General features: G+C 71.2%; 73 protein-coding genes and 5 pseudogenes. 52 read left to right on the forward strand and 26 right to left on the reverse strand.

The window, feature by feature from the left end:
- Positions 1-284: 284 nt before the first annotated feature.
- The gene (locus tag AQJ11_RS41195; protein ID WP_341846319.1) at positions 285-1313 is read left to right on the forward strand and encodes a fatty acid desaturase family protein; all 1029 of its coding nucleotides are present in this window, start codon (positions 285-287) and stop codon (positions 1311-1313) included.
- Between the two features lie 100 nt (positions 1314-1413).
- On the forward strand, positions 1414-2826 hold the full coding sequence (locus tag AQJ11_RS41200; protein ID WP_059266848.1) for an MFS transporter: 1413 nt from the start codon (positions 1414-1416) through the stop codon (positions 2824-2826).
- 85 nt (positions 2827-2911) lie between these two features.
- Here the strand turns inward: AQJ11_RS41200 and AQJ11_RS49555 are convergent, their stop codons facing one another.
- On the reverse strand, positions 2912-3088 hold the full coding sequence (locus AQJ11_RS49555) for a hypothetical protein (protein ID WP_159061801.1): 177 nt from the start codon (positions 3086-3088) through the stop codon (positions 2912-2914).
- A gap of 25 nt (positions 3089-3113) precedes the next feature.
- Positions 3114-4094, reverse strand: a complete 981-nt coding sequence (locus tag AQJ11_RS41205; RefSeq protein ID WP_059266849.1) for a bifunctional lysylphosphatidylglycerol flippase/synthetase MprF — start codon at positions 4092-4094, stop codon at positions 3114-3116.
- A 170-nt stretch (positions 4095-4264) separates the two neighbouring features.
- Between AQJ11_RS41205 and AQJ11_RS41210 the strand changes: the two genes are divergently transcribed.
- The 13 genes from AQJ11_RS41210 to AQJ11_RS48855 all read left to right on the forward strand — a co-directional run bounded on the left by AQJ11_RS41210 (position 4265) and on the right by AQJ11_RS48855 (position 15867).
- Positions 4265-5875: an aldehyde dehydrogenase family protein gene (locus AQJ11_RS41210; RefSeq protein ID WP_058084495.1), complete on the forward strand. Its 1611-nt coding sequence runs from the start codon at positions 4265-4267 to the stop codon at positions 5873-5875.
- A gap of 28 nt (positions 5876-5903) precedes the next feature.
- Positions 5904-7043: an acyl-CoA dehydrogenase family protein gene (locus tag AQJ11_RS41215; protein ID WP_059266850.1), complete on the forward strand. Its 1140-nt coding sequence runs from the start codon at positions 5904-5906 to the stop codon at positions 7041-7043.
- Positions 7044-7080: 37 nt separating this feature from the next.
- Positions 7081-8373, forward strand: coding sequence for an aspartate aminotransferase family protein (locus tag AQJ11_RS41220; RefSeq protein ID WP_059266851.1), 1293 nt, complete (start codon positions 7081-7083; stop codon positions 8371-8373).
- 6 nt (positions 8374-8379) lie between these two features.
- Positions 8380-8874, forward strand: a complete 495-nt coding sequence (locus AQJ11_RS41225) for a type II toxin-antitoxin system RatA family toxin (protein ID WP_059266852.1) — start codon at positions 8380-8382, stop codon at positions 8872-8874.
- A 13-nt stretch (positions 8875-8887) separates the two neighbouring features.
- A complete protein-coding gene (locus tag AQJ11_RS41230) occupies positions 8888-9418 on the forward strand; it encodes a hypothetical protein (protein ID WP_058084499.1) in 531 nt (176 codons plus the stop codon).
- On the forward strand, positions 9415-9984 hold the full coding sequence (locus AQJ11_RS41235; RefSeq protein WP_063807754.1) for a flavin reductase family protein: 570 nt from the start codon (positions 9415-9417) through the stop codon (positions 9982-9984). Before AQJ11_RS41230 ends, AQJ11_RS41235 begins: the two co-directional genes overlap by 4 nt.
- Entirely contained in the window at positions 9981-10988 is a 1008-nt protein-coding gene (locus AQJ11_RS41240) for a ferritin family protein (RefSeq protein WP_059266853.1), read from the forward strand. The genes AQJ11_RS41235 and AQJ11_RS41240 overlap by 4 nt, the downstream gene beginning before the upstream one ends.
- Entirely contained in the window at positions 10985-12001 is a 1017-nt protein-coding gene (locus tag AQJ11_RS41245) for a beta-ketoacyl-ACP synthase III (RefSeq protein ID WP_059266854.1), read from the forward strand. Before AQJ11_RS41240 ends, AQJ11_RS41245 begins: the two co-directional genes overlap by 4 nt.
- 45 nt (positions 12002-12046) lie before the next feature.
- Positions 12047-12277, forward strand: coding sequence for an acyl carrier protein (locus tag AQJ11_RS41250; protein ID WP_058084502.1), 231 nt, complete (start codon positions 12047-12049; stop codon positions 12275-12277).
- On the forward strand, positions 12274-13497 hold the full coding sequence (locus tag AQJ11_RS41255) for a beta-ketoacyl-[acyl-carrier-protein] synthase family protein (RefSeq protein ID WP_059266855.1): 1224 nt from the start codon (positions 12274-12276) through the stop codon (positions 13495-13497). Before AQJ11_RS41250 ends, AQJ11_RS41255 begins: the two co-directional genes overlap by 4 nt.
- Positions 13498-13545: 48 nt before the next feature.
- On the forward strand, positions 13546-14820 hold the full coding sequence (gene serS, locus AQJ11_RS41260) for a serine--tRNA ligase (protein WP_059266856.1): 1275 nt from the start codon (positions 13546-13548) through the stop codon (positions 14818-14820).
- Positions 14821-15055: 235 nt separating this feature from the next.
- A complete protein-coding gene (locus tag AQJ11_RS49560; RefSeq protein WP_159061802.1) occupies positions 15056-15220 on the forward strand; it encodes a hypothetical protein in 165 nt (54 codons plus the stop codon).
- Between the two features lie 386 nt (positions 15221-15606).
- The gene (locus tag AQJ11_RS48855) at positions 15607-15867 is read left to right on the forward strand and encodes a hypothetical protein (RefSeq protein WP_059266857.1); all 261 of its coding nucleotides are present in this window, start codon (positions 15607-15609) and stop codon (positions 15865-15867) included.
- Between the two features lie 481 nt (positions 15868-16348).
- Here the strand turns inward: AQJ11_RS48855 and AQJ11_RS41270 are convergent, their stop codons facing one another.
- Positions 16349-17653, reverse strand: coding sequence for an amino acid permease (locus AQJ11_RS41270; RefSeq protein ID WP_079082660.1), 1305 nt, complete (start codon positions 17651-17653; stop codon positions 16349-16351).
- A 733-nt stretch (positions 17654-18386) separates the two neighbouring features.
- Here AQJ11_RS41270 and AQJ11_RS41275 point away from each other — a divergent pair.
- The 4 genes from AQJ11_RS41275 to AQJ11_RS41290 all read left to right on the forward strand — a co-directional run bounded on the left by AQJ11_RS41275 (position 18387) and on the right by AQJ11_RS41290 (position 21772).
- Positions 18387-19112 (forward strand): AfsR/SARP family transcriptional regulator, encoded by a 726-nt coding sequence (locus tag AQJ11_RS41275; RefSeq protein WP_237281226.1) that lies wholly within the window; start codon positions 18387-18389, stop codon positions 19110-19112.
- A 293-nt stretch (positions 19113-19405) separates the two neighbouring features.
- The gene (locus AQJ11_RS49565; RefSeq protein ID WP_059266859.1) at positions 19406-19585 is read left to right on the forward strand and encodes a hypothetical protein; all 180 of its coding nucleotides are present in this window, start codon (positions 19406-19408) and stop codon (positions 19583-19585) included.
- A 171-nt stretch (positions 19586-19756) separates the two neighbouring features.
- A complete protein-coding gene (locus tag AQJ11_RS51895; RefSeq protein WP_279616981.1) occupies positions 19757-20125 on the forward strand; it encodes a methyltransferase in 369 nt (122 codons plus the stop codon).
- A gap of 1350 nt (positions 20126-21475) precedes the next feature.
- Positions 21476-21772 (forward strand): helix-turn-helix transcriptional regulator, encoded by a 297-nt coding sequence (locus AQJ11_RS41290; protein ID WP_159061803.1) that lies wholly within the window; start codon positions 21476-21478, stop codon positions 21770-21772.
- Between the two features lie 129 nt (positions 21773-21901).
- Here AQJ11_RS41290 and AQJ11_RS51900 read toward each other — a convergent pair.
- Positions 21902-21994 (reverse strand): annotated as a pseudogene (locus AQJ11_RS51900) (IS5/IS1182 family transposase); the annotation flags it as partial.
- 1059 nt (positions 21995-23053) lie between these two features.
- Here AQJ11_RS51900 and AQJ11_RS41295 point away from each other — a divergent pair.
- Both AQJ11_RS41295 and AQJ11_RS41300 read left to right on the forward strand, forming a co-directional pair.
- A complete protein-coding gene (locus tag AQJ11_RS41295) occupies positions 23054-24694 on the forward strand; it encodes an alkaline phosphatase D family protein (RefSeq protein ID WP_059266861.1) in 1641 nt (546 codons plus the stop codon).
- Between the two features lie 209 nt (positions 24695-24903).
- Positions 24904-25680 carry a GNAT family N-acetyltransferase gene (locus AQJ11_RS41300; RefSeq protein ID WP_059266862.1) on the forward strand — a complete coding sequence of 259 codons (777 nt, stop codon included), beginning with the start codon at positions 24904-24906 and terminating at the stop codon, positions 25678-25680.
- Positions 25681-25819: 139 nt separating this feature from the next.
- Here the strand turns inward: AQJ11_RS41300 and AQJ11_RS41305 are convergent, their stop codons facing one another.
- From AQJ11_RS41305 to AQJ11_RS52995, 3 genes and pseudogenes are all read right to left on the reverse strand, one after another.
- Positions 25820-26299 carry an SRPBCC family protein gene (locus tag AQJ11_RS41305; RefSeq protein ID WP_014668957.1) on the reverse strand — a complete coding sequence of 160 codons (480 nt, stop codon included), beginning with the start codon at positions 26297-26299 and terminating at the stop codon, positions 25820-25822.
- A gap of 146 nt (positions 26300-26445) precedes the next feature.
- Positions 26446-26574 (reverse strand): hypothetical protein, encoded by a 129-nt coding sequence (locus AQJ11_RS52315; RefSeq protein WP_279616982.1) that lies wholly within the window; start codon positions 26572-26574, stop codon positions 26446-26448.
- Between the two features lie 217 nt (positions 26575-26791).
- Positions 26792-26995, reverse strand: a pseudogene (locus AQJ11_RS52995) (hypothetical protein); the annotation flags it as partial.
- A 150-nt stretch (positions 26996-27145) separates the two neighbouring features.
- Here AQJ11_RS52995 and AQJ11_RS41310 point away from each other — a divergent pair.
- Complete coding sequence (locus AQJ11_RS41310; RefSeq protein ID WP_244218634.1) at positions 27146-28639, forward strand: hypothetical protein; 1494 nt, start codon at positions 27146-27148, stop codon at positions 28637-28639.
- Between the two features lie 243 nt (positions 28640-28882).
- Here AQJ11_RS41310 and AQJ11_RS47620 read toward each other — a convergent pair whose 3' ends face one another.
- Positions 28883-31876 (reverse strand): S8 family peptidase, encoded by a 2994-nt coding sequence (locus AQJ11_RS47620; protein ID WP_079082663.1) that lies wholly within the window; start codon positions 31874-31876, stop codon positions 28883-28885.
- Positions 31877-32118: 242 nt separating this feature from the next.
- Here AQJ11_RS47620 and AQJ11_RS41325 point away from each other — a divergent pair, with 242 nt between their 5' ends.
- On the forward strand, positions 32119-33102 hold the full coding sequence (locus AQJ11_RS41325; RefSeq protein WP_014668961.1) for a helix-turn-helix domain-containing protein: 984 nt from the start codon (positions 32119-32121) through the stop codon (positions 33100-33102).
- 197 nt (positions 33103-33299) lie between these two features.
- Entirely contained in the window at positions 33300-36089 is a 2790-nt protein-coding gene (locus AQJ11_RS41330) for an AAA family ATPase (protein WP_059266864.1), read from the forward strand.
- 77 nt (positions 36090-36166) lie between these two features.
- On the opposite strand, the gene AQJ11_RS41335 is transcribed toward AQJ11_RS41330, so the two are convergent.
- The 3 genes from AQJ11_RS41335 to AQJ11_RS41345 are packed head-to-tail and all read right to left on the reverse strand — an operon-like array spanning position 36167 to position 44199.
- Complete coding sequence (locus tag AQJ11_RS41335; protein ID WP_059266865.1) at positions 36167-39517, reverse strand: right-handed parallel beta-helix repeat-containing protein; 3351 nt, start codon at positions 39515-39517, stop codon at positions 36167-36169.
- A gap of 36 nt (positions 39518-39553) precedes the next feature.
- Complete coding sequence (locus AQJ11_RS51905) at positions 39554-41218, reverse strand: hypothetical protein (protein WP_244218627.1); 1665 nt, start codon at positions 41216-41218, stop codon at positions 39554-39556.
- Positions 41215-44199 carry a hypothetical protein gene (locus AQJ11_RS41345; RefSeq protein WP_059266866.1) on the reverse strand — a complete coding sequence of 995 codons (2985 nt, stop codon included), beginning with the start codon at positions 44197-44199 and terminating at the stop codon, positions 41215-41217. The genes AQJ11_RS51905 and AQJ11_RS41345 overlap by 4 nt, the downstream gene beginning before the upstream one ends.
- A 403-nt stretch (positions 44200-44602) precedes the next feature.
- On the opposite strand from AQJ11_RS41345, the gene AQJ11_RS41350 reads away from it, so the two are divergent.
- Positions 44603-45907 carry a S8 family serine peptidase gene (locus AQJ11_RS41350; protein ID WP_079082664.1) on the forward strand — a complete coding sequence of 435 codons (1305 nt, stop codon included), beginning with the start codon at positions 44603-44605 and terminating at the stop codon, positions 45905-45907.
- 465 nt (positions 45908-46372) lie between these two features.
- Here AQJ11_RS41350 and eccCa read toward each other — a convergent pair whose 3' ends face one another.
- Positions 46373-50407: a type VII secretion protein EccCa gene (eccCa, locus tag AQJ11_RS41355; RefSeq protein ID WP_059266867.1), complete on the reverse strand. Its 4035-nt coding sequence runs from the start codon at positions 50405-50407 to the stop codon at positions 46373-46375.
- A gap of 405 nt (positions 50408-50812) precedes the next feature.
- Between eccCa and eccD the strand changes: the two genes are divergently transcribed.
- The 8 genes from eccD to AQJ11_RS41395 all read left to right on the forward strand — a co-directional run bounded on the left by eccD (position 50813) and on the right by AQJ11_RS41395 (position 58860).
- Positions 50813-52213 (forward strand): type VII secretion integral membrane protein EccD, encoded by a 1401-nt coding sequence (eccD, locus tag AQJ11_RS41360; protein WP_059266868.1) that lies wholly within the window; start codon positions 50813-50815, stop codon positions 52211-52213.
- 17 nt (positions 52214-52230) lie between these two features.
- Positions 52231-53736, forward strand: coding sequence for a type VII secretion protein EccB (gene eccB, locus AQJ11_RS41365; protein ID WP_059266869.1), 1506 nt, complete (start codon positions 52231-52233; stop codon positions 53734-53736).
- A gap of 146 nt (positions 53737-53882) precedes the next feature.
- A complete protein-coding gene (locus AQJ11_RS41370; protein ID WP_059266870.1) occupies positions 53883-54275 on the forward strand; it encodes a hypothetical protein in 393 nt (130 codons plus the stop codon).
- Between the two features lie 66 nt (positions 54276-54341).
- On the forward strand, positions 54342-54647 hold the full coding sequence (locus AQJ11_RS41375) for a WXG100 family type VII secretion target (RefSeq protein WP_058084524.1): 306 nt from the start codon (positions 54342-54344) through the stop codon (positions 54645-54647).
- 39 nt (positions 54648-54686) lie between these two features.
- Positions 54687-55151: a type VII secretion system-associated protein gene (locus tag AQJ11_RS41380; protein ID WP_059266871.1), complete on the forward strand. Its 465-nt coding sequence runs from the start codon at positions 54687-54689 to the stop codon at positions 55149-55151.
- Positions 55152-55182: 31 nt separating this feature from the next.
- A complete protein-coding gene (locus tag AQJ11_RS41385) occupies positions 55183-58071 on the forward strand; it encodes an AAWKG family protein (protein WP_059266872.1) in 2889 nt (962 codons plus the stop codon).
- A 29-nt stretch (positions 58072-58100) separates the two neighbouring features.
- Positions 58101-58523 (forward strand): YbaB/EbfC family nucleoid-associated protein, encoded by a 423-nt coding sequence (locus AQJ11_RS41390; RefSeq protein ID WP_059266873.1) that lies wholly within the window; start codon positions 58101-58103, stop codon positions 58521-58523.
- The gene (locus AQJ11_RS41395) at positions 58516-58860 is read left to right on the forward strand and encodes a hypothetical protein (protein ID WP_058084528.1); all 345 of its coding nucleotides are present in this window, start codon (positions 58516-58518) and stop codon (positions 58858-58860) included. Before AQJ11_RS41390 ends, AQJ11_RS41395 begins: the two co-directional genes overlap by 8 nt.
- A gap of 102 nt (positions 58861-58962) precedes the next feature.
- Here the strand turns inward: AQJ11_RS41395 and AQJ11_RS51910 are convergent, their stop codons facing one another.
- Positions 58963-60315: an RICIN domain-containing protein gene (locus tag AQJ11_RS51910; RefSeq protein WP_244218628.1), complete on the reverse strand. Its 1353-nt coding sequence runs from the start codon at positions 60313-60315 to the stop codon at positions 58963-58965.
- Positions 60316-60728: 413 nt separating this feature from the next.
- Between AQJ11_RS51910 and AQJ11_RS41405 the strand changes: the two genes are divergently transcribed.
- The 4 genes from AQJ11_RS41405 to AQJ11_RS41420 all read left to right on the forward strand — a co-directional run bounded on the left by AQJ11_RS41405 (position 60729) and on the right by AQJ11_RS41420 (position 82689).
- Positions 60729-80243 (forward strand): hypothetical protein, encoded by a 19515-nt coding sequence (locus tag AQJ11_RS41405; RefSeq protein WP_059266874.1) that lies wholly within the window; start codon positions 60729-60731, stop codon positions 80241-80243.
- Between the two features lie 69 nt (positions 80244-80312).
- Positions 80313-81002: a type VII secretion system-associated protein gene (locus tag AQJ11_RS41410; RefSeq protein WP_059266900.1), complete on the forward strand. Its 690-nt coding sequence runs from the start codon at positions 80313-80315 to the stop codon at positions 81000-81002.
- A gap of 247 nt (positions 81003-81249) precedes the next feature.
- The gene (locus AQJ11_RS41415; RefSeq protein ID WP_059266875.1) at positions 81250-81675 is read left to right on the forward strand and encodes a GAF domain-containing protein; all 426 of its coding nucleotides are present in this window, start codon (positions 81250-81252) and stop codon (positions 81673-81675) included.
- A 207-nt stretch (positions 81676-81882) separates the two neighbouring features.
- On the forward strand, positions 81883-82689 hold the full coding sequence (locus tag AQJ11_RS41420; RefSeq protein WP_059266876.1) for a mycofactocin-coupled SDR family oxidoreductase: 807 nt from the start codon (positions 81883-81885) through the stop codon (positions 82687-82689).
- Between the two features lie 255 nt (positions 82690-82944).
- Here AQJ11_RS41420 and AQJ11_RS41425 read toward each other — a convergent pair whose 3' ends face one another.
- Together AQJ11_RS41425 and AQJ11_RS41430 are read right to left on the reverse strand one after the other, a co-directional pair.
- On the reverse strand, positions 82945-83700 hold the full coding sequence (locus AQJ11_RS41425; RefSeq protein ID WP_059266877.1) for a dienelactone hydrolase family protein: 756 nt from the start codon (positions 83698-83700) through the stop codon (positions 82945-82947).
- Positions 83701-83860: 160 nt separating this feature from the next.
- The gene (locus AQJ11_RS41430; protein WP_059266902.1) at positions 83861-85270 is read right to left on the reverse strand and encodes a DUF6461 domain-containing protein; all 1410 of its coding nucleotides are present in this window, start codon (positions 85268-85270) and stop codon (positions 83861-83863) included.
- Positions 85271-85639: 369 nt separating this feature from the next.
- Between AQJ11_RS41430 and AQJ11_RS41435 the strand changes: the two genes are divergently transcribed.
- Positions 85640-87337, forward strand: a complete 1698-nt coding sequence (locus AQJ11_RS41435; RefSeq protein ID WP_014668972.1) for a zinc-binding metallopeptidase family protein — start codon at positions 85640-85642, stop codon at positions 87335-87337.
- A gap of 85 nt (positions 87338-87422) precedes the next feature.
- Here the strand turns inward: AQJ11_RS41435 and AQJ11_RS41440 are convergent, their stop codons facing one another.
- Entirely contained in the window at positions 87423-88295 is an 873-nt protein-coding gene (locus AQJ11_RS41440; RefSeq protein WP_059266878.1) for a hypothetical protein, read from the reverse strand.
- 356 nt (positions 88296-88651) lie between these two features.
- Here AQJ11_RS41440 and AQJ11_RS41445 point away from each other — a divergent pair, with 356 nt between their 5' ends.
- From AQJ11_RS41445 to AQJ11_RS41455, 3 genes are all read left to right on the forward strand, one after another.
- A complete protein-coding gene (locus AQJ11_RS41445) occupies positions 88652-89119 on the forward strand; it encodes an SsgA family sporulation/cell division regulator (protein ID WP_059266879.1) in 468 nt (155 codons plus the stop codon).
- A gap of 180 nt (positions 89120-89299) precedes the next feature.
- Complete coding sequence (locus tag AQJ11_RS41450) at positions 89300-90166, forward strand: Bax inhibitor-1/YccA family protein (protein ID WP_059266880.1); 867 nt, start codon at positions 89300-89302, stop codon at positions 90164-90166.
- A 185-nt stretch (positions 90167-90351) separates the two neighbouring features.
- A complete protein-coding gene (locus AQJ11_RS41455; RefSeq protein WP_059266881.1) occupies positions 90352-91584 on the forward strand; it encodes a cytochrome P450 family protein in 1233 nt (410 codons plus the stop codon).
- Positions 91585-91751: 167 nt separating this feature from the next.
- Here the strand turns inward: AQJ11_RS41455 and AQJ11_RS41460 are convergent, their stop codons facing one another.
- From AQJ11_RS41460 to AQJ11_RS41480, 5 genes are all read right to left on the reverse strand, one after another.
- Positions 91752-92342 carry a DUF308 domain-containing protein gene (locus AQJ11_RS41460; RefSeq protein ID WP_014668977.1) on the reverse strand — a complete coding sequence of 197 codons (591 nt, stop codon included), beginning with the start codon at positions 92340-92342 and terminating at the stop codon, positions 91752-91754.
- Positions 92343-92386: 44 nt separating this feature from the next.
- On the reverse strand, positions 92387-94018 hold the full coding sequence (locus tag AQJ11_RS41465; RefSeq protein ID WP_059266882.1) for a tannase/feruloyl esterase family alpha/beta hydrolase: 1632 nt from the start codon (positions 94016-94018) through the stop codon (positions 92387-92389).
- Positions 94019-94382: 364 nt separating this feature from the next.
- On the reverse strand, positions 94383-96743 hold the full coding sequence (locus AQJ11_RS41470; protein ID WP_244218629.1) for a SpoIIE family protein phosphatase: 2361 nt from the start codon (positions 96741-96743) through the stop codon (positions 94383-94385).
- A 1-nt stretch (position 96744) separates the two neighbouring features.
- The gene (locus AQJ11_RS41475; RefSeq protein WP_079082666.1) at positions 96745-97446 is read right to left on the reverse strand and encodes a cytochrome b/b6 domain-containing protein; all 702 of its coding nucleotides are present in this window, start codon (positions 97444-97446) and stop codon (positions 96745-96747) included.
- A complete protein-coding gene (locus AQJ11_RS41480; protein ID WP_208616744.1) occupies positions 97394-98116 on the reverse strand; it encodes a molybdopterin-dependent oxidoreductase in 723 nt (240 codons plus the stop codon). Before AQJ11_RS41480 ends, AQJ11_RS41475 begins: the two co-directional genes overlap by 53 nt.
- A gap of 426 nt (positions 98117-98542) precedes the next feature.
- On the opposite strand from AQJ11_RS41480, the gene abc-f reads away from it, so the two are divergent.
- The 3 genes from abc-f (at position 98543) to AQJ11_RS41495 (ending at position 102783) form a co-directional block, all read left to right on the forward strand.
- Positions 98543-100177: a ribosomal protection-like ABC-F family protein gene (gene abc-f, locus AQJ11_RS41485; protein ID WP_059266884.1), complete on the forward strand. Its 1635-nt coding sequence runs from the start codon at positions 98543-98545 to the stop codon at positions 100175-100177.
- Positions 100178-100256: 79 nt separating this feature from the next.
- Positions 100257-101921, forward strand: a complete 1665-nt coding sequence (locus AQJ11_RS41490; RefSeq protein WP_059266908.1) for an ABC-F family ATP-binding cassette domain-containing protein — start codon at positions 100257-100259, stop codon at positions 101919-101921.
- 298 nt (positions 101922-102219) lie between these two features.
- Positions 102220-102783: a CGNR zinc finger domain-containing protein gene (locus AQJ11_RS41495; RefSeq protein WP_014668986.1), complete on the forward strand. Its 564-nt coding sequence runs from the start codon at positions 102220-102222 to the stop codon at positions 102781-102783.
- 30 nt (positions 102784-102813) lie between these two features.
- Here the strand turns inward: AQJ11_RS41495 and AQJ11_RS41500 are convergent, their stop codons facing one another.
- Positions 102814-103500 carry a hemerythrin domain-containing protein gene (locus tag AQJ11_RS41500; protein WP_059266885.1) on the reverse strand — a complete coding sequence of 229 codons (687 nt, stop codon included), beginning with the start codon at positions 103498-103500 and terminating at the stop codon, positions 102814-102816.
- Between the two features lie 319 nt (positions 103501-103819).
- A complete protein-coding gene (locus AQJ11_RS41505; RefSeq protein ID WP_059266886.1) occupies positions 103820-104476 on the reverse strand; it encodes a hypothetical protein in 657 nt (218 codons plus the stop codon).
- A gap of 890 nt (positions 104477-105366) precedes the next feature.
- Between AQJ11_RS41505 and AQJ11_RS41510 the strand changes: the two genes are divergently transcribed.
- Positions 105367-107472, forward strand: a complete 2106-nt coding sequence (locus AQJ11_RS41510) for an AfsR/SARP family transcriptional regulator (protein WP_244218630.1) — start codon at positions 105367-105369, stop codon at positions 107470-107472.
- A gap of 91 nt (positions 107473-107563) precedes the next feature.
- Here AQJ11_RS41510 and AQJ11_RS41515 read toward each other — a convergent pair whose 3' ends face one another.
- Positions 107564-108082, reverse strand: coding sequence for a sigma-70 family RNA polymerase sigma factor (locus AQJ11_RS41515; protein ID WP_244218631.1), 519 nt, complete (start codon positions 108080-108082; stop codon positions 107564-107566).
- A gap of 560 nt (positions 108083-108642) precedes the next feature.
- Between AQJ11_RS41515 and AQJ11_RS41520 the strand changes: the two genes are divergently transcribed.
- Entirely contained in the window at positions 108643-109080 is a 438-nt protein-coding gene (locus tag AQJ11_RS41520; protein ID WP_059266890.1) for a cupin domain-containing protein, read from the forward strand.
- Positions 109081-109117: 37 nt separating this feature from the next.
- On the opposite strand, the gene AQJ11_RS53000 is transcribed toward AQJ11_RS41520, so the two are convergent.
- Positions 109118-109486 (reverse strand): MEKHLA domain-containing protein, encoded by a 369-nt coding sequence (locus tag AQJ11_RS53000; RefSeq protein WP_079082668.1) that lies wholly within the window; start codon positions 109484-109486, stop codon positions 109118-109120.
- Between the two features lie 633 nt (positions 109487-110119).
- On the reverse strand, positions 110120-110518 hold the full coding sequence (locus tag AQJ11_RS41525; RefSeq protein WP_058084547.1) for a 6-pyruvoyl trahydropterin synthase family protein: 399 nt from the start codon (positions 110516-110518) through the stop codon (positions 110120-110122).
- A gap of 295 nt (positions 110519-110813) precedes the next feature.
- Between AQJ11_RS41525 and AQJ11_RS41530 the strand changes: the two genes are divergently transcribed.
- The 6 genes and pseudogenes from AQJ11_RS41530 to AQJ11_RS51920 form a co-directional block, all read left to right on the forward strand.
- On the forward strand, positions 110814-111389 hold the full coding sequence (locus AQJ11_RS41530) for a YbaB/EbfC family nucleoid-associated protein (protein WP_059266891.1): 576 nt from the start codon (positions 110814-110816) through the stop codon (positions 111387-111389).
- A gap of 197 nt (positions 111390-111586) precedes the next feature.
- Entirely contained in the window at positions 111587-112087 is a 501-nt protein-coding gene (locus tag AQJ11_RS41535) for a cupin domain-containing protein (RefSeq protein WP_058084549.1), read from the forward strand.
- 125 nt (positions 112088-112212) lie between these two features.
- A pseudogene (locus AQJ11_RS41540) lies at positions 112213-112976 on the forward strand (MBL fold metallo-hydrolase).
- 279 nt (positions 112977-113255) lie between these two features.
- Complete coding sequence (locus AQJ11_RS41545) at positions 113256-113825, forward strand: hypothetical protein (protein ID WP_208616745.1); 570 nt, start codon at positions 113256-113258, stop codon at positions 113823-113825.
- Between the two features lie 428 nt (positions 113826-114253).
- Positions 114254-114526 (forward strand): annotated as a pseudogene (locus tag AQJ11_RS51915) (transposase); the annotation flags it as partial.
- A 70-nt stretch (positions 114527-114596) separates the two neighbouring features.
- Positions 114597-114920 (forward strand): annotated as a pseudogene (locus tag AQJ11_RS51920) (transposase); the annotation flags it as partial.
- Positions 114921-114940 lie beyond the last annotated feature (20 nt).

The raw sequence follows: 114940 nt of genomic DNA on the forward strand, positions 1-114940 counted from the left end.
AAGCCGCTCCGGGCACCTCTCCAATGATCCCGACTCCGGGAGGATTTCGCTTCCCGGCGCCGTTCTCGAAAACAACTCTGCACCACCCTTCTGACGCCCCGCTGATACCCCTCTGACAGCCTTTTCCGTATCGCCGTCAGGGCGCAATCAGTTGGTCGTCAGCACGCTCCTTGATGCTGGAATTCCGCCCGTCTCATACGACGGATCATCTCGTGCGAGGGGACCCAGGCATGACTCTTCCTTACGACGATGCCTTAACGGGGCATAAGGGCCGGCCCCAATCAGTGGGAGCGTCGGCGACGTTCGCCGAACTGCTCCAGCGCGTGAAGGCAGAAGGTCTGCTGGACCTGGCCCCCGGCTACTACTTCGGCCGCCTTGCGCTGAACACCGCCATCTTCGCCGCCGGCCTGGTCGCGTTCTTCGCGCTGGGCGACTCCTGGCTGCAACTGCTGGTGGCCGTCTGGATGGGCCTCAGTGGCGGCCAGAGCGCGTTCATGTGGCACGACGCCGGCCACAAGGCCATGTTCCGCAACCGCCGCGCCGCTTCCCTGGTCGGGTACATCCACGCCAACCTGGTCAACGGGGTGAGCTACGGCTGGTGGGTCAACCACCACAACCGGCACCACTCTCACCCCAACCACCTGGACATGGACCCGGACATCGGCCGGCGCACCGTCATCTTCGACATGAAGCAGTACCCCACCCGCACCGGCCGGCAGCGGCTGGTCGTCCGGTACCAGAGCGTGCTGTTCTTCGTGCTGCTCGTGCTGGAGTCGTACAAGATGCAGAAGACGGCCGTGAAGATGATCGCGCGCCGTGAGGTGCGCCGTCCCGTGCTGGAGGCCGTCCTGCTCCTCGTGCGGGCGGCGATCTACCTGACGCTCGTGTTCTCCGTGCTGTCGCCGCTGCTCGCCGTGGCCTTCGTACTGGTGCAGCAGGCCACGCTCGGCGTGTACTTCGGGATGATCTTCGCCCCGAACCACAAGGGTATGGCGCTGCGCGACGGCGAGGAGGAGCAGCTGGACTGGCTGGCGCGCCAGGTGCTGACCTCCCGGAACATCCGGCCGTCCGTGCTGATGGACTTCCTCTACGGCGGCCTCAACTACCAGGTCGAGCACCACTTGTTCCCGGCCATGCCGCAGAAGAGCCTGCGGCGCGCCCGCGAACTGACCCGCGACTACTGCGCCGAGCGCGGGATGCCGTACCACGAGGTCGGTTTCTGGACCTCCTACAAGGAAGTCGCGACGTTCCTGCACGACGTCAGCGCGCCCGTCCGCTCGGGCCAGGCCGGTCCGACGGCCCAGGCCGCCTGACCCGTTCCCTCCCCGGCCCGGCTCCGGCGCATCCCGCCGGAGCCGGGCCGCGTCACGCCCCCGAATCTCCCAAGAGACCGAGAGGAGCCCTCTCTCCGCCATGTCCGAGGAATCTGCGAAGGTGGCCCCCGCGCCCACGCACCACGGTTTGTCCATCGGCGATCGACTGGACCGGCTCCCGGTCCTCCCGGCGCACCACCGCCTCACCGGTGTCATCGGTGTGGGCCTGCTGTTCGACATGTACGAGAACAACCTGTCCGGCGTCCTGTCGAAGGTGCTACAGGCGGATTTCGCCCTGAACGGCACGACGCTGAAGCTGGTTCTCGCGTCCGCGTTCCTCGGCCAGTTCCTCGGGGCCGTGGTGCTAGGCCGGCTCGCCGACCGGTTCGGCAGACGGCGGGCCTTCCTGGTCAACCTCGCGCTGTACTCCGGCGCGTCGCTGGCCGGAGCGTTCGCGCCGTCGGTCGGATGGCTGGTGGCAACCCGTTTCGTGGCGGGCATCGGAATCGGCGCGGAGCAGTCGCTGACCGACAGCTACCTCGCCGACGTACTGCCCGCCCGACACCGCGGCCGGCTCATCGCATGGGCGTACACCATCGGTTTCTGCGGGGTGCCCGCGGTCGGGCTGCTCGCGGTGTGGCTCGTGCCGCTCACTCCGTTCGGCGTCGCGGGGTGGCGCTGGCTGTTCCTGCTGGGGGCGCTCGGTTCGGCCGTGGTGTGGGTGCTGCGCCGGGGACTGTTCGAGTCGCCGCGCTGGCTCGCGGCGGCCGGCCGCCACGCGGAGGCGGAGAAGCTGACGGCCCGGCTGGAAGCGCAGGCCGGACCGGCGTACGTGACGACGGCCCCGGCACCTGCGCCCGCCGCTACCGGAGCGCGGCCGAGCGGGGGCGGCATGCTCCGGATGCTGTTCTCGGCGCCCTACCGCCGCCGGACGGTGATGACGTGGGTCTTCTGCCTGCTGTCCACGGTCGGCTACTACGGTTTCGGCACGCTGGCCCCGCAGGTGCTGGCCGCCAAGGGGTTCGACGTCGTCCAGGGCCTCGGCTACACGGCCGTGTCGTTCTTCGGATACCCGGTGGGTTCGCTGCTGTCGGCGCCGTTGATGGACCGGGTCGAACGCAAGGTGCTGGTGGCGGTGTCCGCGTGCGCCATGGCGGCGGCCGGCCTCGGCTTCGCCTTCGCCGGGTCTCCCGGCTGGGTGGTGGCGTTCGGCTTCGGCTACACGCTGCTCAGCAACGTCTTCTCGGCTGCCTCCCACGTCCTGCTGGCGGAGCAGTACCCCACGGCAATCCGAGCCGGCGCCTCCGGCATGGCCTACTCCCTGTCCAAGCTCACCGCCGCGGCACTGCCGTTCCTGCTGCTGCCGTTGCTGGAGTCGGGCGGGGCGATGCTGCTCTTCGCCGTGATCGCGGGTGCGATGGCGGTGCTCGCCCTGGACGTCGTCGTGCTCGGGGAGCGTACGACCGGACGGCCGGTGGACGGGTTTCCAGCGGACCGATCGCCGGTGCGTTGACGGACGCGCACCCCGAACGGCCGTGGCGGCGGGAACCCGGAAAGACCGGTTCCCGCCGCCACGGCCGTGTGTCGGCGCGGTTTCGTCAGCCCGTCCCCTCCTCGGCCAGACGGGCGTCGAGGAGCCGGACCGCCTCGTCGGCGTTGCGGGCGATCTCCTCGTCGTCCGGGGCGCCGATGACGGCCATGAGGAACTCCACGACGGAGGTCCGCAGCGCGTCGGTACTCGTCTTCATCGCCTCGGTGGTCGTCTGTGTGGACATGCGGGTCTCCCTGAATTCGGACGGTTCAGAACGAGTTGCAGGCGCGGAAGATGTGCGCGAAGGACGGCAGCGACGCATGCCCCTCGAAGGCCACGTACTCGGGGATCACCAGCTCCGGCCCCCACTTCTCCTTGTAGGCGAGCTGCGACTGCGCCGGGTACAGCGCCCCGCCCTCGGCCCACAGGAACTGCATCAGCCAGCTGAAGGCCGGACTGTGGCCGGGGAGTTCGTGTTCGGGGGCGAGTCCGGTGAAGGGGGTGAAGCCGAAGTGGAGCCACTGCGTGCCCTCACCGCGGAAGATCTCGATCGCCGCCGCGTTGACGGCCTCCATCAGTCCGGGTGAGCCGCCCGGCAGCCGCCGGCTGAGGTCGTGCATCCAGCCGGCCCGGCTGCCGTAGACCGGCGAGTAGGAGATGTAGGCCACCGGTTCGCCGTCGATGGTGCCGAGGAAGAGGCGGCGGTACCGCTGCGCCTGCCCGCCGATCTGGCCGACGAGGAACTCCAGCGGGCGCGCGGTCTCGCCCTTCGACTTCAGCCACGCCTCGTCGATGTGCTCGATGGCGTCGCGCCAGCGTTCGGCCTCCACCTCCTGGACCTGGAGCCCGTTGCGCAGGGCCCGGGAGATCTTGTTGCGCAGTTGCATGAACCTGGTGCCGCGCAGGCTGAACTCCGGCAGCCGAACGGCCCAGGAGGCGCCGATCTGGTTGACGGTGAAACCGTGCCGGACGTAGGTCTCGGCGTCGGATCGCTGCAGCTGCACGCCGACCACCCGCAGTCCTTGCTGCCGGGCGTGCGCGACAAAGGCGTCCAGCAGCGTCTCGTAGGTGTCCGGCGGCGCGAAGGGGCCGCCGAACTGCACGAGATATCTGCCGGCCCGCCGGTACAGCACGACTCCTTCGGCGCCGGGAAGGGTGAACACCTCCTTGTCGTCGTTCATCGCCAGAAAGGCGCTGGGATTTTCTGCCTGGGTCCAGTTCTCGATGGCGTTCAGAAGTGTGTCGGGCATGAGAAGAGTAGAGCAGACTCATATTCGCGACCGAAAGAGGGTTGCGGCCCGGTATTCAACACACGTCAGATCATGGTCAGCCACACATCAGGACCGTATCAGACAACACTGGAAGACTCTTTCCCGAACGGCTGCAGAAGGTATTGGACGGCAATACGGAGGCACAATCGATGGGTCGGCCGACGCATACGTCAGGAATCCGCAGCTATCAGTTGTACATTGGCGGCGAGGACGTCGAGAGCGACCAGTGGGTGTACACGGTCAGCTCGCGCTCCCTGCTGGAGGACGTTTTCACGAGCGTCAGCCTGAAACGGGAACTGGAGCGGAATCCGGAGTCCACGGCGGCGAGTCATCCCTACGTGGCCGGCCGGTGCGCGGTCGCGACTGACTCGGCGATCGACCGGGCCACCGCCGCCGCAGCCGCCGCGGCTCCCCACTGGGCCGCGGTTCCGCTCGACGAGCGGATGCGGCTCGGCACTCTGTTCCGTGAGGAACTCCTGCGCCGTCAGGACGAGTTCACCGAAATGCTCACACTGGAGGGCCATCCGGTCAAACTCGCCCGCTGGGAGCTGAGCTGTCTGCTCCAGGTGTACAGCGAGGAGAGCCTCGGCTGGTACCGGCAGCAGATGCACACGGAGTTCCGGCAGGGCCCGCGGCGGCTGATCGTGCGGCGGCAGCCCGACGGCGTGGTCGCCTTCAACCCGCCGCAGAACGCGCCCGCCCCCAGTGCCGCCCTGGCCGTCCTGGCGGTGATGGCGGGCAACGCTGTCGTGGTGCGGGCGCCGCGCAGCATCGCGCTGAGCACCATGTGGCTGATGCGGGACGTCGTGGCGCCACTGCTGGAGCAGGTGGGCGCACCGGCCGGGGTGCTCAACGCGATCTGCGGCAATCCCCGTCAGACGCTGGACCGCTGGCTCGACGATCCGCTGATCGACGACATCTTCTACATCGGCGGCAGCCAGGAGGGTCTGCGCTTCCAGGAGCAGTGCGTCGCGCGCGGCAAGAAGCCGATCCTGGAGCTGGCCGGCAACGACGGCATCGTGGTGTGGCGGGACGCCGACCCGGTACGGGCGGCCGAGGCGATAGCCGAGGCGTTCTACGGATCCGGCCAGATCTGCATGGTGCCCAACTACGTCCTGGCGCACCCGGACATCGCCGACCGGCTGGTCGAGGAAGTCGGCAAGCGGGCGGCGGCGATCCGCCCCGGCTACCCGGAGGACCCGGAGGTGCTGCTCTCTCCGGTACGCCGCAGCGAGCGGTTCTTCGCACTGCTCCAGCAGGCACTGGACCGGGGAGCGAAGCTGGTCACCGGCGGCAGCCGGGCCGAGGTGGACGGCACACCGTCCGACACGGGCGTCTTCCTCCAGCCGACGGTGCTGCGGGTGGACGGGCTGACCGAGGCCCGCAAGTACGACGTCGTGCGCGACGAGACGTTCTTCCCGCTGCTGCCGATCGTCGTGCCCGAGCCCGGCTCCGACGAGGAACTGTGCGAGCGGTTCATCGACTTCGTCAACACCAACGAGTACGGCCTGCGCAACTCCCTGTGGACCGGCTCCCCCGAGATCATCGACACATTCGTGCGCCGCGTCGGCAACGGCGGCCTGCTGAAGGTCAACGACTCGCACATCGGCTTCCTGCCCTACCTGCCCAGCCACGGCGGCACCGGGCTGACCGGCGGCGCCTTCGGCGAGGCCAACTACCCGATGCTCAAGACCTCCCACCTGCAAGGGGTGAGCATCGCGTGGGACGTCAGCCCGCACGAGGCGGTCTTCGGCTCCTGACCCACGCCCTCACCAGTAGGAGATTTCCATGCGATCCCTGACCTTCGCCCGAGAGGTGTGCGAACGCCACCATCCGGGTCTCCTCGCGGCACTGGAGGCCATACCCTTCGCCGAGCGCGAGGCGTCCGGCTCGCCGGTCACCGCGCTGCTGCGCGACCACAACGGGGCGGGTCTGCTGGTTCCCGAGGAGTACGGAGGCAACGGCGCCGACATCCTGGACGCCCTCCGCGTTCAGCGGGCCGTGGGCTCGGTGTCGCCCTCCCTCGCCGCCGCCGCCGCGATGCACCACTTCACCGTCGCCATGCTGTTCGAACTGGCCGCCGGAGCCGGCCGGCTGACCCCTGCCCAGACGAAGCTGCTGCACGGCATCGCACCGGAGCGGCTGCTGCTCGCCTCCGGCTGGGCCGAGGGCCGTACCCAGCAGAACATCCTGATCCCCTCGGTGACGGCCACCAGGACCGAGGGCGGCTTCCTGCTCAACGGCGTCAAGAAACCGTGCAGCCTGGCCCGTTCCATGGACCTGCTCACCGCGAGCATCGCGGTCTCCGGCGCCGACGGCACCCCGGAACTCGCGCTGGCCCTGCTCCCCGCCGACACCCCCGGCATCTCCGTGCACCCGTTCTGGGGCAACGAGGTGCTGGCCGGCTCACAGAGCGACGAAGTGCGGCTGGCCGACGTGTTCGTACCGGAGGAGCTGGTGGTGCGCACCCTGCCGGAGGCGCCTCGGCTGCTGGACGACCTGCAGACGACCGGCTTCATCTGGTTCGAGCTGTTGATCTCCGCCGGGTACGCGGGCGCGGCGACGGCGCTGGCCGCCACGGTGCTGGAGCGCGAGCGCGGCAGCGTGGGCGAGCGTGCCGCGCTGGCGACCGGCGTGCAGTCGGCGTTCGCCCTGCTGGAGGGCGCCGCCCGTGCCGTACGGGACGGGCTGGCGGGTGAGGCCGCGGTGGCGGAGGTGCTGGTCGCCCGATACGCCGCGCAGCAGACCCTCGTACAGGCCGCCGACCAGGCGCTGGAGCTGCTCGGCGGCATCGACTTCATCCGTGGCGGCGACCACACGCGGCTCGCCGACTCGGTACGCCCCCTCGCCTTCCACCCCCCGGGCCGGGCCTCCGCGGCCGAGCCGCTGCTCCAGTGGTTCGCGGGCGGGGCCCTGGAGCTGTCATGACCGTGCCCACCCCCGTCACCGTCACAGGAGTCACCGCATGACCACCACCGCACAACCCCCGGCCGCCCTCGGCGCCGTGTCCGAGCAGGACGTGCTCGGCATGTACCGGGCGCACCTGAGCAAGGGCCGGGCCACCGTCGCCGAACTGTTCGGCAGCCACATGGAGGTGGAGTCCGAGGGCGCCTGGCTCACCACCAGCGACGGCGAGCGCTTCCTCAACGCCGGCGGTTACGGCGTCTTCATCATGGGCGCCCGCCACCCGCTGGTCGTGGAGGCGGTCGAGCGTCAGCTGCACCGGCACCCGGTGGCCACCCGCATCCTGCTGGAGCCGACCGTCGCACAGGCCGCCGAGGCCCTGGTGTCGGTGATGCCGACGGGTCTGGACCGCGTCCACTTCGCGCTGTCCGGCGCCGAGGCGGTCGAGGCCGGACTCAAGCTCGCCCGCGCCGGCGGCCGGCGCCGGACGGTCGCCATGCTCGGCGGCTACCACGGGAAGACCATGGGGGCTCTGTCGGCCACCGCCAAGAAGGTGTACCAGGATCCGTTCCGCCCGCTGCTGCCGGACTTCACGCACATCCCCTACGGCGACGCCGACGCCCTGCGCGAGCAGTTGGCGGCCCACCCGGGAGAGGTCTGCGTGATCCTGGAGCCGGTGCAGGGCGAGGGCGGGGTGATCATTCCCCCCAAGGGCTACCTGAAGCAGGTGGAGGCGCTCGTCCGGGAGTACGACGGGTTCCTGATCCTGGACGAGGTGCAGTCCGGATTCGGGCGGCTCGGCGAATGGTGGGGCGCGGACATCGAGGGCATCGTCCCCGACGTCCTGCTGGCCGGGAAGGCGCTCGGCGGCGGGGTGGCCCCCGTGTCGGCGGTCGTCGCGACCCGCAAGGCGTTCCGCCCCTTCGACAAGGACCCCTACATCCACACCGGCACCTTCTCCGGACAGCCGCTGCTGATGGCGGCCGTCCAGGGCGCGATCCGGGCGGTGCAGGAGGAGCGGCTCGTCACCCGGTCCATGGAACTCGGCGCACGGCTCCTGCCCCGGATCACCGAGATCGCCCGCCGCAACCTGCCCGACCTCCTGGTGGAGGTGCGGGGGAGCGGCCTGCTCATCGGGGTCGAGCTGGTCGAGGCGGGGCTGGCCGGCGAGTTGCTGATCGAGTTGTTCAACCACGGAGTGGTCGCCAACCACTCGATGAACGGCAGTGCCGTGGTCCGCTTCACCCCGCCCGCGATCATGAGCGACGCGGACGTGGACCACCTGCTCGACTCCTTCGACAAGGCGACCCGCGACCTGGTCAGCGGCTCCGCCACGATGCCGGAAAGGCGGTAGCGAACCGTGCGAGAGGTAACCCTTGAGGCGCTCGTCCCCTCGGAGCGGGCCGAAGACGTCTTCCACGCGGTCAGGCGCTGGGAGCGCTACCCCGAACTGGCACCGCACGTGGAGGCCACCACGGTGCACGCCACCCATCCCGACCCGGACTGCTCCTCCAGCTGGGAGCTGCACTTCCGCAGCGGTCTGCTGCGCTGGACGGAGCAGGACGTCTTCCTCACCGACACCCTGGAGATCCGGTTCGAGCAGACGGACGGGGACTTCGACTCCTTCCGCGGCGACTGGCGCATCGCGCAGGACGGGGCGGACGTGACCGTGCGCTTCTCCGCGGTGTTCGACTTCGGCATTCCCAGTCTCGAAGGCATCCTCGACCCGATCGCCGAGCGGGTCATCCGGGAGACCATCGCCTGGGCCGTGACCGGAATGTTCCCCCAGACCCAGGTCATCGGCGAGGAGCCCGACGTGGACAGCAAGTCCGTCGGGGTGCCCGCCACCGCGTGAGAGGCAGAGCGTCATGGACCAGGCGAATCCGTTCGAGACACCCCGGACATACTCGCTGCACCGCGCCGAATACCTGGTCGGCTTCGCGGTGTCCACGGGGCTGATCATCGCCCACTGGAGCGAGATCCGGTGGTGGCCCGCCATCGGGCTGTTCCTCTACATCGACCTCATCGGCTACATCCCCGGCGCCATCGCCTTCAAGCGCGCCAAGGGCCGCCCCATCCACAAGGCGTACTACGTCCTCTACAACGTGATGCACAGCCTCATCACCCAAGGCGCCGTGGTGGCCCTGTGGTGCTGGTTGATCGGACCGGAGTGGGCGCTGCTGGTCATTCCGTTCCACCTGTTCGGCGACCGGGGCCTGTTCGGCAACTTCATGAAATCGTTCGCCCTGCCGTTCGAGCCGGTACGGCAGGAGGGCTACCTGCGGCTGCTGGACGACCTGGGGCTCGCCCACCCCAAGCCGGTCGGGCACTCCGGTGACCCGGTTCCGGTGGGGCACCTGCCTGCCGGCCGCCGGGAGCCGCACCGGGCCGTGCGATGAGCGCCGGCTCCGCCAGGCCGACTCGGCACGACGCGGTGGACCGGCTCGCCGCGCCCGTGACCGTGCTGACGGTGTGCCATGCCGGACGGGTGCACGGGACGACCGTCTCGTCCCTCACCACGGTGTCGCAGGAGCCGTTGCTGCTCACCGCGAGCCTGCAAGAGGGTTCGGCCTTCGCTCATCTCGCGCTCTCCGAGGGGCGCTTCGCGGTCAACGTGCTCAGCAGCGGTCAGGGAGTGGCGGCCCGGCGGTTCGCCGACGGCCACCGCCCGGCGGGCTCCGCCCAGTTCGACGGGCTCGCCTGGCGCCCGGACCGCTACTCGCGGGCGCCCCTGCTGGAGGGGGCGCTGGCGCACTACGCCTGCCGGGTGCGCGGCAGCTTCCTCCTGGGTGATCACGAGGTGCTGCTGGGGCTGGTGGTCCGCGCCGACGGAGGCCCGTCCGGTGCGCCGCTGCTCAGCTACGGCGGTGAGCTGGTGACCGGCACACCCGAGTCGACCACGTCGAGCCCGCCCTACGTGCCGGACTTCCACGACATTCATCCCAGGGAGAGGACAGCACTGTGACCGTTGACGACACCGCCCGAACCACGGGGGCCGTCGCACCGGAGGCCGACTGGGACGCGGCTCCGGGACTGCTGGACGGCGCCAAGCAGTTGGCCCTCGGGCCGGACGACTGCGACCTCGCCTACTGGATCACCCAGGTCGCGCAGGGCACCCTGCGGGAGCGGGGGGTGACGGGACACCACGTGGACGCGCGGGTCCCGGAGTTCCTCAAGGAGCCCGGCAACCCGCTGCGCGAAGCGCTCATCCTCGAATTCGGCTTCCGCGGCGTGTCCGAGGAGATCGCCACCCGGCTGCTCGCCCCCTACGTCGAACTGGCGCCGGGCGTCCCGGAGATGGAGTTCTACGCCACGCAGCTGATCGATGAGGCCCGTCACGCCCGGGTGTTCCGCAACCACCTGGTGGAACTGGGCATGCCGGCCGACACCCTGCTGCGGGACGTGGCGGAGCTGTCCGCCGATTACCGCCGCCGGGTGCTGCAACCGGTCGAGGACTTCACCCTGGACATCGTCCGGGACCGGAAGGACTTCGCCGGCGGGGTGGCCGTCTTCTGCGTCGTCATCGAGGGCGTCCTGGCGCCCGCCGCCGAGCTGAGCGAACGGAAGTGGACCCCGCTGTCCCCGGCGACCGGGGAGATCTCCCGCGGAACGGCGATCGACGAGATCCGGCATCTCACCGTGGCCAGCACGATCCTGAAGAACCACCTGGCCGCGCACCCCGAGTCCCGGGATCGGATCGTGGAGATCATCCAGGCCGGGGTGAAACTGTGGGACGAGGTCCCGGACCGGGAGTTCGTCATCCACCGCGAGAAGCTGTTCCAGGAGGGCATGGCGGCCCACGCGGACCTGATCGGCGACTACGAGATCTGGCCGGGCGTGCGCATGCTCGACACCACCCCCGACCAGCGCTACGACATGGCGGACCGGTGGACCGAGGAGATGGCCGAGGTCCGGATGGCGTACATGGGGCTGCCCCCGGAGCTGCTGGGCGGCGGGAGCGCCGCATGAGCGGTGCGTCCGCCGGGCGGGCGGCGGTGATCACGGGAATCGGCTGTCACCTCCCGCCGGACGTGGTGACCAACGAGGACCTGACCCGGCGTCTGGACACCTCCGACGAGTGGATCCGTTCCCGGACGGGGATCGCCTCGCGGCACATGGTCGCCCCGGGCGTCGCCACCTCGGACCTGGCGGTGGAGGCAGGGCGGCGGGCGCTGGAGTCGGCGGGCGGCGGTGCGGACGCCGTCGTCCTGGCCACCACCACGCCCGACCGGCCCTGTCCGGCCACGGCCCCGGACGTGGCCGACCGACTCGGTCTCGGTACGGTCGCCGCGTTCGACGTGTCGGCGGTGTGCAGCGGGTTCCTGTACGGCCTGGCCACCGCCGCCGGATTCATCGCGTCCGGCACCGCCGACCGTGTGCTGCTGATCGCCGCCGACGCGTTCACCACGATCATCGACCCGGCGGACCGCAGCACCGCGGTGATCTTCGCCGACGGCGCGGGCGCGGTGGTCCTGCGCGCCGGGGACGCGGACGAGCCCGGCGCGGTGGGCCGGGTCGTGCTGGGCAGCGACGGCGGGCTCAACCGGCTGATCCAGGTTCCGGCGGGTGGCTCGCGCCAGCGCTCCTCAGGCGTCGCGCCCGCCGCCGGCGAGGAGTTCTTCCGGATGGCCGGGCGGGAGGTGTACCGGCACGCGGTGGAACGGATGACCGCCTCGTCGCGGGAGGCCGCGGAGGCGGCCGGATGGGACGGCCCGGCGGCGGCCGACCGGTTCGCCGCGCACCAGGCGAACGCCCGCATCCTGGCCACCGTCGCCGACGACCTGGGCATCCCGCTCCAGCGACGGCTGTCCAACATCGAGCACGTGGGCAACACCGGCGCCGCGTCCCTGGCGGTGCTGCTGGCCCAATCGGCCGCCGAGGGCACCCTGGCCGCCGGCCATCGGCTGCTGCTGACGGCGTTCGGCGGCGGCCTCGCCTGGGGGGCGACCGCGCTGGTCTGGCCCGACGTGAAGGCCGGCTGAGAGTACCCCGCAGTCCGACAACATCATCCCGAAGCAGGAGGCACCATGTTCGAGACCCTGAAGGAAATGCTGGTCAACAAGCTCAAGGTGACGCCGGAGAGCGTGGTGCCCGACGCGACGCGCGAGGACATCGAGCTGGACTCGCTGGCCGTGGTGGAACTGTCGCTCGTACTGGAAAAGGAACTGGGGCTCACCATCAGCGACGACGAGCTCCTGGAGGCGGCGACCGTCGGCGACATGGCGAAGCTGATGGAGGAGCGGAGCGCCGCGGCATGACCGGCGGCGCTGACATCGCCGTCACCGGTGTGGGGCTGGTGACGCCCGCCGGGATCGGCACCGCCGAGAACTGGGCGGCGGTGCGCGCGGGCCGTCCCACGGCGGCTCTCGACCCGTCGCTGGAGGACAACCCCGTACGGCTGTCCTGCCGGGTACCGGGGTTCGACGCCGACGCTCTGCTAGGCGCCCGACGGGCCCTACGGCTGGATCGCTTCGTGCAGTTCGCCCTGGTGGCGGCCGAGGAGGCGGTGGCGGACGCCGGTCTGGATCCCGGTTCCTGGGACGGCGCCCGGGTCGGCGTGGTCATGGGGTCGGCCGACGGTGGCCCGAACACCGTGGAGGAACAGCACCTGGTGCTGATCACCGAGGAGGCCCGGCGGGTCTCGCCGCTGCTGCTGCCGATGCAGTTGCCGAACATGCTGGCCGGGCAGATCGCGATCGCGCTCGGCGCCACCGGCCCCAACCTGGTGGTGGCGACCGCTTGCGCGTCCGGGGCGACGGCTGTCGGCACCGCCCGTGACCTGCTGGCCCTCGACCGCTGCGACATCGTCCTGGCCGGGGGCAGCGAGGCGATGATCACGCCCCTGGTGATGGCCGGATTCGCGCAGATGGGCGCGCTGTCCGGGCGGGAGGACGACCCGGACAGCGCGTCCCGCCCCTTCGACGTCGAACGGGACGGGTTCGTGGCCGCCGAGGGCGCCGGGGTGCTGGTGCTGGAGCGGACCGCTGACGCCCGCGCCCGGTCCGCCCGGGTTCGGGGCCGGGTGGTGGGGTACGGGGCGAGTGCCGATGCCCATCACATGACCAGTCCGCATCCGCAGGGCGCCGGCGCCGAGTTGGCGGTGCGGGCGGCACTGGCCGACGCCGGGGCCGCCGCGTCGGACGTCGGGCACGTGAACGCGCACGGCACCTCCACCCCGCTCAACGACCTCGCCGAGGGCCGGATGCTGAGCCGGGTGCTGACCGGCGATCCGCTGGTCACCTCGACGAAGGGGGTCACCGGGCACCTGCTCGGCGCGGCCGGGGCGGTGGAGGCCGCCCTGACGGTGCTGACCCTGGAGCAGGGCGTGGTGCCGCCGACGGCCGGTCTGTCCCGTCTCGATCCGCGTCTCGACATCGAGGTCGCGACCACCGCGACCGCCACCCGGGCCGAGCTGGCACTGAGCAACTCCTTCGGCTTCGGCGGCCAGAACGCCGTACTCGCCATCGCGGCCGCCTGACCGACGCCCGGCGCCGCATCTTGCGTACCCGACAGGAAGGGATGAGCCATGCATGATGCTCGCGAGCTGCTGGCGTTGGGCGACAAGGGTGTGGCCCGGCTCGCACGGCGCGGTTACACGCTGCCGCTGGGCGAGGTGGAGGCACTCCACCGGGAACGGACCGCGGCGGCGGCCGAGGTGGACCTGGCCCGGGCGGAACTCAAGCGCTCGTCGAGGGGCGGCGGAGGCGCGCTACCGGAGGAACAACGGGCCACGGCACGGGAGTCGCGGGTCCGTGCACAGCAGGCCGAGGCGCGTCTGCGGGCCGCCCGCGAGCGTCTCGACGCCCTGTTGCTGACGATTCCGAACATCCCGCTGGACGAGGTGCCCGACGGCCGGACCGAGGCGGAGGCGGTGGAGGTGCGCCGGTGCGGTCCGACGCCGGCCCCGGCCGACGAGGCCCGCCACCACGCGGCGGTCGGCGCGTCGCTGGGCGTCCTGGACAGCGACCGCGCGGCCCGGCTGTCCGGCGCCCGGTTCTCGGTGGCCCGGGGCGCCGGGGCCCGGCTGGAGCGGGCGCTGGCCCACTTCTTCCTGGACCTGCACACCGGCACGCACGGTTACACCGAGTACTCGGTGCCGTACCTGGTGACCCGGGAGACGATGACCGGCACGGGACAGCTCCCCAAATTCGAGGAGGACCTGTTCGCCACCCGGGTGGGTGACCGGGAACTCATGCTGATTCCCACCGCTGAGGTACCGCTGACGAACCTCTTCGCCGGTGAGGTGCTGGACACCGGGCAGCTCCCCCTCGCCGTCACTGCCCACACCCCGTGCTTCCGTGCGGAGGCGGGCTCGTACGGCAGGGACAACCGGGGCATCCTGCGCCTGCACCAGTTCGAGAAGGTCGAGCTGGTCCGCCTGTGCGCGCCGGACGACGCACGCCGGCAGCTCGAACTGATGGTGACCCACGTCGAGGAGTGCCTGCGCGCGCTGGACCTGACCTACCGGGTGGTGCTGCTGCCGGCCGGCGATCTGGGTTTCTCGGCGCGGATGACGTACGACCTTGAGGTGTGGCTGCCGGGCAGTGGTGCCTTCCGGGAGATCTCTTCGGTGTCCGACTGCGGCGACTTCCAGGCGCGACGGGCCGGCATCCGCCACCGCGGTCCGGGCTCGAAGAAGACACCCGTCGTGACCCTCAACGGTTCGGCCCTGCCCATCGGGAGGACCGTGGCGGCGCTGCTCGAACAACATGTGCGGCCGGACGGTTCGGTGGAGTTGCCCGAGGCGCTGGTGCGCTACGCGGGTTTCTCCCGCATCCTGCCCGGCGGCGCCACGGACTGACAGTGAGGATTGGCCATGGCACCGCTCGGGGGGCCTGACTCTTCGGCTGGCCGGCGCTTCGGCTGTCCCCCGGCGGAATCGTCGGCCTGCCGGGCGGTGTCGCTTGGCGCGTGGCCGGTCGGGCGTCTGTGACTTCACAGGAGCCCGGCCAAAGGTCCCATGACTGTCTTGTCCGTCTACCCGACCGGTCCGCGCCTTCCCGTCGGCGCGCGTTGGAAGGGCGGCGCACAACAGCATGGCAGCACAGGACATAGCGGTGGCCGGCGGGATCGACACCCACGCCGATCTCCACCGGGCCGCGGTCATCGACAGCATCGGCCGGCACCTGGCCACCAAGCAGTTCGAGACCATCCGGACGGCTACCACAGACACTGCTGGACTGGCTGCGCTCACACGGTGAAGTCCTCGCCGTCGGGATCGCCCGGTTCTTCACCTCGAACGAGGTCACGGTAGTGGAGGTGGACCGCCCCGACCGCAAGGCGAGACGGGACAACGGCATGTCCGATTCCATCGACACCTGTGCCGCGGCGACGGCGGTCCTGTCCGGCCGGGCTGCGGGTACCCCGAAGACCCGCAACGGGGTCGTAGAGGCGATCCAGGTCCCGCGGGTGGTCCGCGAAAGCGCGGTCAAGGCCCGCACCCAGACCATCGAGCAGATCCGCACCGTCATCGTCCACCGCCCCTTCCAACGTCCGCGACAAGCTGCGCGGCCTGTCGACGACGGAACTCATCGACGCCCTGGCCCGCTCAACCCCCGCAGGCCAACTCGCCGACCCGGCCTGCGCGGTGAGGCCCGCACTGTGGCGGATCGCCCGCCGCCACCAGGCGCTCGACGAGGAGATCTGGGAAGCCGACCGGGAGATCGGACCGCTGGTCACCCAGGCCGCCCCCACCCTCATCGCAACGACCGCGGCGGCGACCACGCGGCCGGCAATGCCCCACACCATCGTCCGGGGCGGCCTGAAGTACGCCCGGCACACCCAGGAGTACATCGCCCGACGCACCGCCGAAGGCATGGCCGAGAAGGACATCGTCCGCTGCCTGTAACGGTTCGTCGCCCGCCGGATCTACCGCCACCTACCTCACATGATCCGCACCCCCGAACCGCTCCGACAGACCGCTGAACGTCTGTAGGAGCTTCCACCGGCCGGCCCCGGCCCGTGGCGTGGTGACGGCCGGGTCCCGCCACGACCCGGGAGCGGGAGGCCGCCACGCGCCCACCCGAGCCGGTGGCTGCCGGCTTCGCCGGGAGCCTGTGCGCCTGCCTCCAGGAAGCGCGCTCATTCAGCACCCCGCGCAGAGCGTGCGGTGGGCCGGCACCCGCCCGGGACCGGGGAGCGGCACGCGCCGTCGTCGGGTGAAGAGCATTGTGGCTGCCGGACGACCGCCTCAGGTGGGCACGGCACGGCGCACCGCGGGCGGCCATCCGCAGTGCGGGACGGCCGCCGTCCGGGACGGCGAGGCACCCGGAGCGATCGCGGTGGGATGCCTGGCTCGTTCCTTGTCGTCATGGCGGCAGGCCGGTTGCTCAGGAGCCGGACATCAGCGCAAAGTTGTCCACGCCGAGCCAGAACGCGGCGGCCAGCCCCGCGAAGCCGAGCACCGACGCGGCGAGCCGCTGCCAGGGCACTGTCGCGGACCGGCGGGCGAGCCCCAGGACGGACAGCGCGGCGACCGCTTGCAGGGCCACGATGCCCAGTGTGCCCAGCCCCAGCATGGTGGTGGTCATCCCGGTGTACGGATCGAGTCCGGCGAGCGCGAACCCCGCTACAGCGACGGCGTTGAGCGCCGTCTGCACCAGACCGGCCCGGTGGGGGGAGGAGTGGCGGGGGTGTGACGCGGCCAGTGGAGTGGGCAGCAACCGGTCGTCGGCGAGGGTCTGCATGTACCGGTTGGCGGCGCTGTGCAGCGCGAGGGTGGCCGCGAACAGGCTCAGGCAGAGCATGATCTCCATGGCCGTACCCGCGATCGGGCCCAGATAGGTGTCGGCGAGTGTGAAGAACAGGTCCCCGAGTTGCCGCCCCGCCTCCCGCCGTACATTCCCGGCGCCCAGCGCGCCGACGGCCACCCAGCTGGTGAAGGCGTAGAAGGCCGTGATGAGGACCACCGCGATGTACGTGGCGCGTACAACGCTGCGGCGTGGATCGCGCGCCTCCCGGCCGTACAGAGCGGCGGACTCGAAGCCGATGAACGAGATGGCGGCGAACATGATCGACACCCCGAATCCGTGGTCGAACATCTCGTGGGGCGCGAACGACGCGGCCGGAAGGGCGGAAGGGACCCCGTCCCGGACCGCCACGGCGATGTCCAGGGCGAGCAGGATGGCTATCTCGCCCGACAACATCGCGGCCACGGTGCGGGCGCCGGCCCCGATGTCGCGGTACCCGAGCCAGCCGACGATGACGGTGCCGACCGCCGCGCAGACCCACCAGGACAGGTGCACGCCTTGGTCGGCCAGGACCAATGAGGTGAAGTAGCCGAACGCCCCGAGCAGCCCGATCGCCGCCAGGTTGTAGGCACAGACGGCCACATATCCGCTGATCACCCCCATCGGGCGGCCGAGCCCCTCGGCGGCTGCGGAGTAGAAGCCGCCCTGTCCACCGGTCCTGCGGGCGATCACTGCGTAACTCGCGGAGAAGCATAGCAGGACGAGTCCGGTCAGAACGAATACGGCGGGGACTCCGGCTCCGTTCCCGAAAGCGAACGCAAGCGGAACGGTTCCGGCCATCGCCGATAGTGGTGCTGCCGCGGAGACGATGAGATACACGATATGTCGCGTCGCCAGTGTTGGCGGACGAGCGTTCACCGTATTGGTTCGAGCGTGGTCGAGCATTCTTCTCCCTCGGAGCACCAGGAGGTAATGGAATGTATTACCGAAGTCAGGTTTCCGACTTCCATACCGACCGCGGAACTACAGCGGCGACTATCCCTGTCCGTTCTGATGGGGGACTGACAGGGCACTGACTCTCACTCATGGTCGGTGCGGTGAATAGACGGAACTCACCCGGGGAAGAATCGCCAGTTCGTTACGCAGGCCGGTGCGGCCATGACTTTGGCGCTCAGGCCCCTTGACCAGGATTTGCGTTCCTCTGGATGTACCTCGGGCCATCGGGACGACAGGTGACGAACCTCACGAGCGACCTCTCAATGGATCTTGACCACCCTGTCAATTACCTCTCAGGTAATGCTCGTATCAGACCGAGACAGGTGGCGCATATCGCAACCATCCACCCTTCCCTCCCGAACGAAATCAGCCAACGTCCCTGGCCCGCTGTTGACGCCATGTCAGCCGATTGGCGCTGCCATGACCAGCGATGGGTATGGTTCTGGGGGTGTGCGGTGCCCGGCACCCGGGAATGAACATTCTGCGAGATCCTTGGCCAACATTCGATCCCAGCGCCCTGCGCCCCTTGATTTCCACCTGAGACCCCGCATTATTAAATGCGTTGACGAGTGCGCTGTTCGTAGGGGATCGGAGAATAGCGGTGCTGCAAAAAGTAGTCAAACTTGCAAACCCAAGCAAAGCTAAGAGTAAGGGAGCAGTACGTTTCAGGCTTCTCGGACCGTTGGAGATACGGACCGGCGACCGGATCAACACACTCGCCGGCGCCCGCCAGCGGACCCTGCTGGCGGTCCTGCTCGTCGACAGCGGACGTCCGCTCCCCGTGGAGCAGCTCTACAACCACCTGTGGGGTGAGGCGCCTCCACCCACCGTGGGCAACTCGCTCCAGGCGCACGTGTACCGGCTACGCCGCACTCTCCAGCAGATCTCCGACCCCGCGACCGGCCCGCGACTGCTCACCCGCCCCTCGGGGTACGTGCTGGAGCTGAACGAGGCTACCGTCGACGTGGACATCTTCCACCAGTCGATCACACGGGCGCGGTCCCTCATGCGCAGGGATCCGATCGCCGCCCACTCGTTATTCGAGGAGGCACTGTCCCTCTGGCAGGGAGACCCGCTCCAGGACGTCATCCAGGGGCCGACGTGTCGCAGCGTCGCCCTCCAGCTCAAAGAGGAATACCTCACCGCCATGGAGGACAAGCTGTCGCTCGGGATCGACATCGCCGACCCCGTCCGTACCATTGGTGAACTCAAGCGCATGAGCATGGCCCACCCCTGGCGCGAGCGGATCACCGAACTCCTCATGCTCGCCTTGTACCGGGCGGGCCGGCAGGCGGAGGCGCTCGAAACCTACAACAGCGCCCGGCGTCGACTCGTGGACGAACTGGGCATCGAACCGTCCGTCCAACTGCGCGAGCGGCTCCAGGAGATCCTGAACCAGGCAACCTGAGCAGCCTCACGCACCGCGGTTACGCCGTGGTGCGTCGTACCCCGGCACAGGGTGGCGGAGACGGCCGCGCAAGCCCCGACCGGCCTTCGCCCCGGAAGTGGTGTATGCCCGCGGCGGCTGAGACGGGGCGGCTGCCACGCGGGCCGGAACGCCGGACGGAATCCGGTTTGCTGGCGCCTCCGCTGCTTCGCGGTGATGTTCCACTCCAGTGGCATCCGGTCGCCGAGCCCTGCCAGCCTCGTGGTTCAGCGGCAACCCATACCTGTTCGCCCTCCACGCGGAATGCGCATGCCGTGAGCCCGCAGCCACAGGAACGGCGCTTCCACTTCTGCCTCGGCAGGCAGTCGGGCGACTGCCGTCAGCTCCTCTCGTACGAGGGCGGGATCGCCGAAACCCATCCGGGGTTGGACGACCAGTCGCCCCTGGGCATGAGCACGCCTGACGAACTCACCGACGTCACATCCGAACGGTGACATATCGTTCGGTGTGCTCATCGGGCGTCATCGGCAGCACCGCGCCGATGGTGCCCAGGACCGGCAGCCGCACCACCGCGGACCGCCTGTGCGGGGGGACGTCCCTCGACATCGGGTGCGGCTACGGCCCGCTCACGGTCGCCGTCGCCGGAGCTTCACCCGATTCGACGCATTTGGGCCGTCGACGTCAACGACCACGCGCTGGAGCACTGCCGCCGGAACGCCGAGCGGCTCGGCGTGCGCGGGGTACGCTGCGCCCGCCCGGAACACGTCCCCGACGACGTGCGCTTCGACTTCATCGTCTCCAATCCGGCCATCCGTATCGGCAAGCCGCAGCTCCACGCCATGTTGCGACACTGGCTGGATCGGCTGGATCGGCTGGTACCGGGCGGCAAGGCGGACCTCGTGGTGCACAAGCACCTGGGGGCCGACTCACTCCAGCGCTGGCGCTGGCTCGGCGAGCAGGGGTGGCCCACCGAGCGGTACGCCTCGCAGAAGGGCTTCCGCATCCTGTGCCGCACCACCGCGCAGGACGGCTGACCGATGACGACGCGGGCTCCACCGGCCGACGGCGCCGGAGCGGGGCGAGTTGCCGCGGACGAGGCCGGTGGCTGAACGCGACTCCGGACGTCTGACCGGCGTGCCGCCGCGCGCCGACCTCGCGTGCGCCCGCTTTCACCCACGCGCCCGCCCGCGGGATGTGAACCGCGTGCGCCGTCCTCGGCGACCGGGGCGAGAAGGTCACCGCCGGCCTTCGTGCCGGGCGTGTTCGAGGGGTTGCCGGAGGCCTTGCGTGAGGCGCTGCCCGGCCCGATCGCCCACTTCGACGCAAAGCGGGCCGGAGGCGAGTGGACGGGCTCGTACCCGCCCTCCTCCCAGGCGGCCGTCCGGATGGCCCGGTCCATGACCCGGCCCTGCCCCGGCCGGGTAGAGCGCCTTGAGCAGGCCCTTAAGACCTTCAGCGCCTACGGTGCCGCCCCCGGCCGCCGAGGCCGTCCCAGGCGCCCCGGACACCGCCCAGCGGCCCGCTCCCGCGCCGACTTTCCAGGCGGCCCCGGAGGCCCGACTCCTCGCCCTGTACCGCCGTTCACCTCCGGTGCCCGTCACGGCCCGACCGCCCGCCCGATCGACGCGGTGCCCGTCCTGCGTCCGACACCGGCGGGACACCATCTCGGTCATTTTCGGCCACGGGAGGAGGTGAGGCTTGAGAAACCCTCTGTCACACGTATCTTGACAATCCGAGCGCTCTGTCTCTACGTGTGCGGCAGCTCCGTCTTTCCCGTCGTGCGGTGTGGTCGACCGCTCACGGCTCGGGAACCGGGGCACGACCTGGCGTGACAGCCGCGACTGGGTGTAGTGGGCTGCATCGGGGCGCCACACCTGCATCGAGTCGCGTAAGCGGACCACACGCCCACCCCGTCTCATTTGCGGCTTAACGCAAGCAGGGTCACCTTGACCGAATCTCGTCGATCTTCGGCGTTTCACACGTTGCTGTTCAAGCAATGATCTGAGTGGCCGTCCCAGTGGCACAGCACAGGACCTTCCGGAGAAGATCCAGTTTACTTCGAAGCGAAAGGCTGGCCGGTGACATCACGGGCTTTTGATCAGGGGATGCGTGTACTTCATTCCCGGCCGGAATGCGCGACCTCGTGTCACGCCGTTCCGATCGGGCGTCGGAGGGCCATTTTCTGACAACCCGCCCGAGAAATCCCCGAAGTCTTGAGGACGGTCTCCATGATGCGAAGGGTCAGAGAGTTGCGGTATTCGAACGAGGACGACGTCCGTGGCACAGCCGCCACTTCGGCAGCGACAGGCGGCCGAGGGGACGCACCGCCGTCACAAGCGCCTGTCGGAAGCGACCGTCGGTCCCTGCGGGCTGCCGCCATGCGAATGGCCGAGGAACGCCTGCGAGAAGAGGATCTCAGCCCCACCGTGATCGCTCAGGAGCTGAACGTATCAGTCCGCACACTGCACCGTTCCTTCACCGGAACCGGGGAGTCGATCATGGGGTATGTACGTCGCCGACGCCTGGAGCAGGCACGGGAAGCCCTCCTCTCCGGCCACGGCGAAGTCAGCGTGTCCGAGGTCGCCCAGCGCTGGCATTTCGCCGACAGCAGCCACTTCATTCGCGCCTTCCGAGTCCACTTCGGTTTAACGCCGGCGCGGGTCTTACACTTGAACGGCTGACACAAAGAGGCGCATCGGTCCGGGCTGCGGAGAGAGCGCGGTTGACGGTGGGCGGGGCCGGCGTGAGCGCGCGGCCCGGTGGGCGTCCGAGCGGCGCCGTCACCCACGGACCGGCGCCCGTGTGGACCCACAGCGGCGATCATCCCCGCGGATGACGACGAGCATGGTGGCCCATTGGACCAAGGCGTGCGGCACGTCGAATGACGCGGAATACGGAACCAACGTGGCTCCTGCACCTGTGGGGTCGAGACGTCGAAGACCTCCCCCAACGGCACGGGAACCTCGTGCGTTGCGCACCTCCGGCATCATCCGGCCGGATCACCGGGCTCAATCGCGGTCGTCCGTCAGGAATCCCGCTTGCAAGCGGCTCTCCGCACCAACCTGCTCGACCAGCTCGGTGACGTGCCTGCGACACGTCCGCACCGATATCCCCAACCGGCGGGAGATCACACCGTCGTCCGCTGGCCGATGCGGTGAGTGCCGCAGCCCGCTCCGGCGACCGTCGCCTGGAGATGACCCAGCACGTCAGTGCGGTGGAGTTGCGGCAGTGGGCTGATTACACTGTGCCGGCTTCCACGGCGCTGTCTGCCTCGTATGCGCGCCGAGGCTGGAGCCCGCGTGCCGTGTGCTGTCCCCCGTGGGTGAGGCGCGCCGCGTCAGCACGTCATCGGGCCGCCTGTCCACGGGCGGGTCCGCGGTGGGAGCCTTGGGCGCGGCTACCGGTACCCGGCCACCGGATGTGGGGCCTTTCCACCTCTCCCGTGCACGGCCCGCGCTCGTGGCGCAGATCGGTGGCGTCCGCGCAACCCCAGGCAGCCAACTGGGCAGCGGGGAGGCGCGGCGAGGGATCGGCTTCCCGCTGTGGAATGGGAAACGGATGTTCCGTGGTCGTGAAGTCGCAAGAGCGTATCGGGTCGTGACAGTCGCCCTCGGCGGCGTCTTCCTCGCCGACATGGGCATGTTGCGGTCCTCAACGCGATACGCAGCGCCCGGTCCCCCGTGCGTCGGCACGTGTGGAAGCAGCCGCGTACGGGTCCTCGCCATCAGGTGGTTCCGCGTCGACCGGTGCTGCTCGTCGATCGCGGCGGGGCAGCGGCCCTGAACGTGGCCGGGCTCGTGGAGCCGGGTGTGCTTCAGGCGGGACGGTCCGATGTCACGCCCGGTTCCGGAACTCATCATTCCGCCATATGAACGTCATGAGTCTGCCAAGCTGTTGCCCCGTCGCGGTAGTCCCGCCGGGGTCAACTGCCCCTGCACGCACCGCGACAGGGGAGAGACCGGATGACACCCGCAGCACGCCCGTCCCAGCACGCGCCCGAACTGCGCGCCGCCGCCCGGCACCTCGGCCGGCGCCGCTTCCTCACCATGACCGGCGCCGCCGCCGCGCTCGCCTTCGCCGTGAACCTGCCCGCAGCCGGCACGGCCGCCGCCGCCGAGCTCGACGCCCGGAGGATCACCGACGACCCCTTCACGCTGGGCGTGGCCTCCGGTGACCCGCTGCCCGGCTCGGTCCTGCTGTGGACCCGGCTGGCCCCGCAGCCGTACCAGCCCGACGGCGGACTGCCCGCGCAGCGCGTCACCGTGCACTGGGAGCTGGCCCACGACGCGGACTTCCGCCGGATCGTCAGGCGCGGCACCGCCCCCGCCCACCCCGAGTTCAGCCACACCGTCCACGTCGAGGTGCCCCACCTGCCGGCGGACCGCGTCTTCTTCTACCGCTTCCGGGCCGGCGCCTGGCTGAGCCCGACCGGCCGCACCCGCACCGCCCCGCTGCCCGGCACCCGCCCCGCCGCGCTCACCCTGGGCGCCGTCTCCTGCCAGGCCTACGCCGACGGCTACTACACCGCCTACCGCCACCTGGCCGAGGACGACGTGGACGTCGTCTTCCACCTGGGCGACTACCTGTACGAGTACGCCGTCAACGCCACCGGCAACGACCGCAAGTACACCGACCGGACCCTCCCGGCCCACTACAACCACGAGACGGTGACGCTGGAGGACTACCGGCTGCGCTACGCCCTGTTCAAGTCCGACCCGGACCTGATGGCCGCGCACGCCGCGCACCCCTTCGTCGTCACCTGGGACGACCACGAGACGGAGAACAACTACGCCGACGACACCCCGGAGGACGGCGGCTCCTCCGAGGAGTTCCTGCTGCGCCGCGCCTCCGCCTACCGCGCCTACTGGGAGAACCAGCCGCTGCGCCGGCCGCAGCTGCCCACCGGCTCCGACATGCGGCTCTACCGCCGCCTGCACTGGGGCCGGCTCGCCCAGTTCGACGTCCTGGACACCCGCCAGTACCGCTCGGACCAGGCCTACGGCGACGGCTGGCAGTACCCCGGCCCCGAGTCCGAGGACCCGGCGCGCACGCTCACCGGCGCCACGCAGGAGCGGTGGCTGATCGACGGCTGGCGCGACTCGCGGGCGCTGTGGAACGTCGTACCGCAGCAGGTCACCTTCTCCCAGCGGTACAACACCACGGCTACGCCGTCCAAGGTCTCCATGGACTCCTGGGACGGCTACCCGGCCTCCCGCGAGCGGATCCTGGCGGGGGCCGACGCCGCCGGCGTGGAGAACCTCATGGTCCTCACCGGCGACGTGCACGTGCACTACGCGTTCGACATCAAGCGCGACTTCGGCGACCCCGGTTCCCGGACCGTGGGCACGGAGATCGTCACCACGTCGATCACCAGCGGGCGCGACGGCGCGGACCGGCCCGGCAACTGGGCCACCTACCTCGCGGCCAACCCGCACATGAAGTTCTACAACGGACGGCGCGGCTACGTGACCGTCACGCTCGGACAGGAAGCGGCCCGCGCCGACTTCAAGACCGTCCCGTACGTCACCAGGCCGGGCGCACCCGTCACCACCGCGGCCTCCTTCGTCACGGAAGCCGGCGCCCCCGGGCTCAAGCCCGCCTGACCCCGGCGCGGCAGCGGTCCCAGGCCGGGGCGGAGTCCGCCCCGGCCGCCTCGCCCGGGTGGCGGACACCGACGCGGGCGCGGCGGTCCGGGCGAGTTGGCGGGCGGGCGTCGTACATGGTCGGGCAGCTGACCGAAAGGGTGTGGCGAGCGGGTTTGCCGGGGGCCAGCCACACATGTCTCGCATGACGCTGGGTTACGCTCACACGTATGACCAATAACGACGCGGTTTCCGAGGCCGCCAGGGCCTTCCAGACGGCTACGGAGCGGCTCGCCGGTGTCCTCCCGGACGGCCTGCACGAGCGCGGTCCCGGCGGCGCCCTGCTGGCCGTCACCCGCTCGATGATCCCCATGCTCAACAGCGTCATGAGTGTGACCGACGTGCCGGACGCGGCGGAGATCGAGCTGCTCTGCGAGAAGGCCGCACCGCATGTCGCACAGCTCCCCTGGAGCATCCGGCTGCGTGGCGAACCCGGTCCGGAGATCGTCGGCATCGCCGCCGCCCACGGACTCCGCACGCTCACCCGGCAGCCCTTCATGCTGCTGTCGCTGGACGAGGACCGCGGCAGCCGCGAGTCCGCCCGGGGGGCCGTGACCGTGCGTCCGCTCCGCGGCGACGAGGACCAGACCTTCGCCACCGTCCTCGGCGCGGCCTTCGGGGCTCCGCCGGCGATCATCACCAGCCTGTACACGCCCCTCGTCCTCGGACAGCCCTTCGTCCGGGCCTACCTCGCCGAGGTGGACGGGGTGCCGGCCGGAGCGGGGCTGGCGATCCTCACCGAACGGCATGTCGGGCTCGCCAACATCGGTACCCTGCGCGACCACCGGCGGCGCGGGGTCGGCCGCGCGGTGACCGAGGCGATCCTGCGGGACGGCCGGGCCGCCGGGGCGCGGACGGCGTACCTGCACTCCAGCGAGGAGGCGCTGCCGCTCTTCGAGCAGGCCGGCTTCCGCACCCAGGAGTCGTGGGCGGCTTTCACGGCCTGACCGCGAAGGTGACAGAAGGCGACAGCGGCCCTGCCGGTCGGCCGTGGGCCGCTGTGCCGCTGTGCCGGGCCGCCGCCCGGGGCGGATCACCTGTGCCGTAGTACGACGATCGCGCGCGCCGGGCGGAGCGGGGAACGGCTCACACGCTCGGCGGCGGGTCCGACAGCCGGGCGAGCTGGGCGTGCCACAGTTCGTCCAGGCGCTCCACCCAGGTCGGCGACAACGTGTCGAACGCCCTGGGGAGGGAGGCGCGGACGGCGCTCTCGACGACGATCTCCGTGCCGTCGCCGACCGCGGTGAGCAGATATCCCTGGTACAGCCGGACACTGGTACCCAGGCACATCCAGCCGAGCCGGCGGGGCGGTACGTGCTCTCCCACGTAGACCTCGAACCGCTGACCGCACCAGCGCGCCTCGAAGGTCTGGGTGAAGGTCCGGGTGCTGACCTCCTCGCACCCCGGTACCCAGCTGGTCCAGTCCGCGGGGTCGGTGAGCACACGGAAGACCCGCTCGGGCGGGCCGGGCACGACGGCCTGCACGTGGTGGAAGCCATGGGCTTCGGCAGGTGAGAATCCGGACGGCCAGTGGATGTCCGGGTGGCTGTCTGCGGGGTCGTGCATCCGACTCTCTCTCACGCTGCTTCCGGCTTCGGTGGCTCCCCGGCGGCGCTGATGGCGCGGGCCGGGGACGTTCCCCCGTCCAGGATGCGACCATCGCCCGCGCGGGTACATACGTCATCTGACTGACCGTGCACCGGTGCGGCAGGTCAGCTCGCGCCGCCTCCGGTCTGCTCGGCCACCAGGTACGCGGCGTACCACTCGGCCCAGTCGGTGTCCGCGTCGCCGGTGCTCCCCGGCCGCTCGGCGTGTGCCGCGGCGGCCCGGCGCAGGGCCATCGCGGAAGGGGAAGTGCGAGCGGTAGCTCTCCCGCTCGGGGAGCAGTCCGGGCTCGGGGACGGGTCCCCCGGTGTGGTACGTGCGAGGTCGTCCGCCGAGGTGAAGGCCGTCGGGCCGGGGCCGATGCGACCGGGCAGGCGGGAGGTGACCTCCTGGACCAGCAACGCGTTGCCGTCCGGGCGGGGTGACCTGCACCTTGGCGGGTGGCGTGCGGTCCAGTCGCCAGCCGAGCCGTAGGTAGAACTCCTTCGCCCGCTCGACGTCGGACACGGGGATCGTCACTACCTCCAGCCGCTCGTCGGGGTTGAACCGCACCGGTTCTGCCGTCATGACGTCCTGCCTCCTCCCCTGGGCCATCTCACACGTACCTGGACGAACGCTGCGCCCAAGTTCGGGGCAAAACCAGCGAATCGTGTACATATCTTAGTCCGACATGTGTCCGGTAGACTCCGACCCGGAGAAACGTGTGCCGGGAGCGGACCGGCGGGCGCATGTGAGCACAGGGATGGCCGCGGGGTCGGCGATGCGTGTCCGTGTCATGCCCTTCGTGTGTCTCCTTCCGCCGTGACCATGGACTGTGAGGGCCGCATGACCGTCATCCCCGCGGGAGACCCGGGCCGCGTTCGATACGACACGGCGACGGCGTCGACGGTCACCTCCGTCGGCGAGCACCTGCATCTGGTGCACTCGGGGAGCAGGCCGCCGGTGTGGCTCACCCGGCTCGCCGGCCGGCTCGGCCCCACCCGGCCGAACGAGGCGTTCGTCGTGGTCGGCGTGTCCTCGGTCGAGGGCGGCGCGGAGGGGCTGGGCCGGCTGCTGGCGCCCGTGCTGGAGGCGAGCCGGGACGCGCGGGTGCGCCTGCTGACCCTGGTGATGTCCGAGGGCGCCCACGAGGCCGGCGACAGCCCGTCGGCGGCCCGGCTGATCAGCGAACGGTGGGGCATGGACGTCCTGGCCACCGCCGGGTCCGCGCTCGTGACGGCGGCGGGTAGTCTCTTCGCGCCCGGCCACCCGGGGGGCCCCGGCGGCTGGTGGCACTTCTCGCCCGGCACGGCCGCCCGGCACGTGAGCGTTCATCTGCCCGTTCCGGACTGGGAGATCGCGGTGCGGCGGGTGGGCCGCCAGGCACTGGCCGGGCACATCGTCGAACCCGTGCCGGCCGGGCTGGCCGTACGGCCCGCGGGACCGGTGTCGCCCGCCACCCACGCCCGGCTGCACGCCGTACCGCCGCAGGACGGCCGGCCGCAGCTGATCATCACCTCGCCGCGGACGCCCGCCACCGTCCTCGCGGTGGTCATGGGGACGCTCCCCGAGCGGGTGCGCGGCTCGCTGCGGCTGGTTTCGCTGGCGGGTCAGCCGATGTCACGGACCGCTCAGGAGGTGTCGGACCTCCTGGGCTGCGAGGTCGGCGTGGCGCTGGGAGCGCCCGTCATGAACGGCAGGGCCGTCCCGGAGGGCGTCTCGGCCGGCGACGCCGCCGTGGACCAGTACCTGCTCGACGAGGAGGGCCGGCCCGCCTGGCGGCCCTTCGCCCTGACCCTCGCCCACGGGCCGGCGACGAGCGGGGGCGGCCGGCCGGCGCGCGTGACGCAGTGGCGGGTCCCCGCCGTGCTGATCGCGGGCACCGGGCCCGACGCGCTGTCGCTGGGCCGGGACTGGAAGGCGGCGGTGACCCCGTCGGGCCTGTGGGTCGGACCGCGTGACGCCGCACCGCCGCTCCTCGCCACCGCCCGCCCCGCCCGCGCCGACACCGTCGCACTCGACCTCGGGCCCTGGGGTTCGCACCGGCCGCTCGACGCCTCCCTGTGGCCGGCGCTGGAGCGGCTGTTCGGGCAGTTGGAGCCCGAGGTCTGTGTCCGGGCCGTGGTGCACGTCCACGGTGATCTCGACGCACGGGACGGTGAGCGCCTGCACGGGCTGACGGTCCGTCACGGACTGCGCTGCGCCGACCCGGTGACGTCGCCCCGGCCGGAGCCCGCGGGACGCCCCGGCACCGGACCGGAAGCCGCCTCCGGCTCCGGCCGGTCCCGGCAGCGCACCCCGCTGCCGGCGCGCAGCTTCTGACCTGTTTCCGTCTCGCCGTCGACCGCGCAGGCGACCGGGTCCGGCAGACCGTCACACGGGCCTACGGGCTGCGCTGAGCCGGTCATCGGGTGCCCGCCACCGGGATCGCCGGTGGCGGGCACCCGCACGTGTGACTGGTCCGGGGCAACGGCGCCCGGCTCCCGCTGTGGTCCTGCTCCGGCGGCCCCGACCAGAAGTGGTGCACGTCCTGAGCACCACCGGGCGGCCCGCCGGAGGAGGGGGTCAGCCGTGGATGCTGACCAGGGTGCCGGTACCGTCCTGGTAGCCGACGTAGGCGGTGGCCGGAGCGGAGGTGTCCACACCGGACCACGTGCCGGTGACGGGGAACGGGACGCCCGGCTTCGTCGCAGGACGCTCGGGGGACACGCTGAAGGTGCCGGTCGTCGGCGCGTCCGTGCCCACCACGTTCGCCTGAAGGGTGAACGTGATGTCGGACGAGAACGGTGCCCCCTCGTACCAGGCCGACATGACGGTCACCGCGTACTTGCCCGGCTTCAGCGTCCCCAGGCTGACGTGCGCCTGGTGTTCGTACTCGCTCAACTGGCCGCCCGTGGCGGGCGAACCGTCCTCCCGCAAGGGCGTGACCATCAGGTACAGCTTGTCGCCGGGGTCGTCCCCGACGGCGAAGAACTCACCGGCCTTGCTTCCCTGCGGCACCGTGAGGACGAAGTCCTGCGCGTTGCCCGTCTCGTCGGACATCTCACCGCGTACGGGGGCGCCCGCCACGGGGGCGTAGGCGGTGAGCTTGAGCTTCTCGGTTCCCGGGGTCACGGAGTACGAGACGCTTCCCGCGCTCCCGCTGCCTTCCAGCCGGCCGGGGGCCAGCAGGCTCTGCGGTGTCACCACGATCGGGCTGCGTACCGACACGTGCCCGCTGCCCGCCCAGGTCAGGGAGCCCGTGACGGGAACGTCGGAGACCGCTGTGGTGCGCGTCAGCTTGATGCTGACCTTCGCGGTCTGCCCGGTGCGGGTGAAGCGCAGGGTCGAGGGCTTCACCTCGGCCCGGAAACCGGGCAGCTCGACCGACGCCCGGTACACACCCGGCCTGACCGCGGTCAGCGTGCGGGTGAGGGTACGCGAACCGAGCAGTCGGTCCACGGAGAGGGAGGGGTAGTTCAGGTCGCTGGGTTCGATGGGGGCCACGCCGGTACCGGTGTCGATCCCGAGGCCCTCCTCGTAGGCGAGCCAGTCCCGGTTCGACGAGTCGTAGACCAGGCCGGGGTCGAGCATCGCGGCGGGGTCGACCTCACCGGAACCCTGCGCGTACACGTCGGTGCTGGTGCCGCCCGACGCGGTCCTGGTGTCGACGGCGGTCGTCATCAGGGCCGACTTGACCGCCATCGGGGACCACGTGGGATGCACGCCGAAGTAGAGGGCCGCGAGGCCGGACACCTGCGGCGCGGCCATCGACGTTCCCGACATGAAGTCGAAGTCGTGCCCCTGGTTTCCGGGCGGCGCGACGGCGGCGAGCACGGCCACGCCCGGTGCGGAGAGGTCCGGTTTGATCAGCGCGCCCTTGTTGTCTTCCGAGGGTCCCCTGCTGGAGAACGGAGCGATCTGCGGGTACGGCGTCCCGGTGGAACCTCCCGGCTCCAGTGAGGCGGTGGCGCCCGGCGCCGCCGCGTAGACGCGGACCGTCGTGGCCGCCGTTCCGTTCAGGTGCACGGTCGGCACCAGGTGGATGTCGCCGTCCGTGTCCTGGTCGCTGGTGTTCACCAGGACCATGCCGACGCCCCCGGCTCGCGCGACCTCGGCGGACTTGCTCACCCGGGTGTTGACCCCCCGGTCGCACACCACGATCTTCCCGGCCGTCTTCGCCGGGTCGAGCGTCCCGTCCTGGCACAGCTTCGCCGCCGTCTCCGTCGCCGAGGAGGCTCGCACGTCGGTGGACAACGCCAGCGGTTCCGGCCCGAGTTCCTTGTCCACGGTGACGCTGGCCCCGACGAAGGTCCGGCCGTCGCCCAGCTTCACCGTGGCCTCCGGGGTCGCCATGGTGCTGGCCGCGACGGTGGTGGTCCACGGGGCGGTGTTGTCGATCCACGACCTCGACGGGCCGTTGTTGCCCGCGGACGCCGACACGAACACGCCGGCCTGTGCCGCTGCCCGGAAGGCCTGCTGGACGGGATTGTCGAGCGGGGTTTCCAGGAGCGCCCCCGCGGAGTAGTTGATGACGTCGACGCCGTCCGCCACCGCCTGGTTGATCGCCGCGACGATGTCGGAGTCGGCGCCGCCCTTGTCCTTCCACAGCGCCTTGTACACGGCGACCGCGGCGCCCGGTGCCACTCCGGAGATCCTCCCGAAGTCCTTCCCCTCCACGGTCACCCGGACGTCCGCGTTGCCCGCGGCGGTGGACGCGGTGTGGGTGCCGTGGCCCTCGCCGTCGCGCGGTGACACGTAGTCGTCCCGCTGCTCCGGGGGCGTCTCGGCGAGATAGGCGTCGCCGAAGTACCGGGCGCCGACGAGCTTGGTGTTGCAGGCGGCGGCGGTGAACTGCTCACCGGTCTGGCAGGCGCCGGTGAAGGTGCTTCCGTCGGCCTTCCTCATCGTGATCACGTCGCCCTTGCGGTAAGGGCGGTAGGGGTCCTTGGCCGTGGGGGGCGCGGTGCCCAGCGCGGGGGCGGCGAACGACGCGCTCTCGGGCCAGACGCCGGTGTCGATGACACCGACCACCACGCCCTTGCCCGAGTTCACGGTGCCGCCGAGCCGCGACCACACGCCGTGCGGTCCCGACAGGCCCATGAGGTCGGTGGACCGGGAGTCGTCCGCCGGCTTGTTCCATCCGTCCGGGCTGACCTTGAGGACGCCCGGCTGCCGGCTCAGGAGCGCCGCCTGAACGGCCGTCAGTTTCGCGGTGAAGCCGTTGGTCACCACCGTGTAGCGCCCCCGGACCCTGGCGCCGACCGAGGCGGCGGCCCTGCTCTGCCGGTCCTGGAGGTAGTCCTGGTAGCGGTGTGCGGCGGTGCTGGAGGTGTCGACTCTGGCGCCCGGCTTCGGCGCGGTGCCCGCGAGGCCGGCCACGCCACCCTGGTAGAGGGCGACGGGCGCGTCGGAGAGGGTCACGATGTAACGGCCGACCGGGAGGTGCCCGGAGCGGGGGACGGGGGTCAGCGGGTCGCCGGCGGCCTGCGCCGGTACGCCGGTACAGACGGCGGCCAAGGAGACGGCCAGAGCCGCCGCGCCGCAGGCGAAGGTCGTTCTTCGGGACGTGGAACTCACACGTTCCTCCACGGGGAGTGGGCCGAGCCGGATGTGTCTCCAGCACCTTCGGGCCGGTGCTGCGCGTGCGGGGGCGGGGAGTTGACGACGGCGGGTGCCGGACACTGAAGCAACCTCGCCGCCCCAGCGAGAAAGTGAACGCTGTTCCTTGGAGAGGTGTCCAGATACTCTGTTGGCACATTTGGACGGATGGCCAACCGCGCCAGGAATGTCACACACCGATCCGACGGAGGTATGCATACGTGCTGTCGGTCCTGGGCATAGCCGAGCCCGACGAAGAGGTGTACCGGTGCTTCGTGGACCACGGTCAGGCGACCGTCGAGGAGGTCTGCGCGTCCCTGGGTGTTCCGGAGCAGCACGTTGTGCGGTGTGTCGCCCGCCTGCGGGACCTCGGGCTCCTGTACGTCACCGGTCTCAGCCGCTACCAGGCGACGGACCCGCAGACCGCGATGCTTCCCCTGCTGGCCAGACGGCAGTGGGAGACGGAGATGGCGCTGGCCTCGGCACGCGCGGAGATCGACCGGATCGCCGAGCGCTACCGTGAGGGGCGGCTGCGGTCCGATCCGCGCAACCTGGTGGAGGTCCTCTCGGACCGCGGGCTGATCCTGGAACGGGTCGCGGAGCTGAGCAACTCCGCGACCTCCCACATGTGGGCCCTGGACCGGCCGCCCTACGTGGGCCGCCCGGACGGCCGGCTCCACAGCAACGAGGACGAGTTCGGCCTCACCAAGGGGTGGCTCGAACGGGGCATCGACGTGCGGTCGATCTACTGTCCGCAGTCCATGGAACGGCCCGGACGGTTCGCGATGCTGCTCAGGCTCGCCGAACTGGGCGAGCGTGCACGGATGCTGCCGTCCCTGCCGTTCAAGCTCCACATCGTCGACCGGCGGGTCGCGCTGGTCCCCCTGTCGGGGCCGGTCTACGACGACCTCGTCGTCATCCACCCCTCCGCCATGCTCGACGCCCTGATGGAGTTGTACGAGGCCTACTGGAACCGCGCGGAGCCGATCACCGGGCCGGCGCCCGCCGGGGACGACGGCCTCGACGAAGACGACGTCCTGCTGCTCCGCATGCTCAAGGCCGGCCTGAAGGACCAGGCCATCGCCCGCCAGCTGGGGTGCAGTACCCGTACCGCCACCCGGCGCGTCGCAGCAGTCCTGGCCAGGCTGGGCGCCGACACCCGTTTCCAGGCGGGGGCCACGGCCGCGGCACGCGGACTGATCTGACCGCCGCGCGCCCGGCCCCGTCCCGGCGAAGGGCGGGATCACGGACGAACGCGCAGGTCACTGCCTGGTACCGGGTGGTGACGCCGGGCGAGGCAGGTAGCCGGAGCACGACCAGGCGCTCCTACAATGGCCGGGCACGGTGGGAGATACGCATGGCACGGTCGCGCGAGGCCGGGGCCGGAGGAAGGCGGTGGCCGGTGGCGCACGCCGACGTGCCGAGGACCGGCCACACCGAGCTCCTGGTGGGACGCGAGCGCGATCTGGACCACCTCTCCGAGATGCTGGAGCGGCACGCGAGCGGTGTCCTGCTGCTGTCCGGGGAGCCCGGGGTCGGCAAGTCCGCCCTGCTGGACGCCGTGGCCCGGACCGCCGCCCAGCGGGGGACCCGCGTCCTGCGGGCGGCCGGCGCCGAGTTCGAGGCCGACGTCGGCTATGCGGCGCTCAACCAGATCCTGCTGCCGTTGCACGGCCTCCTCGAACGGCTCGACTCCCCCACCCGCGAGGCCATGCGGATCGCCCTGGGATTCGGCGCCGGTCCGCTCCCCGAGCGCATGGTCGTCTGCAACGCCGCGCTGGCCCTGCTGCGGTCGGCGGCCCAGGACACCCCCGTCCTGCTGATCGTGGACGACCTGCCCTGGGTGGACCGGGCGAGCGCCGCGGTCTTCGGCTTCCTCGCCCGGCGGCTGTCCGGCACCCCGATCCGTTTCCTCGCGGCCTCCCGGACGGGCGTGCCCAGCTTCTTCGACGGCGGCGGACTGCCCGCCCACCGGTTGCCCGCCCTGGACGCGGACGCCGCCGCCCACCTGGTCGACCTGCGCTTCCCGGACCTGGCGCACCCGGTGCGCCGACGCCTGCTGGACACCGCCCAGGGCAACCCGCTGGCCCTGCTCGAACTCCCCGACGCGCTGGGCGCGGACCAGCGCCGGGCCCGGGAGGTGCTGCCGGCCGTGCTGCCGCTGGGCGAGCGCCTCCAGTCCGTGTTCGTCTCCCGGGTGCGCTCCCTGCCCGCCACGACCCGCACCCTGCTGCTGCTCGCCGCCCTGGACGGCACCGGCGACCTCGGTGTGCTGTCCGCCGCCGCGCGGGAGAGCGGCGCCGACGCGGACCTGCGCGACCTGGACCCGGCCGAGCGGGACGGGCTGGTACGCGTGGCCGAGTCACCGCGCCGCCTGGTGTTCCGGCATCCCCTGATCATGTCGGCCGTGGTGGCGGCGGCCACCAGCAGCGCCCGCCGCGCGGCGCACCGGGCCCTGGCGCGGGTACCGGCCGGCAGGCCGGAGCGACGGGCCTGGCACCTCGGAGAGGCGACCCTCCAGCCCGACGAGGAGGTGGCCCTGCTGCTGGAGCGCACCGCCCGGCGCATCCTGGACCGCGGGGACGCGGTCGCGGCGATCGCCGCCCTCACCCGGTCCGCCGAGCTCAGCCCGCTGGACGCCGACCGCGCGCGCCGCCTGTCGGAGGCCGCCTACGTGGGCGCCGAGGCGATCGGCGCGCTGAGCAGCGCCTCGGCCCTGCTGGAGGACGCCTCCCGGGCGGATCCCGGACACGGCGCGTCCCTGCGCTCCGCGACCGCCGCCGTCCAGCTCGTGCTGAACAGCGACGGCGACCTGGCGACGGCCCACCGGCTGCTGGTCGGCGCCATCGAGGAGGGCGGCCACGGCTACGACGCCGAGGACCCGGCGCTCATCGACGCGCTGCACTTCCTGCTGCTGCTGTGCAACTACGGCGCGCGTGCGGACCTGTGGAAGCCGTACTACGCGGCCGTCTCCCGGTTGCGCCCCACTCCCCCGCGGCTGCTGTCCGTGGCCGCGCGGACATGGGGCGACCCGGCCCACGCGGACGCGGAGACGCTGCGGGAGCTGGACGAGATCATCGAGGGCACGACGCGGGAGACCGACCCCGCGCGGGTCGTCCGGGTGGGAACCGCCGCGGTGTACCCGGACCGGCTGGCGGCGGTGCGGGACGCGGCCTGGCGGCTGGTCGGGCAGGGGCGCGAGGGAGGCCCGGTACGGCGGCACATCGGCGCCCTGCTGCACCTGTGCCTGGACGACTACCACCGCGGCGAGTGGGCCGAGGTCCTTCAGCTGTCGGAGGAGGGCCTGGCCCTGTGCGCCAGCTCGGGGTACGCCGTCTGCACCTGGTTCTTCCAGTACACCAAGGGGCTCGTCACGGCGTCGCAAGGCGACACCGGGACCGCGCACGCGCTCGCCGAGGCGATGACGAACTGGGCGGCGCCGCGCGGCATCCGGGAGGCCGTCCACTGCGCGCTGCACGTGCACGCGCTCGCGGACATCGCCGACGGTGACTTCGACGGGGCGTTCGCGCGCGTCAACGCCATCAGCCCGGCCGGGAGCTTCCCGCCGTACGTCGCCCACGCGGCATGGGTGTTCTTCGAACTGGTGGAAGCAGCCGTGCGCACCGGCCGGCGGGCGCAGGCGGTCGCGCATGTGCGGGCTCTGCGCGACACGAACGTCGCCGGGCTCTCGCCACGGCTCGCCATGCTGGCCACCGGCGCCGAGGCCCTCGTCGCGGAGGACGACGCGGAGGCGGCCCGGCTGTTCGCCGCGGCGCTGGCCGTCCCGGACGCGGAGCGGTGGCCCTTCGCCCTGGCCAGGGTGCGTCTCGCCCAGGGCGAGCGGCTGCGCAGGTCCCGGGCGCTGTCCGGCTCCAAGGCTCCGCTGACGGCCGCGCTGGAGACCTTCCGGCAGCTGCGCTCCACGGCCTGGACGGAGCGGGCGCGCAAGGAACTGCGGGCGGCCGGACGGGTGGTGGGCGGCCCCGACGGCAGGGACGTCACGGCGCTCACCCCGCAGGAACGCGAGATCGCGGAACTGGCCGCGACCGGGCTGACGAACAAGCAGATCGCCGAGCGGCTGTTCCTCTCGCACCGCACCGTCGGCGCACACCTGTACCAGATCTATCCGAAGCTCGGCATCGCCTCCCGGGTGGCGCTGCGGGACGCCCTGCGCCCCCCGGACACGGACTGACGGGCCTCGGGCCGGGCGGACCGGGCGCCGGCTGCGCCCCGCCCGGCCGGCGCCGCCCGCCACCGTGTCACCGCACCTCATCCTTCCCCGCCCGGCAGCGCCGCCAGCGCCGCCTCGGGCAGGTCCTGCGGGAGGAGGGTGGTGAGCGCCTCCAGGTCGGGTGCGGGCAGGGACGCCAGCCGGCCCGCCTGCCGGGTCATCATGGTCTCCAGCAGCTGGCGGGCGAGGCGCGCGTTGCCGAAGCTCCTGGTGCGCGGCAGGCCGTCGAGGTGGAGGCGCAGGGCCTCCCTGGTCTGCGGCGCGCACACGTATCCCGCCGTCGACGCCTGCTCCTCCATGATCGACAGCAGCTCGTCGGTGGAGTAGTCCTCGAAGGTGACGTGCCGGGAGAAGCGGGAGGCCAGGCCCGGGTTGGACTCCAGGAACCGGTCCATCTCCGCCGGGTAGCCGGCGACGATCACCACGACCTCGTCGCGCCGGTCCTCCATCAGCTTCAGCAAGGTGTCCACGGCCTCCCGGCCGAAGTCCTGCGGCGAGTTCTCGGGCGTCAGCGTGTACGCCTCGTCGATGAAGAGCACACCGCCGACGGCCTCCTCGAACTTCTCGGTGGTGAGCTGCGCGGTGTGACCGATGTAGCGTCCGACCAGGTCGGCCCGGGCGACCTCGACGAGCTGGCCCTGGGAGAGCACGCCGAAGGACTTGAGCAGGTCGGCGTAGAGCCGGGCCACGGTGGTCTTGCCGGTGCCGGGCGGGCCGGAGAACACCGCGTGGTGGCTGACCGAGGGGGTCGGCAGTCCCAGCGCGGCACGCTGCTGGTAGTTGGTGAGCAGGTTCACGATGCCGCCGACCTCGCGCTTGACCGCCCCCAGACCGGTCATGGCGCGCAGCCGGGCCAGCACGTCGGACTCGCCGGGCTCCTTCTTCTTGACCTCCGTGCGCAGTTCCTCGGCGAGGTCGGCGCCGACGTCCTCGGGCAGCATCAGCATCAGGTCCGCCTCGCTGGCCTCGGGCAGGGTGGCCAGCCGCAGCGACTGCCGGTCGACCATCTCCTCGAAGACCTGGCGGGCGGCCCGGCCGTTGCCGAAGGTCGCGTCCCGTCGCATCCGGGAGAACCGCAGCCCCAGCGCCTGCCTGGTCAGCGGGTCCAGTACGTAGCGGTGGCCCGCGCACATGGACTCGGTGATGGTGACGAGTTCGTCCACCGAGTAGTTCTCGAACTCGATGGTCCGGGTGAAACGCGAGGCCAGGCCCGGGTTGGCGGCGAGGAAGTCCTCCATCTCCTTCGGATAGCCCGCGACGATCACGACGGTGTCGTCACGGTGGTCCTCGATCAGCTTCACCAGGGTGTCGATGGCCTCCTGGCCGAAGTCGACGCTGGAGCCCTTGCTGTCGGACAGCAGGGTGTAGGCCTCGTCGATGAACAGGACACCGCCCTGCGCCTGTTCGAACACCTCGGTGGTCTTGATCGCGGTGCCGCCGATCACCTGGGCGACCAGGTCGGCGCGGGCCACCTCGACGATATGCCCGGACGACAGCATCCCGAGGCTCGCCAGGATGCCGCCGTAGAGCCGGGCCACCGTGGTCTTGCCGGTGCCGGGCGGGCCCGCGAAGACCAGGTGGCGGCTCATCGGCGGGGCGGGGATGCCCAGTTGGGCCCGTCGCTGGGCGAGCTTGCCCAGGCTGACGAGCATGTTGACCTGCTCCTTGACATGGGTGAGACCGACGAGGTCGTTCAACTCGGCGACCAGGGCGTTCTCCGGCGCCCCGCCCTCCGTGCCGCCGGCGGCACCGGTTCCGGTGTGCTCGGGCACGACCGGATCGGCGGCCGGGTCGGTGCCCTCGTCCGGCGACTTGTTGTCGACGCTGGTGAGACCGGAGAGCGTGAACTCGCCCCGGGACGGCGCGCGTTTGATGCCGGCGCCGCGGTTGGAGCGTACGGTGCAGTCGGTGACCTCGACGGAGCGGTCGGTGTCGATCCGGATGCCGTCCCCGGCGTTCCCGCTGAACTCACAGGACTTCAGCGCGACCCGGCCGCCCGTGCCGACGAGGGCACCGTGGCCGCCGCTGCCCAGCACCCGGGTGCGGACGAGCGACAGGTCGCCGTCCTCCTCCACCGCGGCTCCCGAGGCGGAGCAGCCGGAGATCTCGCAGTCCCGCAGCGTGACCCGCCCGTTGGCACCGACACAGACCCCGGACCGGCCCGCCCCGCGCAGGGCGGAGGTTCCCATGTGCGGGTTGCCGCCGCCCTCGACGCGCAGGGCGTGCCCGGCGCAATCGCCCACCTCGCAGTCCTCGAACCGGCCGCGGCTGTTCCCGGCGACCAGGATGCCCGCGCCGCGCGCCTCCGTGATCCGGGCCCGGCGCAGCAGCGGGTTGGCCCCGGTCGACAGCGACACCCCGTTGCCGCCGGCCCGTACGACGTCGAGCTGGTCGAACTCCGCGGCGGACTCGCCCTCCAGCAGCACGCCCACCGTCTTGCTGTTCGTCACCCGGGTCCCGGTCAGGGACGGGGTGCTGGACTCGTCGACGTACACGGCGGCCTCTTCGGCGGTGTCGAACGCGCAGTTCACGAAGTAGCCGCGGGAGCGGCCGGTGACGTACAGGCCACTGCCCCGGGTGCGGGCGGTCTCGCAGTACGACAGCTGCGGGTCGGAGCGCTCCGCGACCACGAAGCCGTGACTGCTGGAGTCGTACACCTGCACATGGGACAGCTCGGTGCGCACGGAGCTCGCGAGATGCACGCCCACCGAGCAGTCGCGCAGCGTCGTGCGCACCACCCGCAGCGACGTACCGCCCTCCAGAGCGAGTCCGGGCTTCTCCACGGCGGTGATCTCGCAGTCCTCCACGACGCCCCGGGACTGGCCGTTGGCCAGCACGCCGTTGCCGCGCGCGTCCCGGATACGGCAGTTGCGCACATCGGCGCGGCCCTGCTCGCTGATCACCACGCCGGAGGTGCCCAGGTTCTCGATCAGGCAGTCCGCGATGACGCTGCCGGTCGTGCCGGCCTCCACCACGCCCGCTCCGACGGGGTTGGTGATCCGGCAGGACCGTATGGCGAGGGAGCCGCTGCCGCGGCTGAGCAGGGCCGTCCAGCCCGCTCCGAGGACCTCGCAGCCGTCCAGGGCGACCTGGCCGCGGACCGCGTCGATCACCGGCAGCTCGCCCGCGCCTCCCCGCAGGAGCAGGTCGGTCAGCATCACGGCGTCGGCGGCGAGCGTGACGGCGGCGCCCTTGTCCGGGGCGATCTCGACGCTGCCGCGCGGGCCGTCGGCGACGATGGTGACCCGGTTGTTCACCACCAGGGTCTCCCGGTAGCTGCCCGGCCGGACGCTGATGACGGCTCCCGGCCGGGCGCTGGCGAGTGCCGCGCCGATGGTGGTGTGGTCGCACCCGTTCTCCTGGCCGACGGTGATCAGATGGCGGGCCACGCCTGCTCCTTCGTGTTCGCGGTGTTCGCGGTGGGCTCAGTGCTGGGTGCCGGCGGCCCAGAGGGTCTGATCGCCGGAGCTCAGGATCGTGACGTTGCCGTCGTTCTGGATGACCAGCTTGGCGCCGGTATGGCCGCCCGTCCGGGAGGACCACAGGGTGTGCTGGTAGGCGGACCGGACGACGAGTTCGCCGTCCGCCTTGAAGGTGGCGTAGTTGTTCTGCCCGGTGGTGCCCGACGACCAGCGGACGGTGCCGTTCTCGTCGGAGATGACGAGGTCACCGCCGGCCCGCATGGTGATGCGCATCCGGTCGGAGTGCACCGACTCGCCGGGGCGCAGGGTCAGCGTGGAGGTGAAGACCTTGGTGCTCCACTGCGGTGCGGGGGCCGCCTCCGCCGGAGCGGGTGTCGGATCGGCGGCCTGGTCGGAGGGGGTGTCGGCCGAGGCGCCGGCCGCCTGGGAGGACGTCGCCTGCTGACGGTCGGACGCCGGGGTGTTGTCCGCGGCCTCGGTGTTCGCGGCCTTGGTGTCCGTCGTGTCGGTGGGCGTGGTGTCGGTGGGCTTCGTGTCCGTGGGCTTGGTGTCGGTGGGCTTTGTGCCCGAGGACTTGGTGTCCGTGGCGCCGGTGCCCGTGGGCTTCGTATCAGCGGCCTTGGTGTCCGCAGCCTTCGTATCAGCGGCCTTGGTGTCCGCAGCCTTCGTGTCCGCGGGCTTCGTGTCCGCGGGCTTCGTCGTGGTGGCAGCACTGGTGGACGTCGGCGAGGCGGTTCGGGCCGCCGCCGTCGTGGTCGCGGCCTTGGCGGGAGCATCGGCGGCAGCCGTCCGCGCCGCTTTGGACTCCGTCGCCGCGGGCTTGGACGCGCCGCTGCCGTGGGCGGCGGCGCTCTTCGGGGACGCGGCGACCACCGCCGGACCCGGTGCGTCGGCATCGTGCGCCGGCCGCGCGGCGGCCACCGTGGTGCCGGTGGAGGGCGCGGGCGTATGGGCGCCGGGAGTGTCCGCCGCCAGCACGTCGGGCACCACCGGGGACTGCGCCGTCGGCGAGCCACCCGTCGCGGAGGTGTCCGTCGAGCCGTGCCAGGCACCGGCATCGGGGTCCAGCAGGTTGTCGGCGGACGTCGTACCCCCGCCGGTACCCGGGTCCTGCAACGGCACTTGGCTGGGATAGGCGTCGGGGTGCCGGTCGGGGGCGCCCCCGGACCCCACCGCCACCGGGTCCGCCTGCCCGAGGCCCTCGTACGTCGTCGTGTGGCCCTTGCCGTTGGACGTCATGAACGGGGTGGCCGCGACGACCGCCCCGGCCAGGGCGGCGGCGACGAGGAACGGCCGCTCGGCCACCTTCGACGTCAGCCGGCCGCCGCCCGCACGGCGCGGCGGCGAGCCTGCCGGGGCGGTCGCCGCGCCGTCGGCGTCGGTGGCCGCGGCCTCCTGGCCGGCCTCCTCCGTGCCGCGCGGGCGCCATGCGGCCGGGTCCGTCTCGGGCTCGTCCTGCGCCGTGCGGGACGCGGCCAGCGCCGAGGCCAGGGACCGCAGCGTGCTCTCGTCCTGTCCGGCGCCCAGCGGGTCCGCCGGTGCGAGGGGGCTCATGCTCGCTCCGTCGGGCATGGGCAGCGCCGCGGCGCGACGGATCCGCCGGTCGGCGGACGCGCTGCCGCTCGTGGCGATCGGTTCGGCGGCGGACCTCGGCGTTCTGGGGGTCATGACGCTCCTCGGGGCGGGACGCTGGAGGTAGGGGCTGGTCGGGACTGACTGCTGTCGGCGAGACCGGTCGCCTGGTCACCCGTGTCGGGGACGGGCGACGTCCCGGGGGGCGGGGCGGGTGGACCGGTGTACCGCTCGGGCGCCGCTGAGGGGAGGTCGAGTACGGTCCGCAGGCGGTTGAGGAGGGCCGCGTCCAGGTGCGGCAGCGACGCGTGCGCCTGTCGCGGCACCTCTTGCAGGAGCCCGACGGTGGCCTGGCCACGGCGGGCGACCCCCAGGACGCGGAAGCGCGACTCCCGGGCGAAGAGGACGTCCTGACCGTCGTCGCCGGCGCGGGTGCCGCTACGGCGCCCGGTGACCGACCAGATGAGGAGGTGATCGGTGGACGGCCCCGGATAGGTACGCCCGACCGAGACCGCGCGGACCGGCAGGTCCCCCTCCCACTCGTCGCCGGCGGCCTCCGGAGTGAGGCGCGCGACGAATTCCTCGGCGGTGCTCACCGCGGCGCCCCGGTACGAGGGCAGTCGGCGCATGCCGGACCGCAGACAGCGCAGCAGGGTCCGGCTCTGGTCGTCGTCCTGCGCGAGCGCGGCGCGCAGCTGCGCGTCGTCCACCGCCGTCATGTAGACGTGCACCGCGACCAGTTCCGCGATGAGGGCGTCCGACTGCTCGCGCGAGGAAGCGGGGAACAGGCGCTCGACGATCTGTGAGGCGGCCGTGCGGTGCTGCTTCCAGAAGGGGCCGAGATAGGCGCGGAGCTTCTTGTGGTCGCTGTCCGAGGCGCCGCGCTCCGGTGACGTGTCCGGCGCGCCGGCGCGGCCGGTCGCACGACGCGACGGCTCGGAGGGGGAACCGACGCCAGCGGACGGGGGCTGCGGCGCCGGCGGCGCGGCCGGGTCCTCCCGCCCCTGAGGCGGTACGGCGGTCTCCAGCGCCGACGTGCCCAGGGCGGGCGGCGCGTTCACCGCGGGCGGCGCGGAGGGGGTGCCCGGGGCGGGTGCGGAAGGGATGCCTGGGGCGGACGCGGAAGGTGTGTCGACGGCGGGTGCGGAAGGGGTGGGCGCGGAAGGGATGTCCACGGCAGGCGCGGAGGGTGCGCCCGTCTGCGCCGGGGGCGTGTTCGGCGGCTTCCCGGGCGTGCCGGTGGCGGACGCGGGGACCTCCCCCACCACCGTCGTCGTACGCGGAGCGGGCGGCGCCGGGGAGGAGCCGGACGGCGGACGGCCGGTGGCCGACGGCTGCGTCTGCTCCTGCGGACGCACCCGTGCCCGCGCCGGGGACGGCCCGGAGGCGCGCACCGCGCTAGTGGACCCGGTCTGCGTGGGAAGCTCTCGTGGAGCCACCGGCGTCTCGGTCCGGTTCCCGCGTTCGGGGAACGCGGACCCGTCGACCCGCAAGACCTCGCCGGCTTCCTCGGTCTCCTCAGACTCCTGAGTCTCTTCGGTCCCTCGCGCCGCCTCTAGGGCCTCTTCGGTCTCTTCAATCCCCGAAGTCCCCCGAGCCTCTTCGGTCTCTTCGGTCTCTTCGGTCTCTTCAGTCCCGCCGGTCTCTGAGGACGGCAACGGCTCGGCGGTGGACGGCGCGGACGCCGCCGCCCCTTCGGCGGCCTCCTCCCGTGCCAGCGGCATCAGGGAGAAGTTGTGCCGGACCGTCAGCCGCCGCAGGTGCTCCATGCCCTTGCTGCCGAGGACACCGTGGACGTGGACGACGGCCCGTTCCCGCACCTCGGGGTCGAGCTCCCCGAACAGGCGGTCGAGGCTCGGCCACAGCGCGTCGTCGACGGCCCGGCGCGGGGCACCGAGCTCGATGGCCACGGTGTCGGCGTCCGCCGTACGGGTCACCGCGGTGAGCGGGGGCTCGCTGCTGCGCGGGCCGGCCCACAGACCGGCGGGGGTGAGCGCGACCTTCCAGGTCGGGTCGAAGGGCAGGGCGTCGGGCCGGGCACCCTTGAGCAGCGGGGCCGGGCTGTGCCAGGAACTGACCCGGGCGCGCCCCCCGCGGCCGTCCGCCGCCGGCGCGCAGGTGAGCGTCTGCGCGAACGGCCGCCAGGCAGGCGTGCCGTCGGCGTCGACCATGTACAGCTCCGTCGATGCCCCGCCCGCCTCGTCCGTCTCCGGGTCGTCGCCGTCGACCACCACGGGTATCCCGTTGGCCACGTGCACGTCGGTGCCGAGCAGGTCCGCCACCTCCTGCCCGGTCTCCAGCAGGGAGCGCCCGTCCAGGGACAGCAGCCGGATGTCCTTGCGCACCCGTCCCGGCAGCGCGGCGATCACGGTCGCCAGTCCCGCCGCGGGCACGTCCACCGTGTCGACGAGCAGGTGCGGTCGGTCGGGGTCCGGAGGCACGGCGTACGGCAGGGTGTGCACGGCGGCGGGGGCCACGCCCGCGTGCCGGATCAGCAGGCCGGCCGGTACCGGCTCGACGACGTGGTCGGCGACCAGGCTCCCGTCCATCCGGCGCAGCCCGGACTCCCAGTCGGGGATGGGCAGCCGGCTGCCGACGGGCCGCGGTACCTCGCGGAAGGAGAAGTGCCACCAGCCGCCGGGGGCGTCGGGGAGGTCGGGTGAGAAGAGCGTGCCGTCCGGGACGACGACCGCGGGCCCGGCGGTCGCCAGTACGTCGAGTTCCCACCGCTCACAGATGAGCCTGGCCGTGGAGGGGCGGCCTTCCGCCTCGTCGGCTCCCGCCGACATCACCAGCCGCAGCAGACGTACGCCGTCGTCCTTGAACCGCTGGAGCACCGGGGCGAGCAGGTCGCACAGTCCCTCGACACCGTCCTCGCCGAGGGAGGCGCCGACGAGCACCGCGGCCTCCTCGGGGCGGGCGGGCCCGAGCCAGTCGGCGATGTCCGCCAGCCGCCGTGGCGGTGTGCCGCCCGTGTGCACCAGGTGCACCCGTTCGCCCGCGCGCGACACTGTCAGGCGGGGGGCCGGGTGCCGGTCGGCCTGCCCGCCCCGCCGACCGGTGCCGCGCCGGATCATCACACACTCCTCACGAGGACAGCGGTCACGCGGTCCTCAGTCCGCGGTCACATCCGGCGGGGGTGGCATCGCAGCCGCCCGGCGCGGGAAGTGACCCGTCGATGACGGCCGGCCGGTGCCGAGCCGAAACCTGACGAAAAAACGGTGTTCTACGGTTCGCCCCCTGCGGGGCCACATACGGCTGGCCGGCGTCGGCCCACTGCCACACGTGTTTCTCATGCGCAGCTTACCCGCTGTCGGCAACCACCGAGCCAGGGCACCGTTTCTGGGACACGATCGTCACATGTGTTCCGAGCCTCCACCGCGAGCTGACTAGCATGTCCCCATGTCCACACCCAGCGGGACACCTCAGCCGCGGCCGGTGGCATGCCGACCGGTCGCCAGGGCCAGGGAATTCGATGACATGACCGACGACAGCCTCTTCCCGCGCCGTCTCACACGCGGAACCCGGAAAGGAGACGTCCGGGCGTTCCGACCGGGACGCGGTCCCGGTGCGCCGCGTCTGTCGGTGCTGGCCCCGCTGCTCGGCGCGGCACTCGCCGTGGTCCCGGCGGTGAGCGCCGAGGCCGCCGGGGACGCCACGCCGACGCCGGTCGCCTCGGCGTCGGCCGGGCCCGAACTGCGGTTGATACCCCCCTCGCTCGACCCCGCGTCCGGCGCCTGCACCAAGGCCTCGCCGACCCAGGTGGCCGCCACACCCTGGGCGCAGCTGAGCCTGAACCTGGCGCAGGCGGGCCGTTACACCCAGGGCGGCGGCGTCCTGGTCGCCGTGGTGGACACGGGTGTGGCTCCGCAGGCCGCCGGGCTCGCCGGGCGTGTGCGGGCGGACGGTGCCGCCGCGCAGGACTGCGTGGGACACGGCACGTTCCTGGCCGGGGTGATCGCCGGCTCGCCGGTGCCCGGAAGCGGTTTCGTAGGCGTCGCGCCCAGGGCCCGTATCGTCGCGGAACGGGGCACGGACCAGTGGGGCCGGCCTAGCGCCGACATGGTCGCCGACGGCATCGAGGCGGGCATCGCGGCCGGCGCGAAGGTGGTGGACGTCTCGGCGGCCCTGCCCGTGAACACCGCCCGGCTGCGGGCCGCGATCAAGCACGCCGCCGCCGCGGACGTCCTCGTGGTGGCCCCGGCCGCACCCGACACCGCGCCGCAGACCGGTTCCGGGCAGTCCTCGGCTCCCCCGCCCGCCTCCTACTGGCCGGCCGCATCGGACGGTGTGCTCTCGGTCGTGGACGTGGACATCAACGGTCAACGCCCCGACGGAATCCCGCAGCCGGAACACGCGGACCTGGCCGCGCCCGGCGACGGCATCACCGGGATCGGCCCGAAGGGCACCGGGAACTACGTGGCGAGCGGCGCGTCCGTGGCCACCGCCTTCGTGGCCGGGACCGCCGCCCTGGTGCGGGCCCATCTGCCGCATCTCACCGCGGCCCAGACCGCCGCCCGGCTCAAGGCGACCGCCGCGCACGCCGAGGTGCCGCTGCTCGACCCCTCCGGGGCGCTGAGCACGGTACTGCCCACGGGGGCGGCACCGTCCAGCGAGCCGGAGGCCGCGCTGCACCTGCCCGAGGCGGCACCGACGAGCGGTGTCGTCCCCCGGGCCTGGGCGCTGGCGGGAGCGTGCCTGCTGCTGGGCGTCCTGGCGGCCGGGGCCATGGCGGTGGCCCGGGTCCGCCTGTCCCGGCGGACGGCCGGGCAGCGACGGGCCTGAGCCACCGGGGCTCGCGACGCGGGGGCCGGGCCGGACACTTCCTGCCGGACCCGGCCCCCACGCATCGCCCCTGCGCGTCCCCCCACCACCGGCGACCACCGGCGCCGAACCGCCACCACCGGCGACCACAGGCGCCGAAACCGCCACCGAAGACCGTCCGATACCCGGCCCTTCACTCCGCCCGGCCCCGTCATCCACCCTGCGGCGGCCTCCGCTCCACGCCATGCCCACCCGGCACACGACCGCACCCCGGCCATCGCGGTCCCCTCCCCCGGCGGCCGGGCCGGTCGGACCAACGACGCCCGGGAAACCCACGACGACGGAACCCGCCCGCACCCCGCCGGTCACGCGAGCGCCCCCACACCCCGCCGACCACACGGCACACCCCCGCATCCGGCCCCCACCTCGACACCCGAGGTGGGGGCCGCCGTTGGCCAGTGGCCCGGCCGGCACCTCCACCACCCGTCAGTGGCCCGTCGGCACCTCCGCCGTCTCGTCCTCCAGGAACGCCGTCTGGATCTGCGTCACGCTGCGGCGCGTGATGTAGTTGCCGCGGCCCGGCGGCAGTACGCGCGGCTTGACGTTGCCGAACACGTATCCCTCGCTGGGCGGGCAGGACAGCAGCAGGCCCGGGGCGTTCACCTCCAGCATGCGCCGTACGAGCGGGTCGTTGACGCCGCGCACCGCGCCCGCCGCGGACCGGGTGACGACCATGTGCAGACCCACTTCGTAGCCGAGGGGAAGGTGTTCCAGCAACGGCTCGAAGACGGTCCGCATGGGGGCGGCGACCAGGTCGTAGTCGTCCACGAGGATGAACAGCCGGGGCCCCGCCCACCAGTCGGCCAGCCGCATCCGGGCAGGTGTGATCTCCGGACCGGGCGTGCGGGTCTTCAGGGCCCGTGCCACGCCCTGCACGTACTCCTCCAACTGGTCGACCGACACCGCGTGTCCCAGCCGGTACGCCTCGGGGACCGACTCGACGAGTTCGCGGCGGAAGTCGACCGCGAGGATCCGTGCCTCGGCCGGGGTGAACCGCTCGGTCACCGCCTTGGCGACCACGCGCAGCAGGTTCGTCTTGCCCGACTCGGTGTCGCCGAAGGCCACCAGGTGCGGGGTCTCCGCGAAGTTGTGCCAGGCGGGCGCCAGTTGGTTCTCCTCGATGCCGAGCGCGATCTGCAAGGGCCGCCCCTCGGGCGCGGGGGCGAGGTCGCGGGCGTCGAAGAGCGTCGGGAGCATCCGCACGGGGGGCGCCGTGGGACCCTGCCAGCTCTCGGTCACGGCCTGGACCAGGTCGGCGACGCCGTCGCCGAGGTCGGCGGGGTCGTCGACGCCGTCGATGCGCGGCAGCGCGGTGAGGAAGTGCAGCTTCGAGTCGACCGTCAGGCCCCGGCCGGGAATGCGCGGGATGCTCTTGGCCTGCCGGATGTCGATCATGGAGTCCAGCGGGTCGCCCATCCGCAGCTCCAGCTTGGTGGCCGACTGGTCGCGGACCGCGGCGGTCAGTTCGACCCAGCGCGTGGTGGTGGTGACCACGTGGATGCCGTAGTTCAGACCGGTCGTGGCGAGCTGGCCGATCACCTGGACGTGGTCCTGGAAGTCCTGCCGGACGGTCTGCCATCCGTCGACGACCAGGAACACGTCGCCGTGCCGCTCCTCGGGGAAGTCGCCCGCCGCCCGGCGGCGGCGCAGCGTGGCCATCGAGTCGATGCCGTGCTCCAGGAAGAGCCGCTCGCGATGGGCGAGCAGCGTCATCATCTCGGCCAGGGTGCGTCCCACGCGCTCACCCTCCAGCCGGCCGGCGACGCCGCCGACGTGCGGCAGGCCGGCCAGCGAGGCGAGCGAGCCACCGCCGAAGTCCAGGCAGTAGAACTGCACTTCGCGCGGGGTGTGGGTGAGTGCCAGCGCGGTGATCAGGTCGCGTACGAGGGTGGACTTGCCGCTCTGCGGCCCGCCGCCGATGGCCACGTGGCCGCCGGAACCGCTGAGGTCCACCATCATCGGCTCACGCACCTGCTCGAACGGCTTGTCCACGATGCCGAGCGGAACCCGCAGCTTGCCGCGGCCCTCCCAGTCGGCGGTGGTGAGCCCGAGTGCGGGGTCCGGGACCAGCGGCGGCAGCAGCGCGTCGAGCGTGGGCGGTGCGCCGAGCGGCGGCAGCCACACCTGGTAGGCCGGCGGTCCCGCGTCGCGCAGCTTGTCGATGGCCACCGCCATCAGACTGGTGTCGTCCTCGTCGTCGCCCTGCGCGCCGGCGGCCTTGTCCGGTTCCTCGGCCGCCGGTTCCTCCCGCGCGTTCACCCAGTCCCCGGTCCAGGGCACCACCTGGCCGGCGATCTTCTCCTGGGCGAGCGCGCCGACCCGCTGCCGGTACGGTCCCGACACATAGGCGGCACGGAAGCGGGTGAGCGGTTCCACGCCGCTCTTGAGGTAACCGGCGCCCGGCTGGGAGGGCAGTTCGTAGGCGTCCGGCACGCCGAGCACACCCCGGCTCTCCATCGCGGAGAACGTGCGCAGGCCGATCCGGTACGACAGGTGGCTCTCCAGCTGGTGCATACGGCCCTCGTCCAGGCGCTGCGAGGCGAGCAGCAGATGGACGCCCAGGGAGCGGCCGAGCCGGCCGATGGCCACGAACAGGTCCATGAACTCGCGGTGCGCCGAGAGCAGTTCGCTGAACTCGTCGACGACCACCAGCAGGCTGGGCAGCGGCTCCAGGTCCGCTCCGGCGGCGCGCGCCTTCTCGTAGTCCAGGGCGGAGGTGTAGTTGCCCGCGGCGCGCAGCAGTTCCTGGCGCCGCTGCATCTCGCCGCGCAGCGCGTCCTGCATGCGGTCCACCAGGGCGGCCTCGTCGGCGAGGTTGGTGATGACCGCGGAGGTGTGCGGGAGGGCGTCGAAGCCGAGGAAGGTCGCGCCGCCCTTGAAGTCGACGAGGACGAAGTTCAGCGTCTCGGACGAGTGGGCCAGGGCGAGCCCCAGCACCAGGGTGCGCAGCAGTTCGCTCTTGCCGGAGCCGGTGGCGCCGATGAGCATGCCGTGCGGGCCCATACCGTCCTGCGCGGACTCCTTGATGTCGAGCTCCACCGGCCGGCCGTCGGCCCCGACCGCGATGGGCACGCGCAGCCGCTTGTTCTGCCCGGCCCGCCGCTCCCAGTACTCCTGCGGCGAGTAGCGGTGCAGGTCGGTGATGCCGAGGAGGGCGGTGAGCTGGATGTCGGTGGACAGCGGCTGCGCGATCTGCGCGGTGGCGCCGGTGCGCACGGGCGCGAGCTGGGCGGCCAGGGACCGTGCGGCGGCGGGGCCGAGCCGGTCGGCGCGGCCCAGCGGGATCGCCGTCTCCTTGCGGTTGCGGTCCGTCCGTACGATCTTCACCTCGTCGTATGCCCCGGCCGTCCGCGCGGTCCCCTCGGCCTCCTCCACGAGCAGGCGCAGCACGGTCCGGCCGGGCTTCCAGGCCAGCGTCTCGGAGACGTCGAGCACCACGGTGTTGCGGTACCCGGCACGCTCGAAGCGGTGGCCGGAGGGGACCTGACCGCCGTCCAGGACGACCACGACGTAGGGCTCGTCCTTGGTCGGTGACGCACCCGCCTCGAAGACACCGCGGTCGGTGAGTTCCGCGCCCAGCAGATCCTCCAGCTCGGCCACGGTGGACGTGATCAGCCGGGCCGGTCCCGCGCCGTCGGACTCCTTGGGGTGCAGCGCGTGCGGCAGCCACTTCGACCACTCCCACTCCACGCGGTTCTCCGGCGCCACGCAGAAGGCGATCACCAGGTCCTGCGGGGTGTGCAGCACGGCGAGTTGGGCGAGCAGCGCCCGCGCCGTCGCGAGCACCTTCTCGCGTTCCCCCCGGAAGAGGATGCGCGCCCAGGCCCGCAGGAAGACGGCGATGGGCTGCTCGGGCACGGTGGAATAGGCGTTGATGAAGGCGCGCAGCGCGTGCGCGGACAGCGGGTCGAGGTCCTCGACCGGCTTCGCCGTCTTGTTGACCAGTTGCATCGCGAGGCGCTGCTCGCCGACCGCGATGCGCACCTCCGCGAAATCGTCGTCGGAGGCGCGGCGTTCCCACAGCCGGGTGGTCCTCACGAACGACCACAGCACGGCCGGGTCGGGGTGCTTCCAGGCCAGCGCGCGCTGCTGCTCGGTGACCGCGGACCGCACCCGGCGCCGCACACCGCCGAGGTAGCGCAGGTAGTCCCGGCGCACCCCCTGCATCTTCTGCTTGCGCTCGGAGCCGGACTTCACCAGCTGCCCGACCAGCATCATGATCATCGAAAGCAGCATCAGCCCGACCACCAGATAGATGACCGGGCCCGTCCCACTGCCGATACGTGTATACAGCAGCACCATACCGACGGACATACCGGCCATCGGCAGATAGGTGAGCATGTTGGCCGTGGACGACGGGGCCGCCTCGGCGAGTGTCGGTGGTTCCTGGAGCGTCAGCTCACCGTCGGGCAGTTCCGGGCCGCGTCGGCGGGCCGGCCTGCGGAAGAAAACCACACTCACGACTGGGCTCTCCTTCAACTGTGCACAGGGCGGTTCGACAGGGCCCCCGCGCAGGGGTGATGAGGGGCCTGGAGAGCGGGCTCACCACAGGGTGACATCTGTGTGCCTGTCACCGCAGGGGACGATCCCGGCGCCGGGCCGCGGCGGCATCGCAGCCACCCGAGGACACATGTGCTCCCGGGGGCTCGGGTGAAGAAACGCTTCCGGACATGAGAGTATCTGACTCTCAGGTATTTCCGGCTCAGGCATCGCATGGCCTCGACCGCCCTCGCTTCACCCGGCACACTGAACACCTGCGCCGTGGTGAGGCGGAGCGTCCCGACCGCTTCGCCCTGCCGCACACGTGTTCCGCGGAGCACGCTGTGGCACGGCCGTGTATCTCTCCACGGAAGGCTGTTGCCCCCCATGAGCGAAGGCTCGCTGAACGGGCTGTGCCGCCTCACGGTGCGCGCCCCCGACAAGACACTTGACCTCGCGGTCCCGGCCGACGTGCCGATAGCCGACCTGCTGCCCGTGATCGCGGGGCACGCGGGCGAAGACCTGAGCGAGCACGGCCTGGAACACGGCGGCTGGGTGCTGCAACGCATCGGCGGCCATGCCCTGGACCTTGAGGGCACGCCCGAGTCGCTCGACCTGCGGGAGGGCGAGACACTGCTGCTGCGCCCGCACACCGAGACCCTGCCGCCGGTGCGTTACGACAGTCTGCTGGAGGCCGTCTCGGCCGTCGTCCAGCAACTCCCGCACGCGTGGAGCCCGCAGATCAGCCGCTGGGTGCTGCGGGTGCTCATGGCCGCCGCGCTGCTCGGCTGCCTGGTGCTGCTCGTCACGGCGAAGGGCGACTCCGGCGACCGGATCACCCTCGCCGCGGGCGCGGCCCTGCTCGCGCTGTCCGGGGCGGGCTCCGCCGCCCGGGTGCTGGACGATCCCCAAGGAGGCGTGCTGCTGGGCCTGTTCGGCTCCGCCTTCCTGGCGGTGTCGGGTCTGCTGCTGGTCGGCGGCGGGCAGGCCGGGGACGGCTCGGCCCGCACCGCCGGCGCCCATCTGCTCGCGGCGGGGGCGGCGGGCACCGTGGGCCTGGTCCTGGCCACCGCGGTGGTGACCGGCTATCCGGTCGTGTTCGCGTCCTGCGGGGTACTGACGCTGGCGGCGGTGCTCGGCGGTGCCCTCATGATCGTTCTCGACGTCTCCGCCCACCGGGCCGCCGCCGCGGTCGCCGCGGGCGCCGTCCTGCTCGGCGCCTTCATTCCGATGATGTCCTTCTCCCTGTCGGGGCTGCGACTGCCCCCGCTGCCCACCAACCCCGGTCAGCTCCAGGAAGGCATCGAGCCGCGCTCCGAGGACGACGTCGCGAGCGGTGCCGCCGCCGTGGACCACTGGATGACCGGTCTGTACGCCGCGGTGGGCGTGGTCTGCCTGGCCTGTCTCGCCGCGATGGCCCGGCACCCCGGCCTGCCCGAGACGGTCACCGTGCTGGTCCTGTCGGTGCTGCTCGGTCTGCACGGGCGCAGCCTGGGCACCTCCTGGCAGCGGATCGCGCTGAGCCTGCCCGCGGGCATCGGCACGGTGCTCCTGATCGTCGAACTGGCCGCCCGGCACGGCCGGCACGGGGAACTCCTCGGCATCGCGGCCCTGCTGCTGTGCGCGGCCCTCGCCGCGGTCGTCTCCTGGACGGTGCCCGGTCGGCGGCTGCTGCCGTACTGGGGCCGAGCGGGTGACCTGATCCAGTCCGGCGCGGCCCTCGCGCTGCTCCCTCTCGCCCTGTGGGTCCTGGACGTGTACCAGCGCCTGCGCGGCCTGTTCGGCTGAACCGAGGAGGTGTCGTCATGCAGTCCCGACGCGACCAGGTCATCGCCCACCAGTTCCTGGTGTCCCGGCTGACCTCGGGTTTGCTCCGCGCGGATCCCGATGTGACGGAGCCGCCCACCCGGCGGACCAACCGCGGTATGACCTACGGAATGGTGATCGCCGCCGTCGTGTCCGCCGGATCCCTGGTGTTCGGCCTGGTCAAGCCCGGCGGCAACACCATCTGGGAGAGCGGCAAGGCGCTCATCGTCGAGAAGGAGACCGGCACCCGGTACGTGTACGACGGCCGGCTGCACACGGTGCGCAACTACCCCTCCGCGCGTCTGCTGCTGGGGGCCGGCATAACCACCGTGTCGGTGTCCGCGAACTCCCTGGGCTCGGCCCGGCACGGCACCGAGGTCGGCATCCCCGGTGCCCCCGACTCGCTGCCGACCGGGGAGAACCTGAACAGCCACCCCTGGCAGGTGTGCGCGGCCACCACCACGACCGTTTCCGGAGCCCGCAAGCCGCTGACGGTCCTCGCCGTCGACAGCGCGCAAGAGGGCACGGGCGTACGGGAGGACCAGGCCGTGCTGGTCAAGGGACCCGACGGCAACATCTACCTGCTGTGGCAGGACAACCGGTTCAAGGTGGCCGGCGGTCAGGAGGCGCTGGCGGCGCTCGGCTACGGCGGTGCGACCGCCACGACCGTCTCCGCGGCGTTCCTCGACGCCGTACCCGCCGGCCCCGACCTGGCGGCTCCCCCGGTGACGGGCCTGGGCGGCAGCGGTCCGGCGCTGGACGGCAAGGCCACCCGGGTCGGCCAGGTGTTCACCGTCCAGACGCCCGGGTCCGCCAAGCGCTACTACGTGCTCGGCGGCGACGGTCTCACCCCGATCACCCCGACGCAGGCCGCCCTCGCCCTGGGCGACCCGGAGGTCAAGCAGAAGGCCTACCGGGGGGCCGTGCCGACGGAGGTGGTCCTGTCGGCGCAGGCACTCGGCGACGCGCTGGCACCCTCGGGTTCGGCGACCAGCGCCGCTGTACGGCGGGCCGGTTCGCAGCTTCCGGGGCAGCCGCCGGCCCTGCTGGGCGTGCCCGAGTCCTCCGGTGTGTGCGTCGGCCTCGACGCCGAGGGCGCGAAGAGCATCCGGGTGACGCTCTCGCTGGTGCCGGGGAAGACGGTCGTCGAGGAGGCCCTCCCGCCGCTGAAGGCGCTGGCACCCGCCTGTCTGCCCGTCGACGGCATCGCGGTGGCGCCGGGCAGCGGAAGTCTGGTGCGCGCGCTCAACAGTTCGGGGGGCGGCACGGGAACCACCACGTATCTGGTCACGGACAACGGGGTGAAGTACCGGGTGCCCACGGCGGACGCCGCGAAGGCGCTGGGGTACGACCTGTCCGCCGCGGACGGTCTGCCCGCCCCGCTGCTCGACATGCTCCCCACCGGACCCGACCTGTCGGCGCAGGCCGCGGCGACGGGCCGGGCGGCGGCCACGGGCTCACCTGTGTGTGAGCGGGGCAACAAGGGAAACACGAAGGCGGGTTGATGTCGCAGCCGATAGTGTGAACCATTCCAGGCACGTATCTCGTCTTCAGCAGTGACGGCGGAGGTGTCGGCATCGAGACACCTCCCGTCGGCCGCACGGCCGCTCCGGCCTACCGGAGCACCTCACGACACCTTCGGAGAGGAACCATGGACAGCAGCAACCAGAAGTCAACAAAAGAGGCCTACATCAAGTCCATCGGGTTTCTGGAGCAGGCCCGCAAGGGCCTCCAGTCCACGCAGGACGTGGTCAGGTCGCACCGGGAGTCCCTCGCCACGCACTACCAGGGCAGGGACGGCGTCGCCTTCGGGCAGGTGATCGACACCTGGCTGGAAGAGGTCGACCGGATCATGAACACCTGCATCGCGATGGAGAACACGCTCGGCGAGAGCATGCAGCGCGACGAGCACGTGCAGGAGTCCAACTTCCAGGCCGTGGTCAGCAGCGGTGGCGGCCTGACGGGCTTCGGCCAGGGCGTCACGAACGTCGCCCCCTCGGCCAGCTCCACCGCGGACAGCACCTACGGGGCGCTGGTTCCCTGACCCTGACCCGGCCGCGGGCCGGTCAGCACCACATCGCAGTACACCCACGACTTCCAAGGAGAAACCGTGTCGGACGGCATTGACATTGATCACCTCCAGGTCGGCCAGTCGGTCGCGGCCATGCAGGAGCAGACCCGGGCGATCGAGAGGACGATGAGCGAGCTGGAGAGCAACATCGGCACCGTCGTCGGCGCCTGGACGGGTGCCGACAGCGACGTCTACTACCAACGGGTCCTGCCCACCTGGCACACCGAGGTGGGCAACCTGTCGCTCATCCTCGAACGGTTCTTCACGACGCTGAACGACGTCTCGGACAACTACAAGAAGGTCGTGCAGACGAACGCGCAGGGGTTCATGGACATCCGGATGTAACCCCTCACAACAACACGTCGAAGCGGTAGGAAGGCGCACATGCCCGGTAGCGAGAACCACCACCTGGACCAACTGGATTTTGCGGCCCTGCAGAATTTCATCGACACCGACGTCAGCGGCTTCCTCCGCGCGATCGACAACATGCGGTCCGCGGACGCGCATCCCACGTCGCTCTACGACGTCAGCAAGAAGCCTCAGGTGCTGACCATCGGCCCGATGGCGGGAGACGACCAGACCGGCGGCAAGTCCGTCTGCGACAACGCGAAGAAGGCCGCCACCGCGATCGACGAGGTGCTCAATCGTCACAAGGCCGGGTTCACCAAGCTCCAGGCCGATCTGCGGAACGTCATCACGACCATGAAGGACGCGCAGGCGCACAACCTCTCGCAGGTCGAGTCGCAGAAGTTCATGAAGGCGATCAGTGACTACCAGTCAGCCATCGGCGGCTCCGCGACCGGAGCGGGCAGCGGCACCGGCAACGGCCAGAACTCCCTGAACCTCTGACCGCCGACGACATCCCCGGAGTAGGAGGACCATGGCCGCGCAAAGCTGGGAAGAGATCGTCCACTTGTTGACCGGCTGGTCGACGGTCGCACGCGCCGACGTGACGAAGGTCACCGGCGACAGTGGTATCCCTTGGATCAATTACTCGTTCAAGGCGGGAGGGAAGACCTTCGACAGCGAGGACGACTTCCTCGCCTGGATCGTGCCGAAAGACGGCAACAAGGGCTGGCACTTCGAGTTCTTCACGAGTGGTGGCGGCAAGGCGGCACGCAAGTGCCGGGCCGACATCACCTACCTGGACGATCCTTCGTTTCACGGGTTCTGGGGCAGATCGGATGCTTCTCTCAGCAGCCTGCTGACGAACTACTCCTCGCTGAAGGGCGAGGTCAGCGTCAGGGGAGACGGTGCGCCCCCGGTGGACGGCGTGCAGCTCAAGACGTTCGCCGAACTGGCCTGGTCGTTCGACGCGGCAGGGGACTTCTTCAAGCAGCAGACCGAGGTCCTCGCGGAGTGGAAGCGGCAGCTCGGCAGTGAGAAGGCGTCCTGGAAGGGGAACGCCGCGGGCGCGTTCTGGCTCCTGGTCGACGACCTCCACAAGAAGTACGAGAACTACACCTCGCAGCTTCAGCCGCCGGGGTTCAGTCCGCAGCACCGGTCCCCTTCCACGGGATACGTCAGCAAGACGCTGCACGGGGACGACCTGATCGGGGCCGAACAGTCCCTGTACAAGGCGTACACGGACCTGTACAAGATCTACTCGGATTTCTTCTGGCAGCGGGGAGAGCCCATCACCACCTCGCTGCCGGACGGTTCGAAGACAGAGCAGAACATTCCCGCCGATCCGCAGGATGTGCTCAACCAGGTATTCAGCGAGATGAGGAACTGGATCTTCGACCACAACTCTCGCCAGATCCTGGAGGAAGTCGACACCCAGAACAACACGATCATCGGCGCGACGTTCACGTCGAACTTCTCGGAGGACACCGCGTTCGGCGGACTGACCTCCACGTCCACCTGGCACGCGGTGGTCCAGGAAGCCATGAACCGCTGGACCACCAACATCGAGACCAATCTGGACGCGCCTGCCCGGCAGGTGCTGGAGACCCTCCAGAAGGACTGGTCACGTGTGCTCGACTCGTCGTGGAATCCGGCGTACTCCTTCAGCGATACGGGTTCGTCGCTGACCTCGGACGTGCAGCAGGAGAACGGCGACAAGAGCAACAGCAGCCTGAACGACAACCTCAAGAAGCTCGGGGACGGTATCAACCACCTCGGGGACGGCGTCAACAACGGCTTCAAGGGCTTGGGTGACGGCCTCGGCAACAGCTTCCACGGCCTCGGCGACGGGCTCAACAACAGCTTCCAGAGCCTCGGCAACGGGCTCAGCAACGTCGGGAACGGCCTCGGCAACAGCCTGGCGAACCTCACCGGCGACGATGCCGCCTCGCACGGGCCGAACAACGGGCCGGGCCACCAGATCACGACCAAGACACCTGACTTCACCGGCAACGGCGGCTTCGGCGGCGGCGTACCGGACATCACCACCATGCCGGCGAACGGCGGCGGCCCCACGAACTTCGGCTCCGGACTGCCCATCCGCAACATCGACGGCAGCACCACCACCCGTACCCCCACCGGCGTGACGACCACCTACCCGGGCGGCAACTCGGTCACCCGCAGCGCCGACGGCAGCATCACCTCGACGTTCCCCGACGGAACCCGCCGGACGGTCTCACCCGGCGGCGACGTGACCACCGTCGACCCGCAGGGCCACACCACCACCAGCCACCTCGGCGTCGGTGAGTCGCTCAGCAACCCGGACGGCACCAGCATCACCCGCAACGCGGACGGCAGTCTGACCCAGACGGCACCCGACGGCACCAAGACGACCACGTTCCACAACGGTGCGTCGGAAATCGTCAAGCCGGACGGCGAGACACAGCTGACCTCTCCCGACGGCACCGTCTCCCACGTCAACTCCGACGGCAGCCTCACCACCGACAACCCGGACGGCTCCAAGGTCACCGTGCACCCCAACGGGGACGTGACCAGCGTGGACGCGCAGGGGCACACCACCACGAGCCACCTCGACGCCGGAAAGAGCATCACCACGGGCGACGGCAGCACCATCTCCGTCGACGGCAAGGGCGACATCATCACCCGCAACCCGGACGGCAGCACCACCACGCTGCACCCGAACGGGAAGATCACCACAACCGAGGCGACGGGGTACAGGACGAGTCCCCACTCCGGCGGCGGCAACGTGCACATACCGTCCGTCGACATCCCCACCTACAGCGGCGGCGGGGTCACCACTCACACGCCGGCCGGCACCACCATCACCAGGCACCCCGACGGCGTCACCGAGTACAAGCACACGGACGGCAGCGGACTGGTGACCACCTCGGACGGGCGGTACCAGACGACCCCGAGCCCGCAGAGCGCAGCGGCGACGGAGGCCAACAAGGCGCTCACGGCAGGGGTCGGGGCCGGCGCGGGAGCCGGCGTCGGCGCGGGCGCGATGACCGGGGGTGCGAACACGGACAGCCAGAGCGCCATGGGGCTGCTCTCCCCGATGATGATGATGGCCGGCATGAACCGCATGGGCGGCCAGCAGGGCGGCCAGGGCGGCGGCGACCGGGAGCGCAACCTCTACGACGGCAACGACATGGACGGTGCCGTGATCCAGCACGGCATGTCCCCGTTCGCCGGGCGTGCCACTGCCGAGGAGCCGGAGGAGTGGGAGGAGGAGGAGACCGACTCCGACGAACTCCTCGGCCCGCGCCGCCCGTCCACCGAGTCCGGCTACGGACCGGCCGGCGGCTCCCGGCAGGCGACCGACAGCGCCGCCTGGAAGGGGAAGGGCAAGGACGTCTGGGGCACCGAGGAGGGCGGGCTGCCCGCCTCGATCGGCTACTGATCCCGGGGCACCCGACTAACGGAGAATCCATGAGTTCATCACTGCAAGAACAGCAGCAGCAGGCGCTGGCCGAGTTCATGAAGACGCGCGAGGCGCTCATGGAGGCCAGGAGGGAGATCCAGTCGATCTCCGTCACGGCGCGGTCGCGGGACGGCGCCGTGGAGGTCACCGTCGGCTCCGACGGGACGCCGTCGGGGCTGCGCTTCCCCAACAACAAGTTCAAGGAGATGACCGGCCAGGCACTGGCGGCCAGCGTGCTGGAGGCCATGTCGGCGTCGCGGGCCCAGGTGACCTCGCGTGCCATGGCCCTCGTCCAGGCCGCGGGCGCGAGCGCTCCGACGACCCTGGACGGCGGAGTCCTCGACCGCGTCGACCTGGACAAGCTCCTCGACGGCGGATCACTGGAGGAAGTCCTCGCCCCGCGGCCCGCCGGAGGTGACAAACGTGGCTGACGACAACGTCTTCGTAGCCGACCCCAGCCGTATCCAGTCCGGCGCCGGCGCCACCGACCAGGTCGCGGAGGCGACGGACCGCGCCGCCGAGCAGTTCGCCGACGACACCGCCTTCGACCCGGCGGACCCTCCGTGGGGCAACGACTCGTACGGCAAGCAGTACGTCCAGAACTACGTCCCGTTCCACAACCTGCTCAGGGACGGCATACGCGACCTGGCGCAAGCCATGGAGAGTGCCGCGCGCCTCACCCTGAGCTCGGGCAAGAACTTCGAGAAGACGCAGACCGACAACACGAAGGCCATCCACGACCTGCCCACCCCGCACTCCCACATCTGACGGGCTCGTCGGCGGCCTGCCGAGCAGGTGCCACCAAGCGGAGAGGACCTCATCGCACCGGGCGACCGGGGCGGTGAGGTCCTCTCGTGCGACCGGGTCCGGCTACTTCTTGGACCACTTCTGGTTGTCGGTGCCGGCGCAGTCCCACAGTTGCAGGCGTGTGCCGTTGGCCGTCCGCTGGTCCTTCACGTCCACGCACTTGTCGGCGAGGACGCTGGTCAGGTCCTGCCGGAAGTTGAGCCGGAACTGCTGGGCGGGCCCGCCGTTGCAGTTCGCCAGCTGGACGACCGTACCGTTGGAGGTGGAGGCGCCCGCGGCGTCCATGCACAAGCCGAAGGCGCGAATCGTACCGTCGGAGGCGAAGGTCCACTTCTGCGCGGCCGAACCGGAGCAGTCACGGATCTCCAGCGGGGAACCGTCCTTGCCCTGGCCGCCCGCCACCGTGAGGCAGCGGCCGGAGGCGTGGCTGAACACCATGACACCCGAACCGCCCGAACCGCCCGAACCGCCGGAGCTGCCGGAGCTGCCGGAGGTGGACGGCGCCTTCGTGTGGCTCGGGGTCGCGGGGGCCTTCGTGGCATGGGTGGCGGGGTGGGTCGCGGTGGAGGACGTACTGCCGCCTCCCGTCCCGCCGTGGCTGTGCGAGGCCGACGACCCCGAGGAGGAGCCGTGCGAGCCGCCCCCGCTCGCGCCGGTCCCGGCATGCTTGCCGTGTCCCGCCGGGCTCGGGTCGCCGTGTCCCGTGGAGGCGTGGCCGCCGGCGGCACCCGACTTGTGAGCGGACGGCACCGGGAGCGCACCGGGCACACCCGCCTGCGGGCCGCCGTCCGAACCCGGATCGAGCAGGGTGGCGGCGGGGTCCGGTGCGGCGCGGTCATGACCGCCGCCACCGCCACCGCGCAGACCGACCAGGACACCCGCCACCAGGACGACGCCGGTGACCGCGGCGACGGTGAGCAGGGTGCGGTGGGAGCCGCGCAGCAGCGCACGGGCACCTCGTCCCGCCGCTTCCGTCCGCGTCCGGCCTTCAGCCTCGCCGGCGGCCTCGCCGACGGCGGCGCCGCCGGTGTCGGGGTCCGCCTTCGCGGAGACCAGGACGTCCGGGTCGCGACGGCTCGGGCCGGCGCCGTCCTCACCCTCCGCCGTGGCGGTGGCCGGCGTCCCGGACGGCGTGACCGCCTCGGCGGCGGCGGTGCCGGCCCGCCGCCGCGGACCGCGCGGTGACAGCAACGACAGCGGCGAGGAGGCTGCCACGCCCGCGGTGGGCCGCGTCTCGGCCTCCCGGGAGTCGGTCCGCGCCCGCGTACCGCTCTCGGCCCCGGTCTGCGCGCCCTCGTCCGCGGGCTGGAGCGACGACGCCTTCCGTGGGTCCTTGGTCTTCGAGCCGGTGGGTTCCTCACGTCCGTCCGGCGTGCCCCTGGGCACCGGCGGCTTCGTCGCCGATTCCGTGGGCATCGGGGGAACTGGTTCCGAGGGGGCGGGGCCGGTGCCGGCCGCCACGCCCGGGACGACTGGTGTGCTTGCCGGAGCCGCGCGGGCGGGCCGCGGCGGATCTGGAGACTTCATGTGCTTCCTTTCGAGGGAGCGCAGGCCGGATCCGGTGCGTCGGGTTTCGGCACACCTACCTACTCCCGCAACCACACAACGGATCCGAGTACCGCAGGGTACAGCACGTGTGAGTTGCGACTCATCCCGCCGACGCGACGCGGCCACACACCACCGAGTAGGTGCTTCGCATGCGAAACGTGCGATCCTGATACACGTATCGACGCGTATAACTGATGGTGAGTTCCGTCCGGTGTGAGGTGTCACGCTCGGCGGTCCGGTGGCCGGTTGCCGATCGATGAGTTCGCGTTTGTGGGGATGTTGTGACTGAGGAGCCCTGGTACAACCCGATCGTGGTGTTCGTGGCGGGTATGTCCGTGCCCCTGGGTTCGTCCGAGCGGATGCGCAACGAGGTCCAGGTTCCGCACCTTGAGCTGGTGAAGTACCTGGACGAGTTCCAGAACCTGGTGGCGCAGGTCGCGGGCGGGACGGCGCAGGGGGCCAACGGTGACTGGCCCAAGGCGTACGTGGATGCGATGAAGACGTTCCTGTCGGGGGACGGGGCGGACTACATCTCGGGGCTGCGGGACACGGCGGCGCAGCTTGCGGACGGGGCCGGGGAGTTCGCGTACCAGCTGGACTACACGAACCTGATGATCGTTCTCCAGGTGCTGGCGTTCCTGGTGGAGTGGGCGATCACCCTGATCATGTGGGACTTCAACCCGATCGGGGCGGCGATCGAGCAGGCGCTGCTGAAGGAACTGTTCAAGATCCTGTTCGGGAACACGCTGCGGCGTTTCCTGACGCACGCGGCGATGACGATGGTGACGAACGTGGCACTGTCGACGGCGCTGGACGGGCTGGCGCGGTGGATCCTGGCGCTGGGCGGCGAGCACACCTCGCAGGGGGACCAGTACCGGCACAGTGCGGTGCTCTCGGGTGCGGTCCAGGGTGCGATCGGCGCGGGAGTGCCGCTGGTGACGGGGCCGATCAAGAAACTGATCTCGAAGGGGTTCTCGCCGGCGGCCGTCAAGTCGATGCAGGAGTCGATCGAGAACGCCCTCAAGCATCCCTCGCCGTCGACTCCCACCAGGTCCGCCGTCTCGGACCTGTCGGGGTCGGTGACGCCCGGGACCACGACCGCCGTGAAGACCGGGACCGGCCTGGCCGACGCCCCGCTGGTGAAGGACCTGGCCGACCTCAGCGGCACGTTCGGTCCCGAACTGGCGAAGCTGACGGTGCCGATGCGGGTCGAACTCGCCCACAGTGTCGTCTCCAAGGACGCCCAGGACGCATTCCAGCACGCGGTCGGCGACCAGTTCGAGCGGGCCTTCGGCTCCCGGCTGGGTCCGGATGTCGCCCGGGAGATGGGCGCGGAGTGGGCGAACGCGTTCATGGCGCACGCGGTCGGCGGCAAGAACCTGGCCGCCGCGCTGAAGTCGGCGCTGGACCCGATGGAGAAACTCGGGGCGACGTACGAGCCGCTGCGCACGGCCCTGTCGGACGGGGTGGCCAAGGCGATGCCGTCGGTGTGGAAGGAGAAGCCGCCGCACCTGCTGCTGGACACCGGCTTCAGCATGGCCCACCAGAACCTGTCCGAGGCCGTCGTCAACTACATCGAGCAGGGCCAGTTCACCACCAGCAAGGAGACCACGTTCGGCGCGATGGGCGGCGACGTCCTCGGCCACGCCAAACATCCCGTCCTGGGCGCCGTCCACAGCGCCATCAAGAGCTCTCTCGGCCTCAATCTCAAAATGCCCCAACTGCTCCTGTCACCCGAGCAGTTGAACACGGCCGCACCCGACGACCTGACAGCCCCGCCCCCGTACACCCCGTACCCGACCGGAGGCGACTCCAGCCTCGGCGGGACCCACAACGCGGCGTTCACACCCCCGCCCACGTACAGCGAGGCGACCCCGAACCCGTTTACACCGCCGTCCGCCAACACCCCCGCCCTCGGTTTCCCCGCTTTCAGCGCCCCGGCCGTCCACATCCCCGAGGGCCTCGGTGCGACAGGGCCGCAGACGGCTCTCAACAACCCCGCCCCCCACCAGACGCCGCTGCCCACCAGCTCCACCACAACCGCCGGTACGGGCGCTACGGCGGCCGGTGCGGGCACAGGCACGGCAGCCGGAACTCCCGCGCAGCGTCCGGGTGCGCCCGCGGCGGGGCAGACTCCCCCGTCCGCCCCGCCCCGCATCAGCACCACGAGCACGGCCGGAGGGGACCAGGGCCGCCCGGAGACCCAGAGCGACAACACCGGGAGGCCGGCGGCTGGTACGTCGCGTCCGGAGAGCCGCGGGTCGCAGCCGGGCTCGACCGGGCCCGAGCGGCTGTCCACCAGTTCCTCCGGCGGCACCGGCGGGCCCGGACGCCGGGAGCAGGAGAACGCAGGGTCACAGCCGACGCCCCCCGTGCACGAGACCCCGTCCACCGCGCAGCAGACCCCGGCCACGGTGCAGGAGTCCCCCGGACACCTCGGTGAGCCAACGGGGCGAGCGGACGTCCCGGAACCGGCACGGGACGGCTCCACACCCGCTTCCGGTACGCCGCACCCGGCACCGGCCCCGGCACCGGAGGCGAACGCCACGCGCGGCCAGGACGCCGCGGCCGGTCCCGTCGACGCGCTGGACGGGCCCCGGCCCCAGAGGCCCGCCGCCCACGACGACGCCTCGCCGAACACCAGCGGTCCGCAGCGTGACGTGCGCTCCGCGACCGGCACGGGAACGACGTCCCGCCCGGGAACCGAGCACACGACGACCGGCCGGGGCGACGGTGACCGCGAGGACACCGACGCGTTGCGGTCGTTCGAACGGCTCTGGGGAAAGACGTCCGCCGACCGCGGGCTCCCCGCCCCGTTGCGGGCCGCGGTGACGGAGGCGTACGTACGGCTGGGGGGGTCCCCGGAGCACACGGACCGACTGCTCACGCAATTCAATGAGCATGCCGACGACTTCGGCGGCCTGTCCCCCGTAGACCGGCACGTGGCGATCGTCGCCCAGAAGCTGCTGCGGGGAACCCCGCAGGAGGTGGACGACACCGTGGAACGGGCGCGGTCCGCCGGCATCACCGTCTCCGGAACGGGCGCGAACACGGGCGCGGGGACACCGTCTCCCGCGGACAAGGGCAAGGGCCGTCAGACCGGGCCCGGCGCGCCGGACGAGAACACCAGGCTGCTGTCGCCGGACGAGGCGGACGCGGTCCACGAGCGGCTTCGGGCGGAGCTGGACCCCGACGTCTACCGCCGTATCGTCCTCCAGGCTTCCGGGATCACCGGCTCCGTGGTCGACACGCCGCTCAGTCTGGACAGGGGCCTGGCCGACGCCGATCCCGCGGCCTACTCGGTCCTGACCCAGGTGGCCGTCGTCCTGGCCCGGCACCAGGACGACCCCCGGACGGGCCTGCGGCTGGCCGGCGACCACGCCCGCGGCCTGCGCGACGGACTGGACCTGGATCAGGCGCCGCCGCGGGTTCTCGCGGGCGGTCCCCAGGGGCTGAACGAGCCCGACGAGCCCGGCCGGACCAGTACGCATGTGACCGAGACGTCGTCCTCGGGGCACCGTGTCGGCGAGCCACCCCTGCGCTCATCGATCGCCACGGAGTCGACGTACGGCGCCATGTCCGGAACCGGTACCGGGAACGCGGTCGAGCACGGACCCGCGGCCAGTGCCGGGGCCGGCGCCGTTCAGGAGCCCTACCGTCCCGCGTCACGGCCGTGGATGGTGTCGGACGGCAGGTACGTGCCCGTCGCCAAGATCGACCCGGCGACCGGGCAGCAGATGGCCGATCCCGCTACCGGGCTGCCGCAGACGGAGTACGTTCGCGTTCCGTACGAGCCCTCGACCTCTGTCTTCCGTGTGCTGGACGGCCGGAAGGCCGGTCTCACACCCAAGGGTGTCCGGGACTGGCTGACCGAAGAGGGCGTGCATGTTCCGCCTGGCCCGGTGCGCGAGGCGGTCGTCGACCACCTGTACGGGGTTCATGACGGCGAAGTCGTCTACCAACCGCACGACGCGGCGCGGTTGCTGAAGGATCTGAGGGCGGCCGCTCATGCGCAGATCCTGGCCGGACAGGACGCCGTGATCGACGCCGTCGTCGAAACGTCGGCTCTGATCACCGAGAAGTACCCGCCCTCCGGACATTTCTATCTGGGGCTGGGCCGCAGCCCCGCCGCGATCATCGCCGCCCTCCAGGCGACCGGTCACCGGGCCGAGTCGGTGCCGCTGTCCGACTTCCGGCCCGCTCCGGAAGAAGGCGACTGGTCGATCTTCCATGACGCGTTCAAGAAGTATCCCCCGCTCACCGACGAGCAGCGGCGGATGCTCCACGCGCACTTCGACGAGTTCGTCGGCCCGCACCTCGAAGCGGGCAAGGACATCGTGCTCATCGACTACACCCAGACCGGCCTGTCGCTCTTCGCCGCACAGCACTACCTGGGGGCCTACCTGGCAGAGCGGGGTTTCGACGGTCAGGTCAAGGCACTCGCCATGCACCAGGACATCGACACCGGCAATCTCGGTGCGACGATGGACGCGATCCGGGCCCCGCGCAGTTGGCTGCGCAACCCCCTCGACTGGTACTACAACACCAGCGAACGCATCGCATGGGGCAAGGGCGCGGACAGCTTCCCCCTCGGCGCGGACAGCGCACTCGCGGGCAATGGACCCGTGCTCGGACAGGCTTTCAAACAAGAGGCGTTCGACGGGCTCGCGGAACACGGCTCCTACAAGCTTCTGAAGCAGACCCCGCAGGACTTCGAAGTCAACCGCCCGCTGGTCCGGCACGCGCAGGACGCCACCGGCTATCACGCGCTGAAGGGCCTCATCAAGACCCGCCTCACCATCAGCGGTCAGACCGGCACCCCGCACGACACCGCCACGCACGTGGCCGACTCCGCTCCGTCCCCCGTCCACGACCCGTCCCCGTCGACGGCTGTGCGGGAGCCGTCCCCGGCCGGCCCTGGGCGAGCGGCCGGCCCCGTGCCGACCGTGCGGGACCCGGAGCCGGGGGACGCCGTCCCGGGTTCGGTGGACAAGGGCAAGGGCCGAGCGACCGGGCCCGACGCGCCGGGCGGAAGCACCAGGCTGCTGTCACCGGACGAGGCGGACGCGATCCACGAGCAGCTTCGGGCGGAGCTGGACGAGGACACCTACCGCGAGATCGTCTCCGACGCCTCCGCGATCACCGGCTCCGTCATCGACATGCCCCCGCACCTCGACGGGGGTCTCGCCGTCACCCGCCCCGCCGCCTACTCGGCCCTCACCAACGCCGTACGCATCCTCGCCGACCATCTGCACGACCCCGACGCGGGCGCGGCCCTGGCCCACCGGCACACCGTCGACCTGCGCGACGCGCACGACCTGCCCCCCGCCGCGCCCAAGGGCCTCGGCGCCGGCCCCACACGAACGAAACCCCATGGCCGTCCCGCGAGAAACAGCCAGGCCGGCCCCTCCCGCGCTCCAGGCCGGTCTCGGACGGGCGGGAGATCCACGTCGGCACAGGCTGCCCCGAGGCCGTCCGCGGCTCACGCGCCGGCCGTGGACCCACGGGTGCACCAGACCCTGCGACCGCCCGTCTACGCACCTGATAACTCGCTGGTCATGCACCCGGGTTACGCGTCCGGAGACCAGTTCGGCATCCTCGCGATGCTGCTCAACGAGCCCACCATGCACGTGCTCATCGCGGGCGGTCCCGGTCCCGGCCTTCCCGGGCACGATCCGGTCCGGGACAAGTCGCGGTCCATCGAGGCCTTCTACCTGGAGAGCGGGATCCACCCCGACCGCATCTGGCGGCTGGAGCTCCCGAGCCTGGAGCAGGGCAAGGTCTGGAAGCCTCTGAACCAGGAGGCGACCCGTATCGCCCAGGTGCAGTGGGGGATCGACAAGAAGTTCACCGCCATGTACCGGAAGAAGGAGCTGTGGGGTGTCACGGACGGCACCGGCTACGTCGCCAGCCACTTCTCCGATGAGCTGCGGACGAAGATCCGCGCGGCGTGGAAGCTGGACGACCACCGCGACACCGAGATCACCGCATGGCTGGCCGGCCGGGGGGTGCGGATCCCGGAGGGCGAGAAGGACGTGCTGGTGCTGTGGTCCCGCTTCACCGGCAAGTCCACGAACTGGTCGGGTCTGCGGAGCCGGATGGAGCACGACACCAGTTTCGAGGGCACGCGGCAGCTCCTGCGGAATCTGGCGAAGGACTACAAGGCGGTGATCATCACCGGCGACCCGCACCCCGGCCAGGGCAAGGAGGGCAAGTGGGACGAGCTGGTCCGGGAGATGCGGGCCGAACTCGGCACCGAGAACATCCACCAGCTCACCGGCTTCTGGCGGGGAAAGGACGCCGCACTGAGCGCCTGGGGCGGTGACACCCGCACCGGCCAGTTCCGCCTGTACGACCACCTGGACCGGCGGCACGGCGTGCAGCACGTCGGCTTCCGCTCCGGAAACCTGGAGGCCGTCGCACTGATCGGCCACGACGTCCACTACCTGGAGGACGACGGCTCGACCGGCTCCGTCCGCATGCAGGCGTGGCACGACGCGGGCTACGGGCGGACCAGCAGCGGAGGCCTCGCCCCCGGGTACGAGCGCATCGTCGTCTCCGAGCCGCCGACCGCGTCCGGACGGTACTCCAAGGACTTCGAGGTGAAGCCCGAGCTGCGGGGGACGTACCAGCCGCCCGACCCGAACTCCCCGTGGCGCAAGCCCGTCATGGCCTACGGCAAGGAACACGGCTTCGGCCACGCGGACGTGGAGCTGATCCGACGGGAGCTGGGGCTCGACGAGCGCGCCGGCCAGAGCCGGGCCGACTTCGACGCGGACCGCCTGCGCCATGTCGTGCGGAAGTACACGGCGGCCACCGCTCCCCTGCGGCAGCACCCTGAGGCGGTCGACGCCGCAACCACCGCGTACGTGGGGTACGCCGACGGCTTCCTGGGCAAGAAGCCGGACGAGTACGACGGCGGCCCGGCCCAGATGTACGACGACTTCGTCACCGGCGTCCTGCCCTCCTTTCCGCACATCTGGAACAGCAGCCGCTGGGTCCAGCACCAAACCTGGATCGCATCGCACCAGCAGCAGCCGGACGGTGCCGGCACCGGCAACGACATGGCGGTGACGCACGCGGCGCACATGGACTGGGAGCCGTCCACGCCGTTCGGCAAGGGCATCCTCAGCAAGACCGTGGGGTCGCACCAGGAGACCTCCTCCCCGGCGGACGACGCCACGCGGGAAGCACCCCCCGCCCACAGCCCGCTGGATCCGCTCACCGACCTGAAGATGGCGTACGCCGCGCAACGCGGCATCCGCCACGGCGACGTCTCCGACAGCGCGTTCGACGCGTCCCTGCGGAAGACCGCGGCGCACTTCGACGACGCCGAATGGCGACGCATGACCACCCGGGAGAAGGCCGGGCACATCGTCGCCGTGGAGGTCACGGGCAGCCCTCTGCGGAGGTCCGGCGGGGCGCACCCGCTCGACGACAGTGCTTCCCACACGCCGGGCGCAGGGCCCTCCCGCCCGCCCGGCAGCACCTCCCACACGCCCGACGAGCCTCATGAGCCGGCGTCCGAGGAAGGGGACGGCGAGGACGAGTTCCTCGGACCGCAGCCCATTTCGGATTTCCTGGATGAAGAGCAGTGGTGGAACGTCTACATCAGGGCCGATGACCTCACCGAGGCAGCCGACGCGTCACTGACGGATCCCAAGATGCTCGGTAACCCCGGCGGCTACTACGAGCAGACCGACCCCGGCTACCAGCGGCGCATGACGAACGCTTACCACGAGTTCCTGAACGATCCGCAGGCCGTGGCCAAGCCGGTGGACTCAGCCGACTACGTCCGTATGCACCAGGTCGTGACGGGCCGTGAGGCCGGTGCGCTCGGGTGGTCCGGTCCCGGCTGGCTCACCGATCTTCCGGAGTCCCACTACGTGAGCTCCGATCTCTTCTCGGAGACGCTGCTCGGCCGACCGCTGATCACCCGGCACCTGGGAGACGCCTGGCCCTACACCGGTGATGCCCTGCTCACCGTCGTGTCGGACGAGGCCACTCCCGCCATCATGGTCCGCTACGAAGGCCACGAGGCGCCGGCCCTGATCGACGCGGTGTTCGAACGCCATTACCGCGAGATGGAGCGCGTAGGCGGGAAGGACGAACACGCGATCATCATGTCGATCGCCCGCACCGTCCGGGCCCTCGCCCTCCTCAACCCCGTCGACCCTCCCTCCGCAGCGGTCGACCACTACCTGCTCCTTCCCAAACTCCTCCTCGAACAGGGGCTTCCCCCGGTCGCCTCGCCCGATATCGAACACATATTCAGGGGTGACCACAGCGCCGAGGAGATCACCCGCGCCATCACCAAGGTCTACGACGCACAGGAAGAACCCGACCCCACCGACCAGAAGGCCGTACCAGAACTCAAGACGCTGTCCGATTACTACCCCGAGAAAGACTGGTGGAACTTCTACATCACCGGAAACGCCCACTGGCTGGCGAAACGCGACCTGCTCAAAATCCCCGAGCTTCAGCGCGACCCCGGACGCTACTTCGATGTGCAGCTCCCCGACAGCACCTACAAGCCTTCCCCCGGCTATCAGCAGAGCATGATCGCCGCCTACAAGGTGGCCTTGGACGACAAGAAGTTCATCGCCAGACGGTTGAACTCGACGGAGCACAAGAAGCTCCACGAACTCGCCACCAGGGACGTCGAGGGAAACTTCGGATGGACCGGGGAAGGCGGCGTGGGATTCCCGCTGCGCAGAGCCGTCGAACTGAGCCCCGACCTGCTCTCCGAGAGACTGCTGGGCCGCCCCGTGGCCAAGAACTACAACGTCCACGGCGAACAGCCGATCACATCCTTCACCAGCGGTCTCATGCTGACCAGGCACGAGGAAGGCGGCGCACCCCGCCTGGTCGACGCCGTCTACGACCGCTACTACGAGGAAGTCGGCAAAGCGGCTCCCGGTGACCGGCGCGCGGTCGTCACCGCCATCGGACGCGCCGTCCGCACCCTCATGGTGATCCACGCGTTCACCGACGCCAACAGCAGGCTCAACATGCGCCTGATCCTGCCCAAACTCCTGCTCGAAAACGGCTTGCCACCCGTATATTCGTCCGCCTTCCACCAGATCTTCCAGGGTGGATATTCACTGGACCAGATCACCGACATCATCGACGGCCTCATCACGGAGAAACTCGGCGGTCCGGCATTCAAACTGGACCGGGAGCTGGCCACACACGAGGACGTAGCCGACGATCCGGCACCGGAAAGCGACCTGGCTGCCATCGAGTACGCCAGGGCGGCGGCCTCGTTCGAAAAGCGGCTCGGTCGATACCTGATGGAGCGCCCCCAGGCACTGGAAGCGACCCGGAAGGTCGCCCAGGCGGTATGGGATGTCCTCCAGGAGAACGATCCGGGCAAACTCCACATGCTGGGCTCGCTTTCCGACTCCGCGGTCGGCGGGGTCGGAGTCGATGTCGAGACCCTGCGAAAGGTGGTCGGTTCCGGCAACCTCCGCGAACTGTCCACCCTGCTCTACAACGCCACCTCCCATTCGGCTCTGGGCTCCTTCATCAAGGCACCCGGCTACGCCGACTTCCCGGAGATCAAGGAAGAACGCGTCTGGCGGCAGCCCCTCTTCGGCCAACGGCCGCCGACGCGTCCCGAGGACGTGGTGCCCCCGCTCAGCGAGGCCGAGCGGGCGATGTCGGTGCGGACCGATCCCGCCGGGAGGGAGTACCTGCTGTGGTCGGCGGCCAGTGACAGGCAGCAGCTCCCGCTGGACAGCCCTTTGCACCAGGCGGGGCAGGGCACCGGAGCCCTGGTCGCCACCGGCACCTCCGGTTCCCTCGCGCTGGTCCTGGAGACGGTGTGGCGTCTCCAGGAAGTGACCGGCCAGAGCTTCGACCTGGACGAGGTTCGGCTGGGACTGATCGGCCACAACCTTCAGGCGGGCCATCACACGCTGCATGAGCTGATGCGATCAGCGGAGATCTGGGACAAGGCGCACAACGGTCATCTCGGGCTCCGGTACGAGAACGCGTGGAACCGGTACCGGCGTCTGGCGCCGCTGACCGAGACCGAACTGCGCGAGCACGTCGCCGAGAACGGGCTGTTCCCCGACGAGATCGCCCTGGGCGTACGCGACCCTCGTCTCGACGAGTCGTCCGTCGCCGACGGCAGGACGATCCTCCACGCGCTCGGGATCGACCCCCTGCGGTGGGCCGCCGAACTCGAACGCGACGGGCACGGCATCCCTCTGCCCGGATGGCGACCGGAGTCCGCCGACATGCCGGCGACGCGTCTGGACGCCTGGTCGCAGTACCTCCGGGCACAGAACGCCCTGGACATCGCCGTCGAACAGCAGAACCTGCTGCGTCCGCCCGGACAGGACACCGTCACCGAGGCCGGCTCGGACGGCCACGGCGAGCGGGAATGGCGACAAGCGACCGCACAGGTGGAGGAACACACCCGGCGACTCGCCTCCGCCGAGGAGGCGTTGCGCGGCACGGGACATGACCCCGGAGAACTCGACGGGCGCTTCTCGGCCTGGCTCCACGGGCAGGTGCGGGAGACACACTCGCCGTCCGGTGAACCGGACCCGATCGCAGAGGGCACCCGGCAGGGACCGGACACGCGGTCGGCGGACAAGGGCAAGGGCCGTCAGGTCCCGTCCGAGGCGCCGGAGATGGACGACGGTGTGCGGTTGCTGTCGCCGGAACAGGCGGACCAGGCTCACGAGCGGTTGCAGGAGCAACTGGGCGACTCGTACCGCCATGTCGTCGCGCGGGCGTCCGGGATCGTCGGTTCCGTGATCGACATGCCGCCACGGATCGGCGGGGGGCTGGCCGACACTCACCCCGCTGCCTACTCGGTGCTGACCGAGGTGGCCGGCATCCTGGCCCAGCACCGGAACGACCCCGTGACGGCCGCCGACCTGGCCGACCGTCACGCCCGTGTCCGGCGCGCCGAGCTGGACCTCCCCCCGGCGGCGCCCAAGGCTCCCGGCGCCGGTCCCGGACAACCGGTGGAGGGCGGCGACCCCGCTCCGTCGGATGCGTCGGCGACGGCCACGTCGTCCAGGCCCACGCCCGGCGACGGGGCAGGGCCCGCGCAGGTGCCTACCGGCAGTACCCGGCCGGCCACGACCGGGACGTCTTCCGGTGCCGAGGCAGTGCCGTGGAGAATCCCGAGCGAGCGGCTGGTGCCCAGCCGGTCCACCCGCTCCGACGGTAGTTCCATGACCACGTTCTCGTGGCGTCCGTACGAGCCTTCGACGAGTGTCTTCCGTGTGCTCGACGGCCAAAAGGCCGGTCTGACACCCAGGAGGGTCAGGGACTGGCTGAAGGAAGCGGGGCTGTACGTTCCCCCGGGCCCGGTACGCGACGTGGTCGACGACCACCTGTACGCAGTCCGCGACGGCGAGGTCGTCTACCAGGAGCACGACGCGGGGCAGTTGCTCAGGGACCTGAGGCTGGCCGCCTACCGGCAGCTTCAGGAAAGTCAGGACACCGTGATCGACGCCGTCGTCGAGACGTCGGCCCTGATCACGACAGAATATCCGCCCGAGGGGCACTTCTACCTGGGGCTGGGCCGCAGCCCCGCGGCGATCATCGCCGCCCTCCAGGCGACCGGCCACCCGGCCCAGTCGATTCCGCTGTCCAACTTCCGCCCTGCTCCGGCGGACGGCGAACGGTCGATCTTCCGGGACGCTTTCAAGAACCGTCCGCCGCTCAGCGACGATCAGCGCCGGATGCTCGCCGCGCACTTCGACGAGTTCGTCCGACCGCATCTCGAAGCGGGCAAGGACATCCTGCTGATCGACTACACCCAGAGCGGCCGTTCGTTGTTCGCCGCACAGCACTACCTGGGCGCCTACCTGGCCGAACGGGGTTTCGACGGCAGGGTCAAAGCCCTGGCCATGCACCAGCAGGCCTTTGCCCACCGCCTCGATGGGGTCATGGACTCGATCCAGGCCCCGCGTAGCTGGCTGCTCCATCCCCGCGACTGGTACTACAACTCCAGCAAGCGCATCGAGTGGGGCAACAACGCGGCCACGCTCTCCCTCGACGCGGAGACCGCGCTCGCCGGCAAGGGTTCCGTTCTCGGTGACGTGCTCGAACTGGAGGTGTTCGACGGGCTCGCGGAACACGGCTCCTACAAGATCCTGGAGCAGACCCCGCAGGACTTCGAAGTCAACCGCCCCCTGCGTGTGCACGCCCAGGACGCCAGCGGCTACCAGATACTCAAGGGCGTCATCAAAACCCACCTCACCCTCAACGACACACCGGCCGCGGCAGACGTCACGACCGGACCCGCGACGCGTGGTTCTCTGGATCCGCGTACCGATCTGACAATGGAGTACGCGGCCAAGCGCGGCATCCGGCACGGTGATGTCTCCGACAGCGCCTTCGAGGAGTCCCTGCGACAGGCGGCGGCACACTTCGGCCAGGCCGTATGGCAGCGCATGACCACCCGCGAGAAGGCCGACCAGATCATCGCTGTGGAAACCACCGGTCTTCCCGTCCGGACGGCCGGCGGTGCTCGTCCGGGCCACGTCGGCGCCGACACCCTCCGCGAAGAACCGGACCCGGACGAGGCGGCTACAGCGCATCCGGCCGCACCCCCGCACGGTGCGCAGCAGCAGGACAACGGGGCCGCTGAGGCCGCCTCACCGGTGTCGTCGGACACCGGTGAGGAACCGGGGGGCGCGGCGCTCCTGTCGGAGAGGGTCGCCGAGCGGAACTGGTGGGAGATCTACGTTCCCGCGTCGCATCACGCGACGGTGGAGAAGGAGTGGAGCGACGCCGGCCACCGGGGCAATCCGGGCGACTACTACGAGAGGTACTCGCCCGGCCACAAGCAGCGGATGCTGGAGATCTACCACACGATCCTCGACGATCCCCAGGCCATGGCCACGCCCCTGGACTCCGGGCAGTACGCCCGGCTGTACACCCTCGTCACGGGACTTGACAGCGACGACCGGATCCCGTGGTCGCAGCAGGGCTGGGACCGCCCCGCCCCCGCGTCGGGCCACGTGAGCTCCGACCTCCTGGAAGAGACGCTGCTGGGCCGGCCACTGATCACCAGGAACGCGGACCCCGCCTCGCGTGAGACGGACGACTCCCTCGTACGGGTCGTCAGCGGCGAGAAGGGAACCTTCCTCGTCGCCAACTACCGACGCGACGAGGTCCCGCGCCTGATCGACGCGGTCTTCACCCGGCACTACCAGGAAGTCGCGGCCACCGACCCGGCGGACGAGATGGGAGTCCTGACGACCATCGCCCGCACCACCCGCGCACTCACCGTTCTCCGTCCCGCCCAGGAACCCGACACCCTCAACGAAAATGTGATCCTGCCCAAACTGCTGCTTGAGCAAGGGTTCATGCCCGTCACATCAGTGGAACTGCACACCATGTTCCACGGTGACCACACCGCAGCGGAGATCGCCCACGCGATCGCCAGGGCCATGTCCGGCGACGAGCAGCAATCGCCCTCCGACGTCCCCGGAGACACGAAGCCGACGCTGCTGTCCGAGCACATGCCGGAGAAGGACTGGTGGCGGCTCTACATCGACCCGTCCGTGCACAACGACGCGGTGAAGCACGCGGGCTACCGGCCGGAACTCCACAGGGACCCCGGCCTGTACTTCGACGCGGGCACCCCCGCCATCAAGGGCTCCCCCGGCTACCAGAAGAACATGATCCGCGCCTACCGCGAAGTCCTGGACGACCGGGAATCCCTCGCCAAGCGCATGGACGCGACCGAACACCGCAGGATCCACGGCATCCTCACCGGTGGCATCCAGGGCAAGTTCAAGTGGTCCGAGAACAAAACCAGCTTCCCGTTGCGGAACGAGACGCGCGACGACAGGGGCCGGATCGTCCGGTACGCCGACCTGAGTCCTGACATCCTCGAAGAGGAACTGCTGGGCCAGCGGCTGGTCGCACCCTACGCACCCGACCTCGACAGCGAGCCCATCACCACGTACGCCAAGGGCTTCGGCGTACTCAACACGAACCACGCACCCGCCAAGGCACCACGGCTGGTCGACGCCATCTACGACCGGTACTACCAGGAAATCTCCGGGGTCGGGGACAATCGGACCGCCCACCTCAAAGCCATCGCCCGAGCCATCCGCGCCCTGATGGTGATCCACCCCTTCACCGATGCCAACAGCCGCCTCAACATCCGCCTCGTCCTTCCCAAACTCCTCCTCCAACACGGCTATCCACCCGTCTACCACGAGGATTTCCACGTCCTCTTCCAAGGCAGCTTCTCTGTAGAAACCATCGCTGAACGCCTCGACAGCCTCCTGGAGGAACGACTCGGCCCCGCCGTCCGTCCGTCCTCGGAACCCGCCGGACGCGAGGCGGATGACGGCCGGACCGGTCACCCGGTTCCCCCCACCGCCCCCTCCCCCGAACCGGCACGGACCGAGGACGAAACACCGGACACCGAGCAGGCACTGGACACACTCTCCGACTTCGCCCCGGAGAAGGAGTGGTGGACGTTCTTCATCGACCGGAGCGACCACGGTGCCGCGACGCATGCCGCACAGAACGACGCGACCACCGGCGGCGATCCCGGGGCGTACTACGAACACAGGCACCCCGGCTATCTGCGGGGCATCACCGAGGTGTACCGAGAGGCGCTGGACGACACGTCCGCCCTCACGCAGCACATGGACGCGCGAGGATACGAGCGTCTCCACAAGATCCTCACGAAGCACATGGGCGGCGCGACCCGGTGGTCGGGCGATTCCCGGTCCGCCTTCCGCACAGGTTCGACGAACCTCAGCACGGAACTCTTCGACGAACAGTTCCTGGGGCGGAAGCTCGTCGTGGCCAGGGACGGCAGGAGCGATCTTCCCGACGAGCAGAACCCTCCCCTCACCATCGTCAGCAGCTCCCCGCAAGGGGACGCGGTCATGCACAACGCGTACGGCGTCCGCGAAGCCCCCGCTCTGGTCGATGCCATATTCAGCCGGCACTACAGGACCCTCGACACGCTGGACAGCGGTGACGACCACGCGATTCTGAGCACCATCGCCCGTACGGTGCGCGCGCTCACGGTGATCCACCCGTTCACGGCCGGCAACGAATGGATCAACGTCAGGGTCGTGCTGCCCAGGCTCCTGCTGGAGCAGGGGTTCCCGCCCGCGATCCTGCGGGACGCGGCGAGGATTTTCGACGGCCGGCACTCCGCGGACGAAATGGCCCACCAGATCGAACAGTCCCTCATCGCCTTCTGGGGATACGAACCTCCCGAGCATTCCGCCCCGCAGACGGGTGCCCTCTCCCCGAATCCGGTGCAGGCGGCCACGGATCTGGCCGCCATCCGGTACGCGGAAGCGTCCGCGGAGTTCGAGAACAACCTCGGTCGCCATCTGGTCCAGCACCCCAGGGCGCTGCGGTCGCTCCGCGAGGTGGCGAAGGCCGTCTGGGAAGTCCTTGAAGAACACAACCCCGACCGGCTTCCCCTGCTGGGATCGACCTCACGAAGCATGGCCGGCAGCGTCGGAAGAGACGTGGGGGTCCTACGGGAAGTGATCCGTTCCGGCAACGTCCGGGAACTGGCCACCATGCTCTTCAACGCGTCCAACGCCCAGGCTCTGCGGTCGCACATCCCGCTGCCCGGCTACGCCGACTTCCCCGAGATCCAGCACGAGCGTTCCTGGCGGCGCGACCGCGACGGCGACGACCCGCCGCGGCTGCGCCCGGAAGACGTCGTGCCTCCGTTGAGCGAGGCCGAACGCGCGCTGGCGGTCAGGTCCGACGCGTCGGGCCGGGAATACCTGCGCTGGTTCAGGGCCGCCGACACCAGTCATCTCCCGGTGGAGGCGCCGTTGCACACGGAGGGACAGGGCACCGGAGCTCTCGTCGCCACGGGTACCTCCGGTTCGATGGCGCTGCTGCTGGAGATGGCCTGGCGGCTCCAGGTACACACCGGCCAGAACTTCGATCTCGACGGGCTGCGGCTGGGCCTGCTGGGACACAGCCTCGTCCTGGGCCACCACTCGCTGCACGAACTCCTGCGTTCCGCCGCGTACTGGGACTCGGTCCACGGACACCGCTACGGCTTCCGCTACGACGACAGCTGGAGCCGCTACCGGCGGCTCGCACCGCTGACGGAGAATGAACTGCGCGAACACGTCGCCCAGGACGGACGGTTCCCCGACGAGATCGCACGCGACGCGGACGACCTCCTCCTCGACGACGAATCCGCCGCCGACGGCGAGAGCCTCCTGCACGCCCTCGGCATCGACCCCCGGCACTGGGCCACGGAACTGGAACTGGACCAGCACGGCACCCGTCTGCCCGACTGGCAGCCGGCCTCCCCCGAGCAGCCCGCCACCCGACTGGACGCCTGGTCGCAGTACGTACGCGCACAACACGCCCTCCAGATCGCCCGGGACGAGCGCTACGGCGCCCCGCGCGACGACCTCGGCGTGGTCGTCGGCGCCCACCAGGCCGGCACCGCCTTGGACCGGCACGACCAGGAACTCACCACTGCCGCGGAGTTCCTCCGTGCCACCGGCCACGACCCGGAGGAACTCGGCGCCCGCTTCCCCGGCTGGGTGCGGCAACAGTTCCGGAACACCCTACGGACGGCCGACCCGCTCACGGACACCACCGACGACGGCGGACACGGCGGCCCCGGGGACGAGGAAGACCTCGGCGAACGCACGCACACGGAAGACCCGCGCCCACTCACGGCCGACGGCCTCGGTGACGACACAGTCGGCACCCGGCCCGCGCCGGTGAGCGAAGGCGTGCTCCTCGGCGACGCGATCCAGCCGATGATCGGCGAGGGAGGTTTCCACCGTTTCGAGACCACCGACGGCGGAACCGTGTACATCAGCGACAGCCAGATCAGTGGCGGGACGGTCGGCCCCGACGTGGCACGGCTGGTCACCAGGTTCCTCAACGGCGGACTGGTCCTCCATCGCGTAGAGCCCCTGACCGCACCCCGGGCGGGATACGAGGGTGAGCCGGTGAACCTGCTCCCCGCCGGCCAGGAGGGCTTCCCCCGGCACAGCGATGTCGACTCGACCGCGTTCGTGGCGTTCTCCACCACTCCCGAAGGCGCCGAACGCAGTTTCCACGAGCCGGGCGAGCAGCGGCCGGGTGCCTCCGCGGGGCTGATGGTGGACGCCGTCGTGGGGCCGGACCAGCACATCGCCGTCATGGACGCCACGACTGTCCAGGTCCGGGACCTGGTGGTCGGCACCTTCGCCGATCGCGCGCCCCTCACCGTCGACGCCCCGGAACAGCCGCGTCGCTCCGAGACCACCGGTCTGGACGACTCCGTCGACGAGGATCGGCACCAGCAGCCGCTGACACAGGAACTCGGTAGCGGCGGTCTCTCTCCCGACCCGCGCGAGCAGCCTCACGCGGAAGGATCCCGCACACCCGCTGACAGCGCTCCGCCCTCCGGCGAGACGACCGCCCCGGCGATCGTCGACTCGGTCTTCTCCATCCTCACGTCGCCTTATGTCCGCGAGACCGCCGCCGATACCGGCGGGACCGGGCTGGCCGAGGGCGGCGGCGAGCAGACCCGGACCCCGACGGGCAAGGGCAAGGAACGTGCCCACGACGGGGAGGACGACACCCGGGACGAAGGGGCGGTGATCGACGCGGGCGCGGCGCTCACGTCTGCGCGGCTTGATCTGGCACGTGCCGAGTCGGTGCTGGAGGGAATACGGGAACAGGTCGGGCAAGGCGTGGGCGGCGTCGACGACGACGTGCGCCTGGCGCAGGCGTATGACACGTACGTGTGGGCCGGCCACGCCTTGTCCGAGGCGGAGGCGCACTGGTTCGAGGTCACGAACGGCGAACCCCTGCCCGAGGTGCAGCCGTACGAGGGGCCGGGGCTCGGCGGCGGTATGCCACTGCTGAAACGCAAGACAGGGGACATCTCCCAGCGCGCGCCCATTGCCCAAGACTCCGGGGAGGGTTCGGCACGGCCGGGCCACGGAACGCATCCCGGAACCATCGGCACACAGCATGCCGCGGCGGCGCCCGACGCCTATTTCACAAAATGGCTCTCGAACACTCCGCCAGAAGCACGGAAGAACAGGAACTTCGCCCGCGTTCACGACGATCTGCAGGCCTGGGTATACAACCGAGGGTCCCTCGACGCCGTCCATCACAGTATCGATACGTACTTGAATTCACTCTCCGGGCGGACCCACAACCGGTACACCAGTGCCGTGAAAAGCTTGCGGGATCGTCTGGGTCAGCACACGCAGAACCAGATGCCCTCGGGACCTGTGTACCAGCACCAGAGCCGGAACAGCTCGGCAGGGCACCTCGACATCGGGTACAGGATGGAGCGCTCGGACACCCGCGAGAGCCACCGCAGCCAGGTGTCAGTGGCGAGCCAATCGGAGCGGGGCCGCTCGAAGACTCGCGGAATCCTCGGCCGCATCGGAGACACGTTCCGGCGTTCGGTTTCCCGTGGTGGTGCGCAGAAGGACAGCCTGCCTCTCGCCGAAGGCACGCTCCACCCGCAGTACACCGGGCACCAGATGCCCTGGACCGGCCCGACGCCGGAGCGGCCGCCGTCCGCGGCTGGACAGTACGCCGCCGGCCCGTCCCGACGCCGGTCGTCTTCGGCGGCCCGTCCTGACACCGCGCCTCACCCGTATCAGCAAAGCCCTTACGGCACTGTCCAGCATCACCCGACGGGCGCGCCGGCCACAGGCCACCGCCGCAACCCGAGCCAGGTCAGCGTCAACAGCCTCGTAGGCCCGCTCCAGGGGATGCACATGGGCCCGACGTGGCATGGGGGCCGGCAACAGCACGCCCCCACGCAGACGCACGCGCAGGGCACACTGCACGCACAGCCTCACGGCGGCCATGCGCCTTCTCCACAGACAGGGCGTGCGACCCCGTTCCATGGCCACACGCCTCAAGACACGTCCGGCGTGCCGCACTTCACCGACTATGTCGCGATCTCCAGGAGCGCCCGCGAACATATGTCGACCATCGCACAGAGCAGGTTCGATGGCAGAGGATTCGAGGGCGACCTCAACCTGGCGCTGGAGAATTTCAGAGCAGCTGAAAACCGAGGGTGGGAGCAGACCACGCTCTACCAGGCAATGGGTGGGGTGCAGGCAGTGCCCGGTGCGAACTTGGAGGCCACCAAGGCCTACCACCTCCAGATGCACCCCGAACTGCAAACCTACTTCAGAGACATCAAGAAGAATGAGCTGCCACCCCATCCTTTCGGCCCCCACCAGATGTACAGAGATTCACATTACAAACTTTCCCACGGGGTGACCGCCCGCATCACGTATCACAAAAATGAAAGGTCATTCCGGAAGGTCGTCGAGGCATTCAATGAAGCAATTTCGGCGATACACGATCTGTTTGACCTGCCCGCAACCGAGCTCGAAATCGTGATATCCCCGTACGCGAACAGGCAGTTCACGATCAACCTCGACGGCAGCGTAACGAAAACGGGTACAATTCCGGGCAGGAACGAGAATGACGTAGCATACTCCGCAGACGGGAACAAGTTCTTCGTAGCACTGCCTTCCCACATAAAATCCCGCTTCATAATTCACGAGTTCGGCCATCAAATAGCGAGGCAGAGCAACCCGCTCCTCTATTACACGACACTGAATGCAGGGTGGAAAGACGACTCGCACAAGCAGAGGGCACTTCGCACACCGGTGAGCTCCCAGGGCGCAGCAGAGGGCTACGCCGGAGCCAATCCGGCCGAGTTCGTCGCCGAAGCGTTCACAGCTTTGGTAGAGGGCAAACAACTGCCCCCTGACATCGAAAGAATGTACAGAGCACTCGGTGGCCCCATGCCCCGGGGAACTCGTTAAGGAAAGCAGGAGACCGGATTGTCCGCGCAACACCCGATGACGATGCCCGATCAACCCGAGGTACCCGAAATGCCCGAAGTGCTCGACGCCGTCCTCCCCGCACCTCCACCGGAAATCCTCAGTGCAGCGAAGGTCGCGCGCGGCCAGTGGCTCACCGAGCTCGATCCGCTCTGGGCGGACGAGGAGGAGGTGCCCGCCTGGGCGGTCGTCGGTGAGTGGCAGAGTGATTCCGGGGGGCAGGTCGTCGCCTGGCGCGCGAACGACGACTACCGGCCGTCCCCGCTGGCGCTGGGCTGGCCCGATCCGACGGACCCGGTCGACCAGGCCATGCAGTGGGCCGCCACCGGACACGGGCCGGTCGACGCAGTCCTGCGGGCTCTTGTCGAGGCCGAGGAGGTCGCCGTCCTCACCACGCTGGACGGCTCCTTCGTCACCGCCCTCTCCCAGGACGGCGCCGAGGTGGTCCCCGTCTACACGGCCGCGGACCAGATGCTGGGCGTCGGCCGTCTGACCGCGCGTACGGCGCCCGTCGCCGAGCTGCTGGACGGGCTCCCGGACGGCCACGAGTTCTACCTCAACCCCGCCGGTCCGGTCGCCATGCGCGTGCGGACCGAGGCGTTGCGGGAGACGTTGGCCCGGTCATCGGCCGAAGCCGAACGTCCGGAGGACCTGTCGCCGGACCTCGCACCGCCCTTCGTGCCCGTGCCCACACAGTCCGCTCAGGCCGAGGAGCCGCTTCAGGCCTCCGTCGGTCCCTGACCCGCCGGCCGGCGGGTCAGGCCGAGGCGGCCCCAGACCAGCCGGCCCGTCGGAATGTGGATCCCAGCGCGCCGAGCGGGTCGCACGGCAGCCGGTGCCGGGCCAGGTCACGCTGCTCCCCGGCACGGCGACGACGTCCCCTTCAGGGCGCCTCCGGGCCCCCGGCGCACCCCCGGCACACCCTGCACATGTGTCCCCTCACGTGTCCGGCACATGTTTGCGCGTCGGCTGCCGTACGATCGCCGCCATGCTCGACGAATCGACCCACACATGGCTGCGCGGTCTGCTCGATCGCCACACGGCCGTCGCCGGCACGGTCCACGTGGTGCGCGAGGACCTGCTGCACATCGCCGCGGCGCACAACATCCCGCCCCGCGTGCAGGAGGTCACCGCGCGCATCCCGCTCGGCAAGGGAATGGCGGGCCTCGCCTGGGAACGCGACCGGCCGGTCCAGACCTGCAACCTCAGGGAGGACGACAGCGGCGCGGTCGAGCCGGGGGCCAGGGCCGTGGACGGCAAGGCCGCCGTCGCCCTGCCCGTGCACGACGACGACGGCACGGTCCGCGCCGTGGTCGGCCTGGCCTGGCTGGACGAACGCGAACTGATCGACGGTGAACTCGCCTCGATCGCCGAGGACGCGACCTCCCTGCCCGTCACAGTGCCACCGGTCTGATCGGCCCGGACGGCGGTCCGCCGCCGCCCGCCGTGCCCCGCGACGGACATGTGATCCCCGGCGCCCCCGGATTCCGTGTCCCTAGTGAGCGGGCCGGAACAACCCCGGCTCCCCGAGCCGGCCTGACCGGCCCGCCGCTCGTGCACCGGCTCGGTGGACGGCCTCGTCCCTGCGGCGGCGGACACACTTCTTCTTCGAGGAGACGGTATGCAACGTCTGGAGAACAAGATCGCACTGGTGACGGGCGCGGCACGCGGGCTGGGCCGCAGCCACGCCGTACGCCTCGCCGAGGAGGGCGCCGACATCATCGCGCTGGACATCTGCGCGCCGGTCGCCGGCATCGACTACCCGATGGCCACCCTCGACGATCTGCGCACCACCGGGGACCTGGTGGTCGAGGCGGGCCGCCGGGTCGTGACGGCCGAGGTGGACGTCCGGGAGCGGCGGGCCCTCACGGAGGCGGTGGAAGCCGGGGTCGCCGAACTCGGGGGCCTGGACATCGTGGTGGCCAACGCGGGTGTGGCGGCGTTCGGACGGTGGAACGACACCGACGGGCAGCAGTGGGAGGCCGTGATGGGGGTGAACCTCACCGGCACCTGGAACACGATGGTCGCCACGATTCCCCATCTCCAGGCCCGCGGCGGCGGTTCGGTCGTGGTCACCGGCTCGGTCGCCAGCGTCGAGGGCCTGCCCTGCGCGGAGGCGTACACGGCCTCTCAGCACGGTGTCTTCGGGCTGGTGCGCTCGCTGTCCGCCGAACTGATCGAGGAGGGCATCCGGGTCAACGCGGTCCGCCCGACCGGCGTGTCGGGAACGGGCATGCCGCAGACCCTGCCCGCGGTGGCGGACGTACAGGCGGGCCTGCGGGGGGAGTCCGCGTTCCGCCGCGGGTTCGAGGCCGACACCGTCGAGCCCGCGGACGTCAGCAACGCGGTGCTGTACCTGGCGTCCGACGCGTCCCGGTACGTCACCGGTACGGCCATGCCCGTGAACGCCGGCCTGATCAGTCACTGACCGCGCGCCGCGCTCCCCGGGGTCCGAGAGCACCGGCGGAGCCCGGCGCGTCCGTTCGGACGTCGTATCGCAGACCCCACGGCCGGCGGCGGGAAGCTCCATGCGCCGTCGTTCCCTCGGCGAACCCCTCACCCGGGTCGTAGCACGGCACCGCTCGCCGTGGTACGACCGGGCTCGGCCGTCATCCGTGGAAACCGCGCCCTGCCGCAGGGACCGAAGGGACCGGCATCGGCATCATGGTCCGGCGCCGGGCTCTCAGAGGGTGCGGGCGAACAGGGCGAGGAGCTCCGTCCAGTGCCGCTCGGCCGCCGCGGGGTTGTAGGCGGCGGTGTCGGACTGGGTGTAGCCGTGGTGCGCGCCCTTGTAGACCTCGCACCGGTGCTTGACGCCTGCCTCGGTGAGCGCCTGCTCCAGGCGGTCGACCTGCTCCCCGGGCATCGAGGGATCGTCGTCGGCGTGCGCGAAGTACAGCTCGGCCGTGACCCGGCCGGCGAGCAGGTGCGGGCTGTCGGGCGCCTCGCCGGCGAGCCAGCCGCCGTGGAAGCCGGCCGCCGCGGCCACCCGGTCGGCGTGGGTGCCGGCCGTGTACAGCGCGAGCCGGGCGCCCATGCAGTAGCCGGTGATGCCCACCGGTCCGTCCGCCACCGGCGCAGCGTCCGCGAGCCACGCCAGGTAGGCCCCCGCGTCGCGCTCGATCAGGTCCGGCGTGAGCGACTCCATGACCGGGACGATCTTCTCCACGATGTCCGGCCGGGCCTCCATGTCGATGAACTCGGGCAGTTCCACGACCGGGGCGGGACCGTGCCGGTAGAAGACGTTGGGGACGAGCACCGTGTAGCCGGACTCCGCCAGCCGGTCGGCCATAGCCTTCAGATGCGGGCGCAGCCCGAACGCGTCCTGGTACATGAGCACACCTGGATGTGCCTTCCCGTCGTCCGGGTGGACGAGATACGCGTCGGCGGTTCCGTCGGCGGTGGCGATCTCCACGGACGTTCTGCTCAGGGTGCTCATGGCGGGGCTGCCTCTCAGTGCGGTCGGGACGGGCGGCGGCACCACGGCACACCGCTCCACTCACACATGTCGAACACACGTGTTCGTTCCGCGATTCCCGGTCGCCCTGACCAATCGATATAGGTGTCTCGCGCGGGCGGGGCGGGCACGCAGGCCGATGTCATATGCCGAACACGGCACCGGCGTGCGCGCCGTCGAAGTCCTCGCCGCTCGGCCGTACCCGCGCCGCCAGGAAGGCCACCTCGACGGCCGGCGGCAGGAAGGCGCTCTCCTCGTCCTGGCGGTACCGGCCCATGCCGATCTCCTCCATGAACGGCACGAAGACGCTCCGCTCCGCTCCCCTGGGGGCCGCCTTGCCGCGCTCCAGCCGGGTGGAGTCGTCCTCCCCGTACCCGGCGAGCAGCTTCCCGTCCCGGTACCAGGCGAGGGACTGCCAGCCGTCGTAGTCCAGGTAGCAGACGATCGCGTCGGTCCCGCGGGACAGGTCCTTCCCGCGTTCCACGGCCTGGTAGCCGCACGGCTCGACGAGGACGACGTGGTCACCCGTGCGCACCGCGAACGCGCTCGCGCAGTCGCTGTCCGGATCCCGGAGGGACGCCTGGAGCAGGTCCCGGTACGTGGTGGCCCTGATCGCCTCGGCCGGGGCGCCCAGGCTCCGCAGGACCTCCCCTTCGTCGGTGTGCTTCACCAGCGTGAGGGTGTACGGGCCCTCGGACAGGTCCAGCAGGTCGAACCAGTCCCGGGGCAGGCCGGTGCCGGCCGGGCGCACGGGCCTGGCGGCCTCACGGGCCCGTCTGCGGTCCTCCGAGCGGCGGAGCTTGTCGAGCCGGGCCTCCTCCGCGGCCGACCCGCTGTCGTGGAGTTCGTCGCCGTTCTCGTCGAGCAGCACGATGTCTCCCCGGTCGCGCACCACCACCGCGGAGATCCGGACGGCCTCCGGATCCAGCCGGTAGCGGCCGGTCCAGCGCAGCAGGACCATGGAGTTGGTGCCGGCGCGCAGGATGCCGTCGGTGCCCAGGGTCAGTTCGCCGGGTGCCTTCACGCTACGCGACCAGACGTAGCGGTCCCTCCCGTCACCGGGTGCGCTGAGAACGGTCTCGCCGTCCGGGGTGTGGCTGAGCCGGTACTGCCCGTTCGGGGAGACGAGCGGCTCGGACAGCACCTGACCGGGCAGCAGCCGGTCCCCGGTCGCGGGACGGTGGGCGGCCAGCTGGGCCTCGCTCACCGGATCCCGGCTCCAGCGCAGACCGCCGTCCGGGTCGGTGAGGACGAGGCGCCCCTGGTCGGTGACCATGGCGGTGACCGCTCTGGGGTCGGGGTCCGCCGAGATCCAGACGGGCACCCTGGGCCAAGCCTCCAGCACCAGACGCCCGTCGTCGAGGAGGGTGAGCTGCCCCGGCGCCGTGCCGGGGACGCCCACGTGCCACAGGTCGCGCCCCTGGACGCGGTCCCGCAGGACGGCCGTGCCGTCGCGCCGGTGCTCCAGGGCGTAGCCGCCGCCGGGCGACACCAGGGACGCGAGGACGAGGGGGCGGCCCGCCCTCAGCACGGTCGTGTCGGTGGTGCTCATCACGGCCTCCAGGGGGTCGGACAGCGCGGCGGTGCGCGCAACGGAAGGCGGCCGTCCCACCGGGGGAGAAAGGGACGGCCGCCGGGTCCGCCGCACCTCGATCGCGCGGCGGAGCTTCCCGAACGACAACGGATCCGGGATGCCGGGAGGTTCACACCCGTGGGCTCGGACTCGGGTCGGTCTGCCCCGCCCCGGGGCTCCTGGCCCCGGGTTCCGCTGCGAAGGAATCGTACACACAGCCGAGTTGGGCCTGGAAACACCTGCTGTTTCTCCGCGTAGACACATATGATCGTCCGGCGACATGCCACGACCACATGTCACGGAGCCGGTCGTCCGGCTCTGCCCTCACACCGCGAGGACAAGACTGACGTGAACGACTTCCACCCCGGCCGCCGACGCCTGCTGAAGATGTTCGGGCTGGGTGCCACCGCGACCACCGCGACCATCCTCCAGGCCGACCCGGTGCTCGCCGCGACGCTCGGGTACGACGAGAAGACCGGTGTCTCTCCGGCCTCGTACCGTGCCCCCAAGGGGCTGGCGCGGAACACCGCCGCCAAGCAGACCGCGCTCGACTGGATCTCGGCCAACGAGGACGCGGTCAAGAAGCTCAGCGACGAGGTGTGGCAGCACGCGGAGCTGTCGCTGCGCGAGTGGAAGTCCTCCCTCGCCCACGCCAGACTGCTGAAGGACAACGGCTTCACCATCGAGTGGGGTGCGGCCGGCTTCCCGACCGCCTTCGTCGCCACGTACGGCACGGAGGGACCCGTCCTCGGCTTCAACGCCGAGTACGACGCGCTGCCCGGCCTGTCCCAGAAGAAGGGTGTGGGCACCCACGACCCCCTCGTCTACAACTACGACGCCTACGGCCCCACTTACGGCGCCGGCCACGGCGACGCCCACAACACCCTCGGCGCGGGCGGCACCGCCGCCGCCATCGCCGTCGCCCAGGCGATCCGGGCGAACGGTCTCAAGGCCCGGGTCAAGCTGTTCGGCAGCGCGGGCGAGGAACAGCTCGTCGGCAAGGCGTACGCCGTCAAGGAGGGGGTGTACGACGGCCTCGACGCGTTCCTTGACTGGCACCCGTTCAACATCACGGTGCCGTTCTGGAACACCACCAGCGCGCTGATCTCGGCCACCTTCACCTTCCTGGGCGCCTCCGGTCACGGCGGCACCCCGCTCGGCAACAAGAGCGGTCTGGACGGCGCGCTGCTGATGGCGACGATGTCGGAGTACCTGCGCGAGAAGAACGTCGCCCCGTCCGGGCGTTTCCATTACGCGATCATCAACGGCGGCGGCGCGCCGAACGTGACCCCGGACATGTGCTCCATCTGGTTCTTCGTCCGCGAGGGCAGCCCGGCGCGCGCCCAGGTGCTCTACGACAAGATCGTGGAGTGCGGGAAGGCCGCCGCCCAGGCCAGCCAGACCCGCCTGGTGCACAAGTTCCACGCCGCGACGTGGAACCTGCTGGCCAACAAGGCCGGCGCGGAACTGCTCAACGACAACATGCGGCAGATAGGCGCCCCCCAGTTCACCGACGCCGACCACGCCCTGGCCAAGAGCATCCAGAAGTCCCTGGGCAAGCCCGAGGTGGGCATGCCGACCGAGCTGACCCCGCTCGCTCCCCCGGCCGCCGCCTACACCGGCGGACTGGCCACCGACACCGCCGACATCAGCTGGCAGGCGCCCACCGCCGTGCTGCTGTCGGCCGCCTACCCGCCCGGCATCCCGAACCACAACTGGGGTGTCACCGCGACGGCCGCCACGAACATCGGCCACCAGGCGCTGCTGTCCGCCGCCCGCTACCTGGCGGCGGCCGCGGTCGACCTGATCGAGCAGCCGGAGCAACTGGACGCGATGAAGCAGGAGTTCAAGGACCGTACCGAGGGCGTCGCATGGGCCTCGATGATCCCTGACGGCAACCAGCCACCGCTGTACGAGCCGCCGGCCGAGTTCCTGAAGGCGACCGGGCAGAGCTGGCCGCCGAAGGGCGTGACCTGGCCGGTGCCTCCGGTGGTGTCCACCGAGCAGCTCGGCACGACGGGCCCCAACCTCCCGCCCGTCACCTGACATCCGACGGCTCCCACCCGAACCCGCCCGTGGCCGGTCCCTGCCGGCCACGGGCGGGTTCGTGCCGCACCGGTGGGTGCGGCGGTCACCGTGCCAGCGAGGCGGCGTCCCCCATCACGATCACCGGGTGCAGCGCCGGGTCCAGCGTGCGCAGCAACTGCCTCATGTGCTCCTGCGACAGGCTCACACACGCGTGGGTCGGGCCGCCGTGGTCGACGTGCAGCCATACGCCGCCGCCCTTGTCCGCGCCCTGGGGGCGGCTCCAGTCGAGCGGGGACGTGCCCCTCACGCGGTTGTAGTCGATGGCGACGACGTAGTCGAAGGACCCGGCGAGGGATTCGCCCTCGAAGCCCGTGCCACCGACCGCGAACCCGCCGGAGCGCGTGTACGGAAGTCTCGTGCCCGGGTCGGCCAGCAGACCGCCCGCGTCGCTGAGCGTGAACACCCCGATGGGCGAGCGGAGATCGCCGAGGTGGTGGTCCGTCGTCCAGCCCTTGAGGGCGTTGTGGGCCTGCCAGGTCGCACCGCCCTCCCAGCCGGACGCCGTCTTCCGGTACAGCACCACCCGGGAGCGGGAGGAGTCCTTGTCCTCGCCGGTGACCAGCACGACCTGCCGCGCGTTCGCGGGGATGCGGGCCGACGTCCTCGGGCCCACGCCGGGAAGGTGTGTCTCGGGGGCGGAGACCGGGTCGGCCGCCGTCACCGTACGGGGGACGCCCGGTGCGGCCGGCGGCGCGCCGCTCGGCGCCGCGTCCGGTGCGGCGGCCCGGGCCCCGTGGACGGGTTCGGCGGTGGTCGCGCCGGTGGTTCCGCATCCGCTGACGGAGACCGCGGCGACCAGGGCGACCGCGGGGAGCGGCAGACGCCTGCCGGAGTCGGCGAGCAGTGCGCGCAACCGGTCGCCGGCCGAGGGCGCGCGGTGACGGCCGGTACGGGCGCGGTCGTAGGACGAGGACATGACTGAGGCGACCCCCCACTTCACGGTGCACGTCGGTGTGCGGCGGGACCCGCACGGATGCGTGCCGGCGACGACCGTCGTCCAGATGTGGGACATCGCCGATTGAGGCACGTATGAACTCGAAGATACATCCACCGTGGTCGCAGCCCGCCGGCACCGGCCGCTCGGCCGCTTGCCGGCGCGGGGCAGCACATTGACTTACGTCACGTTCCTCCCGCTCCGTACGGCGCGTCCGCGCGTCATCGGCTGCCCCACCGCGCCTCGTCCCTTGACCGTCAACTGACCGATGTGCGGGTTGCGCCCCCGGGCGAACAGTGGGAGGCGCAGACTTCCTACCACGGAGGGGAACTCCCGTCATGCACCGTGATCAGTCACCCCTGCGGGCGCGGTCGACGCCCCGGCATCTGCCGTCGCTGCTCCTGGAACTCGACCAGATGCTCGACGAGTTCACCCGGCAGCCCATGCGAGCGGAGTTCCGGTTCGACGCGGACATGCCCGCGGTGATCACCGTCGAGTTCCTGGCGGAGCGGGGACCGAGTCTCGTCTGGCGGATCGGCCGCGAACTGCTCCACCGCGGCCTGACGTCGATGAGCGGCTGCGGCGAGGTGCGGATGTGGCCGACGCTGCCCGGGGAGCGCCCCTCGTCCTGGCTGCTTCTCGAATCGCCGGAGGTGGAGGCCCTCTTCGAGCTGCCCACCGGGCCGCTCGCCGAGTGGCTGGAGGCCACCTACCGGATCACCTCGGCCGAGGCGGAGATGGACGGTCTGAACTGGGACGACTTCCTCCTCCGGTTGCTCGACGGCCCGGCGGCGCCGTCCGAGTGAGCGCGACCGGGCCCGGGCAGGGACGACTTGCGCCCGATTGCGTCACCTGTCAGAGTGGTGACGCGCAGGATGGACCGGACGCCGGTCCGGCGGGCGGCACGGTCACACGTATGCCACCCCGGACGCCCGAGGACACCACTGTGCCGCAGGCCGCACGCGCGGCGGACGAGGAGGAACGACGTGAAGAGCACCAACCCGGTCTTCTCCCGCTGGGGCGCCGCCCGTGATGCCGCCCCGGCCGACGCACACACGCGTCACCCGGTGGGCGCCACGGCCGGAGGCCGGCCGGCGGACGACTACCCGACCAACCCCTACGCCCCGGCCGCCGGCGCGGGCCCCGACGCCGGCGTACGGACCACGCGGACCGCGATCACGATGGACGACGTCGTCGTCCGCACCGCGACCACGCTCGGCACCGTGGCGCTGACGGCGGTGCTGTCCTGGCTCCTGCTGCCCGTCGACGAGGCGAACATCGGCCGGTCCTACGGCCTCGCCGTGGGCGCCGCCCTGATCGCCTTCGTCCTGTCGATGATCCAGGCGTTCAAGCGGGCGCCGTCCCCGGCGCTTATCCTCGGGTACGCGGCGTTCGAGGGGGTCTTCCTCGGCGTCGTCTCCAGCGCCACCTCGACGTACATCGCGCCGGGCGTGGTCGTCCAGGCGGTGCTCGGCACCTTCGCCGTGTCCGCCGGCGTCCTCATCGCCTACCGGATGCGCTGGATCCGCATCGACCGGCGCTTCGCCGGGTTCGTCGCCTCCGCCGCGACCGGATTCCTGCTGCTGCTCGCCGCCGACCTCCTCTTCTCCGCCTTCGGCGCCGGCAACGGGCTCGGCTTCCACAGCGGCGGCCTCGGCATCCTCTTCGGCGTGCTCGGCATCCTGCTCGGCGCGGCCTTCCTCGCCCTGGACTTCAAGCAGGTCGAAGACGCCGTCGCCTACGGCGCACCCCGCGAGGAGGCGTGGCTGGCCGCCTTCGGTCTCACCACGACCCTGGTGTGGATCTACCTGGAGGTGCTCCAGGTGCTGACCATCCTCAACAGCGACAACTGAGTTGCCGGACGCCGAAGGGGCATGCGCGGTGCGCATGCCCCTTCGGTATGCCCGTCCGCGGGCCGGGCAGGCTGAACCAATGCCGAACCCGGTTCGTTCTCCCGTCACGACGACCTGACAGCGCGTCGGGTGCCGTCCGGGCCCGCCCCGGGCGGCCCCGGACCGCCAGAATGTGAGAGGCACCCATGAGCGCGCACGAGCACTGCCCGTACCAGGACGGCAGGGTGGTCATCGATCACGCCTTCAAGGCGGACTCCCCCGCGCGGTACGCCCGGCTCCGGCGGCTCGGCCCCATCCACCCGGCCGAGTTCCACCTCGGTCTCAAGGGCTGGGTGATCGTCGGCCACGACCTGGCCCGGGAGGCGCTGACCCATCCCGCCCTGCTCAAGGACGCCACGCCCGCCGCCGAGGCCCTGGCCGCCGCCGGATACGTCCTGCACCAGCCCTCGGTGGGGCTCGGCGCGCAGATGATGGAGGCCGACCCGCCCGAGCACACCCGGCTGCGCCGGCTGGCCTCGGCCGCCTTCACTCCCCGCCGTACGGCCGAACTGGCACCGCGCATCGAGCGGATCGCCCACGACCTGATCGACGCGATGCCGCCGTCGGGCGAGCTGGACCTCGTCGAGGCCTTCAACGCCCCGCTGCCCGCCACGGTCATCGCCGAACTCCTCGGCATCCCGCCCCGGTACCACCTGGACTTCCGCCGCTGGTCGGGGCAGGCCCTCCAGGTGGCCTCGCCCGAGCACCGCCCGGCGCTGGCCGCTCTGCACGGGCTGCTGGCCGGCCTGGTCGCGGACAAACGCCGCCGGCCCCAGGACGACCTGCTGTCCGCCCTGGTGGCCGTGCGCGACGAGGAGGACGGCCGGCTCTCCGAGGAGGAACTGGTCGGCACGGCCATGATGCTGGTCGTCGCGGGCCACGAGAGCACGGTGCACCTGCTGGGCAACGCCGTGCTGGCCCTGCTGCGACACCCCGGCCAGCTACGGCTGTTGCGCGAGCGGCCCGAGCTGGTGCCCGGCGCGGTGGAGGAGTTCCTGCGCTACGACACGTCCGTCGAGCGCTCCACGAGCCGCTACGCCTCGGAGGACCTCGAACTGGGCGGCGTGCCGATCCCCCGGGGCAGCATGGTCGTCGTCGCGCTCGGCTCGGCCGGGCACGACGCCCCGCACCCCGACGGCGACGACCCCGCCGTTCTCGACGTGACCCGGTCGAACGCCCGCCACCTGGCCTTCGGGCACGGCATCCACCACTGCCTCGGCGCCCCGCTCGCCCGCCTGGAGACGGCCATCGCCCTGCGCACCCTGCTGTCCCGCGTCCCCGAGCTGGAACTGGCCGTACCGCCGGACTCGCTCGACTGGATCGGTTCCGGGATCATCCGCGGCGTGCTGTCCCTTCCGGTGCGCTACCGCGTCGGCTGACGGCCCCCGGCCACCCAACCACCCACCGGGCGCCGGCAACTGGCCACCAGCAACCGGCAACCGGCAACCGGCCAAGAGGCCCGGCCCGCGCGCCCCGGCCCCGGCGCACCAAAAAGTCCCGGCCCGCGCCACGGGGCGCGGGCCGGGACGGCTCCGGTCAGGGGTGGTCAGACGGTCCGGGTGCGCAACTGGCGGGCCTTCCAGCCCAGCAGGAGGGCCTGGAGGATGAACCACACCCCGCCGCCCGTCGCGTAGACGGACAGCACGTCGAGCGAGGGATTGTCGCCCGCGGCCTGGACGTTGTAGACGAAGCCGACCAGGAAGGACAGTCCGCCCGAGATCAGGGTCGGCCACTGCCTGCCCAGCTCGGGACCGCGCCGCCGCAGCCCGACGACCACCTGGGCGGCACCGGAGACGACGGCCCAGGCACCGAACACATGGAGCACCGGCGCGACGCCACCGGCCCCGGCGATACCGACCGCGATGGCGGCCAGCGTGCTGAGCGCCCCGTTGAACGCGGTGACCCGGCGCTCGGAACCGGCGGGGGTGGCGCGGTAGTCGATCAGCGAGGACACCGCGTCGATCAGCGGGTAGACGACCAGCAGGGTGATGGCCACGGCGTCGACGTTCTCATGGGCTCCGGCGAACGCCAGGGCCCACGCCACGGCCAGCACGCCGCGGCCCAGGTACAGCCTCAGCAGGGAGGAACGTCCCTCGGCCGCCGTCGGGTTCGCCGGTGCCGCTGTCTGCGTGCTCATGGGTGTGGGGCCTTTCTCGGGTGGTCAGGTGGTCGGTCGTCGGGTCAGTGCCGGGACGGCAGGACGCACCGGAAGCTGGAGGCGACGGCCGGGTCGCCGTGGCCGTCGTAGCGGGACACCGACGGGTAGCTGCACAGGTCGCGGGTGACGCTCTTGTGCTCGGCGTTGATCAGGGTGGCGGGCAGCGTCCGGGGGGCCTTGCCCTTCTCGACCCAGGTGCGCAGCGCGCCGAGGTCGTCGGCCGCGGCGCCGCTGCCGTTGTTGAGGCCGCAGTGCGCCGTGCCCGGGGCGAGGAAGAGACGGTAGAAGTCGTCGACCTTCTTGGCGCCGCCCAGCTCCCGCTCGACCTGCTTGCGGTACGTCACCGTGCCCTGGTCGGGGATGTACTGGTCGGCCCGGCCGTGCCAGCTCAGCAGCTTGCCGCCGGACTCGCGGAAGGCGGACAGGTCCGGGTCGTCGGTGCCGATGATCTTGTCGTACTCGGCCTCGGACTGCTTGAACAGCCGGGTGAACTCGCTGTAGGTGATCTTCGTGAGGTCGGAGGACGGCTGCTTCTGCACCCAGGTCCGGACCCAGGCGGCGGGCACCGGGAAGGGGGCGCCCTCGACGTTGCCGTTCGCGTCCGGCGGGGTGACGCCGGCCAGGGCGGACAGGTCGGCCCCGACCGGGACGCCGGACCACAGCTTCCTGCCCGACGCGGTGCGCGGGCCGTCCCAGATCTTGCGGACCACGGCCGCGTCGGCCGCCGTGATCGTCAGCTCCTTGCCGTCGCACACCACCTTGGTGCCGATCAGCCGGCGCGGGTCGAAGTCGCACCGGGCCGGGTCGTTGACCAGGCCGTCCTTGACGCCGTCGAGCGGGTCGCAGGCCTTGACGGCGGCGTCGGTGAAGGTCTTGAACTCGCAGGAGGTCGGGTAGGTCTTCTCGTTGTTCATGACCACCTGCGGCCACAGGGTGGCGACCTCGAACTCGTCCCAGTTGATGGCGGGCGCGTTGGCGAGGATGCCGTCGTAGTCGTCGGGGTAGCGCTGGGCCTCCATGTAGCCCTGGCGTCCGCCGGTGGAGCAGCCGTTGAAGTACGCGTAGGAGGCGGGCCTGTTGTAGAAGCCGTCGATGACGTCCTTGGCGACGACCGCGGCCTCGTGCTCGGAGCGGCTGGCGAAGTTCTTCAGCAGCGCCGTGTCGACCTTGCCCTCGCCGGTCAGGGCCCAGCTGGTGTCGATGTAGGTGCCGACGCCGGCGTCGGTGGTCGCGGCGGCGTAACCGTTCTTGACCGCGGCGGCCAGGCCCGCGCCGTAGTCGCCGGCGGCGTAGGCCTGGCCGCCGATCGTCTGGAGGCGGCCGTTCCAGCCGTTCAGCGGGAGCCAGACGCGCACCTTGGCGTGGTCGCCCCGGCCCGGGTGGGTCAACGTCACCGTGACGTCGCAGAACGCCGGTACGTCGGGGATCTGCGCCCCCGGCAGCGGGGTGACCGGGGGCACGTCCACGGTGCCCGCCGCGTGGCTGACCGCGGTCACGCTCTCCACCTTCGTACCGGCGGGGGCCTTCACGGGCAGCGAGCGGCAACCGAGCGGCGCGGAGGCGGTGTTCGCCGTCTCCGCGGACGCGGTCGGCACCCACAGTGCCGCGGCCAGCGGAACACCCGCCGCGAGGACAGTCAGAAGTGTGCGTCTCATTGGTTTCCATCCCGGAAGTAGTAGGTGTGCGCCTGACCGCGGCGACGCAGGTGCACGGCACATGAGCTGAATCTGGCTGAGGTCGGCGGGCCCCCCGCGGGCGGTGTCCGCACACGTTCATCCGCGACCTCGGCACGCGACCCGAGACGACCTCGGGCGCCGAAGACTGAGCGACACACTATCACCGGTCTAACTGGTGACGGAAGAGGCGGTCACATGTCTCGCGGTCATATCTCGTACGGCCGCGGGAAGGGTTGCCCTGCGCCCGTGGCCCCACTCTGGCCGGGCGGCCACGAGACGGCCACAGTCAGTTGACGGTCCGTGGCCACGGCTCCGGACGGGGCTCCGTAAACGGGCTGTTAGGTCATTCGACGGTCGGCCGGGCCGCCGCCCCGGCCCCGGGGATGTCCAGCTCCAGCCAGACGGTCTTGCCCCGGCCGCTCGGAGAGGTGTTCCACGTGTGCGCCAACGCGTCGACCAGGTACAGGCCGCGGCCGTGTTCCGCCCGCGCGCTGCCCTCGTCGGTGAGCGAGTAGGCGGTGGGCACGGGCGGGTCGCTGTCCGCGTCCCGCACCTCCAGACGGACCCGGTCACCGAACGCCCGCAGCCGCAGGTCCACATCGCTGCCCGCATGGATGAGCGCGTTGGTCACGAGTTCCGAGGTGATGAGTTCGAGGTCGTCCGACAGATCGGCCAGACCCCAGTCGCACAGGCACTCGTGCACGAAGCCGCGGGCCGCCCTGACCGCCCGCAGGTCACGCCGGTGGACGTGGAAACGCGCGGTCCGGGGCGCCGCGGAGTCGTCCGCCCCCTCGTAGCGGGCCAGCAGCAGCGCGGCGTCGTCCCGCCGGCCGGGGGTGTCCGCCAGCAGGCGGTCCGCCAGGATCTCCAGGTCGGCGCCCGCCCCACGGCCGCCGGCGTCCAGGCGTGCGCCGACGTCGTGATCCGGTTCGTGCACTCCGTCCGAGTACAGCGCGAGCACGGTTCCGGGCGCGAGGGTGTGCTCCTGGGAGCGGTAGGGAGTGCGCCCGTGCAGTCCGAGCGGCACGTTGGCCGGTGCCCGCAGCGGACGGACGGTGCCGTCGGACAGCCGGGCGAGCGGCACCGGATGCCCGGCCAGCGCCACCTCCGCCACCCCCGTCTCGGTGTCCACGGCCACCACGCAGCAGGTGGCGAGCAACTCGGTGCCCAGCCGGGACAGCAGCCGGTCGGTACGTTCGAGCAGCGCGGCCGGCCCGTGGCCCTCGGCGGCGTAGGCGGCCACCGAGGTGCGCAACTGGCCCATGACGGCGGCGCTCTCCAGCGTGTGGCCCTCGACGTCCCCGATGACCAGCATCACGCGGTCGTCCGGCATCGTGATCACGTCGTACCAGTCCCCGCCGGCCCCGCACGCGGCCTGGGCCGGCCGGTAGCGGGCCGTGGTGGGCAGGCGGGGCGCCTCGGGGAGGACGGCGGGCAGCAGCCGCCGCTGCATGCCCTCGGCGAGCATCCGGCGCGCGGCGCCGAGCCGGATGCGCTGAACCGCCGCGCCCAGCAGCCCGGCCATCATGGTCAGCACGGCCCGCTCCTCGGGCGGGAACGTCCGCGGCCCGTCGAACGACAGGCAGCAGACCCCGACGACCGGGGCAGGGCCGGCCATCGGCAGATCGACGACGTGCCGGCTGCCGACGAGCGGCAGGTAGGCGGCGGCGTGCGGCCCGTCGCCGGCGCCGGCGCGCGGCACACCGCTCGACGGGGCTCCGGGTGCGGCGTCCGGGAGGCGGCCCGTGGACGGCGGGCGGGGGGAACCCGGGACGAACAGCGCCCGTCCCCGCATCGCCCGCGCGGCGGGCGTGCCCGTGTGCAGAGCGCCGCCGTGCAACTCGGACACCAGGTCCGAGGAGTCCCCGCTGTGGCCCAGGACCCACAGCCGGCCCTCGGCCGCCGAGGCCAGTACCAGCGCCGTGGCGCGCATCGGCGCCACGACACAGAACTCCGCCGCTCCGACGACGTGTTCCATGGTGGTCGCCCGGTTCAGCATCTCCGTCAGCCGCTGAAGGGCGTACAGCAGGGTCATCCCCGCGGAGCCGGGCACACCCGGCACGCCCCGGACGGCGGCCTGCGCCCCGGCCGCGTCCGGCGGTTCGGTGCCGAACACCGGCACCAGCACGGGCAGGCTCCCGGGCGCGATCGTGGCGCCGCGGGCGTGGAGGCCGGCCAGCAGGACGGCCAGCCGGTCGCCGATCCGGGTGAGCCCCCGGCAGTCCGCGTCGCTGTAGCCCCCGCGGTCCTCGGTGCGCAGCACGGTCAGCGAACCGAAGCGATGCCCTTCCGCCTCCAGGGGGACCGAGGCGACGGTGTAGGGGTAGGCCAGCGCCCCGTGCTCCGGTTCGGTGAGCGGATCCGGTTCGGCCAGGAACGCCACACACCGCCCGGCCAGGGCGCGCGCGGAGGCGTAGGGCGAGTCGAGACCCATCCGGCCGGGAAGCGTCAGCACGGACGGCGGGCTGCCGCCGATCACGGCGGCGCGCAGTTCGCCGCCGTCGGGTGTCAGCAGGTACACGGCCGCCGCTACGGCGTGCAGGCGGTGGGCGGCCTGGTGCACGGCACGGTGCAGCACCGCCGTCAGCTCGTCGCCGGGCACTCCTGGGGACTCGGGCCCCCGGCCGTCCGGGAACCGGGCGTCAGGAGCGCTGCGGTCGTCCATGAACCCTTCCGGCCAGGTCCGCCCCTCCTCGGGGGACATGTCACACCTTGTCCGCTTCCTCGGTTTCACCGGTCACGGTACCCATCCCCTCCTCCTTCAGCCACCGGGAGTGGTACCGCTCCGCCCAGGACCGGCTGACGTACCCGGTGCGCATGCCGAGTCTCGCCTCCGGGTCCTCGAACGCCCGGCGCATGTGCCCGATGAGCACGAAGGTGATGGCCCAGGCCAGGAGGTCGTGGACGAAGATCGCGCTGGTGCGGGAGATGGAGGGCAGCAGCCCCATGAACCACATCAGCAGACCGGTGGACATCATCACCAGCACGGCGCCGGCGATCCAGCCCGCGTAGATCTTCTGGCCCGCGTTGAACTTGCCGGCCGGCCGCGCCTCGGGCGCCGTACGGCGCTTGCGCACGGCCCGCAGCCACTGCCGGTCGTACACCGCGAAGCGGTTCAGCCTGCGCAGGTCCGCGCGGAAGTCGGCGGAGAGGAGCCCGAGCAGGGAGGGCAGCGGGAGCGAGATGCCCGACCACTCGTGCAGCGTGACCATCAGGTGGCGCCGCCCGACGAGCTGGGCCAGCGGCCCCAGGTACAGGCAGGCGGCGGTGACCAGGCACACGAGCATCAGATAGCCGGTGGCCCGGTGGACCATGCGCTCCGCGGTGCTGAACCGGCGCAGACGGCCGGGCGGGTCAGGCCGCGTCGCTGTGCCGGTCGGCGTCGTCGAGCCAGCCGTCGACTGCATAACCGCGCTCCTCCCAGTAGCCGGGAACGACCTTGTCGGTGACCGAGATGCCGGACAGCCACTTGGCCGACTTGTAGAAGTACATGGGGGCCACGTAGAGGCGGACCGGTCCGCCGTGCTCGTGAGTGATGGGCTTGTCCTGCATGTTCAGGGCCACCAGGACGTCCGAGCGGCGGGCCTGTTCCAGGGTGAGGCTCTCGGTGTAGGCGCCGTCGAAGCAGGTGAAGCGGATCGCCGCGCCCGGGGAGCGCACCCCGGCGGCGTCCAGGATGTCCGCCAGCTTCACCCCCTCGAAGGGTGTCTTGTCCACACGCCATCCGTCCGTGCACAGCACGTCGTGGACGACCCGGGTCTGCGGCATCGCGCGCAGTTCGTCGAGTGTGTAGGTCCTGGGCCTGTCCACCAGACCGTCGATCTTGAGCTCGTAGTTCGTCGCGTCCTTGTGCGGCACCGAGCCGACGACGCTGTAGTACCGGAAACCGCCCGGGTTGGGCAGCAGACCGGTCAGGCCCGTGGCGTCGACCTGGGAGGCGGCGCCGAGGAACCCCTCCCAGCCGCGCTGGAGATAGGGCGCGGCGGCGAGTCCGGCGGCGCCCGCTCCGAGCATGCCCAGCATCGCCCGCCGTCCCACCGGTGCGCCCTCGGCCCTCCGCTTCGGCTTTCCTGCCATGGTCAGTGTGCTCCTTAGGGGTGGCGACGATCCCGGAGAGGTGCGGCCGGACGGGCAGGCACCGGTTCGGGCGAGCCCACACGTGTGAACACTGTCGACCATCCACGACGCCGTCACCTATTTAACTGGTGACTATGGTGGCACGGTCGTCCACGGACTGTCAACCAGGGGCACACATGTATGAACCGCACCCCCGGGAACGCCGGACGCCCGCCTGCGCTACACTGTGAGCGACGTAGACCGTGTATCGAGGAGTCGCAGACGTGGTGGGTGAAGACGACATCTCCGGGTGAGATCCGGATCTGACGGCCACCGGCCGGTGCTCAGGAGCGCCGCCGACGTGGTCCGTTCTGTCGTACCCATTTTCCCACGTCTGCCCAGGGCAGAAGTCCATGCTCTGCCCTCAGTACCTCCGAGGTCGCCTCCATGTCCGACGCCGCCGTCGTCTGCTCGAACCTGTCCTTCGCCTGGCCCGACGACACCCCCGTCTTCCACGACCTGTCCTTCACCGTGACCAACGGCCGCACGGGTCTGGTCGCCCCCAACGGCTCCGGCAAGAGCACCCTGCTCAAGCTGATCGCCGGGGAACTCAAGCCCGCCACCGGCTCGGTGTCGGTGGCCGGCACGCTGGGCTACCTCCCGCAGAGCCTCCCCCTGACCGGCAACCTCACCGTCGCCGAGGTGCTCGGCGTCGCCGCGGTGATCCGCGCCATCGACGCCGTCGAATCCGGGGACGTGAGCGAGGAGCACTTCACCACCATCGGCGACGACTGGGACATCGAGGAGCGCACCCGCGCCCAGCTCGACCGCCTGGGCCTCGCCGACCTCACCCTGGACCGCAGCCTGAGCACGCTCAGCGGCGGCCAGGTCGTCTCCCTCGGCCTCGCCGCCCAGCTCCTCAAGCGCCCCGACGTGCTGCTGCTCGACGAGCCGACCAACAACCTCGACCTGGAGGCCCGGCACAAGCTCTACGACGTGCTCGGGGACTTCAACGGCTGTCTGCTGCTCGTCAGCCACGACCGCGCGCTGCTCGACCGCATGGAGCGCATCGCCGAACTCGGCAGCGACGAACTGCGCTTCTACGGCGGCAACTTCACGGAGTACGAGGAGGCCGTGCGCGCCGAGCAGGAGGTCGCCGAGAAGAACGTCCGCAACGCCGAGGCGGAGCTGAAGCGGGAGAAGCGGGAGATGCAGCAGGCCCGCGAGCGCGCCGAGCGCCGCGCGAGCAACGCCGCCAAGAACCTCAAGAACGCCGGTCTGCCGAAGATCTTCGCCGGCAACATGAAGCGCGGCGCGCAGGAGGCCGCGGGCAAGGCCGGCACGATGCACGCCTCCCGGGTCAGCGAGGCCAAGGCCCGTCTCGACGAGGCCGGACGCGCACTGCGCGACGAGCAGCGCCTCACCCTGGAACTGCCCGACACCCAGGTGCCCGCCGGACGCAACCTCTTCCTCGGCGAGGGCATGCAGGTCCACCACGCCGGCAAGGCCGTGTTCGCCGACGGCGGCGTCGACCTGACCATCCGCGGCCCCGAGCGCATCGCGCTGACCGGCCCCAACGGCGCGGGCAAGACCACGCTGATGCGGCTGATCACCGGCGACCTCGCCCCGGACAGCGGGGAGATCAAGCGCAACGACGGCCGGATCGCCTACCTCTCGCAGCGCCTGGACCTGCTGGACCTGGACCGCACCGTGGCGGAGAACTTCGCCGCGTTCGCCCCCGAGCGGCCCGAGGCGGAGCGGATGAACCTGCTCGCCCGCTTCCTCTTCCGCGGTGCCCGGGCCCACCTGCCGGTCGGCGTCCTGTCCGGCGGCGAACGGCTGCGCGCCACCCTGGCCTGCGTGCTGTGCGCCGAACCGGCTCCCCATCTGCTCCTGCTCGACGAGCCGACCAACAACCTCGACCTGGTCAGCGCCGGACAGCTGGAGAGCGCGCTCAACTCCTACCAGGGCGCCTTCATGGTGGTCAGCCACGACGAGCGGTTCCTCGCCGAGATCGGGGTGAACCGCTGGCTGCGGCTGGCCGACGGGGTGCTCAAGGAGACCGGGGCCCCCGCGGTGTGAGCCGCCGGTGTGTGAAGGGGCCCGCCTCCGAGGCCGTGTGCCCGGCGGGCCGACCACCGACCACCTGGGACGGTTCCCTGTGCCTCAACCCGCCCTGCTCGCCCGAGACATCGTCCGCGCTCTCGGCGGCCGTCGCGTCCTCGACGGTGTCTCCCTGACCGCCTCTCCCGGCCACCGCATCGGCCTGATCGGGGAGAACGGCGTCGGCAAGTCCACCCTGCTGCGGGTGCTGGCCGGCGTGGACGAACCCGACGCCGGGAGCGTCACCCGCCCCGGCGACCTCGGCTTCCTGCACCAGGAGATGCCCTTCGACGCCGGCTCGACCATCGCCGCGGTGCTCGACGACGCACTGCGCGAGGCCCGCGAGGACCTCACGGAACTCGAACGGCTCGGCGAGGAGCTGGCCCGCGTCCCGGAGGACGACCCCGGCCACGCCGAACTCCTCGACACCTACGGCAGGCGGCTGGAACAGGCCCAGGACCGTGAGTCCTGGGACGCCGACCGCCGCGCCGCGCTGGTGCTGGACGGCCTGGGCCTCGGCACGCTCGGGCACGAGCGCACGCTCGGCTCGCTGTCCGGCGGGCAGCGCGGCCGGCTGGCCCTGGCCGCGCTGCTCGTGCGCAGGCCGTCGGCGCTGCTGCTGGACGAGCCGACCAACCACCTCGACGACACAGCCGCCGCGTTCCTGGAGGAGCAGGTCCGCGGCCTGCCCGGAACCGTGGTCATCGCCAGTCACGACCGGGCGTTCCTCGACGCGGTCTGCACCGACCTGATCGACCTCGACCCCGCGGTGGACGGCCCGGTCCGCTACGGCGGCAACTACAGCGCCTATCTGGCGCACAAGCGCGCCGAACGGGAGCGCTGGGAACGGCGGTACGCCGAGGAACAGGAGGAACTGGAGGAACTGCGGCAGTCGGCGGGTGTGACCGCGCACCGGGTCGCACCGGACCGGGGCCGCACCGACAACGAGAAGATGGGCTACGGCCACCGGGCCGGCCGGGTGCAGAACCAGATCTCCCGCCGGGTGCGCAACGCCACCCGGCGGCTGGAGGAACTGGAGCGCACGCAGGTCGCCGAGCCGCCGCGGCCACTGCGGTTCGCGGCCGGGGAACTGGCCGCCCGCGCGGAGGAGGGCCCGCAGCCGCTGGTGGCCCTGCGGGACGTACGGGTGCCCGGCCGGCTCGCGCTGGACGCCCTGGAGGTGTCGGCGACCGACCGGCTGCTGGTCACCGGCGGCAACGGGGCGGGCAAGTCGACGCTGCTCGCCGTGCTCGCCGGACGTCTGCCGGCCGAGGGCGAGGTGCGCAGGCGGCGCCGGCTCACGGTCGGGCTGCTCACCCAGGACACCGTCTTCGACCGGCCCGAGCGTACGGTCCGCGACACGTATGAGCTGTCGCTGGGCCCGGCGCGCGCCGAGAAGGTGCCGCTGGGTTCGCTCGGCCTCCTGCACGAGGCGGACCTGGACAAGCCCGTCGGCGGGCTGTCCGTGGGCCAGCGCCGGCGGCTCGCGCTGGCTCTCCTGGTGGCCCGCCCGCCCCACCTGCTGCTGCTCGACGAGCCCACCAACCACCTGTCCCCCACCCTGTGCGACGAACTGGAGGCCGCGCTCGGCACCGGTCCCGGCGCGATCGTCCTCGCCAGCCACGACCGCTGGCTGCGGCGCCGGTGGCAGGGCCGCGAGATCCGGCTGGAGCCCGGAAGCGGGCAGCGGGACAACACGGCGGCGGCCCGTTCCCGGTCCTGACCCGGGCGCACCACGCCGGGCGCGGGGGCGCCGGACGGATGCGGGGGCTTCCGATGGATGCGCGCGCCGGACGGGGTGCGGGCGCGCCGGACCGGGCGGCGGTCGTCGCCCGGTCCGGCGCGCCCGGCGCCCCACGCCCGGTGCTGCCGTCCTCTTCACGCGGGGTGCCCTGTGACCGCGATGGGTGCCCTGTGACCTGGGGTCCGGTGCGGTACGGTGATCTCGCCCGGCCAAGCGGCACCACCCTGAACGGTGACGCTGCTTGCGTTCCACGGCAGTCACCTGTCAAGATGGTGATGTGAACCTTGACCATGTCTTCGTATGCGGGCACCCGGCCCTCGACTTCGCGGCCACTCTCCGTGCCCGGCGCTCGACCCGCTTCGAGATGTTCGTGACACCGGACCGGCTGAACGCCTGGTACCTGGAGTCGGGACTCGTGGACACGATCACACCTGGCGACGAGGAAGACGTCCGCGAGGCGACGACCGTGCGCGAGGCCATCTACCGCCTCGTCACGAACCGCCGCCTCGGTGAGGAGTTCGACCGCGAGGCACTCGCCGTGGTCAACGGCGCCGCGCGCAAGACGCCGGTGACGCCGCAGCTCACCATGGCCGGGCGGCACAACGAGGCGACCCCCGGGCAGGCCCTGGCGACCGTCGCGCGGCAGGCCGTCGAACTGCTCAGCGGCCCGGACGTCCCCCTGATGAAGGAGTGCGGCAACCCGGAGTGCACGCGGGTCTACATCGACCGCTCCCGGGGCATGCGGCGCCAGTGGTGCGGCATGGAGTCCTGCGGCAACAAGATCAAGGCCGCCGCCTACCGCGCGCGGAAGAAGACCGCGCCCGCCATGCCCGTGCGATGACCCGCTGACCCGGGCCCGGCGGACGCGGGTTCAGTCGGCCGCCAGGGCCTTGAGCGTCCTGCGGAACCTGCTCATCAGCATCCCCCGGGTCCAGCGCACGGACGGCGGCAGGCCGCCGTACAGCCGGTCCCGGCCGGGAAGCGGCTCGGGATGCTCCAGGAGGCCGAGGACCAGATGCGGTCCGCCGCGCGAAACGGAGTCGGCCAGTGCCTTGCGCAGCCCTGCCACGCCCTCGTCCGGGGCGACCGGGATCAGCCCCCTGAGCAGCGGCTCCTCCACGCCGAAGCGTCCGGCCAGCAGGTCCCGGATCCGGTACGAGGCGAGCGTCCCCTCCCGCATCGCGTGCCCCCAGCTCACCGAGCCGCCGACCCGGCGCTCCTCGGCGATCCGCCCGATCACGCTCTCCAGTTCGTCGAGCGCCGCGCGCAGCGCGTCGGCGTCCTCGGCCAGCCGGTCGAGCCGGCGGACCCTTCCGGGGAACCGCTCGCGCACCACCGGCCAGAACAGTTCGTCCTTGCCCTGGTGGAAGTGGCGCACGAAGTCGACGAACCACTGCACGGTCGCCACCAGCGTCTTCGTGTCGACGGCCGCACCGCCGGCCAACTGCGTGAAGGACCCGGCGACGAGCTGCGCGCCCCGGGTCATGATGCCGTGTACGGCACACAGTTCCTCGAAGAGACGGGTGCCATCTCCGACCGGCACCTGCGTGGCGGACATCCGTAGACCTTTCTTGCCGTTTCCGTGCCGGGAGGCGAGGACGGCGACCCGGCGGACCGGCAGCGGGCAGCCGCTCAGGGCGGACCGGGGACGCTGTCGGCCGGTGGGCGTGTTCGATCGAACGAGGGAGAGCCGGCCCTCCGGTACACACGCGGATCACCGGACCGACCGATCACGGAACGTACCACAGAGACACGTGTCAGAAGATCCCGTGGCGAAGAAGTGTTTCGGGTGGAGAGATCCGGCCGGAAGCAGGCCGCACCCGCTCGGTCGCTTGAGAGACGAACGGGCAGGCCGGCCCTCAGGGTTGCGGGGCACCTCACAGGTACAGGGCGCGATGGCTGCGGTAGGCGAACGTGTCACCGGAGCTGAGGATGGTCACGATGTCCTCGCAGTAGTGCCGGTACTCCGTCTCCTCCTCGGCCGGCAGGGTCACGGAGCCGGTCCGGCCCTGGCGCGTGACCTGCCGCAGGGTGTCCAGCAGCCGCTGCGGCTGCGGAAGCAGCAGGACCTCCATGACGCGCCGGAAGACGTCGACGAGGGCATCCTCCCGTTCGGGCCGGTCGGCACCCGCTTCGGCGTCCGCTTCGGCGTCCGCCCGGCCCGGCACGGCCCGCCGGGTCCTGCCGGCCGCGGCGAACAGGTCGAGGCAGGCCGTCAGGTGTCCGAGATCGGCCGCGGTCACCTCGATCGGGTAGAGAGTCGTCAGCTGGGTGCCGCCCGCGCTGTGGAGGGTGTACCCGGCCGGCTCGCCCGGGGCGGGCTCGGCGGACGTGTCCGTGGCGTGCCACTGGGACCACAGCGGCAGTTTCAGCAGCACCTGCACCCAGCTGTCGTAGGCATCCGCGATGATCCGCTCGTCGTCGGACTCCTCCAGGCCCGCGCTGTGGAGCAGGTAGAGGCGGCGGAGAAGCGGCTCTTCCAGGCTCTCGAACTTGGCGAAGAACACGGGGTCGTCGGGGACCAGTACGTACAAGGGGGCTCCTCCTCTCACCGGCCGGCCGGCGGAGCAGGCGCCCGTAGCGGCCTCCCAGGCGGTGGAGGTCCGTCATGAGAACGAACGGTGCGGGCCTCCCCATGGTTCACCTGCCGCCCTCACGCCGCCGGGGTCCCGGCACACACACGTGTGGGCGGTGCGGCCCGTGAACCTCCGGCTGTCACCTCGACATGATCCACCATGACGGACGGATCCACATCCCCGCGGACACCGCACGGCATTCCTCCCCCCATTGCGTCACCGGCTTGACCGGTGACGCAATGGGGGGCATGATGAACGCAGTCCCCCATCGGCGACGCCGGGCGAGGTGCACATGCCGGTCATACAGGGTCCGGTCGCGCGCGCCGGGCGTCCGTGTTCGACAGGTCGACCCGCGCACTGTCATCGTCATGTGACGCATCGAAGACCCGGGCGGCGCGGGAACGGCAAGTCGGCAGACTGATACGCCGACGGTCACCGACTGCCATGCTTGCCGCGTGGCCCCCCGCCCGGAACGGACGGACTGGCCGGACGGCATGGCCTGTAGTAAAGTCGGGCCTAAACGGACTACGGGGTCCACTTACGGGCATACCGTGGCAGAGGTGTCTCCGCCTCCCGGTGCCGCGACACGGCGGACGGTCGGGGCAGCACCCTTCGTGCGACCGAACACGTCAACCGACAGTGGTGGGTTCCGGACACGCCCGTCCCGCGCACCCGTTCCACTGCCCGTTCCTCCGGGGTTCCATGACATGTCCGATGTTTCTCAGGCATGTCGGCCCGTGCCCTCGCGGCGGACGGCCTCGTCCCGGACCGGAGCGGTGACCCCATCGGACGGGCGACCAACGGCACGACGTGAGAATGACGAGGCCAGCGGCGAGATGGACGCGACAGTGCGCTACTCAATCCTCGGCACCGTGCGGGCATTGCGTGGTGACACCGAGATCGACCTCGGTCCCCCGAAACGACTGGCCCTGCTCGCCCTGTTGCTGCTGCGTGCCCCCGGCCCGCTGACGGTGGACGAAGCCGTGGACATCCTGTGGGACGACGAGCCACCGCCCAGCGCCGTCAACGTGGTGCACCGGCACATCGGCGCGCTGCGCAGAACGCTCGAACCCGAACTGCGCAGCAGGACACACGCGACACACCTGGTGCGTGCCGCCGACGGATACCGCCTGCTGGTCGACACCTCGACCTCCGACCTGCTGCACTTCCGTGACCTGCGCGCACAGGCACAGCTCGCGCTCAGGGGCGGCGCGCCGGCACAGGCCGCACAGGACTTCATGGAGGCGCTGCGGCTGTGGCGCGGTCCGGCCGTCGCCGCGGGCACCCATGTGGCCCGGCACCCGGTGTTCACGTCGGTGGGGCACGAGTTCGTCGCGACGGTGAAGGAGGCGGCCGACGCCGTCCTCACGGCGGCGCCCGCGCTGACCGAGGAAGTGCTGACGATGCTGCGCCGCGCCGTGGAGTGCCACCCCTTCGACGAGGCCCTGCACTGCCGGATCATCGCCGCGCTGGCCGCCAGCGGCCGGCAGGCCGCGGCCCTGGAGCAGTTCGAGAGCATCCGCCGGGGGCTGGCCGACGAACTGGGCGTCGAACCCGGGCCCGAACTGCGCGCCGCCCAGCAGCACCTGCTCCAGCGCCGGATCACCGGCAGTACGGGCCCTCTCGCAGCACAGCCCGTGGTTGCCGGCAGGCCGGCCCAGTTGCCCGCGGACTGCCTGTCCTTCGCGGGCCGTGAGCAGGCACTGGGCCAGTGCCTGGAGCTGCTCCCGCTGGAGGGTGAGAACCGGCCGCCCACGATGACCGCGGCCATCTGCGGCATGGCGGGCGTCGGCAAGACCACGCTGGCCGTGCACTGGGGCCACCTGGTGGCCGACCACTTCCCCGACGGCCAGATCTACGTCGACCTCCAGGGGCACCACCCGTCCCGGGCCCCCCTGGAATCAGGCGCGGCCATCGCCGAGGTCCTCGACGCGCTCGGTGTGGAGAACAACCAGTCACACCCGAGTGCCGCCGCCCTCGGCTCCGCCTACCGCAGTGCCCTGGCCGGACGCCGGCTGCTGCTCGTCCTGGACGACGCGGCGGACTGCGAACAGGTACGGCCCCTGCTGCCCGCCACGCCGGGATGCCTCGCGATCGTCACGAGCCGGCGGCGGCTGGAGGGCCTCGCCGTCACCGACAACGCCCGGATCATCACCCTCGACCCCATGACCCGGCAGGAGGGTCTCGAACTGCTCGACCGGCGGCTGGGCACGAACCGGACCCGTGCCGAGCGCGCCGCCGCGGAGGAGCTGGTGGAATTGTGCGGCGGGCTGCCGCTGGCGCTGGCCGTCGCCGGCGCCCGTGCCCTGACGCACCCGCAGTTCCCGCTGGCCTCGCTCACGGCCAGGCTGCGGGACACGGCCGACAGCCTCGACGCCCTGTCCAGCCGGGACGCCCGCACGAGCACCCGCGACGCCTTCCACCGCTCCTACGACGCTCTGAGCAGCGGCGCCGCGAGGCTGTTCCGGCTGCTCGGCCTGCACCCCTCGCGGGACATCGCCCTTCCGGCCGCCGCCAGCCTGGCCGGCACCGACCTGCGCAGGACCCGGCAGGACGTGGCCGAGCTGATGGACCACCACTTCCTCGTCGAACTGGTCGCCGGGCGGTACACCTGTCACGAACTGCTGCGCACCTACGCCGCGGAACTCAGCTCGCTCCTGGACTCGCCGAGTGCCCGGTCGGACGCGGTCGCCCGGATGGTCGAGCACTATCTGTACAGCGCCGAGGCCGCCACGGCGCTGCTGGCACCGCACCGCAGCACCGTGATCCTGCCGCCGCCGCGGCCGGGCGTCCGCCCCCAGCACTTCGCCGGACGCTCGGACGCCGCCGAGTGGATCGTCGCCGAGCGGTACCTGCTGCCCGAACTCGCCCGCTCGCTGGGTCACTACCCGCGAGGCGAGGCCTTCCGGCGCCAACTGACCTCGGCACTGGAGATGTGCGTCAAGAAGCAGTAGAGGTCGTCGTCGGGGACTCGGGGACCGGGGTCGGCCCCGGGGCGGAGGGACAGCGATGTCCGAGCCCCGGGGCCGGGAGAGACAACGATGTCTAAGCCGCCTCGCGTCGTACGACCGCGCGCAGCTTGCGCAGCGCGTTGTGCTGGCGGCTCTTGACCGTGCCGGCCGGCACCCCGAGGATGCCCGCGGTTTCCTGGATGGTGCGGTCACACAGATAGATGTGGACCAGCACGGCCCGGTGTTCGGGAGACAGCCGGCGCAGCAGCGGCCTGACCACCAGGGCGTCGTGCACCGCTTCGGTGCCGTCGGTGCCCGACACCGGGTCGTTGTAGGTGTCTCCGAGGACTTCCCGTCGGGCATGGGGCTTGCGCACCCAGTCGATGACCAGATGCCGGGTCACGGTGAAGAGCCAGCCGCGGACCGAGCCCTCCATGCCGATCAGACGGTCGATGTTCCGCCAGGCCCGGACGATGGCCTCCTGGACGATGTCCTCGGCCAGTCCGTGGTCACCCAGCATCTTCTCGGCGTACGAGACAAGGCCGTCCCGGTGTTCCCTCATGATCGTGCCGAGCAGGTCGGACCGGGACATAGCCGTGAGGGGCGTAGCCATAGTGTTCTGAACCATCCTGGTTCTCTGTTGTGCGGCGACCGGGGGCCGGATGTAACCCCCGCATTCGCACTCTAGGCAGCGGCGAGTGCCAGAAAACTGCTGCATTTGTGTCGCCGCGGTGCCGTGTCCCCGTCCGGCCGGAACATGTGGGCGGACGCTGTCCGGGGCGGGCCGGAAAACCCCTTCTCACCAGGCGGTTTCCGTTCCCGACGGGAATTCCCGCTCTTAACAGAATCCAAACATGTACGAACGGTGAGTTATATATCACGTGCGTCGAGCCGCCTTGACCCGCCGAACGGCGGCGGCAGTCCAAGGTAAACACATGTGCGTGGGGTGGGACAATCGGGTGGAGAGTGTGGGGGCCCGGCCGGCTCCGGCCGCAGGTGTGACACTGTCTGCTCGGCACGCGATGCGCGCGGCACGGTGCGGACCCCTCGGGCCACCGGAGCCGACAGCGCCGATCATGAACGCGTGTTTCCAGTGAGACAGCGCGCCGGCCCGGCCCGGACCCGCCGGCCCCTGCCGGCGCGCTGCGGATCCAGCTGAAAGGTTTGACCCACATGCGCAAGAACCTGCTGCGCCTGGGAGTGACCATGGCCGCTGCCGCCGGCCTCTCCCTCGGCGCGGGCACCGCGTTCGCCACACCGGCCGGTCCCGGTGTGAAGGGCACGATCATCTCCCGGACGACATCCGGCGGGAAGGACTACGTCCTCCGCCAGATCACCATTCCCCCGGGCCAGAGCACGGGCTGGCACTACCACGACGGAACCGTCTACGGCTTCGTCCAGCACGGCACCCTGAGCCACTTCGACTCCGGCTGCGCCTCCGACGGCGTGTACCGCACCGGCAGCGGCATCACGGAGCCGTCCGGCGCCGACCACGTGCACATCGGCCGCAACCTCGGTACGACCGACGTCGTCCTCGACGTGCTCTACGTCCTGCCGCACGGCGCCCCGCTGTCCGAGGACGCCCCCAACCCGGGCTGCGACTTCCAGTAGGAGCCGCCCCCGCCCGGCCCACGGGTGCAAAAGCCCGTCACGGCAGCACGGGCGCCGACGTGCGCACCCGGCCGCCGTGGCGGGCGCGTCGTACATGGTCACGTCCTCTGTCCAGCAGGGATGGCCGCCCTTGCCGACACAGATCCCCAGGCAGCCGGTGGCGTAGTGGTGCCCGCACGCCGCGCGCGAAGGCGTCACGGTCCTGCCGGCCGTCCGGGCGCGCGGACAGCCGGGACGGCATGCCGACGAACTCGCCCCAGGAGCAGCCGAAGCGCTCCCGCGCCCTGCTGTTGGCGTGGACGAAGAAGGGATCGGCTGAGGTGTCGTGCGCGAGCAGGCCGAACGGCGCTCGGTCGTGCAGCCATCGCGCGCGGCCTCCTGATCGGTGTCCCGCCGCGCCGGGCACAACGGCTCGCCCACCAGCCGCAGATGGCCGGCGAGCAGCGGGGCGGCGAACGCGGGGTCGGTGGCCGGCCTGTTGGCGTCATCGGCGTGCCGCCGTCATCGTGGGATCTCATCGAGGGATCTCATCGAGGTCGCCTGTTCCTTCGTCCGGCAGGAGCCGGCGTCCGGCCCGGCGGTGTGGCACCGCGGTGTGGCACCGCGGTGTCGGACCACGGGAGGCGCTCCTCCGGCGCCGCGCCCCCGAGACTCCGCGCGCCCTCGACCGTGTGCGGCGGACCAGACTGCGGGCCCCCGTGTGGCCGAAGGCCCCGTTCTCGCAGATGCCGCGCGACGGAGACCGCCGCGAGGCGACCGCGACCGTCCGCGACGCGGGTCGCGCGGCTGGTCCGGATCTCCCCTGCCGGACGCCGAGGACGGCGGCCGGGCGCTGCCCCCGCTCCTCGGCGACGACCGTGGCCGCTGTGCGGTGATGCGACGCGCACGATCACGCCGTCCTGGCCGGCCACCGCCCTGGCCTCGGGCCGGCCGAAGCTGCGGGCCGAGGGGTACCACACGCGTCCGGTCATGGTGCGCGGCTGGGCACCCGGAGCCCCGCGCCGCCGCTCACCTCGACGGCGCGGGCCTCATGTGCCGATCACACGCGCCGCTCGTAGGACGCCCACGCGATGTGCGACTCGTGCAGTGTCACGGCCACCTCGTGGATCCCCCGGGCGCCCTCTCCCAGTGCTCCCGCGTGGATCCGCTCCACCAGACGGTCGGCGATCACCTTGGCGAGGTATTCGGTCGACGTGTTGATCTGCTGGAACTGCTCCTCGTCGTCGAGGTTGCGGTAGTTGAGCGCGCCGACCACCTTGCCGAGTTCCGCGGTGGCGAGACCGATGTCGACGACGATGTTGTCGTCGTCCAGGTCGGGGCGCCGGAACGTCGCGTCCACGATGAACGTCGCACCGTGCAGCCGCTGGGCGGGCCCGAAGACCTCACCACGGAAGCTGTGGGCGACCATCATGTGGTCACGTACGGTGATGCTGAACAAGAGTCCTCCAAGGTGGGGCCCGGGACCGGCGCGACAACATACCTGGCGCACCTGTGGCTGAGATGTTTCCATACCTGGCCGCGGACCGGTGAGGGACGTTCACGGTTCCCCCGGCATGTGAACCAAGTGCGCCGCCGACTCGTGTCCATCATGTGTCCCACGGCCCGGCTCCGCCGTCGGAGATCGCCGGGCCCGGACGCGTAGGACGCCCGGAACGTGTCCGAGGCGAACGCGGTCCGCCCGGCCGCTTAGAGGTCATGCCGCCCGCGGGCGGTTTCACCGGCAAAGGAGGACGATGGACAGGCCACCGGGGAGCCGTCTGGAGAAGATCCTTGCTGATTTCGCCGAGCAATGGGGTGTGCTGAGCAGGGCTCGGGAGCAGATGAGGGCACTGTCGGTGACGGCGTGTTCCAAGGACGGTGTCGTGGAGGTCACCGTGGGTGCCGACGGCCGCGCCGCGGGGGTCCGCTTCGTCAGCCAGCGTTTTCGCGAGTTGGCCGCCCCCCAGCTGGGCGACAGCGTCATGGAGGCTCTGACGACGGCCCGCACCGAGTTCGCGGCCCGCACCACCGCCGTGCTGACGGCCGCGAACATCCGTCTGTCGATGGCCGCGGAAGGCGCGCACGAGGACGAGCCGCCGAGCCCGGAGGCGATCCGTGAAGCACCGTCGGTGTGCTGGCGCCGCCTGGTCCGGGAGGCCCGGACGATGGCGGTCGGCCCCGGCCCGGTCCGCGACTCGGCGTGGACCAGGCCGTTGTGGGGCCGCCCAGGTACGCTGTCCGCCCTGCCGCACACTCCCCTGCCGTCGGAGCTGTACGAGGCCGTCACGGCACTGAGAGACGCCCTGTGTGATGCCGTGTGCGACTCCTGAGACACGCTCCGCCGCCCGCGGGCCGACCGGTGACCGGGGAACATTCCACACATACCGGCCACACATACGTATTCGCTGCTACCGTGCTCCGCAGGACTTCGCGGTGAGAAACACACCTTCTCGCCGCCTTCCCGCCGCACGCCCGGCGCTTCCTTCCCTTCCCGATCCTCCGCGATCCCGTCCAAGGAGTCACACCTGTGACCGACTTCCCCTCTCCGCCGCCGGTTTCCCAGGACCGCCAGTTCGTCCTCGGCCAGCACCTGCGCCTGTCCGTCCTCACCTCCGCGGACGAGACCGAGGGCCGCCACGACGTCTCCGACGTCACGCTGCCCCCGGGCGCCGGGACCCCGCTGCATCTGCACACCGGCTACGAGGAGCGCATCTGGGTCGTCTCCGGCTCCCTGACGGTCTGGGCGGGACCGGACACCTTCACTCTGCGCTCCGGGGACTTCTACGCCATCAAGATGAACACACCGCACACGATCAAGGCGGGTGACGACGGCGCGCGCACCCTGGCCATCACCTCCCCCGCCAGGTTCGCGGAACTCATCAGCCGCACCGGTACCCCCGCACACCTAGCCACCACTGAAACCGAGTGGGACATGGGTCTGTTCCAGGCCGTCACCGAGGAGTTCGGTGACATCATCCTGGGCCCGCCCGGCGCCACCCCGGCCGACCTCCAGAGCGACGGTCAGTGATCCGAGTGGACCGCTGCGGGCGGTGAGAACGACGGCGTTGTCCCGTCGTCGTCCGGCTCAGGCAGGTGCCTGAGCCGGATCCCCGCAGCGGTCCCCCGCGTTTTCCTTCGAGGAGCCGTACGGCCATGCCGAGAATCCTGCGTGACGACGGCATCGTCCGGGTCCGGGACCACGTCTACGCGGTGTCCGGCAGCAACACCGACTGGTGGTCGTCAAGGACGGCGAGAGCCGCACCCTGATCGACACCGGCTACCCGGGCGACCGCGACGCCGTGCCCGCCCCGCTCCAGGCGGCCGGGCTGGACCCACGTTCGGTGGCCGCCGTACTGGTCACGCACGCGCACAACGACCACATCGGTGCGGCCGAACACCTGCCCGCCGTGTACGACGTGCCCGTCCTCATGCACCAGGACGAGGTGCCACACGCCCGCCGCGGCTTCCTCGACCAGGTTTCCGTCGGACAGGTGCTCGCCCAGGCATGGCGTCCCGGCGTGCTTCCGTGGGCCGTGCACGCCCTGCGCGCGGGCGGAACCACCCACGTTCCGGTCCGCGAGCCGCGGGCCTTCCCCGTGCCGGGAGCCCTGGACCTGCCCGGCGCCCCCGTTCCCGTGCACACACCCGGGCACACCAAGGGTCACTGCGCCTATCACCTGCCCCACAGCGGCATCCTGATCAGCGGTGAAGCCCTGGTGACCGCGCACCCCACGTCACGGATCAGCGGTCCGCAACTGCTGCCCGACATGTTCCACACCGACCGCGCCAGGGCTCTCGACTCCCTCGCGGCGTTCGAGAGGCTCGACGCGGACACCGTCCTGCCCGGCCACGGACCCGTGCACCACGGTTCGGCCGGGAAGGCCGCCCTGACAGCCCGCGAACGCGCGGCGACGTGACCTCGGGGACCGGTGGGGCTCCCGGTGCCCCACCGCTCCCCGGACGGTTCGACGACACACTTACCGGGCAGTCTGTTCGAGGGGGAACCCCGTGCGGGTGACGATGGCGTCCTGCAAGCCGTGGCAAAAGGCAGCACTTGCCACGTGCATCGGGCACATCGCGATTATCGTGAAGAGTGAACATGCCCGACGAACCGTCTGGCGTCGACACTTATCTGCACGGGACCCTCGGCGTGGGTACCATGCGCAACGTCATCCATATCGAGGGAGTGAACGGTTGTGACCAGCCAATCAGCCGCCACGCTCCGGTCGCGGTACGTGGAACAAGCCGCATCGGACCTGGAGGAGAACCGCCGGCGACAGCAGGAGCTGGAGGAGAGGATCAGGGTGTTGAAGCAGGAGGAGGCCCTCCTGGCGGACATCCTGAACCTCGCCGAGCGGTACGAGGGCTTCGCCGACCCGTCGCGTCTGCCCGAGCAGATGCAGGACGAGCCGGTCCTCGCGAAGGCAAAGTCGGGGTCCGGTGCCGCGTCGCGGCGTTCGGCGTCGGCCAGGACCGCTTCGAAGAGCAGGACGGCGAAGGCCGGTGCGAAGGGGAAGTCGCACCGGCCTCTGCTCGGGGACCTGCTGGCGGATCTGCTCGCCGGCCACGACGAGCCGCGCCTGGCGAAGGAGCTGCGGGACGAGCTGCTCAAGAAGTACCCGGACCGCAACCCCACCCCGCAGGTGGTACGCAACACCCTGGAAGCCCTGGTCGCCAAGGGCCGCATCCGGCGTCACAAGCAGCAGCGTTCCGTCATGTACACCCTGGTGAAGCCGGCCTCGGCCGCGGCGGACACCGCGGGCTGACACCTGTGCGCCCGTCCCGTCGGCCGTAGTCGCGCCGCCGGTCACCCGTACGTGTCCGGTGCGGCGGGCTTCGCCATGCGGGACGGGTGAGCCACCTTCGGGCGGTGCGGCGAGGAGGCCGCGCACGCCGCGGCGCCCCCTCTCGCAGCTCCCCTCCGGCAGCTCGACACCGGTCTTCACAAACGCATCTGTCCTCATGGCGGCACCACCGGGCACCTCCGCCCCGGCGTTCCCTCTGCTCTCCCTATGTCCACGGACGGGCGGGGCCGAAACGTTCACCCGGAGCCGTCCCCGTGTCCGCCGAGCCGACAGCCCGTCGGCGAACGCGGGCACGGTGCGAGGTCCGCGCCGGCAGCCGGGCCGCTGCGTCAACGTGACGAGTGCGCTCCGTTCGCTCATATGTGTCGCGGGCACCGCCCCGGCGACATATGCCGGTCGCCGCCGCGAGCCGGGCCCCGTCGTTCGGACCATCCGGCGTCGCGGGCCTTGGCGTTCCCGCCTCCCCACGCCGCCGCGCTCACGCGGGGGCCCCGGATCGCGTCGGCGACCATCCGAGCGGTGACGCCCAGTGGGCGAGGATCGACCCGTTGCCGACGTACCGGACTCCGAAGCGGGGAGGGCGGCGGCATGACCACCGGCAGGTGATGGACGCAATCGCGTTCAAGTACCGCACCGGGACGCCACGGATGGACCTGACCGAGCACTTCGGCTCATGGAAGGGCGCCCACAACCGGCTGCGGAAGCGGGCCGCCGTGGGTGTCCCGACGCACCGGCCGCCCCAGGGTCACCCCGGACGTGGTCATGGCCGACAAGGCGTACTCGTCCCGCACGACCCGAAGCCATCTGCGTCGGCACGGGATCCGGGCAGTGATCCCGCAGCCCGCCGATCAAGCCGCCAGCCGCAAACGCCTGGGCAGCCGCGGCGGCAGGCCACCGGCCTTCGACCGCGACGCTCGCAAGCAACGCAACACGGTCGAGAGCTGCCTCAACAAGCTCAGGCAGTGGCGCGGCCCGGCCACCCGATACGACAAGACCGTCACCATCTACCTCGCCGGCCTGCACCTCGCCGCCGTCTTCATCTGGTCGGCAAGCTGATCCGAAAGAAGCGACCTAGC

It is taken from the genome of Streptomyces corchorusii (genome assembly GCF_001514055.1).
GTDB lineage: Bacteria > Actinomycetota > Actinomycetes > Streptomycetales > Streptomycetaceae > Streptomyces > Streptomyces olivaceoviridis.

What these genes read in the sequence shown, in the direction of transcription:
- AQJ11_RS41200 (WP_059266848.1), top strand. Translation starts at nt 1,414, where the DNA reads ATGTCCGAGGAATCTGCGAAGGTGGCCCCCGCGCCCACGCACCACGGT.
- AQJ11_RS49555 (WP_159061801.1), bottom strand. Translation starts at nt 3,088, where the DNA reads ATGTCCACACAGACGACCACCGAGGCGATGAAGACGAGTACCGACGCG.
- AQJ11_RS41205 (WP_059266849.1), bottom strand. Translation starts at nt 4,094, where the DNA reads ATGCCCGACACACTTCTGAACGCCATCGAGAACTGGACCCAGGCAGAA.
- AQJ11_RS41210 (WP_058084495.1), top strand. Translation starts at nt 4,265, where the DNA reads ATGGGTCGGCCGACGCATACGTCAGGAATCCGCAGCTATCAGTTGTAC.
- AQJ11_RS41215 (WP_059266850.1), top strand. Translation starts at nt 5,904, where the DNA reads ATGCGATCCCTGACCTTCGCCCGAGAGGTGTGCGAACGCCACCATCCG.
- AQJ11_RS41220 (WP_059266851.1), top strand. Translation starts at nt 7,081, where the DNA reads ATGACCACCACCGCACAACCCCCGGCCGCCCTCGGCGCCGTGTCCGAG.
- AQJ11_RS41230 (WP_058084499.1), top strand. Translation starts at nt 8,888, where the DNA reads ATGGACCAGGCGAATCCGTTCGAGACACCCCGGACATACTCGCTGCAC.
- AQJ11_RS41235 (WP_063807754.1), top strand. Translation starts at nt 9,415, where the DNA reads ATGAGCGCCGGCTCCGCCAGGCCGACTCGGCACGACGCGGTGGACCGG.
- AQJ11_RS41245 (WP_059266854.1), top strand. Translation starts at nt 10,985, where the DNA reads ATGAGCGGTGCGTCCGCCGGGCGGGCGGCGGTGATCACGGGAATCGGC.
- AQJ11_RS41250 (WP_058084502.1), top strand. Translation starts at nt 12,047, where the DNA reads ATGTTCGAGACCCTGAAGGAAATGCTGGTCAACAAGCTCAAGGTGACG.
- AQJ11_RS41255 (WP_059266855.1), top strand. Translation starts at nt 12,274, where the DNA reads ATGACCGGCGGCGCTGACATCGCCGTCACCGGTGTGGGGCTGGTGACG.
- serS (WP_059266856.1), top strand. Translation starts at nt 13,546, where the DNA reads ATGCATGATGCTCGCGAGCTGCTGGCGTTGGGCGACAAGGGTGTGGCC.
- AQJ11_RS49560 (WP_159061802.1), top strand. Translation starts at nt 15,056, where the DNA reads ATGGCAGCACAGGACATAGCGGTGGCCGGCGGGATCGACACCCACGCC.
- AQJ11_RS41270 (WP_079082660.1), bottom strand. Translation starts at nt 17,653, where the DNA reads ATGCTCGACCACGCTCGAACCAATACGGTGAACGCTCGTCCGCCAACA.
- AQJ11_RS41290 (WP_159061803.1), top strand. Translation starts at nt 21,476, where the DNA reads ATGGCCGAGGAACGCCTGCGAGAAGAGGATCTCAGCCCCACCGTGATC.
- AQJ11_RS41295 (WP_059266861.1), top strand. Translation starts at nt 23,054, where the DNA reads ATGACACCCGCAGCACGCCCGTCCCAGCACGCGCCCGAACTGCGCGCC.
- AQJ11_RS41300 (WP_059266862.1), top strand. Translation starts at nt 24,904, where the DNA reads ATGACCAATAACGACGCGGTTTCCGAGGCCGCCAGGGCCTTCCAGACG.
- AQJ11_RS41305 (WP_014668957.1), bottom strand. Translation starts at nt 26,299, where the DNA reads ATGCACGACCCCGCAGACAGCCACCCGGACATCCACTGGCCGTCCGGA.
- AQJ11_RS52315 (WP_279616982.1), bottom strand. Translation starts at nt 26,574, where the DNA reads ATGGCCCTGCGCCGGGCCGCCGCGGCACACGCCGAGCGGCCGGGGAGC.
- AQJ11_RS41310 (WP_244218634.1), top strand. Translation starts at nt 27,146, where the DNA reads ATGGACTGTGAGGGCCGCATGACCGTCATCCCCGCGGGAGACCCGGGC.
- AQJ11_RS51905 (WP_244218627.1), bottom strand. Translation starts at nt 41,218, where the DNA reads ATGACCCCCAGAACGCCGAGGTCCGCCGCCGAACCGATCGCCACGAGC.
- AQJ11_RS41345 (WP_059266866.1), bottom strand. Translation starts at nt 44,199, where the DNA reads ATGATCCGGCGCGGCACCGGTCGGCGGGGCGGGCAGGCCGACCGGCAC.
- AQJ11_RS41350 (WP_079082664.1), top strand. Translation starts at nt 44,603, where the DNA reads ATGACCGACGACAGCCTCTTCCCGCGCCGTCTCACACGCGGAACCCGG.
- eccD (WP_059266868.1), top strand. Translation starts at nt 50,813, where the DNA reads ATGAGCGAAGGCTCGCTGAACGGGCTGTGCCGCCTCACGGTGCGCGCC.
- eccB (WP_059266869.1), top strand. Translation starts at nt 52,231, where the DNA reads ATGCAGTCCCGACGCGACCAGGTCATCGCCCACCAGTTCCTGGTGTCC.
- AQJ11_RS41370 (WP_059266870.1), top strand. Translation starts at nt 53,883, where the DNA reads ATGGACAGCAGCAACCAGAAGTCAACAAAAGAGGCCTACATCAAGTCC.
- AQJ11_RS41380 (WP_059266871.1), top strand. Translation starts at nt 54,687, where the DNA reads ATGCCCGGTAGCGAGAACCACCACCTGGACCAACTGGATTTTGCGGCC.
- AQJ11_RS41385 (WP_059266872.1), top strand. Translation starts at nt 55,183, where the DNA reads ATGGCCGCGCAAAGCTGGGAAGAGATCGTCCACTTGTTGACCGGCTGG.
- AQJ11_RS41390 (WP_059266873.1), top strand. Translation starts at nt 58,101, where the DNA reads ATGAGTTCATCACTGCAAGAACAGCAGCAGCAGGCGCTGGCCGAGTTC.
- AQJ11_RS51910 (WP_244218628.1), bottom strand. Translation starts at nt 60,315, where the DNA reads ATGCCCACGGAATCGGCGACGAAGCCGCCGGTGCCCAGGGGCACGCCG.
- AQJ11_RS41410 (WP_059266900.1), top strand. Translation starts at nt 80,313, where the DNA reads ATGCCCGAAGTGCTCGACGCCGTCCTCCCCGCACCTCCACCGGAAATC.
- AQJ11_RS41415 (WP_059266875.1), top strand. Translation starts at nt 81,250, where the DNA reads ATGCTCGACGAATCGACCCACACATGGCTGCGCGGTCTGCTCGATCGC.
- AQJ11_RS41420 (WP_059266876.1), top strand. Translation starts at nt 81,883, where the DNA reads ATGCAACGTCTGGAGAACAAGATCGCACTGGTGACGGGCGCGGCACGC.
- AQJ11_RS41425 (WP_059266877.1), bottom strand. Translation starts at nt 83,700, where the DNA reads ATGAGCACCCTGAGCAGAACGTCCGTGGAGATCGCCACCGCCGACGGA.
- AQJ11_RS41430 (WP_059266902.1), bottom strand. Translation starts at nt 85,270, where the DNA reads ATGAGCACCACCGACACGACCGTGCTGAGGGCGGGCCGCCCCCTCGTC.
- AQJ11_RS41440 (WP_059266878.1), bottom strand. Translation starts at nt 88,295, where the DNA reads ATGTCCTCGTCCTACGACCGCGCCCGTACCGGCCGTCACCGCGCGCCC.
- AQJ11_RS41445 (WP_059266879.1), top strand. Translation starts at nt 88,652, where the DNA reads ATGCACCGTGATCAGTCACCCCTGCGGGCGCGGTCGACGCCCCGGCAT.
- AQJ11_RS41455 (WP_059266881.1), top strand. Translation starts at nt 90,352, where the DNA reads ATGAGCGCGCACGAGCACTGCCCGTACCAGGACGGCAGGGTGGTCATC.
- AQJ11_RS41460 (WP_014668977.1), bottom strand. Translation starts at nt 92,342, where the DNA reads ATGAGCACGCAGACAGCGGCACCGGCGAACCCGACGGCGGCCGAGGGA.
- AQJ11_RS41465 (WP_059266882.1), bottom strand. Translation starts at nt 94,018, where the DNA reads ATGAGACGCACACTTCTGACTGTCCTCGCGGCGGGTGTTCCGCTGGCC.
- AQJ11_RS41470 (WP_244218629.1), bottom strand. Translation starts at nt 96,743, where the DNA reads ATGTCCCCCGAGGAGGGGCGGACCTGGCCGGAAGGGTTCATGGACGAC.
- AQJ11_RS41475 (WP_079082666.1), bottom strand. Translation starts at nt 97,446, where the DNA reads ATGCAGTCGACGGCTGGCTCGACGACGCCGACCGGCACAGCGACGCGG.
- AQJ11_RS41480 (WP_208616744.1), bottom strand. Translation starts at nt 98,116, where the DNA reads ATGGCAGGAAAGCCGAAGCGGAGGGCCGAGGGCGCACCGGTGGGACGG.
- abc-f (WP_059266884.1), top strand. Translation starts at nt 98,543, where the DNA reads ATGTCCGACGCCGCCGTCGTCTGCTCGAACCTGTCCTTCGCCTGGCCC.
- AQJ11_RS41500 (WP_059266885.1), bottom strand. Translation starts at nt 103,500, where the DNA reads ATGTCCGCCACGCAGGTGCCGGTCGGAGATGGCACCCGTCTCTTCGAG.
- AQJ11_RS41515 (WP_244218631.1), bottom strand. Translation starts at nt 108,082, where the DNA reads ATGGCTACGCCCCTCACGGCTATGTCCCGGTCCGACCTGCTCGGCACG.
- AQJ11_RS41520 (WP_059266890.1), top strand. Translation starts at nt 108,643, where the DNA reads ATGCGCAAGAACCTGCTGCGCCTGGGAGTGACCATGGCCGCTGCCGCC.
- AQJ11_RS41530 (WP_059266891.1), top strand. Translation starts at nt 110,814, where the DNA reads ATGGACAGGCCACCGGGGAGCCGTCTGGAGAAGATCCTTGCTGATTTC.